The following is a 115,343-nucleotide window of genomic DNA, read 5'->3' as shown; positions in this document are numbered from 1 at the left end:
CATTAGGGCAGCTCATTGGGATTAATAATTATGTTAATACACAGCCTGTGCGCAGCTACCAGTATGGTTATGATCGCTTAGGACGTAAATCATTGAAAATATCCAATACAGAATCTACAGGGCAGACCACGGAGCATTATGACTACAGTCGATTATCACAATTGGTGGATTATCAATGTAGTGGTGATGGCTGCCCTCGTAATTTATTTGGTCAACCGCTCTCTTTGATTCATTATCAATACAACAACTTATTTAATACTCTCGATCGTGTCACTGAGACCCCTGTGAATCAGACAGCAAGTCAAACAATTCAATATCGCTATCAACATCAAGATCCCACCCAAGTCAGTGAGATTGACTATGCGACAAAGGGCAAAACGACGTTAAACTACGATGCAAATGGGAATGTTATTGCCATGTCCGCATTGAATCAAAAAGGCGGCATTTCACAGTATCATATGAAGTATGATGCACAGCAGAACCTTGTTCAGCTGGATCTTGATGATAAGCAAATACACTATGGTTATAATGCCTCTGGACAACAAACTCGTGAAAGTGTATCCAAAAAAGACACCCCACCACAAACTCTAAGACAATATTACTTAGGGGGGTTGAGTGAGCAGCGTTTAGAGAATAACTCTCGTTATTATGTTGCTGGAGGGAGTATCTATCAAAATCAATATCAGCGTGATGTGAGTGATGGCTTTCATCTAACAGGCAGTCTTATTGATGGGCGCATTAGTGGGGATAAGGTCTATACACCATTTGGCTTGCAAAGTGATTTACAGCAGGCACAGAAATTAGCACTCACTATTCAAAAAACCACTTTATCTTATCGTATGATGAATACCGATCAAGAGACAGGATGGCAGTTCTTTGGTGATGGTTACCGGGGGTATGATGCCAGATTACGAGTCTTTCTTAAGCATGATAGTGCTTCTCCTTGGGCAGAGGGAGGGATCAATGGTTATGTCTATGCGGATAATGACCCAGTTAACGGCTTTGATCCGTCGGGGCATGCGACAGACAAGGATGTTAATCGTATTAATAAGGCGACCACACAATATATTGAGATGACGGAGAAGATGAAAGCATTGAGTGGGATTTTGTTAATTATCTCACTGGTTGGTGGGGTGCTTTCTTCCTTCATTCCAGGCGGACTCGCCGTGCAGCTGATTGTCGGGGTGATCAGCTCTGTGATCTTGGCGGGGATTGGGGCTATTGTCACGGCAACTTATTTGCATCAGAACTTTGGGCAGCTCTTCTCAAGTGAGTTAAGTAGTAATGAGATGTGGAAGAATATCTTGATTAACTCCGCTGTCATGGTAGCAACCTTTGGGGTCGGGAGAATGATCGGCGCCGTTATTAATAAAATTAGGCGCTTGCGTATTGAAAGTAGCATTTTAAAAGAAGCAAATGCCGATCTTAGGTTTGAGAATGATGTGCTCCATTATCAAAACGCTAAGCTTGCACAAAAATATCAACAGGAGATTGAAAATAATCTTGCATTTGATCCAAGCGAATACACGGATGATGTTATTGGGGATGATACGGTTTTTGTTCATCATAGTGATGCAAGCGGACATGAAAATCAGCTTCTTTTCAATGAACATGGTAATACGATTAGTTGGCCAAGTATCGATCGTGCTGAGGCTTTGGATGCTGGATGGATGGCAGATAGGTATGATCTTGCTGTACAGCAAGTACAAGCAGAGGAAAATAAAGAAATGGCTTTAGCATTGCGTAACAAGCTTATTGCACGTGGATATAAAGCAAGAGTACTTCAGCCAAAAAGTGTGCAGCTACAGCAAAATGCCGAGATATTTGAAGAGACAACAAGGAGGCTTGCATCACAACAACAAACAAAGAAAAGAGCTTTATGGAGCATTCCACTTATTGGTGCTACAGGCATCATCATTGGTATTGGGCTGGGTGTCGGAATGAGTAAACAGCCGTGTTGAACAAGGTAAAAAGGAGCTTATCATGTATAAACTAATAAAATCTATTCTAATAGTATTGGGGCTGATGCTTGGCTCTGCCTCATATTTGCTTGCAGATTGTACACTTATCAATGCAACGAGTGGATGGACGGGGCAGGTGGCTTTTAAGTGTGACAAAACGATTGATTTAAGTAAAAGCCCTGTGAGCTTTAGTTTAAGTAATAATGTGACCATCACTTCTATGTGGGGAGTGGATGATATCAGGTTTCAGCAAGATGAAAACAAAGTGATTGTTCAAGCGTTTAAGTGGTGGCCTAAAAATAGTCCGTATATATTACCTGCGCAAAAAGTAGCTAAGATTAATTTTTCACCTTCAAATAATAATTTTGTAATCTCCAATTTTCAGGTTGGGCAAAAAAAACCGCTATCAGAGGCCGTCGTTGAAATACAGTTACCTAAAAAACCAGCGTATATTACAGATGGAAAGCTTGCTACAGTTATGATACAAAAAAATGGGCAGGTCGTCGCAGTTGTCTCTAAGCAGTCTTGGGGAAAGCTTATTTCAATCCCTGTCCGCTTTAGCGAAAAACAAGCCGATTTTACCGTTTTTGTTCCAGATTTGGATGGCAGCAAAGGTTACGCTGTCCCTGAGAGCTTTGCGCTTAGAAGTAATCAAACTCAAAAAGTTGATATCAGCTATAGAAAACCAGCACCAAAAGAAACAGGAAGCTTACAGCTAAATGTTCAGTTAAAAGGGGCAGGTGTAAAAAACTTTAAAGCCAGTTATCAGCTAAGTAAAGATCATGTGACCGTGCGACAAGGCGAGATTGATGAAGGAAGCAATATTATCAATCAGATTCCATCCTCAAAAGAAGGTGTGCAATATGTACTAAACTTGCCTGAATTTATTCAACAAGGCGTATTGTATAAACCTGAGAAGTCTCAGTACAATGTCACCGTTATAACAAATATGACTACACCTCTTAATGTTGTGTATACAGCTATGGAAGTGCCAAAATTCACTTTGTCATTTAATGTGAAAGGACTTCCTAAGGAGGCTACTGTAGATTTTTCGCTTACCTCGATTTCTGGGAGCAAAAAAAGTGTTCCTATTCATGGTGATGGCCATTATCAAATAACGCTTCCTAGAGATGGAAGTATTTGGAATATTCAAGCACCTTCGTATAATCAATATGTCGCGCAACTAAGTACAGCTAGCGTTATTGCAAACATCAAAACTCAAACGATAGAAGTGACATATAAAGAACAAGCGCCTAAAGTTGCGTTAATGCCATTTAAAGATATTTCTTATAATATGATATGGTCAACGAACCCAGCGAGCTCTAATTTAAAAGAGATTGCAGATAACTCTGGTCAATACTCCTATATATTGGCTTTTGTCACCCAAGATGCGTGGAGCAAGAGCTGCTCTCCAGCATGGGCTGGTCAGCCATCGTTAGCGCTTGATAAGAAACTGTATTTGTCAGATATAAATTACCTTAAAGCTAAAGGTGGCAAAATTGGTATTTCTTTTGGTGGAGAAAATGGTGGATCGGTTGCTAAAAAGTGTAATTTAGCTGACGTTGAAAAAGCCTATCAATTGGCAATAGAGATTTATAAACCATGGATGATTGATTTTGATATTGAAGGTGGCGCATTGTCTGATAAGGATGCCAACACAAGAAGGCTCGATGCTTTAAAAGCTTTGATGAAAACCTATCCAGATTTGCGTATTTCCTTAACTTTGCCTGCCAATATCGATGGGTTTAATCCGCTTGGATTGGCCATTATTAAAGAGGCAAAGGAAAAAGGCGTTCCAATTTATGAGTATAATATGATGACGATGGCATGGTATGCACAAAAATTGCCAGGGGATATTTCAAAAAGTGTTATTGCTGCTGTTGATAAGGGGTTGAAACAATTACAAGGTATTTTTCCATCAATAAGCAAAGAGATATTGTTATCCAAGATTCGTGTTACACCACGCATTGGTCTTGATTATGATGGCAGTGTTTTATATCCAAAAGATGCAATAGTTATTGGAAATTTTGCAAAACAACAAGCGCTTGCAGGTGTTTCATTTTGGTCTGCCGATGTAGATAGGAATCAGAATAAATCAGGAAACTGTAACCAAGGCGTAAGTCCTGATTGCTCTAGTATTAAGCAGGATCCATATGATTTTACTAAGGCGTTTCTAGCTGGCCTTAGAGAAGACTAGGTGGGTAAAGTAATCGTATTATTGTATTGAATAAAATGGGGGAGTGGAGATGTCTTTTTTTTCTCAAAAAATGGAAAAACTAAAATCTGTCGGCTATATGATTGCAGTCTTTTTAAGTCTTTATATATTGGTGTTTGCTAACCCTTTGTTTGCACAGCCGCTGACAGTCAATGTTAAAAAATCATGGGTAGCGCTACAGCTTGATTATAATGAGGTTATTGGCGGCAAATCGTATCCCGCAGAGATTAAGTTACTTCGCCCTTTAAGCTGGCTGAAAGCACATCATATTGAAAAAGTAGGAGATAAGCTTAATCTGTCTATTTCTGAATTTGGTATCAATCAAGTCAATGCGACAGTGACGCAATTAACCCCAAGCACACTTGATATAACAGCATCTAATCATTCAAAGGAAACTACACGTCCTGTGATCGGGATATTTAAGCGCTATGCCAAAACAGTGAATACCTATACCTTTCAAGATGAAAATGGCAAAGTTGAGCAAATTCATGCGACCCCAACTCATCCTTTTTATGTGATAAACAAAAAGCGTTTTATTGCTATTGATGAGTTATCCTCACAAGATCAGTTGCTAAGCGCCGATGGCAAAGAAATTCAGCTTGTTTGTCCAAAAGGAAAGCTTAGCCATTGTGGTCAGAGGTATAACAAGGATAACAAGCCCATATTGGTCTATAATATCGAGGTTTATCAAGCGCATAATTACTATGTAGGGAACTTTAAATCACTTGTGCATAATATTTGTGATGCAGAGGTTAATGCTCTGACAGAACAAAAACTATCTGACCCTATTATTAAAAAGCTGGTAAGAACAGATGTGAGTAAACTATATCGTATTGAAACAAGGTCGCCTGAAAAAATAGCTGAAGCAGGAGGCTTTACAAGACTGCGATCAGGCCCAAATCTATTACAGCCGGTATATCCAGACCATGTAATTCCTTATTCAATTTCTACCTCAACTTTAAATGATTCAGAAATAATTCTGCAAGCGTGTGAAGCTTGCTTGAACGATGTTCAATATTTATATGAAATTGACTCTGAAGGGTTACAGGTAATTACTTTTGAAGGCGCCAGTTCAAATGAATTAAGTGCAATTAATGCACCTTATGACGCAGCAGTTACGAAAGAAGCACAAGTAATCGAAAATATTCCCTTTAGTAGAATAAAATTCAAACAAGCATATCTTGGTGCTGAATATACTAGCGCACCAGCCATAAAAGACAGTTATTGGTCAAAAATTTCTTTGGAAGAAGCTAGTGCATTTGAAAATATACAGTGGGAAGATTAGTTTAGTTTTTGATTAAAGAGGTGAGTATTGTGAAATATTCTATGGCAAAAAATAAAAATACATTATTGGCAAGCTTTACATGCTTTATCTTATTTTTGAGTAGTTTTCAGGCTCAGGCCATGGATTTAGCAAGTCAGGTTGAAAACCTGCAATGGCGAGTGATTAAGCTGGAGTATATTGACACGATTAATAATAAAAAATATCCCGCAGAGATTAAGCTACTTCGCCCTTTAAGCTGGCTGAAGGCACATCATATTGAAAAAGTAGGAGACAAGCTTAATCTGTCTATTTCTGAATTTGGCATCAATCAAGTCAATGCGACAGTTACGAAATTGACCCCAAGCACACTTGATATAACAGAGTTTGATTATTCAAAGGAAACTGCACGTCCTGTGATCGGGATATTTAAGCGCTATGCCAAAACAGTGAATACCTATACCTTTCAAGATAGAAATGGCAAAGTTGAGCAAATTCATGCGACCCCGACACACCCTTTTTATGTTATAAATAAAAAGCGTTTTATTGCTATTGATCAGTTATCCTCTCAAGATCATGTTCTAAGCGCCGATGGTGAAGAAGTTCAGCTTGTTTGTCCGAAAGGAAAACTCAGTCACTGTGGTCAGCGGTATAACAAATATAACAAGCCCATATTGGTTTATAATATTGAGGTGTATCAAGCACATAATTACTATGTAGGGGACTTTAAATCACTTGTTCATAATGTTTGTTTAACTCAGCAAGTGAAGTTAGATGCTGAGTCAATTGTAAATAGTGCTCGTTATGGGCTATCTGATCGAGCTCAAATGAATGTTGTTTCAAGAGCTGAATTAGGCGGAATCAGAAGTGAAGCATATACAAATCCTCTAGGAAGAGGACTTGGCGTTAGGCGTTTTAATGGGGTAGCAGTTGATGGGCAAAGTTATAAAATCACAAATAAGGCAAGGCTGATGAAACAGCTGTCAGAAGTATATGAAAGAGAAGGTAATTCGCTACACCCCGTAATGCGTAAAAAAATCGATACTTTTATTGAAAGCAATAAAAATGAATTACGTTTATCAAGTGGCATCCCTGGTATTCATGGAGAGGTGCGAGCTGCAAATAACTTGTTTAATAAGCTGGCTAGGCATGGCATGAGTAGCACCATAACTGAAAATCTGGCCGATATTCAGATAGCAACAAATGGTGTTGGTGAAAGAAATCTCTTAATTCCTTATCCCGCATGCACTACCTGTAGAGATATTTTAAGTGGAATGAACATTTTAACAGGGGCACGATAACGGTTGAGTATAATAAAATAAATATAAAGAAATAAAAATAAGGCTTGACTCTTCTGTTTTGTTTTTTATAATGCCTCTTATATTGAGCGAGCATCGTATCCAGACACAGTGCTTGCATGTGACCTCCCCAACTGAATTAAGGAGCTAAGCATGAAAATTTCACATACTCTTCAACCACCAAGTTGCTAATTCCAGCACTATAATTTTATGTTTTGATATGGCAAACCTTTAAGGCATTAGTGTCTATTCTCTTTGCTGAAAGGCTTTGTCCTTTGCTTTTTCTGTGGCTTATATAGTTAAGAAAAAATATCAGATCATAAGATGATTCACAACTGAGTGCCATATATAGATATTATCTGATTTAAATTTAGAGTTGTTATGCCTTAGGAATTTTTTCTGAGGGGTCTTTCTAAAGAGAGAGCAGCTGATATTGATAGGCTATCTCAACACTGAAATTAAATATTAAAAGAAATAAATGGATCTATTTTTGCTTTGAAATAAGGAGGTTCTATGTATTTTTGTCGAGTATTATTATGAATATTTTAAAAATTTCGAAGAAATCAGTGCGATTAAATGATGCATTTTTTATCCTGCTATGCATTGGTATTTTGGGCTTGTCTTATTACGCTTATCTTGGGATGAATCAGGATTTTATGCCAGCACAAGGTTTGGCAAAGATTCAATTGTCTTTATTTGATTTGCCGTATTATAGTTTAAGAACTGTGATGCGTTTGATGATCGGCTTAATTTTTTCACTTCTATTTGCACTTATTGCAGGATATGGTTGTGCTAAAAACAAGCATATTGCGCGCATTTTACTGCCCATTATTAATTTTATGGAATCGGTGCCACTTCTGGGTTTTCTCACCTTTACAACGGTGTTTTTCCTCTTTTTGTTTCCAAATTCAGTGATGGGATTGGAAGCTGCGGCTATTTTTGGTGTGTTTACCAGTCAAGCTTGGAATATGGCACTTATCGTATATCAAACCGTTCGTATTGTGCCAGAGGAATTAGTTGAGGCATCTTATGTGTTTAAGCTAAATGCTTGGCAGCGATTTTGGCGAATAGAAATGCCTTATTCTGTTCCAGGACTTTTATGGAATACGATGGTGTCACAGTCTGCTGCATGGTTTGCACTTGTTGCGACAGAGGCGATTCCTGTTGGTGGTAAAGATGTTATGTTGCCGGGCGTTGGTTCGTATATTTCACTGGCGCTCACTGATGGTAATGTTACTGCTATTTTATATGCACTTGTGGCTATTGTCCTTTGCATTGTCTTATTTGATCAGCTCCTATTTAGACCATGCGTAAAATATGCAGAGCGTTTTAAATATGAGCAGATAGAGCAAAAATCAGTGCAATCATCTTGGATGTATGAGCTTTGCCTTTCTTCTTCTGTTTGTCATCATATGGGACGTGCTTTTTCATGCGCTAAATTCTATTGGATTAATATTGTTCAGCTAATGGGTGCTAAGAAGCTTTTAGATCGTATTAAGCCAAATCATACAACACAAGGGCTTTTTGTATTTTGCTGGTATGTTTGTGTTGTTAGCCTTGCTCTTTGGGCATTTCACGCGCTTTGGCAGTTTTTCCCAAGCGGGAATATGAGTTATTTATTGCCTTTAATGTGGGAGACAAGTTACAGAGTGTTTATTGCGATGGGGTTGAGTGTACTTATTTGTGTACCTTTAGGCATATGGATTGGTATTTCTCAAAAGCGTACAAAGTATTTGCAACCTGTTATCCAGATTATGGCAGCTATTCCACAACCCATTTTCTTTCCAGTGGTTGCTCTTCTACTTATGCTGGGCGGTGGAAGCTTAAGCATTTGGAGTATTCCGCTTATTATGACAGGGACTTCGTGGTATGTATTATTTAATGTAATTGCAGGCGCACAAGCTTTGCCATCAGATCTTATTGAAATGAGCCGAGCCTTTAAACTCAAAGGAGTCAAGTGGTGGTATAAATTTGCAATTCCTGCGGTATTTCCTTATATCGTCTGCGGGATTATTAGTGCCGCAGGTGGCGCGTGGAATTCAGCGATTGCAGCTGAGTTTATTTTGTGGGCAGGTAAAAGCTTTTCCATATCAGGAATAGGCGAGCTTGTTTCTGTAACCACTTCAAACAATGAGCTTCCTCAAGCAGCATTGGCCGTCTCTGCCATGTGTGTTCTTGTTGCGCTGTGTATTATCTTCATCTGGAAGCCATTGTATAAACTGGCTGAGACAAAATATAAAATTTAACATTTAAAGAGGTTGACCATGGTTGGTTTAGTTATCTCTATTGGCATTTCACAAATGACCTAAATGCATTAGCTGTAATTAAGCCAACCTGAAAATAAGGTGCTGTTATGACTGAAAGAAATTTAATTGAATGTAAGAATGTTGAGCTTAGCTTTACAAAGGGTAAAAAGGGTGTTTATAAGGCACTTGATCGCATTAATTTCACATTAAAACAAGGCGAGATTGTGGCCATTGTCGGGAAATCAGGGGCAGGAAAATCAAGCTTTTTGCGTGTGATTTCAGGGCTTATTCAGCCTGATTATGGGCAGGTTTTATATAAAGACAAGCCTGTGACTTCAGTGATTGAAGATATGGCAATGGTATTTCAAAGTTTTGCACTTCTACCGTGGCTTAGTGTGTTGGAGAATGTGTTATTTGGCATTGATGCGATGGGCGTTTCAAGAAAACAAAGTGAAAAAAGTGCGCTGAATATGATTGAAGTGATCGGACTTAAAGGCTTTGAGAAGCACCGTGTTAGTGAGCTTTCAGGCGGAATGAAACAACGTGTAGGCTTTGCAAGGGCGCTGATGGTTTCCCCTGAAATTTTGCTATTGGATGAGCCTTTTTCCTCTTTGGATATTGCCACGGCAAAAAAACTGCGCGAGGATATTTTATCATTGTGGGTCAATAAAAAGATTGCCACTCAATCCATTGTCATGGTCACGCATAATATTGAAGAGGCGGTGTTAATGGCAGATAGGGTGATTGTATTTGATGCGCACCCAGGAAGAGTGGCCTATGAGCATACTATTGATGCTCCAAGGCCAAGAGTATTAGAAGCCGATCAAGTACAGCTTGCGATTAAAACGATTACTCATATGTTATATCAGCTCGATGAGGCAAGTTTACTCTCATAGTGGGTATTAAATTTATCATGTATCCAATCAATCAGTGTTTTGACGCGTTTTAGCTGGTATTGTGCAGGTGGAGAGATCAAAGAAAGTGGCGTTTGTTCAGCATACTCTGGTAAAACCTCAATCAATTTGCCAGATTGAATATCCGCATCGACATAAAGATCCATTAATCTTGCAATACCAAGGCCACAAAGCGCTGCTTGTTTCATCACGCGCCCATTGGTGAGCTTAAGCCCATGATGACTGACATCAATCATTTGCTTATTTCCTTTTGTACTGAAGTTCCATTGACTAATGCTGCCATAAATAACAGGTAAAGCGCGAAGTTTTGTAGGTGTGATGGCATCAGGGTATTTGTCAAAAAAAGAGGGGCTGGCAACGAAACGTGTGGTTACTGTACGCAAAGTTCTTGCAATCAATGAAGAGTCTAAAAGTGTTCCCATTCTGACAACAATATCATACTGTGTACCCAGTAAATCAACATGTGTGCTGGAAAAATCAAGGTGTATTTGAACATCTGGGTGTGCCATTTGAAACGCAATGATAATAGGTGCAATCACTTCCTCTCCAAGGATACCACCGACGCTATTGATGCGAATAACCCCTTGAAGTGAGCTGGTCTCTTGTGTCGCGAGCTCATCTGCAAGCATTAGATCTTTAAACGCAGCTTTACAGCGTGTGTAATAGGTTTGCCCAATTTCTGTTAAGCGTATCTGTCTTGTTGTTCGGTGTAATAGCTGAGCTTTTAAGTGAGTCTCTAGCTCATGGACCTGTTGACTTAAGTTGGATTTTGAGGCACCCAGTTTTTCAGCCGCACGAGTAAAGCTTCTCTCTTCGGCAACATGAATAAACGCATAAACTCCGCGCCAATATATATTGTTCATCTTTTCATAACAGTATTTTTATTTTATAGCTATTTATAAGTATAATCACAAAAGGTAGACTAGATCCAACATTCAATGGATGTAAATGTAAATTTATGATCTAGAATGATAAAGCAAAATCAATATTGGAGATAAGTTATGCAAAAATCACTCGTTGTAATTACTGGAGCAAGCTCGGGAATTGGGGCTGCAATGGCAAAGCGCTTTTCTGAAGCCGGGCATGCACTTTTATTAATTGGTAGACGCGTTGAAAAAATGGAAGCTTTGAGCTTACCCAATACGCTATGCAAAAAAGTTGATGTTAACGATGCAGCAGCTTTTAAAGTGGCAATAGAAGAAGCAGAGAGACAATTTGGTCCTGTCGATTGTTTGATTAATAATGCTGGCGTCATGTTGCTTGGGCAAGTTGATGAGCAGGATTCAAAAGAGTGGAAACAAATGTTCGATGTAAACGTGTTGGCATTATTAAACACAATGCAGGCAGTTTTAGGTGGGATGAAAAAACGCCATGGCGGTACGATTATTAATGTGAGCTCCATTGCGGGGAAAAAATCATTTCCAAATCATGCCGCTTACGTTGGCACCAAGTTTGCGGTTTCTTCCATTAGTGAAAATGTTCGTGAGGAAGTAGCAGATTTGGGTGTCAGAGTGATGAGTATTTGCCCGGGTGCGGTGGAAACTGAGCTTTTAAGTCATACAACTTCTCAAGATATTATCGACTCTTATGAAGATTGGAAAACATCTATGGGCGGTGTCTTAGTGGCAGATGATATCGCAAGAACAGCGCTTTTTATGTATGAACAGCCTCAAAATGTCAATATTCGCGATGTTGTGATTGCAGCGACACGCCAACAAGCATAGTATAAATGCCCGTTGTAAAGCAGTTTGTGATGAGTATATACCACCCACAAACCATTTTACCCTATTTCTGCCATTGAATTTCTTGTTCTTTTGAGTCATCAGATATTGCTAATAGTCCGAGCTATTACCTGCAACCCAATGACTCAAAACTATCAAAAACTGCTTCAACATTAAACACCGCAAAATGATTCGCGAGTGGTATATGTTGATTTAGATCAACTAAAGTGTTGTCAGCTATTTTCAAGTAGCAAATATTCTGAGAAACTTGATAAGAAGTGATATCAAATGGAGCTCTGAAATATGCAATACCAAAAAGTACTTGTTGCGGTTAATATTTACGAAGATTACACTCATGTTGTTGACTCTGCTATAGCGATTATCAAAAAAATTGGTGCCTCTTGTGATGTGGTAACCGTGATTGATAATGCAGCAGAGTTTGTCCCAGCTGCGATTGAGTTTCAAAAAAACTTGGAGCAAAATGCCAGAGAAAAGCTTGAGGAGATTAAGAAGAAGTTTGAAGGGCTAAGTGCTAATTTCCATATTCTACAAGGAAATCCAAACCATCAAATCGTACATTATGCAGAAGAAAATGGCTATGATCTTATTATTCTTGGATCACATGCAAGGCATGGTCTGAACCTTCTTTTGGGCTCAACGGCAAATAGCATTTTACATAAAGCAAAATGTGATGTCTTAACCGTGCGTATTCGTGAGCGAAACCCAAATATTGTGACCAATTATGCAAAAATATTGCTCGCGACAGATTTGGAAGATGATAGTGATGAGGTGGCTAAACTTGCAAAATCCTTTGCAAATCGTTTTGATTCAACGGTTTCAACCATTACGGTTCAGGGCGATCCAACCGTGGTTACAGGGATATATGGTATTGTGCCAGAGGTGCAAGATAAAATGACTGAAGAGGTGAAAAAACGCCTTGATGATTGGTCAGATACCCATGGATTTACAGGCAAGCATTATAACAATATCGGTAATGCGGCAGATGAAATTACCACAGTGGCTAATGATGATGGCTATGGCTTGATTGTCATTGGAAGTCATCAGCGTGGCGCGCTTGGTCGTTTCTTCTTAGGATCAACTGCCAATGCGGTATTGCATCATGCGAAACAGGATGTTCTAGTAAGAAAACTAAAGGCTTAATTGAGTCAAAGTGTCTTACATTTTACGCGTTAAACTAATTCTTGCTCTTAAATAGATTGAGTGAGAATTTTCCCTATTAGGAAAGCAAAGCCCAAGGAGAGGTTCAATAAAAATAACAAAAAAATTTATCTTTTTGCATCCATTTGTCAAATTGATGCATCTTAGTAGTTAACAGGAATAGAATTACAAGAGTATCTCATGCAATATTTAGGACTATTGGTACCACTTTCACCGTTTATTATGGTGGTATTGGTTGTATTTATTATTTTTTATCTACGCTTTCGTGAAAAGCGTGAATATCAGCGCACCATTCAAAAAATGATTGACTCAGGTCAAGGGGTAAGTGAAGCGTTTATTAAACAGCAGGGCTTTAAAACTTCTGTAGCAGGGAGATTCAGTCGCGGTGTGAAGCTGATTGCAGTTGGGCTTGCGCTTGGTATTGCCCTTTGGCTGGTATTTGGTTTTTCGCGTTTTTATTGGAGCTGGTCATTGCTTGCGATTGCTTTGGGTCTTGGAGAGCTTATCATTGCCAAAATCTTATCCAATCAGCATGATTAGGATGGATAGATGGAGGATTTGGAAAGTAAGCTTATTTATCGGGTTATTCACAATAATGATCAACATGCATTTAGAAGTTTAATATTGCGTTATCAATCTAAACTCAGAGGTTTTTTACGAAAGTTAAGTCAAAACAATGAAGATGGGGATGATCTTGCTCAAGAGAGCTTTTTGCAGGCTTATCGCAGTATAAAGCAACTTAAGTTAGAAGGGACCTTTGAGGCATGGCTGTTCCAAATTGGCTATCGTGTATTTTTACAATTTGCTAGAAAGAAGAAATTGCCATATGAAATGTTATCTGAAGATATCTCATTAACTGTGACAATGGATCATCAAGAAGAGGACAAAAATAGGTTGGAAAAGGCTTTAAAGAGGCTTCATCTTGATGAGCGATTGGTTGTTTTGCTGTATTACCAACATGAATTTACACACAGTGAGATTAGTAAAATCACAACGCTTCCCCTTGGCACAGTGAAATCTCACATTATGCGAGGGGTAGAAAAATTGAAAAAGCAATTAGGAGTAGAGAATGTCGGATGATGATCCAATAAAGGCAATGTTTAGCAGTGAAAGCGAGTATATTGAAGATGATGGATTTGCTGATAGTGTCATGTGCTCACTGCCTAAGAGAAGAAGTCTCACTTGGTTGAAAATTATTCCAATTTTGATTGTGGGTCTATTTTTATTTATTTTTTCAGTTGTTTTTAGTTTGAAGATGGGACAATTAGAGGCGTATTTAAATATGGCCCTGATTGAGTACTACAGCGTGGCAATTGCGCTTGCTGTGCTGGCAATAAGTCTTATTTGGTTTTTAATAATTGAAGAATAGGGAAAGAAAAATGCATTTTTTACGCAACATAATCATTTGTTTACTTATCAGTATGGGTTTATATATAACATCCTATGGACAAAATCTTAAGGCATATCAATGCTTGGAGGTTGATGGGAATTTTAAATTATCTTGGCAGTTAGGTTCGAGTCAGCTGAGGCTGCTTAAGAGCGCCGATAGCAATAAGATTGATATTTCTCAGCAAGGAAATTGCTTAAAAATCACCGATAAACGAAAAGATAGTCTTTGGTCGAGTGATGACAAAATAGTGCTTGCGCTGTCATCGGAAAGTCTAACTAGAGTATATTTAAATGGCAAAATACAGTACTTTTTTGCCCCGATAGAGACAAAAGCGTTTAGCTTTATCGATCATGGTAATGCAAAAGGGATTTTCTCGAGCATTAATGCAGATAGCATTAACTTTAAGCTAAGTGGCAAAGATCATGTGAATATATCAGGTTTATTTGCTGATCAACTTGAGGTCAATACATTTGGACAGTGTGATTTTTTTGCCAGTGGAAAGGTAGGGGAAATTGCCATCAAGACGCTAGGAGAAACCTATTTTAATTTGAATGAGTTATTTGCTGACAAGCTTCAGATAGATAATTTAGGAATGATTAATCTACTAGTTAATAGCACTAAAGTGCTTGATATAGATAACACAGGTAGAATGTCGATTAAATATTATAAGCTCGGACAGGTACATAAGGAAAATAGAGGACGGTTGGTGATGGCGCGCTTTTCATGACAGCGCTCACAATACTTTTCACAGTCAAGCCGTATATCCTACAGTATTGTGAGATAGTTGAGCAATCAAAGTCATCATAGGTAATGTATACGGGTTTCTTTCGTGACTGGGCAAAAAGGAAATTTAAAAAAGCTCAAAACAAGTAAAGCTAAGCAAGGGAGTAGTTAGCAGGAGTAAGAGCGGGGTAGCCCAATATCTATATACATTGGCAATTGAACTAGCAAAAGGTTGTACAATAAGAGCCGTAGGACAGGAGGCCGTCACGTACGGTTCCAGAGGAGGTTCCTCTGACTTACTCGACCAATTAACCCCAAAATGCTATCAATTTCCTTCTAACAAGCCTATCCTTAAGCACAAATAATTTAAATGCGATAGACCTATGTCATTCTCAGCACTAGGACTTAGTCCTGCAATCTTAGATGCCTTATCTGAGCAAGGCTATAAAAAGCCCTCCCCAATACAAAGCAAAACAATACCTGAAGTCTTAAGTGGTCGCGATTTACTTGCTGCAGCTCAAACAGGTAGTGGGAAAACAGCTGCCTTTACCTTACCAATTTTAGAGAGTTTATCTCACAGCGCTCAGGCACAATCAAATCAAACCTTAGCCTTAATATTGACACCAACACGAGAACTTGCAGCACAAGTGAAAGATAATATTCAAAGCTATAGCAAGTATTTACATGTCCGTTGTGAAGTTGTCTTTGGTGGCGTTAAGATCAATCCACAAATGATGCGTTTACGCAAGGGCACTGATATACTCGTGGCAACACCTGGGCGTTTATTAGATTTATACCAACAAAATGCTATTCGCTTTAACAAACTTAAATTTTTAGTACTAGATGAAGCAGATCGCATGTTAGACATGGGGTTTATTCACGACATTAAAAAAATTCTTAACATATTACCTAAAAAGCGCCAGAACCTAATGTTTTCTGCAACCTTTAGTAATAAAATTAAAACGTTAGCAAAAAGCATTGTTCATAATCCACTAGAAATATCAGTTAGCCCACCCAATCAAGCAACACCAAAAGTAAATCATTGGATTGTCCCGATTGACAAAAAGCAAAAAACCGCTTTGCTTATTCATTTAATTAAAACGAATAACTGGCCTCAAGTTTTAGTCTTTTCCCGTACCAAACATGGCGCCAATGATTTGGTAAGAAAGCTAGCTCGCGCTAAGATAAACTGTACTGCCATTCATGGCAATAAGAGTCAAGGCGCCCGAACTAAAGCATTAGCAAGTTTCAAAAACAATCAACTGCAAGTATTAGTCGCCACTGACATTGCAGCACGAGGGCTCGATATTGACCAACTCCCACAAGTGGTAAACTATGATTTACCAAATGTTGCAGAAGACTATGTTCATCGCATTGGGCGCACAGGAAGAGCAGGTGCAACAGGTGAAGCTGTTTCATTGGTTAGCGCAGATGAATTTAAACAATTAGCAGATATTGAGTGTTTATTAAAAAAACAATTAGAGCGAGTGTTTATCGAAGGGTTTGACCCCGTACACAACTTACCAGAGTCGAACTTGCACAACTATAAAAAAGCGCGTAAAAAGCCAATTAATAAACCAAAAGTTGAACATCGTGACGGGCGGAATTTAAAAAAGGCCAAAAGACCCAGATAAATTACATGACGCCAAAAGCGTTTGAGTTTAAGATGGAGTTTGAGAAAGTAAAGTGTCCCAAATCTGCAGGGTAGGTCAGGTTGCGTCAGAAAATAAAGGCCGGTTAGAGATAACGCGATTTTGATCAATATTTACTTATGTTGTAGGGCATCTTTAAAAATGGGCATATTGTGCTCAGTGAAAATAATATTGGCGACTTTTCTTAAATTTTCAAGGTTTCTTTGGCGGTGACGCGTAAAGTTAAGTTTGTCATATAACTGATTAATTTTCTTTTTAACATTTGATTCACTGGTGAGCAAAAGATGGGAGATTTCCTTATTTTGAGCAAAGCAAATGCCTTTTAAATAAAGAACGCGTATTTCAATTGCACTTAGGTTAACAGACCCTTTTAACGTATCAACAATCACATGATCTAAAGTAACATTATCAGCTTTATAGTGCAGTTTAGGCGCTAAAAAATCACGCTCTCTTTGATAGTTTCCAAGTAGAATGACTTTATCATCTTGTGTAATAAAGGGGCGTTTTTCAGTAATAATAGGCTCAAGTGTATCTTCTTCAGTGACTAACATCTCTTGTGCAAGGTAATACATTCCACTTTTTAGACACAAAAGCTCACCTATATTATATGAGCTTGCCATCTTCTGCCATTTGGGTATTTCATGATCACATCGACCTAAAATTTGTCTTTCATAGTCAAAGCCAGCATTGGTGTAAAATGACTGGTTACAGGTCAAAATTCGCCCATCATGATCTTTAACAAAATAGCATTTATACTGAGGGCTATCAGCATGATCGGACATAAATTTGTCAATTAATTCAGTTGCTGTTAGCGCACTTCGTTCCATCTTATTCTCACTGCTTGGTTAAGTGACATGATCAATCTGTTGGTATCAAGGGACATTGATTCATTGAGAATCCAAGCACTGATATCCAAGTTAGCGTTAAACTATCACCAAGTAATATTAATTGTATTTATGTTTTATGGTTTAATCATTACTTATTCTAAGGACAAAGTCAATGTAATGCAAATACTCGGATGCCTTCGCTTTAACCATACCAAAAAAAGCCTATTCGCACAAAACCAGATTATAAAATGTGCTGTAAAATGGGATTTATTTTACTAAAACCCTGATAAAGTAGAACAGTTGTTTTGTTATAAAACAAACAGATTTGAGTGTGTATAAGGAGATTAAACGATGCCATTAGATAACTTTAGAATGAAGTATTACTCTGCACTTTTTGCCAGCGATGAAAATTATTTACGTGCATTACGGCAAAAAGCCTTATCAGAGAACCCTGTTTTTACGGGGAAAGAGTATATTTACCTGCATACGACCAAAGAAGCCTATTTGCCAAGCATTAAAAACTTAGGTTTGATCCCGGGGTTTAGAGAGGGAATGGGGGAAGTTGGAGAAGCAAGTGATCCAAATAGACGAAAAAAGTTAGATGATGGTGTGTATGTTGTCTTGCCGGGGCAGCATATTTTGGATGCCTATGAGTACAATGTTTATATTATTACAGCAACTGAGCCACACCCAGATGTAAATTATAAAGGGCTTAACAGGGAGTTCATTAGTGGCTATTTCTCAAGTCCCATTAAACCACTTAGCAGTATTCGGCTCTATGATCGTGCTAAAACCTATTGCTTTACCATTGAAGAAGGTGGGGAGCTTGATCATTTGACACGCCGTGCTATTTTAGAGTTGGGGCTTGATTATGATGAAACAAAAAAGATGCTCTGTGCTAAAGTAGCTGAGGCTTTTCCTACGCAATATCATTGTGATATTTTGGCTAAAAAAGAGCGAGAATTAACGCCACCTCCCGCCTTTACTCAACACAGCCCATCGAATTCAGAGATGATGTTTGACATGGATGATCTGTAAGGTATTTATACCACTCGCGAATCATTTTGCGGTGTTTAATGTTGAAGAAGTTTTTGATAGTTTTGAGTCATTGGATTGCAGGTAATAGCTCGGACTATTAGCAATATTTGATGACTCAAAAGAACAAGAAATTCAATGGCAGAAATAGGGTAAAATGGTTTGCGGGTGGTATAACGCTATTAAAGCGCATAAATACTGAAAAATATGATGTGATTGGTATATACTAGTGCCACTTTTCAGTTGATATTTATAAATTTGTATTCTGATGCAAGAGAATGGTTTTAAGCGCGTGCCAAAGACAGGCGTGATTTATGTGATGGCAAAAGCACAAGCACATGGCTTTTATTACGGTAATCCAGAATGGTCAAACTTAGGTCAAGGGGCACCAGAGACAGGAAATCTGGCAGCAAGTCCAGCGCGCCTATGTGAAATTGCATTAAATGAAATATCAGCGGAATACTCACCAGTGGCAGGTGACATTGAGCTTAGAAAAGCAGTGGCTCACCTTTATAATACAAGATTTCGTGTGGATAAGTCCTCGCAGTACACCTATGAAAATGTCGCTATTTCTTCAGGAGGGCGTTCGGCATTGTGTCGCATTGCAGCAACAATTGACAATGTTAATTTAGGCCATTTTTTACCTGACTACACGGCGTATGAAGAGCTGTTGAATGTTTTTAATGGGTTTGTCTCTATTCCCATTTCATATCCCTCAAAGACAGGCTTCAAAGCCAATGCCAGTGAGATGAAAAAGGCAATGATTAACCTTGGTTTAGGCGCGATGTTATTATCAAACCCATGTAACCCAAGTGGTCAGGTGATCATTGGTGAAGAGTTAGAAGCGCTTGTTGAGGGGGCAAAAGAAGTTGGCTGCTCGATGATCTTTGATGAGTTTTACTCGCACTATATTTACAACCACCAAATTGAAGCACTAAGTGCAGCAAGTTATGTTGAAGATGTCAATAGAGATAATATTTTGATAGTTGATGGACTCACTAAAAATTGGCGCTATCCTGGACTTCGCATTTCATGGACGCTTGGACCTAAAAAAGTGATTGAAGGCATTGCCTCTGCGGGATCATTTTTAGATGGTGGCGCTGTTCATGCCATTCAAAAGGCAGCTATTCCATTATTATCACCAGAGCATGCCAAAGAAGAGTCATTATCTATTCAAGGTGCTTTTGTCATTAAACGTGATTATATGTATAAGCGTTTAGTCAATATGGGTTTTGTATTATCCTCTTTGCCAGAAGGTGGCTTTTATTGCTTTGCCTCTTTAGAAAATATGCCAGCTGAATTACAAGATGGCATGGAGTTTTTTAAACGGCTCTTAAAAGAAAAAGTGATCTGTGTGCCAGGAGAGTTTTTTGATGTTAACCCAGGACACAGAAGAAAAACGGTAAATACACGATTGAAAAAATATGTACGCTTTAGTTTTGGCCCAAGCTTAAATGAGTTAACACTTGGGCTTGATAGAATTGAAATGCTCATTCGAGCACATCATTAGATTATTGAGAGACAGCAGGCTTAATTGATTTAGCAAACTGATAGTTATTTGCAGCATCAAGCGAGATTTCCCAAGTCATGGCACCGCCAAATTGACTTTCTCCAGAGAGCTTGCCATAAGCTTCTGCCATCTTGTTATACACATCAGAGGCATCTGGGCCATTATATACTGTCGCAGCGCCAGCCGCTGCTTTTGTTGCTGGCTGCCCTGCAACAATAAGAGTGGACTTAGGTGTAATTTTCTCAAGAGCATAGAAGCTATTAACAATAAACCCAGTTGATTTTTGATCATAGCAGTTTGCTGTGCCTTGCGTGCAAAGATTGCCATTTCCATCAACAAAATTGCCACCTGTATTATACTCTTGGGCGAATAAATAGGTAAATAACCCATCTTTAATCGCTTCATTATATACTTGCTGTGTGCCTGTGTTGACATACTCTAAAGCACCATTAACATTATTTACCTGTGGTGCCCCAGAGATAATAATATTTGGCATTTTAGCTTTTAATGCTTTGATAAAGTTAGCAAGATAGCTTTGAGTGATATCAGCTGGCACGGCTTCAAGATCAAAGTCGATTCCATCAAAGCTATATGTATGAAGAAAATCCACAACTTTCTGTGCAAGTGTATTGACATCAGCGCCTTTAGGATCAAAAGTATTACGCTCTCCGCCAACAGAGGCAATAACATACTTCAAACCATATTGTTCTTTGGCTAACGTAATATCTTTTTTGATCGCTGCAATGACATCAGGATCGTCAGCCTTATGGTTCCATGTGCTGTAAGCCAAAAAGACATTATCAACAAATGAAATAGGTGAGGTGCCATTAACAATCACAAAAGCAGGTAGTACGACATTGTAGCCTATCTTGGCAGCTTCTGATATTTTCACAGGTTGATTCCAGCTCACCGGCATGTAACCTGCAAGTACTCTTGAGTCTGAGGCATATTTAATACTGTCGCCACTAACTAGCTTACCATCAGCAACATTGAGCGAGTTGGCAACATATTTTTTACCATCAATACTATAGCTTGCAGGTGTAATATGATAGCTCCCATATTCAGGAATGCTAATACTGTTGCTGCCGGCTTTAAGTTGTGTTGAATCTTGATAACCTGCCTCTCCTGTAATAGATGCGTTTGGTAGCGGGTTAGGTGAGGTGCCATTTGCAAAGGTAACATGCGCTATGACAGGTGTATTTTGAATCGCTTTTTCGGTAAATTTAACTGACAGTGGGTAAGTGCCTTTTTTATCAATCTCCAAGCTTTCAGGATTGACTGCTGCCGTATAAGCATGCATATCTTTAATATTTACAACTGTTGGAACACTGACAGCATAACTACCAGGTGCAAGTTTGATTTTATCAGGATCCCCATTTTTACTAATTGTGTAGCTTTGTTCATTGAGCTTTAAGGTAAAGCTATCGGCACCATTTAACCCCGTGACACTTACAGGCACAGTTCCTAGGATTTGCACCTCGCAATATTGCCAACTGTTATTTGAAGCACTTGGCGCTGTGTTGGTCCACCATTTAGCCTTCCATATTTTTCCATCATAGCTGACAAAGCTGCCCCCATCGTAATGATCATTTGGCCAAGCGCCGGGCTTTTTCCAAGCAAGAACATCAGAAGGGATCTCACCGCACTGTCCGGCAGGTGGTGTAGGTGCTTCTTTATAGCTTAGTGTCGGTGCTGCTGAGTCTTTTGTAACAATATAGCTACTTGGAGAAAGTGTGCCTTCAGCTCCTTGAAGTTGAATACTATAACTTGTTCCACTTTTAGCATAAGGAAGTGTTACCTTGCCAGAGATAACTTTGTATTTTGTCCCTCCAGCATTAACAAACTCAATCACTGCGCCATTTGGTAGGTTTGTCGGTGCTTTGATCTCTAATGTTCGCTGTTGATCAACCGGCTCAGGTGTGCCTACTTTTTTCCAAGCATCAGCGCCATAGACTCCACTTGGTCTGTAGGCTGCGAGTTTACACCAGCCAGAGTTTGGCCAAGGTAGACATTGATAGGTGACATTATTATCACTTACCTGTGTACCTGCTTGATAAGTTGATAAGTTATCAACAGACCATGCAGGAGCAGCAGCAAATACAGCAGCTGTATTGAGAAGTCCCAAAGCGACAAGCGATAGTTTTACTTTATACATTCCATTCTCTCCATATGTTGATTTGACGGGGTATGCAACTGAGTAGTCCTCAAGCAACATGGCTTTAAAATATCCCATCTAAGATGGAATAAAAACAAAATATATGCAATTTTAGTTTAATTTTCATATAACCCTCCATAATTGTTTGTTTTTTAAACTTATGGTTATGAAATATTCAAAGCGCCTTATTCTCTTTCCTTAAAAACGTTTCCATTAGATCATCTGCCTGCTTTGAGCGGTTTTTTTGTCTATATTTATTATAGTCTTTTGACCTTTCATCTACGTTTATACCTGAAAATCAACACAAAATAACTAAATAGCACGTATTGATTGCAATCAATAACCAACAATATAAATACGCCAAATAACTGAGAAGTTGTCTATTAACAGATGTATCTATTCAGCCGGCTTGACAGTAAAAAGCTATAGCTGAATGTAAAGTGCAAGATGAAAATATCAAGTTGATGGAGCTCAAGTGGAACAGTATGAAAAATGCTATTATGTGCAGGTTTACTTGACCTTGTTGATTATTGAAAAGTATGATGCATGTATAATAAATAGTAAGTGAAGTGAATTATGATTATTAAACCGCAAATTATGCGTGGTGGCCTTGTTAAAAACCCACATCCAATCGGCCTTAAAAATGTTGTTAGCAAGTATATTGATTATACAAAATCAAAAGGGCAATTTACTGGCAAAAAACGTGCGCTGATTATTGGTGGATCCTCTGGCTATGGTCTTGCCTCTAGGATTGCGCTTGCCTACGGCGCAAATGCCGATACGATTAATGTTTCTTTTGAGAATGGTGTTACAGATAAGCGTCTTGGTAGTGCGGGCTGGTGGAATAACATTTGGTTTGAACACTTTGCAAAACAAGATGGTTTAATTGCTACAGATATTATTGGTGATGCTTTTTCAGATGAAATAAAACAACAAACCATTGAAGCGATAAAAAGAGAGTTTGGTGGCAAAATAGATGTGCTGATTTATAGTTTGGCTTCCCCAAAAAGAAAAGACCCAAAAACAGGCATCGTACATAGCTCAGTATTGAAAAGTACGACAGGAGAGGTGGCTGCGCCAACATTGGATTTGGCCAAAGAGCGCATTGTTGATGGCAAAATGTTGGAAGCCACAAAAGATGATATCGATGAGACCATCAAAGTGATGGGCGGAGAAGACTGGCAGTTATGGGTGGAAGCGCTTCAGGAAGCAGATCTCTTAGCAGAGGGGTTTAAGAGCACAGCCTATTCTTATGATGGCGCCAAGGCGACTGACCTTATTTACAAAAAAGGAACCATTGGCGCTGCAAAGCGTCATCTTGAAAAAACAGCACATGAGCTAAATGATGCATTAAAAAATATACAAGGTGAGGCATTTGTTACCGTTGCTAAGGCGCTTGTTACTAAGGCAAGTGCCTTCATTCCGCTATTCCCACTTTATGGTTGTGCGCTCTTTAAAGTGATGAAAGAAGAGGGAACTCATGAGAATACCATTGAGCAAATTGAGCGTTTTATGCGTGATATGATGTATGGTGATAAGCGTATTGTTGATGAGGTTGGCAGGGTGCGCCCGGATAATCTTGAAATGAATCCAGCCACACAGCAAAAAGTAGATGCCATTATGGAGATAATGGATAACGATAACTTTAAAGGAATTAGTGATTTTGCAGGATTTTATCAAGATTTTCTTGAAATCAACGGCTTTAATGTAGAAGGTGTTGATTATGATAAAAGTATCGATGTTGAGTATTTAAGCTCTCTGGCGCTTAATGCATAGTAGTGATGTGCTCTTGTTGTCTAAAACCAAGCGCTTCATTGATGGCATAGAAAGTATAGGTGTCATCAACAAATCCTTGAAATAGTGATGCGCTTGCGCCTGTGGCTGAGATCACAACATCTTCTCCTGAGTGCGTACCACTTGCGCGTGGGATGTTTGCTTTTTGGCTATAATCTTTATCGGAAATTTCATCAATTGTGAGCTCACCTGAGAGCGTATTTCCCGTGCCCGGACCTGTGGTATAGGCAAGGGTTGTATAGCTGTTGCCATTTTGATCTTTCTCATCCGATAAACCAACAATAGGGGTGCCACGCTTTGCATAGCCACTTAGTGTCAAAGCTTGTGAATGATCAGATGTGACAATAAGAAGCGTATTATCCATGTCTGCAACTTTATTGGCAGCCTGAATTGCATTATCAAACTCAACCGTTTCAGCGAGTGCCTTTTTGGCAAGATTAGCATGATGCGCATGATCAATTCTGCCACCTTCAACCATTAAAATATAGCCTCTAGGGTTTTTTGATAGCACAGCAATAGCCTTTTGCGTCATTTCAGCAAGAGAAGGTACATTTTGCATTTCAGATTTATCTAATACATAAGGCATGTGGCTATCTGAGAAAAGACCGAATAAGCGATCAGTTGATGCTGCATCAACCTCTAAAAGTGCCTTTTTATTCTCAACAAAGGTGCCATTTGGGTAGCGTTTTTGCCAACTTAAAATCAGATCTTCATCATCTCTCTCGCCTCCTGATTGTTTGAGCGTGAATTTGCTTTTGCCACCGCCTAGAGCGACTTGAATGCCACTGCCATAATCAAACTCAATCAACTGTCTGGCAATATCAATGCAGCCTTTATTCAATGCGCTTTTAGGCATATTAGCAATCGACTCCCAGTTGCGATTAGCAGAGTGGGCATAAGTGGCAGCAGGGGTAGCATGAGTCAGCCTTGTTGTTGTAACAACCCCTACAGATAAGCCTTCTTCTGCTGCGATTTCAAAAATGGTGCTAAGCTCATTTCTTAAGGCGCTTTGGCAATTATTGAGCGCAACTTTATCACTCACTCCAAGTACGCCATTATTGGTTTTCTGACCCGTCATAATTGCAGTGGCGGCAGCGGCGGAATCAACCGTTTGCATGTCAGCTGAATAAGTTTTAGAGATGGCAACATGCGGAAGGTTTTCCATATAAAGGCGATGTTCTTCGCCTTTTTTGCCTTCAAGTTGGCCGGCATAAATGCGCGAGGCAGTAATAGTGCCTATCGACATGCCATCGCCAATCATTAAAATCACATTTTTAGCTTCAGCATGATTGGGGGTGTAGTGCTTGGCTTTTTCAAGTTGCATTAAAGGTTGGACATGCCAGTTTACACTGTTATCAGCTGTTGTCTCTTGTGCAAATAAAGCTTCCATTGAAAATAATGCCATTAAAGATGCGCTAAGCTGTTTTCTCATTTCTCTCTCCGTTAGTTGATCAAGCTTCCGAGTTTACACTAGCAAAAGTATGTTACAGTTTTGTTAAAAAAATATAGCAGATTGAAAAATGGTTTTTGTGGTTTAGATCACAGCTTTTTCATTTGTTTTGTTGTGTTTGCTATGTTTAGACAAAGCAAGCCAAGTTTCAATCACCGTATCAGGGTTTAAAGAGATACTGTGGATCCCTTGATCAATGAGCCACTTGGCAAAATCCTCATGATCAGAAGGTCCCTGACCACAAATGCCGATATATTTCCCTTTGGCATTACAGGTGGAAATGGCCATACTGAGAAGCTTTTTCACCGCAGGGTCTCGCTCATCAAAGCTATCGGCAATAATGCTGGAATCTCTATCAAGGCCCAGGCTCAGCTGGGTCATGTCATTTGAGCCAATTGAAAAACCATCAAAGTAATGCAAAAATTCCTCCGCCAGAAGTGCATTCGATGGAATCTCACACATCATAATAATCTTAAGTCCATCTTTTCCTCGCGATAATCCATGTGATGATAAAAGCTCACTCACAGCATGAGCCTCTTTTAATGTGCGTACAAAAGGGATCATGATTTGTAGGTTTTTAAGCCCCATTTTGTCACGGACAATTGATACGGCTTCACACTCCATTTCAAAGCAGGCTTGAAAGGAAGGGTCAATATAGCGTGATGCGCCCCTAAAACCAATCATCGGATTTTCTTCATGTGGCTCAAAATAGCTGCCACCGATCATGTTGGCATACTCATTGGATTTAAAATCAGATAATCTTGCAATAACAGGCTTTGGATAAAAGGCGCTGGCTAGTGTGGCAATGCCTTCAGCTAGTTTTTGTACATAAAAATCACGCGGGTTTTGGTAGGCTTTTGTCATCTCTTTAATTTCTTCACGAAGTGCATCATCAATTTTCTCTGGATGCAGCAGCGCTTTTGGGTGATAGCCAATGCTATTGTTGATAATAAACTCCAAGCGGGCAAGACCTACACCATGGTTGGGGATTTTTTGAAAATCAAATGCCCGTTCGGGGTTTGCAATATTCATCATAATATTAAAGGGAACTTCAGGCATTTTGTTAATATCAATACGCTTTAGCTCAAACGGAATCTCTTCTGAGTAGACATAACCGGTATCTCCTTCAGCGCAAGATACAGTGACTTGTTGATTGTATTGAATCTGATCTGTTGCATTTGAACATCCAACGACAGCAGGCACACCAATTTCTCGTGCAATAATGGCAGCATGACAAGTGCGACCCCCTCTATTTGTGACAATCGCAGAGGCAATTTTCATCACAGGCTCCCAATCTGGGTCGGTCATATCTGTTACGATGACATCACCCGGATTAATCATGGAAATATCCTTAATTGAGCGCACGACTTTTGCGACGCCAGAACCTATTTTTTTGCCGATGCTGCGACCAATGGCAATGGGTTTTTCTGTTGTTTGAATATGATAGCGCTCGATGATGTTCATATTCTCATGGCTTGCAACTGTTTCAGGCCTTGCCTGTACGATATACAACTGTCCATTAACCGCATCTTTAGCCCACTCAATATCCATTGGTATGCTATAATGCTTCTCAATGATCATCGCATATCCAGCAAGTTCTAACACTTCATCATCACTGAGGGCATAACAGGATTGTTTTTCTTTTGGAACATCAATCGTTTGAACGGATTTCCCTGCACTTTGCTCTGTTGTAAAGACCATCTTTTTCTCTTTACTGCCAAGGTTACGGCGAATAACAGAAGCAAAGCCTTCCTCTAGAGTTGGCTTATGGACATAATATTCATCAGGGTTGACCGCGCCTTGTACTACCATTTCGCCTAAGCCATAGGAGGCAGTGATAAACACAACATCTTTAAAACCCGATTCGGTATCAACGCTGAACATGACGCCACTTGTTGCTTCATCGCTTCTGACCATAAATTGTATGCCGACAGATAAAGCAACTTCACTGTGGGCAAATCCATGATGGTCTCGATAAGAGATGGCACGATCTGTGAATAATGAGGCAAATACCTTATGAATAGCCTCTAGGACATTTTCGATGCCGGTGATATTTAAAAAAGTCTCTTGCTGTCCAGCAAAAGAAGCCTCTGGTAGATCTTCAGCTGTCGCAGAGGAGCGTACAGCAACACAAATATCACCACTACCAGATTGTGCGCAAAGCTTTTGATAATGAGATCTCACAGCCTCTTCAAATCTAGGAGTTAGTGGGGTTTCCATAATCCATTTGCGAATGGTTTTCCCAGTTCTTGCCAGTGCCTCTACATCGCTAACATCAAGCATATTAAGCGCATCATTAATGCGAAGATGAAGGTCATTGTGGCTTAGAAATTCTCGATAAGCATCAGCGGTTGTTGCAAAACCATCGGGAATGCGCACACCAAGCGCTGAGAGATGGCAAAGCATCTCCCCAAGTGAAGCATTTTTTCCGCCAACACGGTTAATATCATTGATGGAGAGTTGATTAAAGGGAAGTACATATTCCATAGCTCATACCTTTATCGTTAGGGTTGATCACATTCACACAAGTACCTAAGCTATGGTATGATGATTTTAAGATAAAAGAAAGTTGTGCAGCCTATGACACAATGTGTTTTTTTGATTTCGGATGGAACTGGAATTACCGTCTCATCGATGGCACAAAGTTTGCTATCACAGTTTGAAAGTATTGAATTTACCGTTGTGAACCTTCCTTATGTCAACACCTTAGAGCGTGCCTATGAGGTGGAAAAGAAAATTAAAGCTTCAGCGGCAACGGAAAATACACCGCCGATTGCAATTACAACTATTATGAATGATGATATTTTAAATGTGATTGCAAATGCGCCTTGTGTGCAGTTTGATTTCATTCAAACTTTTTTAAAACCGATGGAAAAAACACTGGGAGTCAACTCATCACATAGTATCGGAAAAGCCCATGGAATGAGTGACTATGAGCACTATAAACGGCGAATGGATGCTGTAAATTATAGTTTGAGCGCTGATGATGGTGCAGCTGTGCATCATTATCGTTATGCCGATTTAATTCTAGTCGGTGTTTCACGCTCAGGGAAAACGCCAACCAGCCTATTTCTAGCATTGAATAATGGTTTATCGGTTGCAAATTACCCCATTACTGAAGAAGATTTACAAGAAGATGCTCTCCCAGAGCCGCTAAAAGCGTATAAGGATAAGCTTTTTGGCCTAACCATTAGTGTCGAGCGTTTAATGGCCATAAGAGAGGAGCGCCGTCCACATAGTCAGTATGCTTCAAAGTTACAGTGTTTGCGCGAGATTCGGGCGGTTGAGCGCTTATATAAACATGAGAAAATTCAATATTTAGATTCAACGTATCTTTCAGTTGAAGAGCTTGCGACCAAAATTATGGCAAGAATGTGTTTGAAGAACTACCAGCTGTCAAAGTAACTTAATTGTTTTGCACTTTTTGTGCTGGTGATTGAATATATTTAACCAACTGGTCGATAAACTGTTCTTTAAAATAGCTAAGTCGTCTTAAGCCCTCGCCGCGTTCAACAAAAACTGCTGATGAGATGGTTTGTCCTTGGTTGTTTTGCAAGATAACAAATGCTTCCATCGCCTTGTCTGAGAAGTTGTCATTAACACGCTTAACAATGATTTTAACTGTTATGGCAGGTGTTTTATCATTTTGATAAAGATGCGCTGCTTTTAATTTTTCAACCAGCATCGTATAAAGTGAGTCTTGTTGTGTTTTTTGATCTTCACTAGAGAGTTTCAATGCACTGAAATCAAATTGGATTTGACTGACGTTATGAATGGTTTGTGTCTTTGGCATCACAGGGACAACACGCGATTTTTCACTTTGTGCTGTGTTGACAAATAAGGTACAACCAGACAATAAAATAAGCACTGAAGTCAAAAGGGCAAAAGTTTTAAGTGGATTCATGGCTTTTTCCTTATTCTCTATTTATTTTGCTTCCGGGGCTTGCTGCAAGTCTTTTACCAACACTTTGGCAAACTCTCCTTCGACGTAACTAACACGTCTTAATCCTTTGCCATTCATAATATACACAGCAGAGTACTCAGCTTTACCTTTGGCATTAAATACCTCAACATAGGATTGTACTGATTTATCAGCATAAGTATCTGTTACTTTACTAATGGTGATTCTTATTGTATCGGCATTATTATTATCAGGTTGATATATTCCAGCCTCTTTAAGTGACTGAATAATATTTTGATGTATGCTCTTTCCAAGGGAGGCTTTGTTATTTTCATCTAAATAATCAAGATTAATCAGCACTTTATTCACAGCGCTAACTGGCTTTGTTTTTGGTGTTATCACAACCTTGTTCATTTGTGCGCCATCGATGGTGGCAACGGTAGTTTGTGCAGTGTAAACACCCGCTGCAATACAACCACTTAGAACCAAGGCAAGCGCGGATATTGATAGCATGCCAATGCTACGTATGAATTTTGAAATCATGATATAAACCCTTCTTTATGTCAGCGATGTTATTAAGTGTAGATGAATTTCCTCACCCATCAAATTCTGGATATTTCTTTGCAATTAACATCTGCAAAATGCGCTACAAGTGGTATAGTATCCTCATTCTTATGCATAAAAATGACGCATAGCAATGAATGTGGATCAAAAAGAGATTAACAAATTTTCTGCTTTAGCTCACCAGTGGTGGTGCGAAGATGGAGAGTTTAGAACACTGCATCAAGTCAACCCACTTCGGGTCTCTTTTATTGAACAAAGAGTCAAATCACTGACAGGCCTACAGATTTTAGATGTAGGTTGTGGTGGCGGTATTTTATCTGAAGCGCTTGCCAAAAAAGGAGCAAAAGTAACAGGAATCGATATGGCCAAAGCCTCTTTGAAAGTGGCTAAATTACATCTTTTGGAGTCTGATTTAGAAGTTGATTATCGCTGTATTACGGCTGAGGCGCTTGCTGATATTTCTCCTGAAAGTTTTGATGTGGTAAGCTCTATGGAGATGCTAGAGCATGTCCCAGAGCCAAAAAGTGTTATCAAAGCATGTAGTGAGCTTGTGAAAGAAGGGGGCTGGGTGTTTTTCTCTACACTCAACAGAAACCTTAAATCCTATTTACTATCGGTTGTTATGGCAGAGCATGTGTTGAAACTTATCCCTAAAGGGACGCATGAATATGAAAAGTTTATTAAGCCATCTGAGCTTATTCGTAGCGCTAAAGAATATGGTCTTTTTCCAAAAATTATGAAAGGGATTCATTACAACCCATTAACAAAAACATTTTCAATGGGTGGTAATGCAGATGTAAATTATATTATTGCCTTTCAAAAAGCCTAAACTTATCTGATGAAATTACAGCGATCAAGCCTGCCAAAACTGATACTTTTTGATTTAGATGGAACCTTACTTGACTCATCAAAGGGAATATTTTCCTCTATTCGTCATGCTTTTTTGGCGCATGATATTCCTGTTGATTTTGATGATGAAAAGCTTAGAAATCAAGCGGGAAATGGCGTTGGTTATTTGGTGAGTAAGATTAAAAACAACCTCTCTAAAGCGCAAGTTTCAGCAATTAAAAAGAGTGCTTTTGGTTATTATAAAAAACATGCCTATGATGAAACCACGGCTTATGAAGGGGCAAAAGAGCTGCTTGAGAGATTAAATGAAAAGGGAATTTTATGGGGCGTTATTACAAATAAGACAAGAGATTTAACTGAGGCAGTTTTCCCCCTTGTTCCAAGCTTTGAAACGGCCAGCATTCTTATCTGCCGCGAAGACTTGGCATATCATAAACCCCATCCTATTGGATTTTTTCATGCACTTGAGACATTGAATATTCAAGCAAAAGACGCCCTTTATGTCGGTGATGGTTTGGTAGATATGTTGGCGGCAAAATATGCACTTTGTCAGTCAGTGATTGCAAAGTATGGCTATGTTTCTAAGGATGTGGCGCTTTGGCCGCATGATGCAAGTATTGAAAGTTTGGAGCAATTAAGACAGTGGATTACCTATTTGAATGTATAGAAGGCGCGTTGCCCAAAGAAGGCAGCATGCATTATTACGCCTATCGAAAATTAGATGAGAAATTAACACAAAGTTTGTATGCACTTGATCAGCTGAAATATCAGTGGATGAAGGCAAGTGAGTTTTACTTTGAGCCTTATCCAGCATTGCAAAAATTAAAATGGTGGCAAGAAGAGCTAGAGAGATTGAAAAAGAGTGCGCCAAGCATTCCCATTACGCATCATCTCTCGAAAACACTTGATTGTAACCTAGCCTATCAGCTTTTGCAGCAAGACTTTGAGCTTGTGATGGCAACGTTAGCAGAAGGTAGAAAGGAGAATTTTGACAGTTATCTTACTAACAATTATTTGGGTATTGAGCACTTAAAGGCAAAATTACTTGATTTTGATAACATTGAAGCAATCTCAACAACAAATCATATCAACGAGCTTAGCCGTCATTTATTGCTGATAGGAAAACACTTCTCTAGAAATATTCAAATGAATGCAGAGGTGAGACCTGAGAGCTTTGGTGACTACAAACAAAGCTTTAAACCGTATATTGAGATGATTCAAAATTTACAACAATCACAAAGTCGCTTTGTCGGGTTACCCAAGGCATTAGCAAACTTCAATTATATACTTGCTTTTGCACTGAAACAGTATTTGAAAAAGGTGGATAACCCATTTAAAGAAAGTGTTGTTATTTCACCTTTGCAACTTTTATGGTCAACTGTAAGAGCATCAAAACTTTGATTATCATTGATTTTCTCATACAATGGTTGGTGAATAATCAAAATGAGTAATAATATGAAGTGGTTGATAGCTTGTGTGTTTTTATTAGGATCTTGTATAGTCTATGCAGAGAGTAGTGCGCCTGTAGAGGAAAATACAGATGCGGCTCTCTTGGAGAAATCTAAAGCACAGCTGCAAGAGCTTGAAAAAATCAATCAAGAAATTGCAAAGCTTTCAGAGTCACTTAAAAAATTCGACAAGGACAAAACAGTAGCGCCTAAGAATAATAAGAGCGAAACAAAGCATTACTCAGCCCTTGATAAGCAGGCGATGAACAGCCCTATTTTTGTAGCAGGTGGTGCGCCTAGATCTCCAAATAAAAGCCGTTATCAATCAAGTAGAAGTAATCAAAATAACGACCAAAATAAAGATAACCCATACAAAAACAAAGATGATAAACAGGATAAAACTGACGATAAAAGTAGCACAGACAGCTCTAGTACAAGCACAAACCCGTATAATAATAACCTCAATAACTATGGCGGCTATTACCCTTATTCGAGCTCTTCAACTTTTAAAATGAAATTTGGCGCAGCAAGTTATTCCTACAGTTATCAGATGTCTAAAACTTCACAAACTGAGGTGAATCCGTTTGCTAATGTCGCTAGTAATAATATCACCTTAACTTTAACAAATACCAGTACCTCATATTACTCAATAAGCTTTTGCTCTTCAGATTATAATAGTTGTGGCTCGCAAAACACCCTATCGAGTAATGCGGTTACCATAAAAAGTGCAGATACAGTGATTAATGGTACCTATGGCGGTTATAAATCTTATACTTTCACGCCAACAAGTGGCTCTGAGTCAAACTATTGGCAGGGTGTGATCTATGCCAAACTCTATAGCTCTTCATCGGATACCACACCAACGCAAATACAAGTAAGTTTCCCTGTGAGTAATTGTTCTGTCGATTCAAGTGATAGTAATCTTGCCGCTTGCTCGCTTAGCACAGCAACCTATTCTAATATCAGCACGGTTAGCTAGCTGGCATTGATATATGGAGTTTCAACCGACATTTCTATCAGCAAAGTGGCAGACAATTATTGCCAGCTTGCTGCCAGCAGGAAAAGCGCCACCAAGGTATAATGAAACACTGAAGCTTCCTGATGGCGATGCGCTTGTTTTATCTATTTCAACGCCAAAGGCGAGAAAGCTTGAAAAAAGTGCTACACAAACAGGTAATCTGAAAAAAGACAAAAAGATCGTTATTCTTTTTCATGGGCTGTGTGGTGATGCTGAGTCGGCTTATATGATTCGCTTAGCAAGAAAGTTTTATCATTTAGGTGTGAGTGTTATTCGTGTTAATCACCGAGGGGCAAATAAAAAGCTCTTGCCATTAGCTAGAAATATCTATCATGCGGGTAAATCTGAAGATGTCCTTTGTGTGCTAAGGCATGTTGCAAGTACATACCCAGATGCTGCACTTTTCCCAGTTGGGTTTTCTTTATCGGGTAATATGCTACTAAAGGCACTTGGCAAGTATCCTGAGCTTAATCAAATGCATATTCAAAAAGCAATGGCCATTTGCCCAAGTATTGATTTAGTTGCCTCCATTAATAAGCTATTACAGCCTGAAAATCGTCTATTTAATCGCTATTTTAGTCAGAAGGTTTATCGCATGTATTTAGCCAGATTAAAATTGCATCCAAATGCAGTGAATCACTCAATTAGATATCACCGCCATTTAAGCTTGTATGATATAGATAATCATTACACCTCAAAAGAAGCCGGACATGAAAATGCCGAGAGTTATTATCAAAATGAAAGTGCGTATGTTTATTTGGATCAGATTAAACTAAATACCCTGATTATTGCAGATAGTGAGGATCCTTTTATAGATAACTCCAAGCTTTTGGATATTCAAAATAAGCATATTACCTATGAGCAGACAAAAGGGGGTGGGCATATGGGCTACCTTGGACGATCTCAAGGTATGAAGCTTTTTTACCACTGGATGGATGTGCGAATCATCAAAGCGGTGATGGTGGGTTAACCTTCAAAATATAGAAAACAGGAAAAATGTTAATTTTTATCTCTGATTAGCGCATTTTCTTGTAAAATAAAAGCTATATAGAGCTGAATTGAGAGTACAATGCATAAGCCTGTTATCGAATTAAAATTATTACGACCTGAAATTTTCTCCTCTTTGCCTGAATATGGCACATCAGGGTCTGCAGCGGTTGATTTGCGTGCAGCCATTGATCAGCTGATTACACTCAAACCTGGCGCTTGTGAGCTTATCCCAACGGGTATTGCTGTTCATATTTCTGATGCTTCTTTAGCAGGGATGATCCTCCCGCGCTCAGGCCTTGGGCATAAAAAGGGACTTATCCTTGGAAACTCAGTGGGGCTGATTGATTCTGATTATCAGGGAGAGTTGATGGTTTCATGTTGGAATCGCTCTCAGCAAGAGATAGAAATTGAGCCGTTGATGCGTTTTGCTCAATTTATCATTGTGCCAGTTGTGCAGGCAGAGTTTGTTGCTGTTGAGTGTTTTAGTGATCAAAGCCAAAGAAGTACAGGTGGATTTGGACACACGGGTGTCAAATAAACGCTCTCCCCAAGCTAAGTGTCCTTGTTGTGTTGGGTTTGTAGTGTTAGTATGCTTGTTGTAGATAGTTGAAGAAGGTGATTCGCATTATGATTTGGACAGTTCCGAATATTTTAACCATGCTGCGCATTTTATTAATTCCAGTATTAGTCATTGCGTTCTATGTTCCTTTTCCACACCACCATGGTGTAAGTGCAACCATTTTTCTACTGGCAGCACTGACAGATTGGTTAGATGGATTTTTAGCAAGATACTTTCAGCAAACCACAAAGCTTGGCGCTTTTTTAGATCCTGTTGCAGATAAACTTATGGTGGCAACAGCGCTTGGGCTTTTAATTGCACTTTATCCTTACCCATGGGTTGCTGTTCCAGCTATTATCATTATTTGTCGTGAGATTATTGTCTCTGCGCTGCGTGAGTGGATGGCAGAGATTGGCCAAAGGTCAGTGGTTAAAGTATCGATGGTTGGAAAAGTCAAAACTGCTTGTCAGATGGCGGCAATCTTTTTACTGCTATTAAAACCCAAAAGCTTAACAGATCTGTGGGTGATTTTAGGATTTATTTTATTATATGCTGCCGTGATTTTAACGGTTTATTCAATGTGGCTTTATCTTTCAGCTGCATATAAGGCAGTGAAAGAAGACAAAAGCATGATTTCATAAGGAGATGTATTGTGATGAAGTTTGTAAATGTCATTGTTCTTTTGATTACGATTATCGGTGCATTTAACTGGTTTTTGCTAAGTGTTTTTAGCTTTAATTTAGTGAATAGTATCTTAGCGGACTACCCTGTTACAGAGAAAATTGTCTATGTGATTATTGGTCTTTGTGCATTGTACTCTTTGAAGCTTTTAAAGCTTGTCTATAGAAGTAAATAGTAAATAGTACTGTTATTTTCTTTTTCCTGCGGTATACATCCAATCAAGCCACTCTTCAAGAAGTCTTGATACGTGTAGGCGTTTATTTTGCAGTAGCAAAAAGGTGCGATTCAGTGAAATCCCTTTTGCTGTAATGATAGATAAACCCTCAGATTCAGTATAAGCATTTTTTGAAATGCATCCGATGGCATTACTGTGTTTTATCGCAGCTTTAATGGCTGAGCTTCCACCTAGCTCGAGAAATATCTCGACATTGTGCCCAAGTACAGGCAGTGCCTGCTCTTCAAAAATTTGTCGACTACCGGAGCCTTGTTCACGAATCACAAAGGGATAGTTTGCCAAATCTTGTGGTGTAAGGTGTTTCTTTTTCAAAAGCGGGTGTGTGTCATTTACAATAAAGATCAGTTCATCTTCTTGAAATGCGTGGGCATGAATGTTTGAGTGTAAGCAATAGCCCTCTATAAAACCCACATCTGCATCATAATGTGCAATCTGCTCAATTACGCTGTCTGTATTGGCAATACTAAGGGAGAGTTTCACCTCTGGATAGGCTGTTTTAAACTTCGCCATAATAGGCGGTAAAATATAGTTCCCAATTGTCGTACTTGCTGCAATTTTGATATTGCCAGTGAGGTTTTTTTCTTTGCTAAAAGTTTTTTCCATTGTATTAACTTTATCCACTAAGGATAAAGCCTCTGGAAAAAAGCGTCTGCCATTATCGTTAAGTGCAATTTTTCTATCTAAACGGTCAAATAGCTTCACCTGAAGCTGTCCCTCTAAAGTAGACAACGCAGCGCTAACCGCTGGTTGCGTCAAATTGAGGTTTTTTGCGGCTTTTGTGATGCTGCCTGTTTGGGCAATTGCAGAGAATATCTGTAACTGTTTAACTGTAATCATAAAACTACCAAAAAAGCACTTTCATCCATCTTTGTCAAATCAAGCTAATAAGTCAACCCAGAAAATGCAGGTGACTTAGCAGATGACTTAGCAGATGACATTAGCGAATTGTGCTCTACTTGCTGGAACCTTAATTGTATGTGTCATTTGTGTATGCGACTTCAGTTTTGTATCACACGCTTGTTTTGAAGCGCTTAAAAAAACTTCTACTCGCTGTCGTACTTTATTTGTTTTCTTTAGCATAATCCCACCCCTGCTATAAAAATCAAATTTGTATATTTATGATACAGTGAATTATAAAAATAATATACCCCCTATATTTGAGGGGGCAAAGGGAAGCTTAAAAGGAATAGGTGAAAGAGAGGGCTGAAGTTAACACATAGGTTTGCCCAACCATTGGGCTATCAGTCACTGTTTTTGGCAGCTGATTTAAACGAAACGCTCCTGTGACTGCCCAACGTTTGTTATAACGATACATTAAAGACAGTGATAAATAGGGCGAGAATGCACTATCAGGATGATATTCATTCAGCCCTGATCGTGCTGACTCTGAAGCAGAGACACCGTAGTAATAGTCGAGAATTTTATCTTGTGTCCACTGCACCCCTATACCTGGCGTTGTAATAAACATATGTTTGCCAGATTCAAAAACAAAGGCTTTGAGATATTGAAAGTTCATCATAATGCCAGTAGTACCGGCAGTTAAATCCATATTAACACCAGCTTGAAAGCGGCCATATGGTGTTTGGAGTTTCCCAGAGAGGCCGCCCATTACCATATAGTGGCGCTCGTCCAGTTTCTGTAACTGTGGATCAGAAGAGCTGTCAGGATCAAATACCTGAGGATATAAAAAAGCATCTACAGATAAACTTGCAACTTGATTGCCTAAAAATTTGTAACCAACATAAGGCCCAAGTACGCGCAAATTTTCACCCTTATAAGCCACCATCGGAAATGCCAGAACTTTATCATCACTTGACTTATATGGGTTGGGAGAGAAGATACTCCCAACGCCAATGCTCCAAGGTCGTGTGACATCAAAAGAAGCTTTTTTTTCCGATGTTGACTCCTCCCCCACGGTAAGCTCTTTAGGTGAATTTTCAGCCTCATTTTTGGGTGCTTGATTGATAGTTTGCCCATAGGATAAACTCATGCACGATGCCCCCACAATAACACACAGCTTCCTATAATCTAACATACCAACCCCGATTCAATAATGATAAGCTAACTTGTTGTCTCTAGATAGTTATAGAATATCTTGGCTGTTAAAAGAAAGCGAATCACAAAAAATCACCAATTATTGTTAAAAATTGGTAAATAAAAGAGATGATACAGCATAGGCACTATTGCGTTAGTTAGCCAAAAAAACCTCTTTTGCAACCTTGAGCCCTTCAAGTGCGCGTGGGAAGCCTGCGTATATCAGTGTATGGACGATGGTTTCGGTAATCTTTTCTTTTGAAATGCCAAGATTAAGCGCGCCTTGGATATGTGCTTTTAGCTCGGATGTGACGCCACCAAGCGTTGTCAGTATGCTTATGGTACAAAGTGAGCGAGACTCAATGTCTAGTGTTTCTCTTGTATAGATGGTGCCATAGGCAAACTCTGCGATATATTCGCTCATCTCTGGGCAAATATCTTTCATTTCATCACTTAAACGCACAAAAGCGTCAGGATGTATTTTTTGTAAAATATCTAAACCGCGCGCTTTTTTGGAATGAGTATTTTCCATGCTGGTTGTTGTCCTTTCAATGAATTGAATATGCCTTTACGATATAATAAGTGCAAACAAATGGCAAATGACAGGTCATGTTAGAAAGAAAAGAGTCAAAACACTTTGAACTGGTTACAAACTATCAGCCATCTGGAGATCAGCCAAACGCCATTTCCTCTTTGGTTAGGGGCTTGGAAAAAGGCTTGCGACATCAGACGCTTTTGGGGGTAACAGGCTCTGGCAAAACTTACACCATTGCCAATGTTATTCAAAATGTGCAAAGGCCTACTTTGATTATGGCGCATAATAAAACACTAGCAGCCCAGCTATATTCAGAGATGAAGCAGTTTTTCCCACATAATGCAGTTGAGTACTTTGTCTCATATTATGATTATTATCAACCTGAGGCTTATGTTGCGGTCTCCGATACCTATATTGAAAAAGATGCCTCTATCAATGAACATGTTGAGCAAATGCGACTCTCAGCGACCAAAGCGCTACTAGAGCGCCCGGATGTTATTATTGTTGCAACGGTTTCTGCTATTTATGGTTTGGGTGATCCTGAGCAATATATGCAAATGTTGCTGCATTTAAAAGTGGGCGATGAAATTGATCAAAGAGCCATTTTAAGACGCTTAAGTGACATGCAGTATAAAAGAAATGATATGGACTTTGCCCGCGGCACATATCGTGTTCGTGGTGAAGTGATTGATATATTTCCTGCTGATAGTGACCAAGAGGCTGTGCGCGTTGAGCTGTTTGATGATGAGATTGAGTCCATTTCGATTATTGATCCATTGACAGGAAAGAAGCTGAGACATACCTATCGCACGACCATTTTCCCAGGGACGCACTATGTAAGTTCAAAAGAGCGACAAAAATCGATGGTGGATGAGATTAAAGAGGAATTAAAAGAACGCTTGGAATATTTTAAAGAGGAAAATAGGTTAGTTGAAGGGCAACGCCTAGAGCAAAGAACCTTATATGATATTGAGATGATTAATGAGCTTGGCTATTGTACTGGAATTGAGAATTACTCAAGGTTGTTATCAGGGCGATCACCCGGAGAGCCGCCACCAACACTGCTTGATTATCTGCCACAAAATGCATTTGTTGTTATTGATGAGTCTCATGTTAGTGTGCCGCAGATTGGTGCGATGTATAAAGGGGATCGCTCACGTAAAGAAAACTTGGTTAACTATGGCTTTCGCTTGCCTTCGGCTTTGGATAACAGACCCCTTAAATTTCCAGAATTTGAAGAATTGGTATCACAAGCCATTTATGTTTCAGCAACGCCTGCAGAGTATGAAAAAACACATCAAGAGAACCTTGCAGAGCAAGTTGTCAGACCAACCGGGCTTCTTGATCCAACAGTGGAAATACGCCCCGTTTCGATTCAAGTAGAAGATGCCTTATCTGAAATTCATAAGGCAGTGGCAGCGGATGAGCGTGTTTTGATTACTACTTTAACCAAGCGGATGGCAGAGGATTTGAGTGATTATCTTGCTGAGCATAATGTCAATGTGCGCTATTTGCATTCAGATATCGATACAGTTGAGCGTGTTGAGATCATTCGTGATTTACGTTTGGGCAGTTTTGATGTCTTGGTGGGGATTAACCTATTAAGAGAAGGGCTGGATATGCCAGAGGTGAGCACGGTTTTAATTTTTGATGCGGATAAAGAGGGCTTTTTGCGCTCTGAGCGTTCACTTATTCAAACCATCGGGCGTGCAGCAAGAAATGTTAAAGGCCGTGCCATCTTATATGCAGATGTGATTACAAAATCGATGCAAAAGGCGATTGATGAGACAAAAAGGCGCCGAGAAAAGCAGGAAAATTATAATCAAGCACATAATATTACGCCGCAAAGTATTCGCAAAAATGTTGATGATATGCTTGATTTCTCGCCTGAGAAAAAGAAAAGAGCAGCAAAAAATGCCAAGCGTACCAAGATAGATGAGATTAATATTGATGCGATTTTAGGGGCAAAAGAAGCGCTTAAATTGGTGAAAAAGCTAGAGAAGAAAATGAAAGCGCATGCAAGAGAGCTTGAGTTTGAAAAGGCAGGTCAACTTAGAGATCAGATTAAGGAAATTAAAGAGCGGTTTTTATACTGAGCTTTAGAGTATCATATTGTGAGCATGCTTAATCTTAAATTAGTTTTAACAAGCATAATAATCTTTTATATTCATATTGAGCGTTAATAATAACAAAATGGTTATAGGTGAGATGAAATGGAAAAAGTACAGATTGCAAGTTTTGGTGGTGTAGAGGTTTTACAATATAACATTGATGCGCCGATGCCTAAAGTGCAACAGGGTGAGATGTTAATTAAGGTGCATGCCAGTGGTGTTAACCCTATTGATGCAAAAATACGAAATGGAACGAGCTTTGTTTGCCAATCTTTAGCACTTCCCTCTGGGCTTGGATATGAAATAAGTGGTGAAATTATTGATTTGGATAATGATATAACAGCATTTCATATTGGTCAGAAAGTGATTTCAAGGCTTGATTTTGCAGTGCCAAATGGTTATAGCGAATATGTTTTAGTTAAACCTGAGAATACTGTGATTAAACCTGAAGGGGTTCCTTATGAGGCAGGTGCCTCTTTGCCAATTGCAGCACTTACAGCATGGCAGGCACTTTTCACACATGGTCAGATGAAAAAAGGTGAGCGTGTATTGATTCATGCAGGTGCTGGCGGGGTGGGTCATATTGCGATTCAGCTTGCGAAATTAAAAGGTGCCTATGTCATTACAACGGCATCAAAAAGAAACCATGAGTTTGTTAAGTCTTTAGGAGCCGATGAGATTATTGATTATACTCAAGTTGAATTTTATAAAGTATTGGATGATATTGATTTGGTGATTGACTTAGTGGGCGGTGATACAGGTGTTCATTCACTTGATGTTGTGGGAAAAACTGGCAAAGTGGTGACAGTGCCATCGGTAACAAAAGATAGAGTGCTCGATCAGGCAAAAGAAAAGGGGGTGAATGCTTGCACAATGATTGCCAGTATGGATTTACAGGAGTTAAACCTATTGTGTGACCTGATTGTAAAAGGCGCGCTTCATATCCATATTAGCAAAAAACTGAACTTTAACGCGGCAGCTGAAGCACATCAATTGTTGGAAAGTGGGCATACAGTAGGGAAATTAGTACTTTGCCCTTAATCTGTGAAGATTGATGATTCTTGGTGATTTTATAATTTCAATACTGTTGTATTACTATGGTGCTGTCGCTATCTTAGCATCAAGTACAGGTTTGTGGTTCCCCGATTTCCCCAAGAGCTGTATGTTAAGATAGTGTCAAAAAATGTTATGACGTTTTTCTAGCAAACTTCTGTAGAATATAGATAGCCGCAGCAAATCCAAGCGCAACAAGAAGATATGATTTGTCAATTTTAATATCCACGCCTTGTGCAATCAAAATCACGCCAATAAAGACAAGTGATGATAAAGCAATAAGCTTTAATTGCACCGATTCGGTTAACTTCACCAAGTATTTACTCGCGATTACCATCAGGACACATGAAGTCAAAATGGAAGCGACAATAATCATGGTATTATCGGTCAAACCAATCGCAGTAATAACACTATCAATTGAGAATACCGCATCAATTAACACAATTTGAATAATCGCCGAGACAATGTTATAGGAGACCTGAAGGTGTGCTTTTTTAGGTTTATATAATGCAGCAATTTCATAAATAGCTTTGACCATTAAGAAAAGACCACCACCGATGAGAATCAAATCACGTGTGCTAATGGCATTGTCAAAAATGTTAAACAAAGGCGCGGTTAATGACATAATAAAACTGATCGCCAACAAACAGGCGATACGCATTATTGCAGCCAATGAAATAGCCGTCACCTGTGCCTTACGCTGCTGATGCTTAGGCAGTTTGGAGGTGACAAGATAAATAAACAATAAGTTATCAATTGCGAGTACAGTTTCTAATGCTGTAATGGTGATAAAACTGATAATGAGTTCCAACGGAACGTCCAATTTAGGTGCCTCTGTTTATAATTAATACAAATTCACTATAACAAAACCAATGTAATACGCAATGATTTTTTATGCTTTTCTACTGCCAAAGATAATTGAGAGCAGAATTAAAAGCGTCCCTATGCCTTGAATCAATGTGATTTTTTCACCAAGGAAAATAAAAGAAAGCCCAAGTGTTGAAATGGGCATAAATGCAGTGATGAGTCCCGCTGTTGTGCTAGAGACTTGATTGCAGCCCATAAACCAAAAAAGGTAAAAAAGAGCAGAAACAATGGACACCAACAAAAGAACGGCACTACCGGTTAAATTGAGCTCAAGGAGGCTGCCCCAGTGGGCAAAAAATATAATAGGAAGCATAGCGATAGCATTAATCAAATTCATTAAAAACGCCGCTTTAACAGCTGAAAGCTTCGTTGCTTTGAATTTGCTAAGCACATAATAAAGCGCCTCTGGAATCATCGCAAAGAGTATGATGACATCGCCCAGAAGTGAGTAGGCGGAAAAGCTGCTACCATGCATGTTGGGCGCATTAATTGCAATTAAACCTATGGTGGCAAAGATAATACAAAGAAGCTTAAAACGGGTGATGCGCTGCTTAAAGATAAAGAAGGAAAGCACAATGATAATGGCAGGCAAAGTGCTTGTGATCAGTCCTGCCATTGAGGCGCTGGTGAACTGGATACCACTTAGCATCATAAGGTTAAAAAACATGCCAGCGCATAATGCCTGTAGAATTAATATCCCCCAGTCGGATTTATTTAATGCGCGTATGCTGGAGGCACTTTTTTGTTGCTTATTAAAAAAAGGAATACAACATAAAAGCACAATGCTGCCAACAATAAAGCGGATTTCCAGAAGAGCAACAATAGGTAAGTGTGCAACAAGGTATTTTGAGCCAGTAATGTTTATTCCAGTCACAACCTGGGCGAGGATCAGATAAAAAACACTCATGGGAATTCAGCTTATGTCTTTGTTACGCACGACATGAAGTGGTCCCCAGCTTTGAGAGGTGGGCATAACCTCTAAAGTGTTGATATTAACATGCTGAGGTAAGCTTGTAGTAAAATAGACAATATTAGCAATATCTTCAGCTTCAAGTGCCTGTGTTCCTTGATAGACATTATCAGCCTGTTCCTGATCACCCTTAAAGCGGACAACAGAGAACTCTGTCTCCGCCATGCCAGGTTCAATATTACTTACGCGGATGTTTTCCCCTTGTAAATCTGAGCGAAGTGCTCGTGAAAATTGCTGAACAAATGCTTTTGTTCCACAATAAACATTACCGCCGCCATAAGGCCAGTTTCCAGCAGTAGAGCCAATGTTTACAATGTGCCCTTTATGATGTGCTAACATGTAAGGTAAAACACGTTTAGTCATGTACAAAAGTCCATTGATATTGGTTTGAATCATTGTTTCAAAATCATTTTCATTGGCAAGGTTGAATGCTTGAGTACCAAGTGCAAGGCCTGCATTATTAATTAGAACGCCAATAGATTGGAGCTTTTTAGGTAAATTGTCTAAAAATGTATCAATACTCACTTTATTGCTCACATCAACTTCAGCAATATGGATAGGATAGTCCTGATTAAGCCTTGCTGCTAAACTCTCAAGCTTTTGAAAGCGCCGTGCAATCAGAATTAAAGGGTGTCCATTAGCATTGTATTTTTCAGCCATAGCCTCACCAAAGCCTGAGCTTGCCCCTGTGATTAAAACAACAGATTTTTGTGCTGTAGGTTGTGCTTTTGACATGATATCCCCCTGTAAACATATAGATAGAACTCATGAGTATTGTCATCTTTTCTATATCAAATGTATAGCGAGATTTGCAATAAAAATACTTAGCAAAATTTCCGATGACAGCAAGCGCTGAGACAAAAGAAACTGGAGCTAAGTATAGTTTTGGGTGGTGCTACCAGATACGCTTTAAAATACTGTCTTTGACAATAAATCGATGATAGATAACCGCTAATATATGCAAAATAACAAGCACTAAAAGAATGTAAGCAACGATTGGATGCAAAGAGAAGATTTGTGCACCTAGTGCTGCGTTATGAGGCAGGAAAACGGGGATTTGAACAAGATCGAAATACCAAAAAGGGTATTGGAATAATTGCGAGGCAATAAAGCCAGATAGTGACATGAGAATAATACAAACATACATGCCAAAATGAACCACTTTTGCAAGGAAAATTTGCGGCTTTGGCAAGGTGTTTCCATAGGGGAGTTTTTTACTTACAAGGCGTATTAGAATAAGGAGTATCACAAGGATCAGCGTGCTAAGACCGATAGATTTATGCAGCATCATAAATGTGCTTGGGTAAAAGTTTGCAAAAAGGCTATCGAAGAAAAAGCCAATGATAAACTGTAGAATAATGCAAAGTGCAACCAGTTTGTGTAAGATGCGAATTGCTATATTATAGCGCTGTTTTGCTGTTCCTTTTGCCATAAGTCCTCCTATGTTTTTAGAGCTAGAATGTATATAAAAGCGAAGTTGTGGTCGTTGTGCCAACGCGTTTTTTACCTGCTTCAGCCCAACTTGAACCATTTACAATAAAGCTCAGCTGTAAGCTTAAGTTTTTATAAAGCTGTGTTGAAAGCGTTGAGTTTGAGGTGTAAGTTGTACCATTAGAGCCGGTATAGTTGACGATAATGCTCTGTTTAAGGGAGGAACTATCCGTAAAGTTCCAAACATAATCTAACCCAGACTGCCAACCAAATGAGTTTGTAAATTCGCCACTATTTTGTACCTGTTGCTGCGTTAAACTTGGACCTGTTAACACACTTAGCGTCATTTTATCATTGCCGTATAATAGACGTTGATAACCAAAGGATTCCGTCACAACATAAACATAAGTATCAAGTTGATCTTTAAGGTAATTGATACTGCCGTAAACCCCGTTGTTTTTATCAAAATTCCATGCACTTTTACCAAATGCTTGGAATTTGTTAGTTTTAACATTATCGGCGGTGTCATCACGTGAATAGTTATAGTTCATCGTGAGTGTATTTTGCCATGGGACAATGGGTGTATAACTTAAATTGGCATTAGCATTATAATTTGTCGCTGCTGAGTTTCCTGTGGTCATGCTGCCACCAAGCCCAAAGTTTGTTCCTTTCCATGGTTCAGCTACGGCAAGGGTTGGTTTTTTAATTTGCTCATCATCAATAATGCTTTGCGGCACACTGTCGCTCTCACCTTGTTTTAAAGAAGCGAGGTGTGATGTATCGCTTTTAGTTGTATCAGTGTTAGAGGATTGTGAACTAGCCTTTGCATTTTCTAAGCGTTTTGCTTCCCAAGGGCTAACAGTATTTTGAGCTGTCTTATCAGTTGTATCCTTATTAGTAGTAGTGGATGCGCTTGTCGCCTTGTCACTAGCTACAGCAGTCGTCGTAGGTGTTGATGTACTTGCTTTTGTGCTAGTAACATCCGTATGAGCTGGTGTTTGTTGTGCATCAGCCTCTTTTTGATATTGATCAGCAAGCGCTTGATAGCTTTTTGCCAAATCTCTGTATTTTTGAGCCATGGCAGCTGCATTCTCAGTACTATTGCTGGCAGCAAAACCACTAGATATAAGCGCACCAAAGAATAAAATAGCGCTATATTTATATCGACTCATAGTAAACCTCTCTTTTTCAATTTTATTCATTTTATGTATTAGATGCAGGTGCTTTTAGTAGCGGTGGGACACTGCTATCTGTGTCATTATCTGTTGTACTATTACTTGTGTTATTGGACTTTTGTGTTGTTGTGTCATCATCTTTTTGTGACTGTGAACTATTACTATCTGCTACATTTGTTTTTGTGTTTTGTTGTGTATTGGTATTGTCACTTGTGGTAGTTTTTGCATCCACATTATCTTGTGGCAGATAAAGCGGACCCATTTGGCCACAGCCTGTGAGCATCAACCCAAGTGCTATAAGGATAAAGGCATATTGCTTTTTTATCATAATCTATTTGGTACTACTGAAAACTTCGCTACAATAATACAAACATAATAAGAAACATCGCCTATGAAGCCAATCAGAAATATGAGTTTTTTATGATTGAAAGATAAGGTTCATCATAATGCTTGTATTTCTATGATGATTTGTGGCGAGGTTATTCTTATCAACTGGGATGAAAGGTTGGTTTATGATCAAACGTATTGTGCTTAGTATTATCGCGCTTGTTGTGCTTGTCATTTTATGTGTTGTGATATGGTTTTTCTTTTTTCTAAACCCGAATCATTACAAAGCAGATTTACTTAATTCGCTGAATAAAAATCCAAATGTTGAAGTGGCTATAAATGGCGATATGGCGCTTGATATTTGGAAGATGGAACTGACAGCGAAAGATGTAACGATTCACACAAAAAATCAAGGCTTGGAGCTCGCTGGATCATGGCAAAAAGCAACTTTACATACCTCCTTGAAGGAATTATTGTTTTCACCAACAATTCCAGTTTCAGCTTTGCAGCTGGATCATGGTGAGATTACCATCAACGACCATTATCAACTGCAAAACACAAAGTCACTTGTCAGGCAACAACAAGGGTTGTTATATATAGATGCTTGGCTGAAGGGCTTTAATGGCAATCTGCATATAAAAAGCGCGGTGACTGAGAAGGGTCAAACGCTGATTTTATCATCAACAAAGGCCACTTATACAGCACAGAAAAATAAAGTAGAGGTACGCTTGCCAGAGCTAAGTATTTCAAAGGGGCTAAAAGCACTGACGATAAATAATATATCCATTGATCTTAATGGCAATCAAGGAAAAGTGGATGTACAAATTAAGCACTTTAAACCACTTAGGCTTTCTCTAGATTATCAAGCAGAGCACTTTGATGTTGAGCGTATTTTCAATTTAAAGGGCTATCGCTTAAAATTAAATCAGCTGGCAGTGCATGCAGATGTTGAAAAAAATAAAAAATTAGATAGCAAAATAGACATTGAAGCGAAACAGGGACAGCTTCGGGGTATTAATTTAAATAAACTTGCCCATTCTACAAATGGATTAATAGTCTCACTGAATAATGGACAAGGAATTGGTGGGGCATTTCAGCGCCTTCGCCATCAACTGATGCCACTTTTGAATAATGGACAAATTAAACCAAATATCAAAGAAATGACAACACTTGATAAACTCACAATTAATAACACCCTATCAAATAGTCAGCTTGTAACAGATCAGCTACGCTGGCAGGCGCCTGAATTTGTCATAACCGGGAAAGGCAAAGTGCTTTTAAAGCCGTTTGTAGCAAATTATCCTTTGACTTTGAGTTTGACTGGGGCGAGTAATTTTATCATTCCTTATCATATTCTTTATCGCAATCACACCTTTCAAGGCAAGGTAGATGAGGAGAATATTCGCCAGCAAATTCAGCCCATTATTCAAAAAGCGGTGCAAGAAGCACTGCAAAAACGCTTTCGCGCGGCATTTCGTTAGCGAGCACTTTGATGGAGCTAGAGACATTAAAAGGCTTAGGTAAGAGTTTAAGCGCCAAACTTGAAAAGGGCGGTATTCACTCTGTAGAGGCATTATTATTACATTTGCCTAAATCCTATGAAGATAGAAGAGTCATTAGCAAAATTGCCAGTGTTCAAGCGGGACAAAAAGCATTGATTGAAGGGGTGATTCAAGGAGTGAATGTCACACCTTTTGGTAAAAAACACTTAAGTTGTTTTTTTGCAGATGATACAGGTGGATGTCAGATGCATTTATTTCGCTTTTACCCCAATCAAGTATCGCTTCTCAAAAATGGCGCAAAAATTCGCTGTTATGGTGAAATAATCAAGCAAAATACGAGCGCTAACATTATTGAGTTGATTCACCCAGAATGGCAAATTATCAATCAGCAAAATGCATCGCTTAAAAAAGGAATTACACCTGTTTACCCAAGTATCGATGGTATTAGCTCACATGTTATTTATAAATTCATTACCCAACTGAAAGATTATTTATTTAGCGAGTATATTCCAGATACTGTATTAAAACATTTTAATCTAATTAGCATTAATCATGCCATTCAAACAATACACTTTCCACCAAATAAAACATTGAATGAAATATTCGATCTGAGCCATAAAGCGCGTTATCGATTGGCTTTAGAGGAGATTCTAGCGCATCATCTAAATGCTAAGATCGCAAGAGACAAAATGACTGTAGGTGACTATGTTCCATTTGAAATTAACCTTAAGGAACATAAGGAGTTTCTGGCAGGCTTAAGTTTTACACCAACCAAAGCGCAAATGCGCGTTATAGATGAAATCTTTACAGATTTCTCAGCTAAAAAACCGATCTCAAGGTTAATTCAAGGGGATGTGGGCTCGGGGAAAACACTCATTGCAGCCGCTTGTCTTATTCAAGCCTCGTTAAATAATTTCCAATCGATTATCATGGCGCCAACTGAGATTCTTGCTGAACAGCATTATCATAATTTAAAAAACTGGTTAGAGGCGTTTGATATCCCCGTTATTTTTGTTGCGCAAAAGTTAACGAAAAAGGCACGAGAGACAGCATTAGATGAAATACAGCAAAATCCCAATTGTGTCGTGGTGGGAACGCATGCCGTTTTTCAAGAGTCAATGCATTATCCTAATTTGGCTTTAGTGATTATTGATGAGCAGCATCGCTTTGGTGTAGAACAGCGCCTAGCACTTATTGAAAAAGCAAAATCAAAGGACTATAGTCCACATCAAATTGTGATGACGGCAACACCGATTCCAAGAACATTGGCGATGACGGTGTATGGTGATTTAGATTTATCAGTGATTGATGAGCTTCCCCCAAATCGAAAGCCAATTAAGACAAGTGTGCTTTCAGAAAATAAAAAAGCAACATTGATTCAAAAACTGGAGGCGCATGTTGAAAAAGGCGGGCAGGCATATTGGGTGTGTCCTTTAATTGAAAGCTCAGAAGTGCTCACAAGACTTCAAGATGTCAGCTCGCTTTATGAGCGAGTTAAAAATGCCCTGCCAAATGTGCGCATTGGGCTTATTCACGGCGCAATGAAAGCTACAGAGAAAGCCCTAGTAATGGCTGATTTTAAAGCACATAAGCTTGATGTGTTGGTTGCGACCACTGTGATTGAAGTGGGTGTTGATGTGCCAAATGCCAATATTATGATTATTGATAATGCAGAGCGTCTTGGCTTATCACAGCTCCATCAGCTGCGTGGTAGGGTGGGTAGAGGACATAAAGAGAGTAATTGTATTTTACTTTATCAAGCTCCATTATCGGTGACGGCAAGAAAGCGCTTGGAGCTGATGCGCCAAACACAAGATGGCTTTGTGATTGCGGAGGAAGATTTAAAGCTAAGAGGGCCAGGTGATATCTTTGGCAAAAACCAAACTGGGGATATTCACTTTAAAGTCGCGGATCTAAGCATGCATCAGTCGCTTTTTAATGATGTGACTGAAATAGCAAGCGTATTAGTGAAAGATCACCCAGAAAGCGTGGGTGCCATTATTGAGCGTTGGCTGAAAAACGCTGATCAGTATATTAAGGCTTAATACTTCTCATATAGGCTGTAAGAGAGCTCATTTGAAATTAGGCATATAGTTTGAGAATAGGTTTAACATGTCACTGTCTCCCCTTGAGAGTTTTATATAAATGATTATCTATGGACCTTAAGTGCTGATACAGCAGTATTTAATACTCAAGCCAAAGCTATAAAATCATAGTGATGCTTTCAAATAACAACGGAAGTTTGGATAGTAACAGACAAACTTAAGAAACTAAAGTTAAGTGGGTTGGACTAGTATGTATTGAGGAGTTATTCTTCTCAATTAGATGGCTAGAGGCTAAATAACCCATGTAAAATACTTGGGCTGGAGAAAATAGATTGATTTTATAATTACTCTTTACAATATTGATGGGGTGTTCAGTATGATATTGGTTAAGCCTTCTGTCATGATATTTGATTTCACCGGCTCGATTGATGGATAATATGTGATATCGTCCTTTTTTCATATGTAAATGAGTGAGTAACATAAATCGATTTTTTTGCTTTTTACAAGCTGAAGTTCTTTGGCGAACAAAGTGACCATAATACCCACCGAGATAGCATGCTTCTCTGGTATCCATTCCAAGAATGATATCGGCATCTTCCAGTAGATTATCAAACGATAATCGAAAAGGCTTTGACTTATTTTTCATGAAAAACGTACATTTTCCATTTTTCATATTGATTGAGTGTAAATGGTAACGAATGATAATGGCATCAAATAGCAGTTTGCGAATATATTTAATCATCGCTATTTACATCTTGAATAAATCATGGGTATAGTTTTACACTTCTTTTACCCATTGTGCAATCAAGAATGAATAACACAAATCTAAAACACATCAAAAATGATACAGTGTTAACAAAAAACACGCCTAGAGTAAGCATATACTTGGTATTGATCATTATGCTTTATGTGACGTTGGACATCACGTCGAACGTTGTAGCATATAAAATGGTGAACATGTGACATTTGATTTTACCTGCCTCTGCCTTTATATTCCCAATTACCTATCCCATAGCAGATATTATTACAGAAGTGTATGGTTTTAATGTCACGAAACTGGTGATTTGGAGTAGTGTAGCGATGGGGTTTATCAGTACGACGCTTATTATGCTTGTTATCAATCTTCCAGCGCCTGATTTTTGGAATAATAATGATGCCTTTAGAACTGTATTAGGGAATACTTGGCGGATTGTGATCGGTGGCTATATAGGTAATATTGTAGGAAGTTTTATTAATGCAATATTGATCTCTAAATTAAAAATTGCCTTTAAAAATAAGTATTTTTTACTAAGGTCAGTTATGTCATCCATCATTGGTGTGATTATCTATGTTTTAGTTGCTGGAACTATTATATTATATGGGATGACAAGCTTTGAGCATGCAGTCAATATTATGTTTTCAAATTATATGGCTAAGGTATTGTTTATTGCTGTTTTTTCTTATCCAGCAGCAATGCTTTGCGGCTTTTTAAAAAAACAAGAACGCATGAATGGTGGAAACCCAGAGGAATTTAATACTAATTTTAATCCGTTTCAGTTGAAAGCATGAAAATCATTCGCATTCGAGATAAAACACTTTTTGATCAGTTTGCATCTATTGCTGTTACAAATAAGCTAACGAATCTCAATGTTGCACAATTTCCTGACTCCAAAGATAAACTTAAAAATAAATTTGATTCAATATTCACAAATGGAGTTAATACAAAGAATCAGCGTGTATATAGTATTTTAGGCGATAATAATACGTTATTAGGGTATACATGGATCAACTTTCAAAAAGGATTATGTTTAAAATTAAACTATATCTACTTATATCCGCACTTTAGAGGTAAAGGACACAGTAAACAGGTATTAGTGTACTGGCATAAATTAGCTAAAAGAGCGCACGCGGGATACATATCACTATATGTGTTTCATCATAATGCTGTGGCAATTAATTTGTATGAAAAATTTGGGTTTGTGAAAGAAAGTCATGAGTCAAATGGCCGTTCTTTTTATAAATTTTCCGTAATTTAGATATAGTTGAAGCGTGATTCTGTAAGCACGCCAATGACTTTGTCACGCTCACTTAAAATTGAATATTCACTTTGGTTTAAGTTATATAAATAGGTATCATAACCGTTAATAGAAAATATCTTTACTGTAGCATCAGCTACATTAGGATATTGAACAACAATAATATCACCATCATTTGGCTGAACTCTGGTGTTAATTACTAAATGCGTGTTATTGGGGAATCGTGGCTCCATAACAGGCTTGCTTTTTAAGACAAATACATGGCCATTATTTTCATACTCTATAGGGAGCCAGGCAGTATTTTTCTTTTGCGTCATGCTTTCATAATCAAATGAAGCACACTCTTGCCAAGATATAATGGGTGCCACTTTTTTGCCCATATTTACTTGAGCAGTCGTATCATCATATAATTGTTCAATAGAAGTAGAAAAGTAATCAGCTATTTTTCTAATGACTGTTATTTTTGGGTCTTTAGTGTTTCCTGTAAGGAGTTTATTGAGGGTGGACTGAGGTATTTGAATATGCTTAGATAGTTCCAGCTCATTGATCCCATATTCTAAAATGAGTTTTTTAATATTTTTGATCAGGATAGTGTTTGAAAACTTATAATCTTTAACCGCAGACATTTTTATTGTGCTTATTATCCAAGGAATTGTTTGTACATTTTAGATAAGAGATGCCAATTTATCAAACTTAAGTACAAGCATTATCCTTAAACCATGACATGATTGACTCAATATTTTAATCACTATATAGTAATAAAATCGCTTTATAGTAAAATGTACGCATATAAATTATACATACTACTTATGGGGAGTAGAGTGTATCAAGTGTTATCAAGGAGCAAAGATGAAAGTGTTAAATATAGTCCGTTACCCCATGTTAAACATACAACGATTAAGTTTCTTATGTCACATCGTAGTTGATCTTCATTAAGTCAAATGCAATTGCATACCAATCTAGCGATTGTATGTATAGGAGGATAAAATGGGGTCTATTAGGCAAGAGCTTAATTCGATGGATAGTAAGCTGACTATATATGGAGATAAAGTATTTGATGTGGTTAGCTCATTTCAAACTCCCGTCCATATTAAGGATGCAACAACGGGGAAATACCTTATCTCCAATCAAGCTAATTTAGAAGTTTATAATTTATCTGCAATCGAGGAAATTATTGGTTTAACGGTGCATGATTTTGATGGTTTTATGAAACCCTATTGGGGGAAGGAGTTTTCTAGTCATATTCATCGGGTTGATCATAGTGTTGTTATTAAGTCAGAAACGGTTGTAACGAAAGATATTGTCTTCGTTGATGTTACAGGACTTCTTCATATACAAAATATGACAAAAATACCAGTTAATAGTATAACAGGTAAGAAAGTATCTTCTATCATGACCATCAGTGAGGATTTCACGGATAGAGTCAGTAACTTTAGTTTGTATGAGCTTTATAAGCGTCACTATACAACTAAAGCCAATGCGATTAGATATTTTATGAAGCACCTTAAAATCGAGAAATTTTTTTCAAAAACCTTGACTGAGAAAGAAATGTACTGCTTGCTGTGGATGCAAAAAGATCAGCACTATCGTTCAATTGCCGATAGTCTTTATGTTTCGATAAAAACCGTTGAGTTTCATGTAACTAACATTGCCGCAAAGTTACATAATTGTAGTATATCAGATGTATTAGCTTATCTAAGAGGATCGTAGCTAAATGAAAAGAACAGCATTAATTAAAATTGGGTTTGTAAGTAATATTTTTGAATGGTATGACTTTGTTATCTATGCATATCTTGCAGCGGTAATTGGTCAGCTATTTTTTCCATCAACTGACCAATACATAGCTCTAATAAAGGCGTTTATCCTTTTTTCTGTCAGTTATTTGGTGCGACCCATTGGCAGTATATTCTTTGGGATATTAGCAGATAAGTATACAAGATCGTTTGTTTTAAGAGCGAGCTTAATTTTAATGGCAATTCCTACACTTGTTATCGCCTTCCTGCCAACCTATGCACAAGCTGGGATTTTTGCCTCAGCAGGTTTGATTATTTTGCGACTGATACAAGGATTTGCAGCAGGTGGTGAGCTGCCTATTTCGGCTTGTTATATGTATGAGGCTTCTCCCAGTGGATCAAAAGGTTTTTACTCAAGCTTTGTTGCAGCAAGCTCTATGACCGGTGTTCTTTTAGGGTCTATTACTATTGGCATACTGTATGCAGTGTTAGGAAGTAAGACTATGCTAGAGTGGGGTTGGAGAGTACCATTTTTCTTAGGATTTATAGGTGTCATCTTTGTTTTTTATATCAGACGAAAAATAGTGGAACCTGAAAAAACGCCCTTAAAAACTAACATCTCAACCCTGCATGGGATAGTTGAAAACTGGTTTCCAATGCTGCAAGTCATTATGTTAAATGCGTTTATATCGATAGCTTTTTATTTATTGTTTGTGTGGATGCCATCATATTTACATGTGTTTTTAAAACTCTCTTCGGTAGCTGCATTTACAAGTAGCAGTTTAAGTTTATTTTTTCTTATTGTATTCACATTAATTTTTGGCTATTTTTCGCCTAAATTGGGTCGAAGAAATATGGCAATCACCAGCATTATAACAATTTTAATACTCTGCTACCCGATGTTCCATTTACTGAAGCATGGTAACTTTTTACTCGTTGTGCTCGTCCAATTAATCTTTGCAGTTTGTATGGGGTTTATTCAAGGAATTAATATGGAAATGATGGCAAGTCGCTTTAGTCATTACTTTCGAGGAAGGGGTATCAGTATTGGATTTACCTTATCAACAGCAGTATTTGGTGGTTTAGCACCTACATTAAGCAGTTATTTGATTCATAAAACACATTCAGATATCTCACCGATACTATTTTTAATAGCATCCTGCTTGATTGCTTTACCAGTTGCGTTAACATTGAAAAATAAATAATAACCTACCGTTTTTCTGCATAAACAATAGTTCCGCCTAATAGTTTTTTTTGGATTGCATCTGTAAGTTTTGAGTAAGTAGAAAGGGCGTTATCAAATGCCTCTTCATTAAATCTATCGATGACATTTGATTTATTCTCTATTAATAATGTACATAATTGGCTATACCAATGTGTATATTGATCGCTGATATCAACAATTTCAATAGGGCGCCATGCAGTGTCAGATAACATTGTTTCAATAGTATCGAGTTTTACGGGGATAAATGGTGTTCGTCCATCTTTGCCATCACGTTTAAGTGGCGTATGTTTGCCTTCACAGGGGTCAGAATAGTCAAAAATAGCAAGTTGAGCACCTTTCCTTGCAATCAGACTAAGTTCATGAAGCGCCTTTTTCTGATCTGAAAAAGCATAAAACACATTAAATAAGCAAAACATATCAAAACTGGTTGATATATTATTAGAAACATTAAACACATCGCAACAGGTAAAGTTTAAATCTTTATATGTGCTAGTGGCATAGTCAATAGCTTCAGAATCAACATCAAAGCCAGAAATAGTCTTACTCCACCCTTTATCTTTAATATATTGAGCCGTTCCCCCAAGTCCACAGCCAACATCAAGCAAATGCTCAAATCGATGATTATTATAAGCGGACATAACAAGATCTATGGCCTCACTTTCACCTGCATGCGCAAAGTTATCCTTTCTTAAAAAGGATACTAACTGTTTTCCAACGTACTTTCTTAAACTTGTCATAGTGCGATTATTGTAAAATAGAGAATTTTTTGTCATAGCGTTACCAAGATTTTTTCGTTCAGACATTATATTTCCTGATAAATAATATAAAAACTAGGGGAAAACCCTAAATTTTTTTTGAAAAAATTAGTTTATCATAATTCACATCCTTTATGGCAAATCATCAGTATGTGATGAATAAGAATAACGGTGGGGATTTTACCCTAAATTAGGGAAGGTTCTAAAAAGACATGCGTGGGGCGCAATGCATCCTGCATTACCATTTGAGGGGAAGGTAGTGCAGGCTCTGCTAAAATGAAGTTTGATTATGTCCATTCGCAGGGGGCATAGTATCCTATATTCTAAGGCTTAATAACATGCAGTCCTTGCATATACTTTCTAAGTACTTCAGGCACGACAATTGAGCCATCTTCTTGTTGATTATTCTCTAAGATTGCCACAAGCGCACGCCCGACAGCAAGGCCTGAACCATTTAATGTGTGGACATATTCAGGTCTTTTCATTTCATTTGTTTTAAATCTTGCTTGCATGCGTCTGGCTTGAAAATCGCCGCACCAGCTACATGAAGATATTTCGCGATAGGTATTTTGTGATGGAATCCACACTTCTAAATCATAGGTTCTTCTGGCTGAAAATCCCATATCTCCTGTGCAAAGTTCCACAACACGATAAGGTAGCTCAAGTTTTCTTAAAATATTCTCAGCATCTTGACGTAATGACTCAAGTGCATGAAGCCCATTTTCAGGGGCAACAACTTGGACCATCTCAACTTTTTCAAATTGATGCTGTCTAATAAGGCCGCGAGTATCTCGACCATAGGAGCCAGCTTCACTTCTAAAGCATGGTGTATGGGCTGTGAACTTAAGTGGTAAACTTTCACCTTTCACAATCTCATCACGCACAAAATTTGTGATCGGCACCTCAGCAGTTGGAATTAAGCTATAGGGGAAATGACCATCGATATGGAACAGATCTTCAGAGAATTTAGGCAGCTGTCCTGTACCATAGAGTGAGTCCTGATTAACAAGATAAGGAACGTACACCTCCTGATAGCCATGCTCATAGATATGTGTATCAAGCATAAACTGTATAAGCGCACGGTGCATATTGGCAATTTCACGTTTCATAACGACAAAACGGCTGCCGGTTAGTTTGGATGCCAGTTGAAAGTCCATGCCCTTTAGCTTCTCACCAAGATCAACATGATCTTGAATAGTGAAATCAAACGCTCTTGGCTGTCCCCAGCGTGATATTTCAACATTGTCAGCTTCATCTTTCCCAACAGGGATTTCTTCATAAGGCAGATTAGGCATCTCAGAGGTGAAATCTAGAATTTCTTTTTGACAAAGCTTAAGCGCTTCTTCAGAGGATTTTAGTTGATCCCCAAGCGCTGAGACTTCAGCCATGATGTCACTTGCATCTTGTTGCTGTGCTTTTAGTTTGCCAATCTCTTTTGATTTCGCGTTTCGTATTGCTTGAAGTGATTGGGTTTCCTCTTGAAGTGATTTTCGCTTTGCTTCTAAATCTTCAAAGGCCGCAATATCAAGTGTATAGCCACGCTTTAATAGCGCATTATGCACTTCTTCGACATTCATTCTAAGGAGCTTTGGGTCAATCATGTAAGTTCTTTCACCTGTTTTGATTATTTGTTTTCAAATGTAAAAATGCTTTTTCCAGTCATCTCTTTGGGTTTTTCCACTCCAATGACTGATAAGATGGTGGGTGCAATATCAGACAGCTTGCCATTTTCAATGCTTAGGTTTGCTCTTTTATTGCCAAGATAGGTAAATGGCACAGGGTTAGTTGTATGCGCTGTGTGGGCTTTTCCTGTTTGTGGGTTAACCATTAAATCTGCATTCCCATGATCAGCAGTGACAAATAAGTTTCCATCAATCTTTTCAACCGCATCTCTTACTTTTCCAAGGCAATGATCCAAGGCTTCTATTGCTTTGAGCGCTGCCTCATAAAACCCTGTATGTCCAACCATATCAGCATTGGCATAGTTGCAAATGATGACATCATACTTCCCAGATTCAATGGCATGGGTGAGCTTATCAGTTACTTCATAAGCACTCATCTCAGGCTGTAAATCATATGTGGCAACTTTAGGAGAAGGGACTAAAATGCGATCTTCCCCTTCGAATGGTTTTTCTCTGCCACCATTAAAGAAAAAAGTAACATGTGCGTATTTTTCCGTTTCGGCAATGCGAAGTTGTGTGAGATGATTTTTCTCCAAAACCTCACCTAGGATATTACTTAGCTTCTCAGGCATATAAGCAGCAGGGGCGTTGATATCTTTGGCATATTGTGTCAGTGTGACAAAGTTCACTTTTGGTGTTTTGATGCGTTTGAACCCTGTAAAGTCCTGATCTACAAATACATGTGACATTTGGCGGGCACGATCAGCTCTGAAATTCATAAATATCACTGAATCACCATCATTAATACTGACTTTTTTACCTGCTTTTTCAATCACCGTTGGAATGACAAATTCATCATTTTCTCCGCGCGTATAGGCCATCTCAAGTGCTTCTAATGCACTAGAAGCATAATACTCAGCATCACCTGCAACCATCGCATTATATGCCTTTTCAACACGCTCCCAACGATTATCTCTATCCATTGCGTAGTAGCGACCAGAGATGCTGGCAATATAGCCAACGTTAAGCTCATGTAAAAGAGCATCCATTTTCTCAATAGAGGCTTCAGCTGAGCGCGGAGGGGTGTCTCTGCCATCTAAAAAGGCATGGACATAGATTTTTTTTGCACCTCTTGATTGTGCCAGTTTTACCATCGCATGCAGGTGGGACTCGTGTGAGTGAACGCCTCCCGGTGACAAAAGCCCCATAATATGTACAGCGCCATCTTTATCTTTTGCGAGATCAACCGCATCACAAAGCACTTTGTTGTCTTGAAAGATATTCTCTTCAATTGCTTTATCAACACGGGTTAACTCTTGATATACCACTCTTCCTGAGCCAATGTTGATATGACCGACCTCAGAGTTGCCCATTTGCCCTTTTGGTAGACCAACCATTAAGCCAGATGCATTAATTAATGTATGGCTTGAATCATTCCATATTTTATCCCAGTTAGGAGTGTGCGCATTATTGATGGCATTTGAAGTATTTTCTTCTCTGTAGCCGAATCCATCGAGTATTAGAAGTACTGTTGTTTTTTTTCTTGTTGTCATTTTATTCTCCACAGAAAAATAATGCTCATATTGTATGCGCTTCGTTAACAAAACACCATAGAGCAAAGGAGAATTCTTTTACAGAGAAGTTTTTACCATCGCAAACTAGGCTACGCTCTGATTTATCACTATACTGAGTGTAAATTTATAGAGAAAATATACGATCAAAGATGAAAAAGCTGTTTGGAACATCGAAGAAAAAAGATGATGCTGTAGAGGCGGATAATAGTGCCCCTGCCAATGTGCAAAAAACGCCGATGAGTACACAGAAAAAGCTCGTTATTGTGGGCGCTGTTTTACTTGCATGTATTTTGATTTTTGAGCTTTTTATTATTGCTAATCAGCAAGGGCTTCGCAATAACCAAGGTGCATTACAAATGAATATAGAAGGTCAGGCAGGCGCGATTAAAAATGCATTGTCTGATGTGGTGCAGGCTGAAGCCAAAGTTGTGCGTGAAGCAACGGATAAAAAAGTAGCGACGTTACAAAAAATGATCCTTAATAATCACACAGAGACAGTAACGGAGCTTCAAACGCTTAAGATGACGCTCGATCAATTACAGAAAAAACTGGCAAGTGTCGATGCGCTCAATAAAAAATTAAATGCAGATTTAAGCGCAGAGCCAGCAGAGTCAGCGAAAAAAGCATCAACCAATCAAGCACAAAGCACAAGCTCCTTATCAGATATGATCAGCCTTGGTAAACAAACTTCCACTGATTATCGTATTTACTCTATTAATAATTACGGTTTAGTGCTACAGAATAAAAATGGAGATTTTGTCATTGCAACCATCGGAAAAGATTTGCCAAATGTCGGAACAGTGACATCTCTCACAGCAGATAAAGTCATTGCTGGAAAGTATCAAATCATCTCTAATCCTCCAGGATTTCACCTCTCTGCAACGCTTTCATAGTCATTAATTTACATATTTCTCATTTTTAGCGTAGTTTAATACTCCAATTGAGCCCTTATTTGCCATCTTCTATATATACACTCTAATAAAATTACACCATAATAATTTTACGAAATTTTTTATAGGAGTGTTTAGTGGGGGCAAGAAAGTTAAAATTAAGAAATTATGTTTCATATGGAATGGGGGATATTTATGGCGGTGGTGCTTTTACCATTATTGGAACGTTCTTTTTAATATTCTTGACAAATAATGTCGGGCTATCACCTTTTTTAGCAGGAATTTTGTTTGGTGTTGGACGATTTTGGATGTCGCTGACAGACCCGATATTTGGCATGATATCCGATCGAACACGTTCACGATTTGGCAGACGGCGCATCTACTTTTTAGTGGGCATTATTCCGATTCTTGTGACGTTTATTCCTCTTTGGCTTGTGCCAATGAAAGTGGGGGTGAATGGTGTTGAGCAGTGGCATGCCTTTGTCTATTACTTTGGTATGTACATTATTTTTGATCTAGCTTATTCAATGGTGATCATCCCTTATTCTGCACTTGTTGCCGATATGAGTCATGAGTACAAATCAAGAGTAAGGCTATCAGCATTTCGCATGGGCTTTTCGCAGTTTTCATCTATTTTGGCAACGGCTGTTGCGCCAATATTACTCGTCGCTTTTTCCTATAGTAATGAGGCCTATTTAATCATGGCCATTTCTTTCTCTATACTATATGCCGTTATTTGGGTGGTGGTCTTTTTTGGAACCTTTGAAATCCCCGTCCATCAGGAAAAAGTAGTGCAAAAAACATCCGTTGGCAAGGTGTTAGGTGGGATGTTTAAAGATATTGGAACGGCATTTATGAATAAGTCATTTAGAGCACAGCTTGGACTTTTTCTCTTTGCCTTTGCTGCACTTGATATTCTGATGGGGCTTGGTGCTTATTATATTAATAACTATTTAGCACGCCCGGATCTTTTAAGCTACATGAGTGCCATGTGGATTGCACAGGTGTGTGTGCTACCATTTTATACCTATCTTGCCAACAAATATTCAAAGGCTACAGCATATCGTGTTGGCGCGACAATTTGGGCATTATCGATGCTGCTATTATTTACCTTAACGCCACATAACGCATCAGCATTAAATGTTGCCATTCACTTTGCACTTATCGGTGTTGGTTTATCGCCTTGTTATATGATTCCAATGGCAATGATAAGCTTTGTGACTGAGGTCGATTGTTTGATGACAAAAAAACGAAGAACAGGCGTTTATGCTGGCGCCATGTCATCGGCAAGAAAGCTCTCTCAGGGTATTATTGTCTTGCCGGGAATCGGGCTTTTATTGACCGTCATTGGCTATGATGCATCCTTGAGTACACAGTCTACTGCAACCTTGATGGATTTAAAGCTTATTTTTATTCTTTTCCCGATCATATTAATTATCATTGGGTTTTATTTTTCACTTCGTTTTAAAGTGAACCCCAAGAACTTTGAGATTATTAAGGCGGAGATTTCCCGTTTGGAAAATGGCGGTAAAAAAGAGCATGTCTGCCCTGAAACACAAGTGGTTTGTGAGAAGCTGACAGGCAAGAAATATGAAAAGTTATTTCATTAAATACACATAGACTTAGCAGATTTAATATCAACATTGATCTTTACAGGAGACACAATGATTACCATTAATGAACATCAAAAAGGTTTTAAATTACAGTACAACGATCAGGTGCTATTTGAGCATACAAATAGCTCGCCTATGATATTTTTAGGCGTTGGCAAGGATAAAATGGATATGTACCGTGGGAATTTTGACATATCTGATTATCTAGTTGAGCGCTTTGCACTTAGAAAATATGCCATCGAGCAGATCTCAAGCAGCCATGTTGAAATTAATTTTTCTCATGATGAAGCAAATTTAAAGCTGAAACTTCAAGAGAAAGACAATCGATTGTATGTCAGCTTTAGCTGCTCTAATGAAATGATTAATCGCTTTTGGATTCGCATTCATGCAGATCAGAAAGAAAAAGTATATGGTTGTGGGGAGCAATTATCGTATTTTAATTTGCGTGGTAAACACTTTCCACTTTGGACTTCTGAGCCGGGGGTTGGTAGGGATAAATCAAGCTATGTAACTTGGCAAGCAGATGTGAAGGATAAAGCAGGTGGAGATTATTACAATACAAACTATCCACAATCGACCTTTATTTCAACCCAAAAATACTACTGCCACATGCAAAGCACAGCTTATATGGACTTTGATTTTAGAAATGATAATTTTCATGAGCTTCAGTGTTGGGAAGTGCCTGAGGCGTTAATATTTGAACAAGCAGAGAGTTATCAGGCGTTAGTTCAGGGATTAAGTGGCTTTTTCGGGCGACAAAAACCACTGCCAGAGTGGGTGTATAATGGGATTATTTTGGGCATTCAAGATGGCACTGAAATTGTTATAGACAAAGCGAAAAAAGCGCTTGATGCAGGGGTGAAAGTCTCTGGAATATGGGCGCAAGACTGGCAAGGAGAAAGGCGCACGAGCTTTGGCAAACGCCTTAACTGGAATTGGCAGTGGGATAAGGCGTTATATCCAGATTTGGACAAAAAGGTACATGAGCTTAAAGAGGAAGGCATTCGTTTTCTAGGCTATATTAACCCTTATTTGATTCAAGGATATGATTTATACAATGAAGCTTTTGATAAGGGATATTTTGCTACTAAGGATGATGGCAGTGAATATGTCGTTGATTTTGGTGAGTTTTATTGTGGTGTGGTTGATTTTACCAATCCTGAGGCTTTCTCATGGTATAAAGACCGTGTGATTCGAAAAGAGATGATTGATTTTGGTCTGTCAGGCTGGATGGCAGATTTTGGTGAGTATTTGCCAGTTGATTGTAAGCTGTATAATAATAAAAGTGCAAAGATTATGCATAACGACTGGCCACGCCTTTGGGCAAAAGCGAACTTTGAAGCAGTGGAAGAATCCGGTCAATCTGAAGAAGTTATGTATTTTATGCGTGCGGGCTTCAATGGGTTTCAACCTTACAATCGTTTGCTCTGGGCGGGGGATCAATGTGTTGATTTTAGCATGCATGATGGCTTAGCATCAGTTATTCCAGCTGCCTTATCATCTGGTTTATCTGGCATGGGGCTTCATCATAGTGACATTGGTGGCTATACCACGCTTCATGGCTTAAAGCGCAATAAGGAGCTCTTTATGCGTTGGTCAGAAATGGCAGCTTTCACGCCTGTGATGCGTACACATGAAGGCAATCGCCCACAGGATAATTTTCAGTTTGACCAAGATGAAAGTGTACTAAAACACTTGGCAAAAATGGTTGGCACTTATACACATCTAAAGCCGTATATCAAATCACTGGTTGAGGAAAATGCACTAAAAGGCGTGCCGGTACAAAGACCACTATTTATGCACTATGAAGAGGATGAGACTTGCTATGATATTCAGTATCAATACTTGCTTGGCAAAGATATTTTAGTCGCCCCTGTGTATAAAGAGCATCAAGATGAGTGGCAAGTCTATTTGCCTGAAGATAAATGGGTGCATGCGTATTCAAAAGAGGAATTTACCGGCGGTTATGTGACTGTGAAGGCGCCTTTAGGAGAGCCGCCTGTCTTTTATCGTAAAGATGCTCAGCATGCTGAGTTGTTTGCAGAAATGTGCTGACATCATAAAAAGTAATCTATTGTTGGTACAGCTAAATGAATATGGCCTCACTTGGCAATGGAGGCATACACTTTTCTTGCGCCTTGATAAGGCTCTCGTGAGTGCAAAACAGTGTTGTTGTTAATCCATAGCACATCACCTTCTTGCCAGTGAAAGCTCACGGTGTCTTCTTTCATTTTTTCAGTGAGGGTATTCATTACCGTGTCATCGATATAGGCGCCATCTGCAAGCGTGACTGACTTATGCCCTTCGTTTCTGGCATCATTCCAACCATGGTAGGCTGCATAAATTGAATTAAAGAACATTTTTTGGTCCTGATAGTTACGGATGGCAGGCAAAATAGCGGTAGTTGTTTTAACACTGTTATCTTCTAGCCACTGATATTCCATGCCAAGCGATTGCATTTTTCTTTCAGCTTCTTCTTTGCTTGTGCACTGGAATGTCTCTTTCCAAGAGCGGCCAATAGCGGAATCTGCATCTGTTTTCTCTGGCATAACACGAATATAACGTACACCACTTTGTTCAACCTTGTTGGCAAATTCAGCATTGATGTTTTGAAATTGCTCATAAACACGCTTGGAGCGAATAATAGGTGTTGCGCCGCCTTTTTCTGCACTGATACCACAGCAAAAAAAGATATAATTTGGCGGATTTGGCACTTGAGACATCTCATGGTGAAAAGGGATTGCTTCAGAGGCAGGAGATTCATTTGAAGTCAAAATGCGTGATTTGGTTACTTGTGTTCTAGGTGCAGCGCCGCCCATATAATCCATATTTTCAAATTCAGCTGCATCAAGCATTTTTTCAAAATCTTCAGCAGATTGAATCGGGAAATTTCTAAATAAAATGGCATCATTTTGATGCAAAGTGGCTTTAAGTGCCTCTTTATTTTGTTGGACCCAAAGTAGAAACTCAGATTTTTCTTTTTGATTCTCACCATTAATAACATAAGGAAAAACAGAATTTCCGTAATTTTTCTGCTCTTTTATCGGTGTATTTTTAATTTCCATGGCTCCTCCGCGTTTATTTTTGTTGTAAATTTTTAGGGTTGAAATTATCTTAATTTTTTTTTGCACAAAAAAATATATAGCATGTGCAAAAAATTGTATTAAATTTTGCAAAAAAATAGTTTAGCCTCATTCGCCATTAGTTTAATGTAATCAAACAACATAAAGATTTATCAGAAAAAGAGGGTATTATGTCAGTAAAACTATCAAATGAATTTGCCTTGGGTTTTTGGCGTCTAGATGATGCTAATTTAACGCTAAATGCACTTGAGTCGCTGGTGCTAAGTGCACTTGATAATAATGTAACTGTAATGGACCATGCCGATATCTATGGTGAGTATCGCTGTGAGGCTATCTTTGGTCAACTTTTAAAAGCCAAGCCATCACTGCGCGAGAAAATGACAATTGTCAGTAAATGTGGTATTAAATTTGCCTGTGAAGCAACGCCAAATGTTGCAACAAAACACTATGATCTATCGGCAAAAAGCATTAAAACTTCCGTTGAAAACACGTTGAGAAACTTAAATACAGATGTGTTGGATGTGCTTTTAGTGCATAGGCCAAGCCCGATTATGGATGTTGATGAGATTGCTGAGAGCTTTTCAAGGCTTAAGCATGAAGGCAAAGTGAAAGCATTTGGCGTATCTAATTTCACCCCATCACAGTTTGATTTACTCAATAGCAGAATTGAGCTTATGACTAACCAGATTGAATATTCACTTTTGCATGCAAATCCGATGTATGATGGCACTTTGGATCAATTACAGCAGTATCGTGTGCGTCCAATGGCATGGTCACCTTTAGCAGGCGGGGCGCTTTTCTCACCAAGTTCAGAAACACAACAAAAGATGGTGCAAAAGCTTCAATCATTATTAGCAAAATACGAGGCTGACAGCATTGATCAGATCGCATTGGCATGGATTTTAAAGCATCCTGCAAAGGTGATGCCTGTGCTTGGGACACAAAATCAAGCGCGCTTTGAAAACGCATTAAAAGCAAAAGATATCGCTCTTTCACTTGAGGATTGGTTTGCTATTTTAGAGATTGCTAATGGCTGTGAGGTGCCATAGATCATAGTAAAGTTTATATTTTATACTAACACTTTAAGGCAAAAAAAGGTAAGATATCGACTATAGATGATTTGTGCTAAATGGATTTATGCAGTTTACGCCTTTACAAGAAAATATGGTTTCTATTTACGCTGAAGAGAGTGTCGTGCTTTCATTTGATTGTAAGACAGAGTGTTCGACAGCGCTTTATTTATATAATGAAAAGGGTGATATTGTTGAGTATATGCTCTTGGCCCACACAAAGGGTGATCAGTATAGGCATATCCATTGGCGGCTTGATGCACAAAAGCACTACAAGCTTGCTATTCCAAGTGACAGCATACACGAAATAATAATAGAAAATGGCTGGCTTAACAGCATAGATATCTCAACTGCAGGGATTTGTTTTAGTTGTGACAGAGGGCACTGGCTTACATCGCGTTCCTCCTCACATATGCGCCATGATGTTGCGGAAAGACCGCAGTATCACTTTACCCCAAAGCAAGGCTGGATGAATGATCCTAATGGGCTTGTTTATTTTAAAGGGATGTATCATTTGTTTTATCAATACAATCCCTATGAAGCACATTGGGGGAATATGCACTGGGGGCATGCTGCATCTGAAGACTTGATTCATTGGCAGGATTTACCTATTGCTATTTACCCACATGAAAACTTGAATAATCGCTACATTGGCGGGGCGTTCTCTGGTAGCGCTTTTGTGGTTGAAGATACGCTTCATTTGGCCTATACAGAGCATTTTGAAGATAAAGAGAACACCCCTGATATTTTTATTGAAAAGCAAAGAAAGCTAAAAAGTTCAGATGGGGTATATTTTGATTGTCCCGAGATTATGGTGAATTGTAAGCCCGAGGTTTGCTCGCATGATTTTCGTGACCCTAAGATCTGGTTTGATAAAGTACACAATTGTTACTATATGATTATCGGCACAGCAGTGGATCAAGTTCCAAGCGTGGTTGTGTATCGCTCAGAATCATTAGGTGAGTGGGAATATCATAGTGTTTTATTTCAGGAAGAAAATCTGACAGGGCGCTCTTTAGAATGCCCGGATTTATTCTATATCAATGGCGTCTATGTTTTAGTTTTATCGATTTTCGATACCATAGATAATGTGAACTGCAATTATCAGAACTATTACTATATCGGCGATTTTGATGGCAAAGTGTTTGTGCCAAAAACTGAGCCAAAAAGAATGGATTTGGGTGAGGACTTTTATGCGGCACAAAGTTTTGAAGGTGAAAATGAAAAACGTTACATCATAGCATGGATGAATAACTGGACAGATCGCGCGGTGGCAAATAGGCACTTTTTTGCAGGGGCGATGACAATTGCACGTGAAATGACTGTGAAAGATAATGTGCTTTGTATGATGCCAACGCCTAATTACAAAAAGCTAAGATCACATAAAGATGGCATTAACATTCTGCCAGAGGTGTCTTACCCGCCAAGAATCTCTGATCATTTAATGGAGATTCAGTTGCAAAGCGCTCCTGATAGCAGCTGGGAGATGAGCTTGATAAATGAGGCAGGTTCAATGAAGCTAGGCTTAGTATATGAAAAAGGCCAGCTTGTGCTTATTAATCATTTAACAGACAATGCACAAAATATTGATATTCCATTGACCTTAAGTGCTGATCTTGATGCTTTAATATTGCTTGATACCAGTAGTATCGAGGTGTTTATTAATGATGGCAGGGCGTGTATAACAACACGATTTTATCTTGAAGGGTCACTCAGAAAAGAGCTGATATTAACAGCAAAGGCGCAAAACATACCACAAGCTCGCCTTTGGTATTTCCGTTCAATATGGGACTGATATCACCTTGAGTGTAAGATAGCTTTTTAAGCGCCAATAAGTGAGAGATTGACCTACAGCAATATTAAGATGCTAAATCTAGATTAAAAATGGAGTAATAAACAAAGAGGGATATATGGCCACAGTACAGACAAACTATCATCAAGAAGTATTAATTATTTCACAGAAATATAAACTAAAGGCAGTGACCATTTGCTTTTTGGCAGCATTTATTACAGGAGGTTTCGGTGCGGCAATTGGGCTTGTATCGCCGCAGCTTGCAGCCTTTTATGGTGTCCATGTTTCGCATATTGTCTATTTGGATGTGCTTAATATCGTTGGGCTTTTGATTGGCAATATTTTAAGTGCAAGACTTATGGAGCGTTTAGGCTGTCATAAAACATTGTTGCTAGCGATATTTTTAGGGATTATTGCACAATTTACCATCTCTTTTGGGTTTCCTTTGGCGGTGTATGCCGTTTGTGCACTTATCAATGGAGCCTGTTTGGGTCTTTTGGTGCCAACGGTAAGCCAGAGTATTTTTGCAGCTTACAGGGCAAGTAATAAAGGGGAAGCGAGACTCAATATTCTTAATTTCTTTTTTGGTTTGGGCGCTGCTGTTGTGCCCATTGTTGGAGGATATATTGTGCACTACTTTTCATGGAAAGGGGTGTTTGCAGCTTTAGGCAGTTTGTATGTGTTATTATTCATCCTTGCTTTTTTTTGTGTCTATCGCTTTGAACAAGCCGATGCGACAGTCTCTCATACAAAAAAAGCGAGCCCACCTTCAGAGAATCACCAACATAAAATGTTAAACCTAAGTGTTGTATTAATTGCACTGGCTTTGGTGTTTTATGTCTATGTTGAATATATTGTTTCTTATTGGTTTTCCCCTTATTTGCAAGAAGAAAAGTCAGTTGCAGTGATTTATACGGGTGCCATTATTGGCGTTTTTTGGGCGATGATTGCACTTTTTCGTTTAATTGTTGGGATCTTTATTTTAAGCAAGGTAAAACCTGCATATTATTTGATAATTAGCACAGCCATTACTATTATCGGCTTTCTTGTGTTTTTAGCATCAGATAGCATTGTGTTATTTTTTATCGGTGCCATTATTCTTGGTATCGGATGCTCAGCACTTTTCCCCACACTCCTTGGCTATGGCATTACTCAGGCAAATTATAACTCGCCAAAGATTACCGCCTTTTTAATCATGTCTGGGTCGATTGGTGCTGCCATCTGCCTTTTCACTTCAGGCTTTCTGGGGCAGCATATCAACAAACAAGTCCCGATTTACTTGGGACCACTTCTTGGGATAGGGATTATTATTCTTGTGAGTATTGTGATTTGGAAGGAGAAACAAGCTAGTAATGCTTAAAAACTGACAAAAGGTTGTATCAAATTTGATACATTCTGTTACTTGTTTGAAACAGTAACAAGCAGATGTTTGTGATAGATTGCCTTAAGTGAGTCAAGAGTTATTTGGTTTATCTGATCTCGCCCATATTTTAATGAATGTGCTCTTGTTTGATTGTTGACTCTGATATTTGCTGTTTATGTATTATTCATTAACATGAATAAGCAAAAGTTTTTAAAAAAAATGATGGTTGTCAGATCCAGTTTAAGTTATTGAGTGAAGAGGTACATCATGAATAACAGTATATTTAATCATCTTAAGGTTGTGGAAATAGCAACTGTTTTGGCTGGCCCCAGCGTCGGCATGTTTTTTGCTGAATTAGGTGCTGAAGTTATTAAAATAGAGAGTCCCCATAAGCCGGATTCAGCAAGATCATGGCATCTACCTGATGAGTCCAAAGACAATACGTTTCCAGCCTATTTCTGTGCGACAAACTATAATAAGCAATACATACAGCTTGATTTTAAGAATCAACAAGATTTACTTAAGCTATATCAGTTGGTTGCTGATGCTGATGTTATTATATCTAACTTTCGCGCTTCATCAGCCAAAAAGTTAAAAATTGACTATGATGCGCTATCAGCAATAAATCCACGCTTAATCTATGCTCAGATATCAGGCTATGGTCAAGACAGTGAGCGTGTGGCATTTGATATTGTATTGCAAGCTGAGACGGGCTTTATGTCTATGACAGGATGGCCAGATAGCCCACCAGCAAAGTTACCAGTAGCATTAATTGATATTTTAGCTGGTCACCAGTTAAAAGAAGGTGTACTGACAGCACTATATCAACGAGAAAGAACAAACAAAGGCGCATTGGTCCATGTCTCGCTTTATGATGCAGCCATCGCTTCGTTAGAAAATCAGGCAACTAATTGGCTGATGGCAGGTTATCTTCCGAAAAGAGAAGGGTCTTTGCATCCGAACATTGCGCCATATGGGGAAGTTTATCATTTAAAAGATGGGGTGGATATATTACTTTCTATTGGCAATGATTTTCAGTTTGGAAAGTTCTGTGAGGCAATGAAAATGAAAGAGTTGATAATGGATCCGCGTTTTAAGACCAATCAAGCACGGCTCAAGAACAGACCTGAGCTTAATAAAATTATTGCTGAAAGTATATTGATGTATTCCTCTGAAGAACTCTTGAATATATGTGAGAGTAAAAAAATTCCAGTTGGCAAAATAAATAATATGAAAGAAGTCTTTGAACAGGAAAAAGCTCAGGCATTAATCCTAGAGGAAAAAATGGCAGGTACGACTACACGTAGAGTAAAAACAGTCGTATTTTCAATAAATTGATTATGATAAGGCGATTAACAATGAAAGATAGACAATCCTTTGTACAAGAAGAAGGTTTTGATGCTCATGACCCACTTCTTTTTGATGCGCAGCTAACAGATGAAGAAACTGAAGTTCGTAAAGTAGTCAGAGAATTTGCACAAGCGCATCTATATCCAACTGTAACCAAGGCATATAGAGATCAGGCGTTATTTCTTGAGAAATATAAAGAAATGGGGAAACTGGGCATTCTTGGAGGAGATTGTTGTGAGCTCTATGGAGGAAGGAGAATCAATTCGGTAAGCTATGGGCTGATTGCTTATGAGTTGGAAAGAGTTGATAGTGGTTATAGAACATTATATAGCGTGGCTAGCTCATTGGTGATGCATGCTATTTATGCCTATGGTTCTGAGCAGCAAAAAGAAATGTGGCTGTCAAAGTTGCTGAAAGCAGAAGCCGTGGGTGGGTTTGCATTAACTGAGCCTGAACACGGCTCAGATACAGGCGCTATGGAAAGTTCTGTGAAAAAACATGAAGCGGGTTATATTCTTAATGGTAAGAAACGTTGGATTGGCTTAGGCAATTATGCTGATATCTTAATTGTTTGGGCAAAGGATGAAGAAGGTGTGGTGCGAGGTTTTATTGTTCCACGGAGCCAAAGAGGTGTTAGCACGAAGGATATTAATGGCAAGTTATCACTTCGAACGGTCCCTCAAGCAGATATTACATTTGATAATGTCTATTTAGAGCGCAGTTATATGTTACCTAAGGCAAAAGGGTTCTCAGCGCCGTTTAGCTGTCTCAATCAGGCGCGATATGGTATTTCATGGGGTGTATTAGGTGCAGCCCAATCATGTCTTGATAAAGCTTTGAAGTATAGTCAATCACGTCACATTTTTGGTCAGTCATTGGCAGCAAAACAAATCACACAGCAGAAGCTGGTAAATATGCAGGTTGAAATCGCATTAGGATTGCAAGCTTGTTATCGGGTTGCCCAACTAATGGAAATGGGTAGATCACACCATAACATGATTTCTCTTTTAAAGCTTAACTCAACTCAAAAGGCCTTGAAAATAGCACAAGATGCCAGAGACTTGCTTGGAGGGAATGGTATTTTAGATGATTACGATGTGATGAGGCACTTAACAAACTTGTATGCAGTTGATACCTATGAAGGAACCAGTACGATTCATACCTTAATTTTAGGTAAGGCACTTACAGGCGTGCCAGCATTTTAAGATCCTTTGACAATGGTTCAGAGGATATTTTGACAAGAAATAAAAAAAGCCCTTTTAATAAGGGCCCTAATTGTATTTTTTATAAAATCTATCTCAGGTAAACTCTAAAACGGAATATCATCATCATTAAAGTCATTTAACTGATTTAAATCAGGCTGATTTGGCTGTGTGTTATTTTGCGTTGCTGGCTTAGATGAAGGCTGCGCAAATTGATTGTTATTTTGTTGCATGCTTTGATTTGGCTGTGAAAAATCACTACTACCTTGCTCGCCGCGACCACCAATAAGCTGAAACTCCGTAGCAACAATTTCAGTACTATAGCGATCTTGACCAGATTGATCTTGCCATTTGTTTGTACGAATACGTCCTTCAACATATAAAAGCGAGCCTTTTTGTGTATATTGTTGAATGACCTCAGCTTGCTTACCAAATATTACCACACGGTGCCACTCAGTATTTTCAATAAACTGACCTGTCTGGCGATCTTTATAACCATCATTTGTCGCCAAACGTAAATTTGCAACAGACATGCCGCTTGGCATATAGCGAACCTCTGGATCTGCGCCTAAACGACCAAGTAGAATAACTTTATTTATAGTACCTTTTGCCATGATACACCTTTGAAATTTAATATTGTGTTGCACTTATTGTACACATATCAAAAGATGCGATAAACCATTTTCAAGATTTAAAACTATAAATGCATGATCATTGAGATATTTAGCCTTGCAAGTTATCAATATACTCGGCTGTTTGTGACATTTTTTCATCATCAACGCTACTTCTTAATGCAAAAGCCAAGATTAAACCACTTAAAATTAAAGTCAGTAGCATTGCCATTCCAAAGGATAGGCCGCCTGAGCCACCAAGCATTGTAGGGCTATATTTTGAAATAAGCCAAAGCCCTAGAAAGTATGGGATAGTCCACCACATATGCGCCCAGCCAAAAATCTCCGTTTGAACGCGCTTGATAAAATACTGCCAAAATAGAAAGAGGATAAATAGGATCAAGATCAGGCTAAACATAAAGTTAATTGCTGCATAGCCACTCCAGATGATAATGGCATTTGAGATAAAAAATGCAACAGGCGCAATGACATAAGCACCTTTTAATGTGAATGGTCGTTTTTTATTAGGTAAGCTCTTTCTAAGTTGTAATAAAATAACAGGACCAATTCCATAAGACAGGACAGTGATCGATGAAACATAGCTGACCATCTTTTGCCAAGAAGGAAATGGAAAGAAGAAAATGCAACCAAAGATAAAGGTGACAACAAGGGCTTTCCATGGCGAGCCAAAGCGATTTAAGTGCATCATAGACTTAGGAGCACTGCCAGTTTCGCCTGCGGCCATAATCACTCTTGAAGAGGTGGTGGTATAAATATAGCCTGTGCCAAGTGGTGAAATAAGCGCATCAGCATACAGTACCACAGACCACCAAACTGCACCTGCAATAATTGAAATAGCGGCAAGTGGGCCGGCAACGCCACTGAAAGACAGGTTACTCCAATTGGCTGTTTGACCATTTGGAACAGACAAGATAAAAGCAAGTTGCAGACCAATATAAATGACAAGACAAATTGCAATAGAGGAGATAAGCGCAATCGGGATTTGCTTGGCAGGGTTTGAGGTTTCCCCAGCAATATCAATGGCGTTTCTAAAGCCAAAATAGCTAAAGGCAATGCCTGCGGTTGCCACTGTTGGAAGAGCATCCACTAGGTGAAAGCCATGCGCAGAAGCGGCTAAATTTTCCGGATGAAATGAGTAGCTTAAAAGTACAAATACGGTTGCTATTGGGATAATGATTTTCCATATCGTGATCGTGCTGTTAATGGCAATTACCCAGCGAACGGCAAAGAAATTTACAACAACTAAAATCGCCAGCATCACGATGGAGACAAAAAATCCATTCATGGTTAGAAGTCCAGAACCAGCATGAACCAAATCAGGGATATAGTTGCTGGCATAAGTTAATACAGCCATGACCTCAATCGGTGCAATACACACATAAGCCAAAAATAAAATCCAGCTCCATATTTTCCCTAACAACTCCCCGTGCGTTAAGTAGGAAAGGTGTATTAATGCCCCACTTTTTGGAAACATTGTGCTGAGCTCTGCATAGCAAAATGCAATGGTTAGCATGGCAGCTGCACCGATGAACCACGCTAAGATACTGTAGATTCCAGATGATTCTACTGCGTGTAATGGACCAAATAACCAGCCTGATCCAATGATGCCACCAATAGAAGCATAGATGGCGCCAAAAAGACCAACGTTTTTATTTAATTTCATGATTCCCCCTCATGTTCCCCCAGAGTAAAAAAGGTCAATTAACAACCTTCTTGTAATTAACTTACAGCATGTGAGAGCAAAATGCAAGTAGCTAAAATACACGCTCATCTTATTATTATTCGTGAGCCAAATAGTTTGCAGATTGCTGGAAATCACTTTAGTATAAGCAGCGAAATAAAAGGTGTACATGGATCAAAGTGTTGATCTTGTGATGTATGAAAAGGGAAATTGGTGAAAATCCAATGCTGTGCCCGCAACGGTAAGTCGCTATATGTGAAGATAGTTAGCAGTCACCACTGGGAAACTGGGAAGGTGCTAGGTAACGACAAGTCCGGAAACCTGCCTTTTAGATTTTATAGATGTTTACGGGGATATAAACGAGAGAGAAATAATGCGTTATTTGAAAAGATATCAAAGCGTTACGATGGCGCTAATTTTTTGTTCTGTAGGAAATGCGGTTGCTGAAAATGCTGACAACAGCTATCAAGATAGTGTGGATTATATACTGCCAACGATTAAAATTGATTTAAATACAAAGTCGGCAAGCTCTAAACAAAAGGGCCTAACTACTAGTCAGTTGACCTCACCGGTTCAAATTCAGCTTTTTCCACAAAATAATAATCAAAGTATTGAGAATACCCTTTCACAAAATGCTTGGGTGGATATGATAGAGCCAAGTAGTCCCAATCCTAAGCTTACGATTAAAGGGCAAAGAGCAAGTGTACTTTTTAATGGTATTCCACTTAATCAGTTTAATTCGCAATCACAATTTATCTCTCTTATTCCACCGCAAAGCATTGCCAAGATTGAGATAAACCCCACTTCCCAAAGTGTATTATATGGCTCGATGGGGCTTGGTGGGAGTATTAATATCGAGCAAAAATTTATCGATCATAATCTATATCAAATAGGGACAAGCGCAAGTTACCCTTTTGGTGGTGGGATTAATAGCTTTGTAAATCAGGTGCTTGATAGTGACAAAAGCTGGGCAGTCCAGTTGGCAACAAATACCAACACAACCGATGGTTATCGAGATTATTCGCGTAATTTTAATAATGCGATCAATATTGCCTTGATGCATCAAAGTCAAACACAAAAGCTCAATATTAACTTTAGTGATAGCTATCAATATCTACAGTTCCCAGGTTCATTAACCGAGCAGGAAGTTAATGACAATCCTTGGCAAGCCTCTGGTACTAGCGAAAAGTCGATTAACCATACAGTCAATGGACAAATTGATTTTTCACAACTGCTCGATAAAAATTGGCACTTTAATCTTAAGACACAGTATTTTCAGCAGTGGAGTAATTTGATTTTTAAAAATCCATTATATGGCTCATCTACTCAAGGATCGTCCCTTTTTTATTTACGCCCTGATGTGGTTTATAAAGATGATCGCTTTAAAAACACACTAGGCATGGAAAGTGTCTATCAAACCTTTACTCAAAGCTATACTACATCGGCATCCAGTCAAACAAACCTTGCTCTTTTTAACCAATTGGATATCTTTCTCACATCGAAATGGCAAAGTGGTTTAGGCGGGCGCTTTGAGCACAGCTATACAAGAGGGACATTTACCAATAAATCTCCACAAGTGACGGCACATCAAACGGTTAATATCGGTGCTGGAAATGTGTATGTGCAGTACAACTGGAATGCAAAAGCAAACTCAAGATTTTCTGTGTCACGTGCCTATCAGCTGCCATTTATTGACCAGTCGAACTATACCTCACCAAATATATCTTCCGAGTTTGGCTTAAACCCGCAAACAGCATGGATTTATCAGTTGGATAACAGTTATAAAGATAAGAGAATTTCTGTCAAAAACAGCCTTTATTGGATGGAAATTCGCAATCAAATAGCTTATGCAGGTAATGATAGCTCGCTCTTTGGTTATAATACTAATTTGCCACCAACTCGTACGATTGGAAGCTTATCAAGTGTTGACTATCAGCTTTTTCAACGTTTGTCATTAGGTGGAAGTTTCGCATTAAATATAAATACTTTTACATCTGGTGAGCTGTATCCAAGCACCTCAAGTAGCACTAGAGAGCAACAGTCGGTCGCAGGCAACCAAGTGCCAGGTCAGCCACCATTTAGCGCTGAAATTCATACAAATATTGAGCTTTTAAGCAACGTGAATCTGTGGCTGCAAGAGCGCTATGTCAGTAGTATGTATGCAGATGGCGATTTCACCAATACATTGGCAAAGCAGCCGGGCTATTTTATCACAAACCTGATGCTTAATTATCATGTACAAAACTGGTATTTTAGTCTGTCAATTCAAAATCTATTTAATAAGTTCTACTATAGTTATGTCAGTACGGCAGGTTATGGACAGCTTTCTTATTACCCTGCAGATGGTATTTCAGGGGTGTTCAATGTACAATATCGCTTTGACTAATTTGAACTTTTATCTGGTGTGAGCAAGTATGCGTTTGGCAGTGATATTATCTTTTAGCTTACATCTTTTTGTTATTACTGTTGTTATCTTATCAAGTTTGCTTTTTCATACAAAAACCGCTTATGTGACCGTATCTAATGCGCCAAAAAGCATACAAGCAAATATTGTATATTACCCTGTTGAAAATAGCTCAAAAGCTGAGCCAAGAGCTCAAGCAAAAGAGGTAAATCATAAAGTATCAGAGCACTTTAAACTGCCAGTATCATCTACTGTTTCACCTTTTGCAGCTGAAAAGAAGAAGGGTAAAACATTAGAGCATACACAAGAAAAACAGCTTAAAAAACTGGAAAAATCAAAAGATCAGGTGAATACACAACTGCCTACACAAAGTGCGCCTAAAGTAGTGGTGCAGTATACACAGAAAAAAGAGATACAAGCATCTTTATCAGAGCTTCAAGCAGCGTTATTTAAATATCTGAAAAATAGTGCATATTTAAACACTTCAAGCTTTAGTATTATCTTAACCTTAAAGGCAGATCAGAACTTTAGTGTTAATTTCACTGGAGAAATGACTAAAGAGCTCCAAGCACAAATTGTAAAGTTTATTCAAAGACAACGCATTACAAAAGATCTTATACTCAAACAAAGTGTACGAGTTGTGATTCCGGTGGATATCGTCAGTAATTAAAAACAGCTGCTTTTTCAAAGATAGCAATTTCAAGATTTTATGCTACAATAACGTTCAAAATTTCACCCTAATTGATACCTTGTTTGTGGGATGTAGAGGAAGTGATCTGGGTGCATAAACGCATAAATTTGAGCAAATGTTAAGATGACCTTAGTTTCATTAGCAATAGATTACAAAAAAGCCAAGGCTAAAGTGCGAAGCGCCTTTTCTCTTGAGGGTGAGCTGTTACCGCGTTATTTGGATGGTTTAAATGCACAAAATGGTGTGATGCAATCGGTTATTCTTTCTACCTGTAATCGCACTGAATTATACGTGGTTTTAAAAGAGCTTAGGGATTTAGATCATGTGATTAACTGGTGGCAAAATCAATCAAAGCTTGAAAACTATGATTTAAAGCCTTTCTTAGTGGTAAGACAAGAGAGTCATGTTGCGCATCATTTAATGCGTTTGGCTTCAGGTTTGGAGTCAATGGTGTTGGGTGAGCCACAGATTTTGGGTCAGATTAAACATGCCTACCAAGTGGCAATGCATGCGGGCGTTGTTGGTGGAGAGCTAAATCGCCTATTTCAAAAAGTCTTCTCAGTTGCCAAAGCGGTTCGTTACAAGACTGATATTGGGCAGTGCCCCGTGTCGGTGGCATTTTCAGCTTTATCCTTAGCGAAGCAAAACTTTAGCGACTTTAGTGATAAAAAAATATTGGTTGTAGGCGCTGGAGATACAGCATCTCTAGTGGTCCGTCATTTAGGTGCACTGAATCCCAAAGCAATTTTTGTGGCAAATCGTACGATACAAAAGGCTGAGATATTAGCTGATAAGTACTATATTTCCGCCCATGGATTAGATGCCATCTCTAGGCTCGCCAAAGAGGCTGATATTATTGTTACTGCCGTTAATTCGGCCAAAACGCTTATTAATAAAGAGATGTTGGCAGATAAGTCATCTTTATGTATGGTGATTGATTTATCTGTACCGCAGGTAATAAGTGATGAGCTTGATGTGCTAGAGCATGTAGTTAGCTATTGTGTCGATGATGTTGCAGGGATGATTGAAAGCAATCAATTGTTGCGTGAAAAAGCCGCTATTTATGCTGAAAAGTGGATTGAAAAAGGACTTGATGAGTATATTTCACAGGAAAAAGCAATTAGTTCGGATAATCTTATCATTGCCATGCGTCAGCAAAGCAAAGAGATTGTCGATAGTGAGCTTAAGCGAAGCCTAAAGCGCTTGGAAAATGGTGAAGATCCAAGGTTGGTGCTGGCAAGATTTGCGCATAATATCAATAATAAATGGATGCATACGCCAAGTGTATCAGTTAGAAATGCGGCAATCGAAGGCCGTGAAGATGTCTTAGGTTATGCCAAAGAAATATTTGGTCTTGAAATTGGAAAGAAATAATCAATGAAACAATCAATTAAAGCAAAACTTCAAGGGCTTTTAGAGCGCCATGAGGAGATCAGCGTGCTCTTAGGGGATGCTGACATTATTACGGATCAAAATAAATTTAGAGATTTATCAAAAGAATATGCGCAGTTAGAGCCAATTGTCAAAACATTCAAGGCATATGATCAGGCACAAAGTGATATTGAAAGTGCAAATGAAATGTTAAAGGAATCTGATCCTGAGATGAAAGAGCTTGCAAAAGAAGAGCTTGATTCGGCTGAGGAAGCTTTAGAAAAATATGCTCAGGAGCTTGAAATTCTGCTATTACCAAAAGATCCAAATGATGGCGCTAATGTATTTTTAGAGATTCGCGCAGGGACTGGTGGTGATGAGGCGGCTATTTTCTCAGGCGATTTATTCAGAATGTACAGCCGTTATGCAGAAAGAAAGGGCTGGCGCATTGAAATTGTCAGTCAAAATGAAGGTGAGCATGGTGGTTTTAAAGAGATCATCAGTAAGGTTTCAGGGGACGATGTTTACTCGCAATTGAAGTTTGAATCCGGTGCGCACCGTGTTCAACGTGTACCTGAGACAGAATCACAAGGGCGTGTTCATACTTCTGCTTGTACGGTTGCTGTTATGCCTGAGGTGGATGAAGTAGAGGGTATTGAAATTAATCCCGCTGATTTAAAAGTGGATACATTTCGTGCCTCAGGTGCCGGTGGTCAGCATGTTAATAAAACAGATTCGGCAATTCGTATTACACACATTCCAACAGGTGTGGTGGTTGAGTGTCAAGACCAGCGTTCACAACATAAAAACCGTGCGCAGGCGATGTCAATGTTAAAATCACGTCTCTTGCAGGCGGAAATTGACAAGCAGCAAAGTGCACAAGCAGACCAAAGACGTAACCTCGTTGGTAGTGGTGATCGCTCCGAGCGCATTCGCACCTATAACTATCCACAAGGACGAGTGACTGATCATAGAATTAATTTGACCTTATATAAACTCGATGAGGTGATGGAAGGAGACTTAGGCTCAGTTATCGGACCTTTAACGCAAGAGTATCAGGCAGATTTATTGGCGCAGATTTCAGAAGAAAATGCATAACTCTATTTCAGCTTATTTATCTAGGGCAAAAAAAACACTCTCTTATGTTTCAGATTCAGCACGTTATGATGCTGAAATTCTCTTATCCTTTGTGTTAAATAGACCGAGCAGTTATTTCTATACTTGGCCTGATAAAAGCCTATCTAATCAAGAGGCAAAAGCTTTTGATGCCTTGATAGAGAGAAGATCAAAAGGTGAGCCTGTTGCTTATATCATAGGGATAAAAGAGTTTTGGTCCCATAGTTTAAAAGTAACGCGAGATACTTTGATTCCACGAGCTGATACTGAAACATTGGTTGAAAGTGTACTTAAGCTTGATATAGAACAAGATAAACCTTTGTCTTTATTAGAGCTTGGTGCTGGCAGTGGCGCAATTTCGATTGCACTTGCAAGCGAGCGCCCAAATTGGCAAATTACTGGCGTTGATATTTCTCAAAGGGCCCTTGAGGTGGCACAGGAAAACGTTTCACGGTATGGTTATAAAAACATTCATTTTATACAAAGTAACTGGTTTTCATCACTCTTGGCGGAAAATAAGTTTGATATTATCGTTTCTAATCCACCTTATATTAGAGAAGATGATCCTGATTTATGTCATTACGTAAAAGAATATGAGCCCAAAAGTGCGCTCATTGCAAATGAAAATGGGCTTGGGGATATTCATGCGATTATTAAAACGGCAAGCACATTTTTAAAGGCTGATGGGGTATTGGCATTAGAGCATGGTTATTCTCAGGCCTCTGAAGTTCATCAATTATACCAACAATATGGTTATCAAAATATTAAGACATTATCAGATTTATCAGGGCATCCACGGGTAACGCTTGGATCTTTTATAGTGTGATATGCTTGCAAATAAGCAAATTTTTCATTTAGATAGATAACAAATATCATTCATTAGCATTTTGTACAAGGTAGCCTTTTTCACATAAGTAGAGGCTTGGATGTTAAGTTGAGCTGATACAGGAAGTTAAAAGAATTAAATCAAACTAACTTGGCCTTAGATAATATTGCCTCAAGTTTGATTTGGCTTTGATTGATTGCTAAATGGATGATATGAGTTTAATGTCAGGGAGCAAAAAATGTTTTATGTAGAGAAGATGGCAACTATGCCAGAGCTGATTAAAGAGTCGTTTATTCGACTAAAGCGTGATCCTAATATGGAAAAAGGGGATGATTATCGCTATCGTGCTTTTAGTGTAGGCAATATCTTTGCAGGGGAGATTTCAATTAGTGAACACAGTGAAGTTTTTCATCAATCAAAGAAGCTGAACAAATACAAAGGAGGGATCGATCGCTATTTTCCTTTGATTGAGATGGATGTTGCACGATTTGTTGCCAAGCATATTATTTTGCCACATGTGTATAGTAAAATTCCGCAAAATGACTATCACTTTGGTATCCATCAAATCCGCATTAAGGCAACGGATGTAATGACAGGATTGCCTGCACCAGAGGGCATTCATCAAGATGGGTTTAATTATGTTGCAGTGAATTGTGTTGATTTTCATAATGTCACAGGCGGCAACTCACTGTTGGTGAAGGCAGATCAGCACGATGATGTGCTGTTTAATCAGATTCTGACACCAAATGAAATGATTGTTTTTGATGATAAGCTTTATGCACACTACGCCTCACCGATTGTGCCATTATTGCCAGGTGAAGGATATAGAGATGTGTTTGTCACTACTTTGCAAGAAGTAAAAACACCATGACAGGAGAAAAGATGTTTGATGTAAATCAAGTGCGACGAAGCTTTCCCGCTCTGTCACAAAGTTATGCAGGAAAGAGCGCTATTTTTGCTGATGCGCCAGGTGGAACCCAAGTGCCATCTATTGTGGCAGATAGCATGAAAGAGTATATGCTTACAGGTGTGAGTAATCTAGGTGGGTTTTATCCAACTAGTCTTAAAACGATAGATGTTATGCAAGCTGCTCGCCATGGAGTTAAGCTTCTTATCAATGCAGAAGATGAAAGTGAAATTAGCTTTGGGCAAAATATGACAAGTATCACCTTTTCTATTTCTCAGGCAATCGCCAAAACTTGGCAAAAAGGCGATGTTATTGTTGTATCGGAGCTTGATCATGAGGCAAATATATCACCGTGGGTTGATGCTGCAAATCGTGCTGGGGCTACAGTTAAGTACATTCCCTTTAATCAAGAAACCTGTATGCTGGATTTAGATACCTTAGCCGAGTATTTACAGCAAGGCGGGGTTAAGTTTCTTGCAATTACATTGGCGTCGAATATTTGCGGTAGCATAACAGATATTCAAAAAGTGATGGCATATGCAAAAAGTTATAATGTACAAGTGTACGTTGATGCGGTGCATTTTATTGCGCATCATATTGTCGATGTGAAAGAAATTGGTTGTGATTGGCTGGCCTTTTCTGGTTATAAGATTTGTGGGCCGCATATTGGGGTGTTGTATAGTAATGCAAAAACAACAAACACCATTACACCGAATAAAATTTTGCCTGCACCGCAAACAAGGCCATTTTGCTATGAGACCGGAACGCAAAATTTTGAGGCAATGGTTGGTTTAACTCGAGCTATCATCCATAAAGCATCATTAAGCTCTACAAAGGATGCATCCTTAGATCGCTCATCGATTATACAAAGTATGCTGATGATTAAAACACATGAAAGTAGGCTTAAAAAAAGGTTGTTAGATAAACTTAGTATGCTTGAACGGGTGAATATTCATGGTGTGAAAGATCAAGCTGAGATTGATAGAAGAACACCCACTTTTGCCTTAAGTATTCCTGATAAAAGTGCACATGAGGTTGCAAAGTCGCTCGCCAATAGAGGTGTGTTTGCAGGTTCTGGTAATTTTTATGTGCCAAAGTTTGTACAAAGAATGGCACTTGAGTATCAAGGGGGTGTTGTGAGATTAGGTTTTGCCTATTATAATACGGAGGATGAAATAGACCAAGTTGTCAGTCATTTATCAGAACTGACCTCAAAAAAAGCATTATCAGCTAAACTGTAGCTGACAGTCGCACTTGATCTGAGAGAAAACAGGATATAGTTAATTTTATGAAAAACGCAACGTTTAAAGTTTGTGATGCTAACGTTCATGCAGGAGAAAAGGTCACACTTGCATTGCCATTACCTGAGCAGTATTCATGCTCGCCTATGTATATGCCGATTAAAGTGGTAAATGGCAAGCACCCAGGCCCTAAATTACTGGTTTTTGCGATGCTTAATGGTAATGAATTTAATGGCCTTGAAATAGTAAACCAGCTATTTGATGAACTCTCTGCTGAGTCGCTTCACGGTACGGTTGTAGCAGTACCAGCTTTAAATGTATATGGGTTAACACACTATCCCAAAGTCTCGCCAAGTGGTGTTCCTATGGCTGATAGCTTTCCGGGCGATGTTCAAGGTAACTACAGTGAACGTATTGCCTATATTTTCACCGAAGAAATCTTAAAGAAAGTAGATTATTGTATTGAGCTGCAAACAGGCTCATTAAATCATCAAAGTTTACCGCAAGTGTATTGTAACTTTGATAATGCCTCTCTTAGAAAGCTTGCGAAGGCATTTCAGGCACCTGTGATCACTGAAGTAGAGACAGAAGCGAGCACTTTAAGAGAAACCGCTGAAAGTTTAAATATTCCGCTATTGGTTTATGAAGCAGGTGAAGCCATGCGTTTTGATCAAGAGTCAATTCAAATTGGTTTTGAAGGCATTCAAAATGTAATGAAAAAACTCTCCATGTTAGAGGGGGATTTGGAGTATAAAGTCTCTGCTGTGTTTTCAAAAGATGAAGATTGGCTAAGTTCACCGTCCTCTGGTGTGTTACATACAGATGTAACCTTGGGCGAATCGATTAAAAAAGGAGAGAAGATCGGGCGCTTGTCTGATCCGTTTAGTAATGAGAGTGTCACGGTTGTGAAGTCTAATTTAGATGGTGTTGTTGTCGGGATTAATCGCTCACCACTTATTCAGGAAGGAGAGTCAATTTTTAAAGTGGCTTCCTTTATTGATAATCAAAAAGCAGAAGCTATTTTAGAAGAATGGGAAGAGTTAAAACCTGAGATTGACGAGTAGTATATGTCTCAAAATCAAAAAATGTCTGCTATAGGCACAGTAATTTGGATTATCTGTGCGCTTTTTTTCATGTATGAGTTTCTTTTAAGAACCATCCTTGGAACCTTTGAACATCCGATTATGCATGATTTGCATTTAAACTTAATCACCTTTGCGATTTTAAGTTCAACGGCTTATCAGCTTGTCTATGGTGTGATGCAAATTCCAGTGGGAATTATTACAGATAAATTTGGATTGAAAAAAACGCTCTTTTTGGCGGTGATTGTTTGCTCATTTGCCGTAGTTGGTTTTGGGTTTGCCAGTGAGTTTCCCTTAGCAATTGGCTTTCGAATCTTAATGGGATTTGGTTCGGCTTTTGGCTTTATCTGTCTTTTGGTTGCGGTATATGATTGGATGCCAAGAAAGTATATTGGTCTTTTTATTGGGCTGTCACAATTTATTGGAACAATGGGCCCCATGTTAGCAGCAGGCCCTATGAATACACTTGCCAATACCTCTGGTGTGAATTGGCGCTATATCTTCTTTGCGCTTGGCGCTATTGGTATATTGATTGCGCTGTTGGTGATTGGCATTGTTAAAAATAACACAGATAGCATTCAAGGCTTTCGTATTTTAAAGAAATCAGAGCCTGTACGTTATGGGCTGGTGGCATTAATGAAGCAACCTCAGGTATGGCTTATTGCTATTTTCTCAGCCTGCGTGTACTTCTCAATTGAGTATTTATCAGAAAATAGTGGTAAAGCTTTTTTGATGCTCCATGGATTTAGCTCAGATGCTTCTTCCTATATGTTAACGGTCTCTTGGCTTGGCTATGCAATTGGTTGTCCGCTTCTTGGGCTTATTTCAGATGTGCTAAGTAAGCGCAAAAAAGTTATGATGCTATCGGCTTTTTGTGGTTTGGTTGCGGTCATATTGATTGTGTATTTCCCTATTAATATTGTTGTGATAACAATCGCTTTTTTCCTTCTTGGCATTGGCGCAAGTGGGCAAAGTATTGGCTTTGCTATCATGGCTGAGCAATGTAATCATAATTATCTGGCAGCAGGTTTAGGATTAAATAATGCAATGATTATGCTGGTGACGGGCATCTGTGCGCCGATTGTTGGCGCTGTTATTTCGCACTTATCACAAGGAAACACGATCAGTATTGGCAACTATCAAAGTGCTTTTATTGTGTTAATTGCCTTTATGTTTATTGCGCTTATTATTTCAAGCTTCTTTATTAAGGAGACATTTTGTAAATCAACTAAAGAGACCACCAAGCTGTCAGTGGAGTGATGTGGAGCCTCATTTTATATCTGAGCAAACCATTATTATAAAAATCAGCTAAAATTAGTATATCCATCTTGAAGTATTTTGTGGGACTTAGTTGTAAAAAAGTTTGCAGAAATCATGCGAAGACAAAGTGAAAAGTGCTATGAAATACTTTTCTGATGCCTATAGATCACTTTGAGTGGAGGATGATTGATATGTATACGAATAATAAAAGCTTTATGAATCTTGTATTTTATGCGGAACTATTGGCGATTGGCTTATTTATCACTTTTGTTGTTTATATATTAATTGGCAGGGTTATCCCCACAGTTACACTGTATGAGCCGATTGATTTAGTGATTGCAATTGTTTGTGGCGGAATCGTTATGCTGGCTTTTTGGCAGACTATGAAACACCTAGGTTACCCTAATGCGAGGGTGGATGATAACAGCGAAACCGAGAGCTATAAAAAGTATATTAAACCAATGGCGCCTAAATAGTAAAAGCAGCTTTACTCTTTTAATCTTCAAGGATGTTTTAACTTTACCCTTTTCATGACTGTTAATGCAATATAATTTAAAATCACCGTATTTTGAGCGCGTTTATTCTAGCGGTAAATTGCAGTTGAAAAACAAATTTTCCTTGTTATGATACATAAAATATTATTTTCTAGGGACAGTGTGTTTTATGCAAAGGCTACCAAAAGCAAGCTATTTACTTTGGTCGTTTTTTATTATCTATGCGTTTTTGTGGGTGTTAACTCCTTCACTCGTTAGGTTTGTGACGCCAATGGACTCTACTGAGGGAGCCATGTGGGGGCAGGTTTTACAGTGGGGGTATCCAAGAGATCCTTGGTTCAATGCGCTTTTAACAAAATTTGCACTTTGGGTAAGTGGTGATCAAGATTGGAGTGTATATCTGCTCTCGCAATTGATGGTGCTGTTAGCCATTTGGTCTGTATGGCGCCTTGGAAGAATCATTCTAAAAAATGATTATTTGGCCTTGGTGGCTGTTATTATTCTAGTTGCCATCCAATATTACAATTTAGGGGTTGTTGATTTTAACGATAATGCTTGTGAACTTGGGCTTTGGCCTTTGATGTTTTTGTATTTCTATCGGAGTTTGACAACAAATAGGCTAAAGCATTGGTTATATTTGGGTGTGATTGCAGGCGTTGGGATGATGGCAAAGTATTACACAGCCGTGCCACTTGTAACCATGTTCCTGTTTATGCTATTTGATAAATCAAACCATTGTTTTTTTAAAGAGTATAAAATATACCTTGCGCTTATTATTGTTTTTGCCATCTCCACACCGCATGCCATTTGGTTGTTTGTTTATGATTTTGTTCCTATTCAGTTTTCACTATCTGTTTTGCATCGCTCAGCGGATACAGCAAGCCTTTTCACTAAGCATTTTGGTTATGGGATTGATTTTTTCTTTGCGCAAATAGGCACATTTATGGGAGCCGTTGCCGTGTTTCTTTTTGGTTATTTCGGCAAAGTAAAAAACAATAAGCTCAATGATAAGCCTGTGATCAGTCAATATGATCATCGATTTTTGTTTTATGTAGGGATTGCACCGTTTTTATTAACCGTTTTGATTTCAATGACAACAGGATGGCGCATTTATACGATGTGGGGAATTCCACTTTTAAGCATGTGGGGCGTGATTTTACTTGCATGGACTAAACCTGTTTTAACAAAAGCGAAAGTATATCGTGTTATGTTTGTTGCGGGACTCGTTACCGTATTATTAATTACAGGTTACAGTATTTCACTGTCAAGAAGTAAGACCTCAAGTGCCAATTATCCTGCAAGAGCAATTGCTAAAATCATGACAGAATCTTGGCATGAGCGCTATCATACCCCGCTTCGCTATGTGGCAGGGTATAACCGCCCAGTCAGTTATATGGCAAGATACTCTCAAGATCGCCCGGAAGGATTAATTGATTTTAATCCAGCACTTAATCCTGCGCTTAATATGAAAGATTTGCGTGAAAAAGGTGCTGTATTTATTCTTATTCCTCAAATGGAAGGTCACAATCATTTCTCCAAGGAGATTCTAAATGAATATCCCAATTTAATTATTACACCTTTTCAAGAAGTAAAATGGGAAAGAGCAAAACCAGATCAAAAGCCAATGCGTTTTCAGATTGCCTATTTGCCACCTGCCCATCTGACTAAATAGTTAAAATTGCATCTACAGGGGCTTGATATGCAGCTTATTTTACCCATTATCGCTTTTTCTTTGTTAAGTGGGGCGATCTTCACTTTAGGGCGCGTGTTTTTCTATTATCGTTATTCAGATAAAAGAATGCGCCCAGCATATCAAAAAGACCTTTTCAAAGCGCATGTGCTTGGTATTCGGTTTGATTTGAAAAACATAGCTTCAGTTAACTTCTTTCCACTAGTCCTTGCAATTGTTGCTTTTTTCTTTCCAGTGCTGAGCTTTAGCTTTTATATCATCATATTAGTGTATTATTTCCTAGCACTGATTGCATTTTTAACGATGATCATTACAGATTATTTTTTCTACTCTTATTTCAGTGATAGAATAAACTACCTTATCTGGGGGCTTATCGATGATGATTTGAAAGCTTTATTGATTACGATTTGGAAAGATTATAATGTGATAGGGTATCTTTCGGGTATTTTGTTTTTATTGGTTTGTGTTTTTGCCGTTTTAAAGCTGGTGCTACTCTCTGCGTTTATTCCTATATTTCACTCACTTTGGAGCTTTTTGCTGATTTGGATTGTTTTAGTTGTGCTGAATATTATCTTCACACGGGGCACCTTAAGGCATATGCCGTTGTCAGTAAAGCATGCGTATGTCAGTGAGCATGCTTTTTTAAATTCACTTTGTAATAACCCTGTTACCTTGATGTATTACATGATGAAAATGCGTAAAAAAAGCAAAAATAATAAAGAGTTTGAAACGCCTCTGCATCAGGACTTCAATAAAGTGAAAGAAGTCATATCGCCACATTCTAATGCCAGTACCGTTCAAGAGCTTATGCTGCGGCAAAGCACTTCATACGAGCAGAAAAGGCCACCGCATGTGGTTGTGTTTATGATGGAGAGTTTTGGTTCCCAGTTTTTAATTGAAGATAAAGAGGCAAGAAAGCTTTTAGGTTCATTAGAGCCACACTTTGATCAAGATCATGTGTTTTATAACTTTTTATCAGATGCAAACGGTACAGCAGAGAGTTTTGCTTCATTGATTGCAAATATGATGATGTTGCCTTTTGCAAATGCACTGACTGAATCACAGTACTTAAATCAGCTATTACCTTCTTCTGTTGCTGCACTTTATAAGCAATCAGGCTATGAAACAATGGCAGCCTACGGAGGGCTTCTCTCTTGGCGTAACATTGGTAAATTTCTTGAGTCGCAAGGGTTTGATCATATAAAAGGTGAGAAGAATATTACACATGAGCTTGGACTTGATGAGAAATCTGATATTGGCAATGAGTGGGGGTTGTATGATGGGCATTTGATTGACTATGTCAGCCAATATCTGCAAAAGGCAACTACGCCACAATTTATTGTTGTATTGAGTACTACAAATCACCCGCCTTTTTCTACAGATCCGTCGTTTGAGTTTGCAAATATGGCATTAGTTGAAAAATACCAAAATCGATTTCTTCGATCGGATGAGGCACTGAAGCGTTTTAAAGTATATGAATATTGTAATGATGCGTTGGGGCGTTTTGTGTCAACTGTGAAAGAGTCACATTTAGCAGAGGAAACGGTAATTGCAATCACGGGTGATCACGCTTATCGAGGATATAAAACCTCTGATCAAGAGATGTTTTTAAAATCAGCCGTTCCGTTTTATTTATATGCTCCAAGTGAAGCACTGGCAAGATATACGATTGATACAAGTAAGTTTGGCTCGCATAAGGATATTATGCCAACCTTAATTGAGCTCACTCTACCAGACACGAGTTACTATGCGATTGGGCACAGCATGCTCTCAAATGTCAACGAGGGTGTGGCATTTAACTCGACAGGTTTGGCTGCAAATAAAGATGGCGCTGTTTTACTCGGTTCACAAGCTGTGTTCTATCAGTTTGAAGAAGGGCTTTATACCAAATCGAGCCAGAAAAATGAATCCCTTGAGCATTTACTCTATCAATATTATGCCTCTATTGATGCAACAGCATTGTTTTTAAAAGGATAAGTTTATTCTGCCTTCGATGTTGCAAGTAGCGCAAAAAAAGCGAGAATTATAGCGATAATAATGCAAATGATAATATAAATAAAACTGGCCTCAAAATCATGCGCGCTAAAGTATTGAATCTCTTGATCATTGAGTAGGCGCATAATAATACCGGAAAGTGGAATTAAAATAGCCGTTGTGATAAATACAAGAAAATTACACGCACCTATTGAAGTGCCTTTGGCATGCTCAGGGGTATGATTTTTAGTGACGGCAAATACCAAAATTTGGGCGCCTGAGAATAAGCCTAACAAGAACATGGCTATGCCTAAGATGATCAAATTGCTAAATAACGGCGTGTAAATAATTAAGCTAAAAACCACCAATACCCCGATATAGCTGATAAGGATCGTGGCTTTAAAGGATTGCATTTTATCAGAGATGATTCCAGCAAGTGGGCTGCCAAACACCCAGCCAAATAATACCAGTGAGCAGAGTGTTGCGGCATCTTGAGAGCTAAGTAAATATGCTTTTTCTAGATAGGGAACGCCCCAGAGCATTGCAAATACGGTTGTTGGAATAAAGATAAACCCGCCTGATAGCGAGATAAACCAGCAGCGATAATTTTTGATAAAAGGTAAATAGTTTTTAAATAGTCTGCCTTTTTTATGAGCGGCTTTTGTTAATGCAGCAGGCCTTTTAGGAATAATAAATAAAAGAATAACCGTTAGGATAACCCCAATAATTGCGAGCGCAATCCAATCATTTGGCCAGTTACTTTCAGTCGTTGTGCGCACTAAAATGGCCTGACCTGCAATGCCGCCAATCATCCCCATGGCTTGAGTTAATCCAAATACAAGCCCATGATGAGATTTATCTATCCAGTTCGTTGCAACATAAATAATGCCAACAAAGGCAAATGCTGAGCCTGCACCAATTAATAGTCTGCCAATTAACATGACTGTACTGTCTTGAACAATAAATAAAAAGCAGCCAATGGCACATAAAAGGACGGCAAAAGGCAAAATCTTTTTACCGCCAAATTTATCCATTAAAGAGCCAGCAACGAGCTGTAGTGGGGCATAGCTATAGTAGAAAGCTCCGATAATAGCAGCAATGGCTAGGTTGTTAACATGAAGGTACTGTTCAAGTTGTTTGATCATAATGCTTGGTGCTGAGCGCAATATATACTCATAGAAATAGAAAAACGCGACGATAAACCAAATGATCCAACCATGATGTTTGTATTTGTGTAATTGCATATTGTTATCCAATAACCCTAGATGCGTTTAAGTATACTGAAGAATAAAAAATTGTCATAAGCATTATCAATGCTTGTGAAGGTGTTGCATCGATAATGATCCTTGCTAAGATTGACTTATCAGCTTTTCAAAAAGGTGGCTTGTATGAAAGCATCTGATTTGTTATTAAAGTGCATTGAGGCACAAGGAAGTTATAGAATATATGGTGTTCCAGGTGAGGAAAATGCCGATGTAATGATTTCACTTTTAGACTCTAACATTGAGTTTTTAACTATGCGTCATGAGCAAACGGCAGCATTTAGCGCAGCGATGGAGGGCTATCTAACAGGGCAGCCTGGGGTTTGTTTATCAACATTAGGTCCAGGGGCAACTAATCTTCTAACAGGTGTTGCTCAAGCAAATATGGATCATATGCCTTTAATTGTCATTATTGGTCAGGCAAGTACACACAGGTTACATAAGATATCACACCAGAATATGGACTCGGTAGATATGTATAAATCTGTCACCAAATGGGCGGTGACGATTCGTGATGCAGACACAATTCCTGAAATTGTCGCCAAGGCATTCAAGCGCGCACAAGAGGGCTTGCCGGGGGCGGTTTTAATTGAGTTCCCAGAAGATATTGCAGCAATGGAAGTAAATGCCAAACTAAGTGTTTTGCCAAAAATTGCAGTCAGTGATAACAAAGAGATTGCAGAGGAGTCGATCTCAAGTTTTATTCAATTATTGCAAAGTGCTGAAAAACCGATTGTTCTTGCAGGTGATTCAGCTGTGCGTCAAGCGGTAGATAAACCGCTTAAGCGTTTTCTAACAACGGCAAATCTTTATGGTGCAAGCACTTTTATGGGTAAAGGAGTGATTTCAGATCATTATGAGAAATCACTGTATACCGTTGGTATGGGAATGAAAGATATAGCAGTTAAGGCATTTGATGAAGCTGATCTTGTGATCTGTATCGGCTATGATCTTGTTGAGTGGGCGCCTGATAGATGGAACCCGCGTGGGGATAAAAAAATTATTCATATCAATGTTGCACCGGCTGAAGTGGATAGCGCCTATTTGCCGAGTTTGGAGATGATTGGCGATATCGGTGGCATACTCACTCAGATTAATAAACAGCTCACTCAAGGCTGTACTAAAGATGATATTCAATCATTTAAAGCAATACAAAAACTGGTTAAGGATGATCTTAATCAAGATGATAACAATGACTCATTCCCTTCTAAACCAAAGGCGTTTTTACATAGATTGCGAGAAGTCTTAGCCGATGATGATTTGTTATTTAGTGATGTTGGGGCACATAAGATGTGGGTCGCAAGGCAGTATCGAGCATATCAGTCAAAAACTTGTTTTATCAGTAACGGGTTTTGCTCTATGGGCGGCAGTATGCCATCGGCATTGGCTGCAAAACAGATTCACCCTAATAGGCGTGTTGTAGCACTTTGTGGTGATGGTGGTTTTATTATGAGTATACAAGCCTTGGCCTCTGCCAGTGCATTAAAACAAGCTATTACCGTTATTATATGGATTGATGATCATTATGGCTTAATCAAATGGAAACAGGAAATGCATTTTAATCAGTATTCACATATTGATTTACATAACCCAAATTTACTACAGGTAGCAGAGGCTTTTGGCTGTTATGCCCAAGTGATTGAGGCACCTTCTATGTTGGCTGAGGCATTTGAGAGAATTGATAAGATAACAGATCGGCCAAGTGTTCTTTTGGTTCCAATTGACTATAGTGAGAATATGAAGCTCTTTGAACATTTAAAGCGAATTGTTTAACCTTTTTTAATTTCAATGGTGGAAAGTGATGATTGATAAATATCAAAGTATAAATCCAGCAACGGGTGAGACTCTCGGTGAGTATCCAACTTTATCAAAGATACAGTTAGATGAAGTGATTTTAGATGTAAAAGATGCACAAAAGCTCTGGCATGACCATACGATTGAGCAAAAGCTTATATGTATTGAAAAAATCGGACAAATCTTGCTTAAAAATAAGCATGACTATGCGCTTCTTATGACAAATGAAATGGGAAAAACACTTAAAGAGAGTATCGCTGAGGTAGAAAAATGTGCTTTTTTATGTTCGTATTATACTGAGCATGGCAAAGCATTTATGGCGGCTCAGAAAATTGATTTTGAAGGGCTTAACGCTGAGCGTGTCTTTGAGCCACTTGGTGTGATCTATACCATTATGCCGTGGAATTTCCCTTTTTGGCAGGTATTAAGAGCTGCAATTCCAAGTTTGCTGATCGGTAATGGCATTGTATTAAAACATGCAGAGAATGTTATTGGTGCAGGTTATGCGATTGAATCTATTATCTTTGAAGCAACAGGGTTAAATATCTTTAAAAACATCGCAATTGATTTGAGTTTATCAGAGCATATTATTAAACATCCTGATATTGCGGCAGTGACCTTAACGGGTAGTAATCGAGCCGGTGCCATTGTTGCCAAACAAGCAGGTGAGGTGTGTAAAAAGGCCGTTTTAGAGCTAGGTGGCTCAGATGCTTATATTATCCGCGCTGATGTTGATGTTGATGAAGTGGCGAAACACATAGTTAAAGTGAGAATGGCCAATGCAGGTCAGGTGTGTATTTCACCAAAGCGATTAATTGTGGATGTCAGTATTAAAGAGGCATTTGAAAAAGCAGTTCTTGAGGCCGTTAAAACAATTAAAATGGGGAATCCGTTGGATGATGAGACAACAATGGGACCTATGGCAAGGGCGGATCTTAGAGATAATCTTAATAGACAGATTGCTAAGAGTATTGATCAAGGTGCAAGATTACTGATAGGAGGCAAAGAAGTTCCAAGTGAGAATGCGCATGTTGTATACTATGAACCAACCGTGTTGACAAATGTCACCTCTGAAATGACTGCCTTTCAGGAGGAGCTTTTTGGTCCTGTAATTAGTATTATTGTCTCGCACAATGACGAGGAGGCAATATCGCTTGCAAATCAATCACAGTATGGCTTAGGAAGCGGAATTTTCACACAAGATATCGATTATGCAAAAAAGGTGGCAAGACATCGAATTGAAGCTGGGATGTGCTTTATTAACCAATGTGTCGCCTCACACCCCGCTTTGCCATTTGGGGGTGTAAAGCAGTCAGGTTATGGCAGAGAGTGTTCCGTTGAAGCGCTTCGAGAGCTGGCAAATGTGAAAACAGTGCTTGTCGCTAGTTGATTATTCCCTAATAACCTTGCCAGATATCAGATCAATAATTCTTGAGGGCTTGCTTGCACCTTGAGTGCTTTCAGGGTAGATATACGAAACCTCTCCTTTGAAATATTGCCAAATTTCATTGGCTGTTGCAGCAGGTGGCATGCTAGAGATATTTGCACTTGTTGAGATGATTGCCTCCCCCATGCGCTTGGTAATCTCGCACAATACAGGATGTGTACTAAGGCGTATGGCAATGCTATCAAATTTACCAGTTAGCCATTGATATTCTTTCTTAACAGGGCAAATCCAAGTGGTGGCTCTTTTTGTAGCATTTTGGCTTATTTTTTCTAAGTGTTCTGCTTTGAGATTGGTTACATCAATATAAGGGATGAGATGATTGATATCTCCAGAAAGAACAATAAATCCTTTTTCTTTAGGGCGTTTTTTTAAGGCAATGATTTGTGAAATAGCTTTAGGGGTGATGATTGAGCTTAAGCCGTAAATAGACTCTGTCGGCAAAGCAACAATATCATGCTGCTGCAGATGATTCACTGCGTTTATAATTGCAGATTCTTTTATCATTATTAAATTAATGGATTATATTCATACTAAAGATGGCATTATTCTAGTTTAATTTTGCATCAATAGCACGGCTTAATATCCATAAAGGGCCCACTAATAGAAATTGTAAATCCTTCAAAAAGGAGGGCTTTTTCCCCTCTATTTGATGACCAATAAATTGAAATATCCAACTAATGATAAAAAGAACAATACAGATAGTTAACATATAAGGGAGTAGCGCTAAAATGCCGATCATAATTAATGTGATAACAAGCATGTAAATACTCAGCTTTAGCGACAGTTTGATATAAAAAATCATGCTAATCACAACGATCAACCCAAGTAGCCAAGCTGAAATACTCCATAATATTCCAAGCAGGCTAAACATGATGACAGGAACACAGATATAGTGAATTTTCTTATTGGTTTGGTTTTGGTGGCTTTGTGCATATTCATCTAGCCAGCTTTGTAAATCTCTCATATTTAAATAGGTGTGAAGGTGTAATTGATAGCATAAAGGGTAGCATGAACTTATCTATTTAAAAATACCTGCCTGTATCTTCCTTGAAAATTCCACTGTCTTTGCTTCACTAACATACATGGCTATATTTGGTTAGTACGTAATGAAAGGAGGGAATATGGATGAGAAAATCATGAACTTACAGGAGCAAATTTCACAAAGGGAAAAAGCGAGAAAAAGGGCAAAGAGTCTGTCTTTTGATAGTATTGCAACGCACGGGGTGTATGATTTAAATGAGGCGCTTTTAAATCAAGGATCCATTATTGAACCTGTATATTTATCCACTGCGCAAACCTTTGAAAATGCAGAGATTATGCAAAAAGCACTCGCTTATGAGATTCCAAGTTGGAGTTACACACGAATTCATAATCCAACACTTTATTATTTAGAGGAAACCTTGGCACTTTTGGAGAGTTATGAGTGTCCCTCTGAAGCGCATGCCTGTGTCACAAGTTCGGGAATGTCGGCAATTAATACTGTTGTTGAGGCACTTTTGGAGGGCGCTGAAAATGCAAACTTTGTGTCTTCAGCACAGGTTTATGGTGGGACATTTCAGTTATTTTCAATTCGCCAAGCACAAAAAAAACGTCAGGTTCGCTGGGTAGATGCGACAGCGAATATTGAAAAGTGGGAAGAGAATATTGATGAAAACACCCGTTTTATTTATATTGAAGTGCCATCAAACCCGACAATTGCAATGAGTGATATTAAAGCACTCTCTGTGCTTGCACATCAATATAATATCCCATTAATTGTTGATGCAACATTGGCAACGCCTGCGCTTATCAGACCGCTTAAATATGGTGCAGATATTGTTATTCATTCACTGTCTAAGATTATGAATGCCTCAGGAATGGTAATAGGGGGTGCGCTGATTGCTAAAGAGAATATAAGTGCTGGATTTTTAGCAGATGAAATACGAGAGAACTTTGCAGGCTTTATTAAACTTCTTTTAAATCGTGATAATGGCGCATGTCTGTCCCCTATGCAGGCATTTTTAACTTTATCTGAGCTAAGGACCCTCAGGATGCGCGTTGAGAAGTTCTCACACAATGCACTTAAGATTGCCCAGTTTTTAGAAGCACATCCAAAAGTGGAGTGGGTGAGTTATCCTGGCCTTGAAAGCTACCAGCAAAAAGATCTAGCGCGAGAGTACTTTTGGCTCGTTGATTCACAAACAGAAAGCTATAACTATAAAGCGGTGCATGCTTTTGGGCATTTAATGTCTTTTAGCGTGAAAGGTGATGGACAAACAGCGAATGAGGTTTTAACACGCCTTAAGCTGATTTTTCGTGCGACAGATTTAGGCCGAGTCAAATCAATTGCAACCATTCCTGCAACAACAACACACCAGCAGCAAGGAGATCAGGGAAGAGAAATCGCCGGGATTGAGAATAATTTAATTCGTTTGAGTATTGGGGGCGAAAGCCCAATTGATCTTATGGAGGATTTGGATCAAGCGCTAGCTGGCTAACGCATAAGTAGAATTATAAGAATAAAACGCAAACACCTTAGAATTACAGTAAAAATAATACCAGAAATACGGTAGAATGACCTATATCTAGGATTTTATTTCTGGTGTGACGCAATACTTTCGTGCCAAATTTATGAAGTCTTTATTATTCAGATGGGCTTCATAGTGTCAAACTCTCATAATATGTGAGGTGATGGTTTTTGTGGAACATCGTTTTATGACAAGTGTACAGGAAAAAGAGGATACGATGAGCAACACTACAAAAGCCGAAATTCTAATGAATATTGAGCCACATGAAAAGCGTGTTGCAATCATTGAAAATGGAGTGTTGCAAGAGGTTCACATTGAGCGTGAGAATCAGCGGGGCATTGTTGGGAATATTTATAAAGGTAAGATTATTCGTGTGTTGCCGGGTATGCAGGCTGCATTTGTCGATATTGGGCTTGAGCGCTCTGGATTTTTACATGTCTCTGATGTTATGCCAATTGCATCGGATGAAAATGCAGGAATTGATTTAAATAGTAAAGAGGCTGATGTAAGAAAATGGCTGCGTGAAGGGCAAAGTATCTTGGTACAGGTGCTTAAGGATCCATTAGGAACAAAAGGAGCAAGGTTAAGTGCACACTTATCACTGGCCTCTCGCTATCTTGTTCATATGCCAGATTTGGATCATATCGGTATTTCACTTCGTATTGAATCTGAACAGGAGCGTGATCGACTGCAAAGTGTGATGAAAGAGGCATTGTCTCAAGAGCACCCACGTGGTTTTATTATTCGCACTGTGGCAGAAGGACTGTCAGCTGAAGCGCTTAGAAAAGATATTATATTTTTACAGAATCTTTGGCAAGATGTTGTTGATTCTTCAAGTACAGTCACTAAGCCTGGCGTCGTTTATCAGGATTTAAGCCTTGCCACTCGGACACTTCGTGATCTTGCCAATGATAGGGTGGAAAAAATACGTGTTGATAATCTAGATTTATACAGTGAGCTATGTCGTTTTAGTGATAAGTTTGTTCCCGGGGTGCGTGAGAAGCTTGAATGTTACCATTCAAATGTGCCAATCTTTGATATGTATGCAGTTGAAGATGCGCTAGCCAAAGCAATTGAGAGAAAGGTGCCGTTGAAATCAGGGGGTTATATTATCATTGATCAGACAGAGGCAATGACCACCATTGATGTCAACACAGGCGCCTATGTTGGCATGGTGAATTTAGAGGAAACTATTTTCAAAACCAACCTTGAAGCTGTTTATGTTATCGCAAGGCAGTTAAGGCTCAGAAATCTTGGTGGCATTATCATTATTGATTTTATTGACATGAGTGATGAAGAGCACAAGGAGCTTGTGTTGGAGGCCCTTGGTAAAGCGCTAGAGCAAGATTATGCCAGAACTACTTTCTCAGGATTGTCAGAGCTAGGCTTGGTTGAAATGACAAGAAAGCGCACTCAAGAGAGTTTGGTGCAGTTTTTGTGTGAGCCTTGTTCTATGTGTCAAGGAAAGGGTAAAATTAAAACAGTGCAAACAGTCTGTTATGAGATATTTCGCGAGATTAAGCGAGAATCAAAAGCATACCAAAGTAGTGGTTTTATTGTTGTTGCTTCATCACAGGTGGTTGATGCGCTACAAAATGATGAGTCATTTGGACTTGGAGAGCTTGAAATTATCATACAAAAACCGATTAAACTTCAAGCAGAAATGAGTTATGCTCAAGAAATGTATGATATTGTATTAATGTAGCTTCAGGATATAGCATCAATGAGAAGACGAACCTTTGTTAGCTGCCTTGCGGTAGTATTTGTGTCTTTTTTGTTGCTTTTGAGCTTATGTATTTATAGTTTCTTTCGATTTTTACCTTATTATCAGAGCACACTAGAGGGTGTTCTTTCCAATGTGACAGGAGCAAAAGTAACGCTCAAAGTCAGCTATGCAGGCTGGGAAGGAATTGATCCTGTTTTAAATGTAACTCATGTCTCGCTGGAGGGTCAAAATTTCCATGCTAGTCTAGATAAAATGCATGTAAAATTAAATATTTTGAGTTCTCTACTGCATGGAAAAATTATCACAAAAGAGGTAAATCTTAGCAAACCTGAAGTGAGTCTGAGGTTAAATGATGAAGCAAATAACTATGCATGGATAAAAGACATCAGTGCAAATGCATTAAATAGCTTTGGCGGAAAGTTTAATGCGGCCTTTATCTATATGCTGGCGCAAAAGCAGCTTGATATAGAAAATATGCTTATTCGAGTAAGAAGTGGTAGCAATCAAAAAGAGATCGATTATCATGTGAATGCCAATTTCCATACAAATCAGCTTGGAAAATCAGGCGTTGTGACAATGAGTCTATACACAACGAATCAACGTGAAAAAGCGGTGATTTCAGCAACGATTACACAATCTCAAAGCAAAGTTGCTTTCAATGCAGTTGTGCGCGATTATCATGATATTTTTCTAAAATCACTTAACACACTTTCTGATAGGCCAATTGCAAAGCATTTAGTGAATGGCATTATGAAAGTTGCTGTAAAATCATCAGAGAATAAACTTTTGGAGGCGCGCCTTGCAGGACAGCTTGCGGGCGTGGAAGTGCAAAGCCCTCTTACAAAGAAGATTCACCTTAGAGATATTTTATTTCATTTGCGCATTGAAAATAATAACGATAACTTTCAACTGATTGCCTCACCACTGACGTTTATTACTGATAATAAGCGATTTACTTTTACATCAGCGCTTTTTACGGTATCAAATGAGCGGTTGTATATTAATATCCCAAGCATTCATTTAGCGCCATTTTCAAGCCTGATTAACACAGATAATATTGCTTGGAGAGAACATTTATTACTCTCTGGTGAGCTTAAAAATGTCAACTTTTCGATTAACCTTGATAAGCCAGATCTCGATCATATTATTCTAAGAGGACAGTTTTTCAATTTGGGAGTGGAAAATAGTGCCAACAAGTTTGATTTTGCAGACCTTAATGGCTCGCTTGTCTGGGAGGGGCAGAGCATCAATCTGAAAATTGATTCAACAGATTTCAAACTTGGCAATAATGCGGTGTTTACGAAAGCATGGCCAGAGATTTCTCTGAACACGAATGTGAAGGTTAGTTGGGATGATCATAATATTAAAATTAATGCGCCAGATATCAAAATACAAAATCAGCACTTTGATTATCAGGGCCTTTTGGTATTAGATATTCCAAAAAAATCACCAGCAGATACAACAATTAAGGTTGAAGGAGCGTTAAATGGCTCTGACTTAACAGATGAGTATCAATCTTTTTTGCCAAGGTCAGGCATTCCTCCTGATTTATATCACTGGTTAATGCATAATATTTATGGTGCTGACACCCTAAAGGCACAAGTGAAGATTGATGGCAAAATCACCGATATTCCATTTTATCAGCATCCAGGTATGTTCTATATTCGTGCAGATGCCGGTGGTGCGCGCCTTTCTCCTTATGACGGCTGGGGGACAGCCGATCAGGTAAATGGCCGGCTTTTGATTGATAATCAAACCTTAAGTGTGAAAGTAAGCTCTGGCAACCTTCTTGGGCTTAAAGTCAATAATGTTGATTTAAAAGTCAATAATATCGCACCGCATTTGCCTTCAGCATTGGTGATTCAGGGGCAAGGACAAGGCTTGGCAAAAGAGGCAATTCAATACCTTAAAAGCACGAAAGAGAAAGCTTTAATTGACCATTTTATGCGTTATTTCAATTATAAAGGTAAGCTTGGCTTTTCTTTAAATCTCAACTTTCCACTTGGCGATATAACAAAAAAAGATATTATTTCAGGTGAGGTACATACAAGTTCTGGCGTATTAAGCTCCAAATTACCATTTTCGCGAGATATTTATGGTGTTAATGGAAAGGTGTCCTTTGTGAATGATCAGATTAAGGTAGATAACCTAGATGGATTTCTAGCGTCAAATGCACCCGTTAGATTGGCTGGAAGTTTGATCGTTGGCGATGATGATTTGATTAACTCTAATTTGCTTTTAAGCGGTGCACTGCCAGTTGGCATGTTCAATAGAACTTACTCCAATGTGAGCTGGATGTTGGGTCATTTAGAGTACGCGGTTCCTTTTATTGCAACAATTGGCGGTGGTGTAAAAAGTGGATCGATTCATGCTAAAATAGGCTCACTCGGTAATGCTTCTTATGCATATGGGCTGCAAAAACAAAATAAGCTTCTTGTGTTTCCTAATACGTTTTACAGTCGTTGGCAAGAGAAGGAAGACAAGATAAATAAAACAAACTCAATGCTATTGGATGTATACTCAAAGCTTGCAGTTAAAAATAATATTCAGCTAAATAGTAGTTTTAGTGTTGAAGGTAATCGGCTAAAAAATATCCATTTAAATGGACAGATAAACACATTGAACCTTGATAAGTTATTCTCAAAGTTATCCAAAGAGAATGCTTGGCAATATACACTTTTCGCTAAAGCGCCTGAATATATAAGTGAAAAGAGTACCAATACAGCAAATGCAACCCATTGTGTGCCTTATCAAAATATCTACAGTTGTCTTTATCGTCAGTGGATAAATGAAAGCGCTCCTGATGCGGCGCTTTCAGTAAATACGCTTATTTTAAATCAATACCCATACCAGAGCGTACAGCTGACAAGCAAAAGTGATCACAAGGCAACTGAAATGGATATCAATGCAGTTATTTCACAAAATAAAGACAACATGACAGCTTCTCTTAGGATCCCCAAGGTGGATGATGGTGTTATGGAGTTGACAGCAAATAATATTTTTATTGCCGAGGGTGACAATAAATCATTGCAAAAAAATACAGATAACATTGAGAATTATCTCTCACCAACGGTTTTAAAATTACTTCCAGATATGGATGTTAAAGTGACAAATTTGCAAATTGGCGCCTTTAGCATTCCCAATTTATTAATGGCAGTACAAATAGAGCATGGCAGTATTTTTATTCCTGCATTTAGTATTTATGATCCAAGCTTTAAGCTTCTGGCATCAGCGAAGCTTTCTTCAGCAAAAAGTAGCTTAAGCGTTCATATGTTATCAAGCAACTGGGGAGAGATGTTAAATAATTTTGGTCGAGATGGCATTTTGAAAAATGGCTCAGGGTCTTTTACTGCTAATTTAACTTGGAATGGTTATTTGCCAAATATCAATGATTTAAATGGACAAATCGGTGCAGATTTAACCAATGGTACCTTATTGTCAGTGAGTAGTGGTTTTGCAAAATATATTGGCTTATTGAGTATTGATTCCTATTTCAAACGCCTATTTTTATCAGATAGTAGTATTGTTGGTAAGGGAATGGCATTTAATAGCTTATCTGGGAGTTACAAAATAGAAAACGGTGTCGCACAAAGCACCCCTTCCGTTGTTATTGACACGCCAAGCTTCTCATTGGTTGTCGAAGGTGAGATTGACATTAGTACGCATAAGCTGGATCAGGTGATTAAATATCAGCCACATATGTCTGGTACAACAGCGGTTGTTGCTGGTTTTCTTGTGAATCCAGTAATTGGCATGGCAACTTATCTGGGGGGCAAAATACTCGGTGGAACTTTGTTTAAAAGCACAGGGCTTGTCGCATTTAAAGTGACTGGAACGTGGGATAAGCCTAAGATCGGTGAGCTAAGCTAAAATAAAATATTCTGAAAACACATGATCGTCATTTGCAACTAGCAAGCATTTTGTATATCCTGTGCCTCAGATTGAAAAGTTATTTTTCATCTCGGGGTGGTAATTACTTAGGAGTTAAATATTATGTCTTCATGGCTAGTTGTATTTGTGCCGTTTGTGTTCATCGTTGGTTTATCATTGGTTAATTATCTCCGTAAAGGTTAAACGCTAAAGTTAGCTATGAGCTTTGCTGCTTGTAAGTGGCTATTGTGTGCTTAAAAGGGATTGATATAAAGTAATCATAGTAGTGTGCAAGCTTAATGCAGCATTGGTTGGAACTAAAAATAAAGGGGTAAACAGTGATACTAACCATTGTATTTGTTATTTATATTGCCGTGATATTCGCGCTTGGCATCTGCTCGTATTTCTACACCAAAAATATGCATGATTACATGTTAGGTGGCCGCTCATTAAGTGGACCCATTGCTGCGCTTGGTGCAGGTGCTTCAGATATGAGCTCATGGCTTTTGTTGGCGCTTCCAGGGGCGGTTATGCTTCATGGTCTTAATCAAATATGGCTGCCAATTGGACTGGCGCTCGGTGCGTATCTAAACTGGCAAATTGTTGCAAAGCGCCTTAGGGTTTATACTGAAGTAGCAAAAGACTCCATTACGATTCCATCGTATTTTGAGAACCGATTTCATGACACAACAGGCATGTTAAGATTATTAACGGCGCTTGTAATTTTAATCTTTTTTACTTTTTATACTGCCTCTGGCTTTGTAGCAGGAGGGCTTTTATTTAGCTCCACCTTTCATGTGGGATATACCACAGGGCTTGTTCTTACCGCTGCAATTATTCTTATTTACACTTGTATTGGTGGTTTTCTGGCAATCTCATGGATTGATTTTTTTCAAGGCTGCTTAATGTTTATTGCGCTATTGGTTGTGCCAATCACCGTGTTGCATCACTTAGGTTCTTTACAAGGAAGCCTCTCTACCATTACACATCAGTCAAGTGTGTACTTAAATGCATTTAAGGGCACTTCTTTTATTGGTGTGATCTCTTTATTTGCTTGGGGGCTTGGCTATTTTGGTCAGCCGCATATTCTGGTGCGTTTTATGGCGACAAAAAGTGCAAAAACGATTCCGCAGGCACAGTTTATTTGTATGACATGGATGTGTTTAGCACTTTTAGGTGCAGTATTTACAGGTCTTTTAGGCATTGCATTTTTTGCACCTAATGGTTTATCCAATCCAGAGACAGTGTTTTTGGTTTTAGCAGAGAGCTTATTTAATCCGTGGATTGCAGGTTTACTGTTGGCAGCCGTATTATCCGCGACAATGAGCACTGCCTCAGCACAACTTCTTGCCTCATCAAGTGCAGTGGCTGAAGATTTTTATCATAAATTTATTCGCCCAGATGCAAAAGCACGTGAGCTGTTATGGGTGAGTCGCCTGATTGTGCTTGTTATTGCCGTTATTGCTGTTTTACTGTCATTGAATCCTAAAAGCTCTATTTTGGCTCTCGTTGGATATGCTTGGGCAGGATTGGGCGCATCATTTGGACCCATTATTGTGTTGTCACTTTTTTGGAAACGAATGAATCTGACAGGGGCATTTTTAGGGATTATCATCGGTGCATTAACCGTCATTATCTGGCCACACTTTAAAAGTTATGGTGGCATTTTTGCGCTCTATGAGCTTCTTCCGGGGTTTGTATTTGCCTGTATTGGTATTTATGTTGGTAGCATGTTAACCAAAGCACCTTCATTGAAGCTTTTATCTCAGCACCGTGAAGTTATTCTAGTTGAAGGCAGTAAAACACACGCTTAAAAATATCGAATTTAAGCAGATTTATAAGAACTTTGCGTTATAATAGAGCATCTGATTTATGATATAGATGGAACCTTATTTTAACCTATGTTACTGCTGTCGTTATTGAGTTTATTTATTTTTCAGATTCTGGGCGTGATGTTACCAGGACCTGATTTTTTTATGGTGCTTCGCTCATCATTAAAATATGGCCGAAACCCGGCTTTAGTCGTTGCGCTTGGCATTGCATGCGGCGTCTTTATCTACGCCTCTGTTGTGGTTTTATTTCTTGATTATATGAGTGAGTCATTCTTATCTATCGTGCAGTGGATTGGCCTTTTTGGTGGCTGTTATTTGCTGTATATTGCCTATCATTGCTTTAAAGCCTCAGGCTCACCTACAAGCTTGGATGATAAGGGAAATAGCGTTCAAGTATCAAAAAAACACTTATTTACAACGGGTCTTGGCTGTAATTTATCAAATCCAAAGGTCATTATCTTCTTTTTGAGTCTACTACCACTTTTTGTGATGAAATCAAGTGCGCTTTGGTATCATCTAGCCATTATTGCCATTATGTTTTTAACAACACTTATCTGGTTTAGTTTTGTGGCAAGCGTGATGGGCTATGCGCGTGTACGAAGTATGTTTGCCAGACAAATGCCGAAGCTTGAGAAAATATTTGGTGTGATTTTAATCTTGTTTGCACTGGCGCTTTTTTATGAGTTTTACCTGCATATGGTCAGTAAATAACAGAGAGTCCAATCAACCATTGAGCAAGATAATAGGTGCTCATAATCCATAATGTAGCCTGTTTCATAGGCATTTTAAACTTATCCCATGCGAGTATGGAATCAGATAGCATAAATAAAATAGCACCTGCAAAAATGAGGCTCTCAGTACTTTGAGATCTGCCAATAAATGCATTAATTGCTAAATACCCCATGATGCTAATGATAAGGATGTAGATAGCAACAGCCGCTTTGTCATTGCCAAGTTTTGAGAATAATAGGCAATAAAAACCGACTCCATAGAGTAATATTGGCAAAATAAGTATGAGGCTATAGCTGGTTTGTAGCAAATAAAAGCCAATAATATAGAAAATATGGGCAATTAAAAAAGCAACAAGCCCGTGGGTGAAATACCTCTGAGAGAGCAAAAATGCATCGCCAAATAAAGAGAAGCAAAGTCCAAGGACGATAAGACTTGCATATAAAGAAAAGTTTGGCGCATTAAAGATGACATATAAAATAATCAAAGATGTCGTTAGCACCTTGAAAAAAGTAAAAAACGCAAATATAAAGCCAGATTTTCTGCTGCTAGTAAGAATGTGTATCAACGCTGATAAAATCAAGAGTGTGGTGTAATAGACAAGCATCTATCTTACTTAACATCAAAGTTGAGTTTGGCAATAACCGCGTAGTGATCAGAAAGATCTGGTTTGCCTTTTAACTGTTTGCTTTTCAGTGCAATGATTGATGTGCTTGAGTGTTCATTGGCACAGAGATAGCCTTGAATACAAAGAATATGATCAAGTGTTGTTTGCTCACTGCTATCAATCATCGTATTTGTTGTAGCATCATAGCTAAAAGGAAGTGTCTCTGGGCCATATACTGAAGCTGCTGTGGCATTCAGTATCCTTAGAAGCTCAGCATAAATAGGATGGTCTTTACTTTGAGGCGCTTGCCCTTTTATTGCCTTACCACTATCAGCATTAAAATCTCCAAGGACAATAAGTGGCTCATTTGCTGGTAGTTGTAAGTTGGCAATAAACTGATTGAGTGCACCAATTTGGTTTTTCCAGTGGGTATATTCTTCAGTAGTATATTGTGGGAAGGATAAACTTTGTGTGTGAAGTGAAATAATATTGTAGCGCTTATTATCTTTGTTGATACTGACAAATACAGCGCCTTTATTTGAAATGCCTTCAACGCCATATGAGCGTGGAAATACAAGATACTGTGGTGAGCCCGCAAAGGGGTATTTGCTGTAAATAATCACGCCACCATTTAAAAGATTAATATGCTCCCAGCTTGGTTGACCAACCACTTTAGTTTTGTAGATAAAACCATATTTTTTCATTTGTGCATTTAGAATTGCTGAGGATATAGGTGCAATGTCCTCTTGGAAAGCCACGACATCGACATTAAGCTTATTAATTTTTTTGGGGATATAATACGCGCGCTTAAAGGGGTGATTGAGATTTTTGGTTAAATCAGAAATTGGGATGTTAGGTAAAAGATTTGCATTGTAACTTAATACAGTTAAATCACTGGCAAATAAAGCCGAAATTGCACTGATAACAATAAGCCATGATAAAGTCATTTTTTTAAACATAATTCTCTCCATGATATTCCTTTCGCATTTGATGATAATCATTGATGTGTGAAAATTCAAAGGGAGTATGCAAAAATTTGTATATACCACTCGCGAATCATTTTGCGGGTGGTATAAGCGTAATAGTTACTCTGTTTTGTTATTTCATGGTTTTATAAAATAAAGTTATTAAAACCCTATGGGCGAGCACAATGGCGTTTACTTTAAATCAAAGGCAAAAGATTCACTTTACATCTGTAGAGCTTCCATTTGAGGACGACCAGCAAAGACTCGGTGAGTTGCTTATCCAATCTATGCTAAGCTCAAAGCAAGATAAAGCGGCAGTATTAAATGGTATTATCAAAGGTGATTTATCAGTAGCGAGAAAAATTGAACTTCTAAATATTGCCTATCTTTATCACTATATTGATAGGGTTAATCTTAAGCGCTTTATTGATGTCTGTGATCGTTCTTTTGATATAGAGGCTTAAAAAGTAGCCTTTGTTATTCTTTATCTATTAAAGTCATGTTGATAAATATATTTAAAGTGATATATTTAAATATATATTAATCCTTTAGGAATAACCTATGTCTATGATATCTTTAAAGCTTGATGATGCACTAGAAAAGGAAAGCATGGTGGTTGCTAAATCACTAGGGTTATCAAGAACGAAGTTTATCACACATGCAATAGAACATGAGATTGCACGGATTAAACGCAAAAAAGAGCGTGAAAAAATAGCAAAATTTCTTTTGCAGATGCGTCAAAATAAGCAATATCAAATAGAGATGGAAGATATTGAAAAAGGTCTCAGTGATGAGTAATTCTCTGAAAACTTCAGGTATTTATCTTGCTAATCTGAATCCAAATAAGGGGAGTGAGATAGGAAAAAAGCGACCGGTTATCATACTAACGCATCAATTATTTCTCGATAGTAACTTATCACCTATTTTTATCTGTCCACTTAGTACGCAATCGTACGACAAGCATGATGTACTACATGTGAAAATTACCCATAGAGATTATTTGGAGCAAGATAGCTTTGCACTTCCTGAACAGTGTAGATCTATTGCGCTCTCTCGTATCGAGTCCATACTAATTAGCACCATCACACTGGATGAGCGAAAGCTTATTTTGCAAAAGCTGGATTTATTGATTGGGATCACAGAGACCTTTAACGATTAGCGTAATTCTTACGATATATTTCATCATTCCCTCTTGATATCTTAGTAACTATATCAGATTAAAAATCATTCTATTTCAGGCGAAATGCTAATTGTAAAATGATTGCGAATAAATATATACCACTCGCGAATCATTTTACGGTGTTTAATGTTGAAGAAGTTTTTGATAGTTTTGAGTCATTGGATTGCAGGTAATAGCTCGGACTATTAGCAATATCTGATGACTTAAAAGAACAAGAAATTCAATGGCAGAAATAGGGTGAAATGGTTTGCGGGTGGTATAAATGGGGTCACTTTCTAAAAGTGATAGATACTAAGGGTGCAAGAGATAATTTATGGATAAACTAGCAAAATATATCGGATTTGATATAGATGGCACGCTGTTATTTGCAGGTGATAAGCTTTCAACACAAATGAAACATCGCATCGTAAAGTTGCAAAAATTGGGGCATTATGTGTTTTTTGCATCAGGAAAGCCAATGCAGTATATCATTGATATTTGCAAAGAGTTTTCATTTTCCCCTTGGGCCATTGTTGCTGAAAATGGCGGGCATGTTTTATTGGAAGGAAAAGAAGATAACGCATTAGCAATAAAAGACAATGATCTGAAGTGTATTTCCCAAAGGTTCAATTTTAACACGCTACCACCACATAAGGTTGAAAAGAAAAAATCCATTATAACCCTGTGCTTTTATACGATGAAAGAAGGTCAAAAAGCGCGTCAGAGCTTGATTGACTTCATTCACAAGAATCAGTTGAGTGTGGATGTGTTTTTATATGATGATTGTGCGCTGGATCTTGTTCCTAAAGGAGTCGATAAATCAGTTATTTTGAACTATATCCAAGCGGATGAACAGGTTATGTTCTTTGGTGACTCATTTAATGATGTATCGTTAATGTCCCGTAGCAATGTGATTCCGATGGCGGTTTGCAACTCGATTTATGAGATAAAAACATTAGCATTAGCAAAAAATGGCATCGTTGCTACACACTCTGCTCAAAAAGGTGTGAGCGAAGTGCTGGATTTGTTTTTAGATATAAAAGGAGCTACATTGTGATTGCCTCTTTTATCTGTGCCGTAATGTTATTTTTTGCTGGGATACGTCTTCAGGAGAATAAACTAGTATCAACTATTAAAGCAAAATTAAATGGTGTGATTATTTATGTACTATTGCCGATGACGATCTTTTGCTCAATGTATAGCTTTCATTTTTATGAAAGAGAGCTTGTCATTCCTGTTGTTGCTGTGCTTTGGACGCTGATTATGGCAGCAATAATTATTGTATTTTATCGTATAAAGCCCTCTGAAAGAATTAAATCTGGCAGTAATGTCATTATGTTTTGCTCGGCAGAAGGCGGGAGTTTGGGTTTAATCTATGCACTGTTACTTTTTAATAAAAGCACACTTGGTATATTTTTTATGTACGATGTTGTGGTTGCGGTACTTCTTTTTTCATTTGTTAATTTCTTGGCGAGTAGTTATGGTCAATCAGGAAGTTATCAATTGAACACTTTGTTTAAGTTTCTAATAAGTCCGATTATATTATCAATGATCGACCAATTAATATGTACTCGGTATTGATTGATTACAGTTATGATGAATATAAGATTCTAACGCGCTATGCCAATCAAGTGATTCAAGCGGTGGGTATTTTGCATGGTGCTTCGCATTTAGAGGTGATTTTACAGTCAGATTTAACACCAAAGCTCGTTGAGATTGGTGCGCGCGTTGCAGGGTCAACAGATCTGAGTGCGGTGAGTAAGTGCATAGGCACAAACCAAGTAATTGAACTTGTAAAAAGCTATTTGGATGAGAAGAAGTTTCTAAAAGACATTGATAAGGAAGTGGCGTTAGAGAAATTTGCCATGCATGTATTTTTATTCTCAACAATAGAAGGGGATATCCAAGCGGTGCCACAAAGTGCTCCATGGTGTGACATTACAACACTCCACAGCAGTTTTGTGAATTTGACTGAAGGAAATAAACTTGAGAAAACCACCTCACTTGCTAATTTCTCAGGCTATGTATATCTCCTATCTGACAAACAAAATACGCTGCATGATGATTACACAAAGTTTCGTAAGCTTGAGAATGAGTATTATCAACAACTAACTAAAATCATATTCCTTAATTGGATGTAAATGGATATTTTTATGGATATGTAATAAATTAGACTGTATTATTGGATATAAATGGATAACTTAGTGGATGCCATGGATCCTATTTTTTCTCAATTCTTTAAATAAACAAGTCAAACGCCTAATGATCAAAATTGAAAAAGAACAAATGCTGTTACAAACACTCCCGGAAACATCATTAATGATCATAGAGCATATAAAAGCACATGGGCGTGTTACTCTTTCAGAAATGGTTACTTTCACTGGTATAAACAGAAACACACTGAAAAAACATTTTCAAAAGTTAGTCTCAATGAAGCAAATCAGCCAACATGGTAAAGGTCGTGGCGTTTGGTACTCTATCACTTAAACTTACTTTTAATCATGCCACAAATCTTGAAAGGTAGTGATTCCGTTATATCTGATTCAGGTTGGCAGTAAGCATCTCTCCTATTTTTATCGCGATTATTGTTCCTTTTATGTCAATTACTAGCAGTGAGCGAAAGCTGAGTCTAGATTTGAACTCTTTAGGGTAATATTTACGCTGTTATCAGCAGTGATAGTTTGGTTATATAGTAGGTAGCTGGATTTTAATGTACCCCCGAGGTCCAGCTACCCAATTGAATCTTGTGTATCACAAACCTAAGCTTGGGATTTTGAAGCGTAGATAAATTAATGAAGGAGTATTGAGATGATTTGTTGTGGATATTGTTGGATTACCGACTATAAGCAAAAACAATTAGAGCGTGAGAAAAAAGCACTCTTACGTAAGGCATTTAAATGAATACAAATCAAATATTAACTTTCTTTATTGCTGCCTCTGCTGCTATCGTTGGCCTTTTATTTGGCTATGATGTTGGGATTATTTCAGGGGTAATTATTTTTATTAAGCCGTATTTTTCCCTCTCTGCAATCGAGGTGGGTTTGATTGTTGGTGCTGTGGCCTTTGGTGCGTTTATCTCGGCTTTGTTTTGTGGTAAATTAGGAGATCGTTATGGCAGAAAGAGTTTATTAATTACCACGGCATTTTTGTTTGTTGTTGGTTCTGTCATTTGCGCAATTGCTGGTTCAAGTATCATGCTGTGTTTAGGTCGGGCGATACTAGGTGTTGCCGTTGGAATTGGTTCTTTTACCGTGCCGTTATACATATCTGAAATTGCACCTAAAAAACTACGTGGACGTTTGGTAACATTAAATCAACTTGCGATCACACTTGGCATTTGTGTGGCATATGTTGTGAATTTGATTTTTTCAAGTTCAGGAGACTGGCGGTTGATGTTATTACTTGGTGCCTGTCCTGCCATCCTTTTACTCATTATATTATGCTATCTCCCAAAAAGCCCAAGATGGCTGATGGCGAATCATTATACCAAAGAAGCAGAAGCCATTTTATGTAGCATACATGGCAAAGATCATGCAAAGCGTGAATATGATGAAATTAAATCTGTGCTTGAGAAGGCTAATCATAAAGTTTCTATTTTTAATCGAAAATATATAAAGCCATTGTTGCTTGGTATTATGATTAGCATTGTAACGCAAGCGGTTGGAGTTAATGCGATTATATACTACGCGCCAACCATTTTTAAACTGACAGGCTTTTCATCAAATAGTACTGCGATTTTAGCAACTTTGGGTATTGGATTAACCAATGTTGTCTTTACTATCCTGGCAATTGGAATTATTGATAAAGCAGGTCGGCGTAAGCTATTGTTAGTTGGTCTAAGTGGCATTATTGTTAGTCTTATGATTCTAAGTGTTGCTTTTGATGGTAAAGTAGCCGCAGGATCAGTTGCTTGGCTGGCACTTTTTGCGATGGTGTTTTTCATCGCATGTCAGGCCTTTAGTACGGGGCCTGCCTGTTGGTTGATTCCATCTGAAATTTTCCCTGTCAGTATCAGAAGTCAGGGTGTGGGAATTTCGGCAGCGTGCAATTGGGGAACGAATGTTATCGTTGCCTTCTTATTTCCTATTTTCCTGCAAAAATATGGCGCTGTGGCAACCTTCTCATGCTTTCTTGGTATTGCGGTTATTGGTTTTATATATGTCTTTTTCAAGTTGCCTGAGACAAAGGGCGTTTCATTGGAAGAAATTGAAAATAACATTTTAAAAGAGCTGCCACTGAGAAAGCTTGGTGCTTAAAAGTATTACATAATCACTACACATGGGGTGTGTCATGACTCAGTCATTTTGTTAAAAGGTGGCTGGGTTTTGGGATTGGGAAAAAATACAATTGGGGAGAGAATATGAAATGGGGAAAATATAAAAAATTTGGCAATATGATGTTCTGTGCATACCTCATAGCGCTACCAAGTGTTGGTATCTGTAATGGCTTTGGTGGAGGGAGTTTTCATATTGTTAATCACTCCAGTGACAAACTTTATTTGGCCACAATGAAAACAAATTGTGCATCGGCTGTAAAGTATATGAATCTATACGATAAACATAATGGTGTGTTAAATGTAGGAACAGAGAGTACGTTGCACTTTGATTATTCAATCGCTTGTGGCGAAATGGGAGGTTATGGAATCTCTCGTGTCGTCTTTACGCTTTTAGATGCTGATGGTGTTATTGCAACTTTTGCTGCAAGTATTGGCAGCTTACAAGCGCCTGAGAAATCTTACTATCATGCCTATACAGTTAAAAAAGAGTCCTATTGTATCGAGAAAGTTAATAGTGATACTTTTTCTGTTTCAATTAAAGATAAATAATCTTCTTTCCGGTGGGGAAGTCAGGCACAAGGATGTGCTCTGACAGGTGATCAGCTCTAGTAGCTATTTGAAGGTCTATGGTTACATGACTCCTTTTTAGTTTGTAAATATGAGAGTTTAAACATATTAGAAAAACCAATAATATTATAACCTCATATTTATAATTTATAGTTAGCTCATGCCTGTAACACGTGTTACATCAGGTTTTCCTTTATCATCATACACTAAAAATTGACTATATGAAGTACCACTGCTCTCATATGAGGAACCTGATTTGCCGGTATTCGCATTTGTAGCACTAATTTCGGTAACTAAGCATACCCCTCTTGAGTCGGCCGTCCATGACTTATGTGGCTCAATCCTATAATCATCATTACTGCAAAAAGCACTAGCGTATTTTACAGTACCATATATAGCATAATCAGTTGTATTTTGAATATGTACATATGGGTACGATGATACCCCTTGGTTATTAAGTGCTAACGCGGCGATAGGTGTAGTTGCCATTGTTATTCCTGTAAGTGATAATAATATAATATTTTTAAGTTTCATTTTTAAAACCTCATTGGTTTGTTAATCACTATTGATTTAAAGTTTCACGTACCCTCACGCTAGACTATTATAACTTACCTCCTTAATTTATAATGAATATTCTTTAACAGCTGTATGGTTGTGCATCATAATTTATCCAATTTCACCTAATAGAAGGTTTCCTCCTGTAATGCCAAGTAGAAGCTTATTTCCAAGCAAGGTAGCACTTTTAATAGATGTGTAGCTCTCGCTTGGTAATGTGAGGCTGGTGATGCTTTTAATGCTGTTATCTGCATTTAATGTGGCTACCATAAGGAGGTTACTATCAGTGCCAATAATAAGCTTGTTATTGCTATAAAGTGATAGGGTTGCAATATTTGCATTTGTTAGCCGGATGCTGGAGCTAGTCGTGTAAGTATGAATATCAGATAAACTTCCTTTGTTGTTATCATATTTCGCAATAACAAGTCCTTTAGATGTGCCAATATATAGATAGCCATTCTTTACAGCCAGTGCATTGATTTGACTATCTGGAAGGATATTGGAGGCGTTGTAGGTTGTAAAGTTAGATAGATTTTGACTGTCTGGGTTATATTTCCCTATAGAAAGTCCATTGAGAGTGCCAATAAAAACAAGGTTATTAGCTGTTTTGACTGTTGTGATATGATCTGATGGTAAAACAGGGTTGTTATAAGTTTTTAGGCTAGAAAGATTACTGCCGTCTAGCTTAGCAAGAATAAGGCCAATGTCAGTTGTGCCAATAAAAAGCGTTGTATCCTTTTGTGCAATAGAGCTGATGTAATGTGTGTTTAAGAAAGTATGAATATTTGTTATAGCATTATCTTTATACTCAGCAATGGAAAGTCCGTTATCAAATCCAAGAAGAAGCTGGTTTTTATTGAATAGTGCGTTTGTAACTCCATTACTTGGCAGTTTTATCTTTGATGTGGTGTTATAGCAATTATTAATACTTAGTTGATAAGTTTGGGGGTCTGTAGAAGCTGTGCAAACTCCCCCTCCTGTTGTTGTGATTGTTATGTTATTACCTTCAGATTGAAGTGAGCTAATTGTATAAGGGGGAAGTAGTGGCGTTTGTGTATACTGAGAGACCTTGGTCATGTCAAGAAAATCTTTGCTAGAGGCGCTTGTGCTATTAAATGGTATTTTAAGTAAACCACTCTTAGCTATGCCAACTAAAAGGGTTTTATCCTTGCGTGATAAAGCTGTCACATAGTTATTTGCTAAGCTTGGTTGTGTAGTTGTTTTATACGTGATTACATCAGATATCTTTCGTGTTGACGGATCGTATTTGCCAACACTAAGCCCATTTAGCTGGCTGCCTATAATCATCCACTTATTATCAATGATGTCAATGCTATTGGTAAATGGGTAGGTTACGTCTGTCAAGTTAATATTAGATAAGGCTCCATTTAGATAAGATGCTGCCACAAGTCCTTTGATTGTGGAAATAAAAAGCGCATCATTGGTTGGAGAAGCAGCATGATAGAGTGATATATTTGTAATGTTATCGCTTGGTAGCTTTTCGTTGATTGATGTTGTCGTATAACTGTGAGTAAGCGTGATGTTGTTATTGGTGTTATCATATTGATAGGTTTGTACCCCTTTTTTTGCAGTTGCGAGCATAAGCCATTTACTGTTATCAAATATTGCTTTAACAATGTAGTTAATGCTAAGATCAGTTACTTGATAGTAATGTAGTGACTTTGTGATGGTTGAGGTGCTTTTATCATAGCTATCAATAGCAATTCCGCCTCTAGCGACAATAATAAGCTTGTCTTTATTCTGATTGAGAAAAATACCTATTATTTCACCTTTTGGGATAAGCTTTGAATTTTGATTATATTGGTAGGCTTTTATAGCGCTGGTTAGACCAGTTTGTGTATCATAATCATAAACAAGTAGCGTATCGCCTGTGCTCACAAAGCTTGTGGAGTCTGTATTATTATATGCAGATATAGATGTGTGATATTGATCTAAAGTATGCCAGCTTAATCCATTGTCATAACTGAAATAAAGCCCATCAGTGGTGCCGATAATGATTGAGTTTGCTGAAAGCTGTTTGATGAACGTGATAAAACTACCAAGTGGTTGAGGGATGTTTTCTCCCAAATCATAAAGTGGGTTGATAAAATATTGTTTTCCGTAACTTGTGAATTTTAGATAACCAAGATTATAGCTTAGATCATGTTGTTTAAGCTTAAAGTTAAGGCTTAATTTGGTGCCTTGAGAGTTAGATTCCCCTTGTGATGCAAGTGATTTTGGTGAAAAATTAATTGATGCAATATTGCAGGCTTTATTATCTACACAGTTATTAGTCGTTGTTATTTTCACCCCTTTCAGTGCATCTTCAAAGAGCAATTTTACATTGCTAAGCGATTGAGTTGTATTATTTTGTATGCGAGCTGTGTAGTTTAGCTCATCGCTATCAAAAAGCCGTACATTGAGAGGGTTAACATGTGAGTTAAATGTAATACTATTTGCAGGGGTTGCTGCGCTTGTGTAGATAAACGTTTTTTCTGCACCCATTAGTGAGGTGTTTAAGTGTTTTTGGCCAACTTGTATATTAATATCCGCTGTCGAAAAGTATTGGCTTGTCGAAGTGGGACTGTATCTTACTTTAAATGAACAAGTGCCATTATCATTAAGTCCTGTTGTGCAGTTGTTGTCAAAAAGTTCATAAGGTCTACTAATGCCAGAAATATTAACCGTTTGTGTTGTCAGTTTGGCGCTATCAATTACAAGGTTGTCTGTTTTACTGGTGATTGTAAAAGTTGCTGATGCATTTTCTCCTATATCTGCATATAAGTTACTACTGCTTGCTGAAAGTGATATGGTTGTCGTGGGTGTGTTAGACCCTCCTGATCCACCGCCACCGCCACCTCCACCACATCCTGAGATAAAAACTACGCTAATAAATAATATGGATGGATAGATATATTTTAACAATATGTTCACCTTTTAGAAATTCGATAGCTTAAGGGCATCTTTTTATCATATAAATTCAAAGTAATTAAAATAGCGTAAAAATTACGATATTTTTTTGGTAAGCAATCGGTACTCTGGGAATACTAATTGATGTATTTGTTTTTTAAAACATAATCCAAGTTTGAAATAGTGAATAGATAAGGGGGTATTTAATATGTTTGAGTCAGTAAAAAGACTTTATGTGTTAAGAGAATGGTTGATTAAATCAACTTATACATTAAGTGCTTTTCTATTTATCCCTTTAGTAAGTTTGAATACTGGCTTCGCTGAAGGACTTCAGTATGTTAATACATATGGAATTCCTTATGATAACTGGGTAACATTAAATGAGAATATTAAGTATGAAAAAGCAATGCTTCCAGATTTGCAGAAGTTAAGCCAATACAAAGATGATATTAAAAAAAACACCACTGATGTAGGTATTAATAAATCAGCCTTAAGCGCGTTAGGGAATTTAACAGGGAGTTCGAAGTTAGTAGAGACATTGAATGGAGATGGGAAAGATAAATCGGGTTTGATTTCAGATGTCAGCAATTTAAGTAAAACGGTAGGGAGCAAAGCAGATAATACGGGTATATTTGCTGATATTAAGAGTAATGCTGAAGGGATTAGTGCAAATAAGGGGTCAATTAGTAAGCTTCAAGGGACAGTGGGAGATAAAGACTCAGGCTTAGTCAAAGATGTTACAAGTTTAACAACTGCAGTAGGGAATAAAGATTCAGGCTTGGTGAAATCAGTGACAGATAATAGCAGTTCTATTAGTAGCTTAAGTGGTCAGATAGGTAATGGCAGTAGTGGTTT

General features: G+C 38.4%; 102 protein-coding genes and 1 riboswitch (1 of these 103 running past the window's edge). Of the genes, 70 read left to right on the top strand and 32 right to left on the bottom strand.

Going from position 1 to position 115,343, the window contains the following annotated elements:
• The 6 genes from A37Q_RS0114205 to A37Q_RS0114180 all read left to right on the top strand — a co-directional run.
• Nucleotides 1-1,961, top strand: the final stretch of a protein-coding gene (locus A37Q_RS0114205; protein ID WP_018300960.1) for an RHS repeat-associated core domain-containing protein. 3,781 nt of this gene lie to the left of the window's left edge; only the last 1,961 of its 5,742 coding nucleotides appear in the window; the start codon falls outside the window, past its left edge; its stop codon occupies nucleotides 1,959-1,961.
• Nucleotides 1,962-1,983: 22 nt separating this feature from the next.
• Nucleotides 1,984-4,158 carry a glycoside hydrolase family 18 protein gene (locus A37Q_RS0114200; protein ID WP_018300959.1) on the top strand — a complete coding sequence of 725 codons (2,175 nt, stop codon included), beginning with the start codon at nucleotides 1,984-1,986 and terminating at the stop codon, nucleotides 4,156-4,158.
• 49 nt (nucleotides 4,159-4,207) lie between these two features.
• On the top strand, nucleotides 4,208-5,461 hold the full coding sequence (locus tag A37Q_RS0114195; RefSeq protein ID WP_018300958.1) for a Hint domain-containing protein: 1,254 nt from the start codon (nucleotides 4,208-4,210) through the stop codon (nucleotides 5,459-5,461).
• Between the two features lie 29 nt (nucleotides 5,462-5,490).
• Entirely contained in the window at nucleotides 5,491-6,738 is a 1,248-nt protein-coding gene (locus A37Q_RS0114190) for a polymorphic toxin-type HINT domain-containing protein (RefSeq protein ID WP_154648735.1), read from the top strand.
• Between the two features lie 533 nt (nucleotides 6,739-7,271).
• The gene (locus tag A37Q_RS0114185; RefSeq protein ID WP_018300956.1) at nucleotides 7,272-8,981 is read left to right on the top strand and encodes an ABC transporter permease subunit; all 1,710 of its coding nucleotides are present in this window, start codon (nucleotides 7,272-7,274) and stop codon (nucleotides 8,979-8,981) included.
• Between the two features lie 107 nt (nucleotides 8,982-9,088).
• Nucleotides 9,089-9,877: an ABC transporter ATP-binding protein gene (locus tag A37Q_RS0114180; protein ID WP_018300955.1), complete on the top strand. Its 789-nt coding sequence runs from the start codon at nucleotides 9,089-9,091 to the stop codon at nucleotides 9,875-9,877.
• On the opposite strand, the gene A37Q_RS0114175 is transcribed toward A37Q_RS0114180, so the two are convergent.
• Complete coding sequence (locus A37Q_RS0114175; RefSeq protein ID WP_018300954.1) at nucleotides 9,847-10,758, bottom strand: LysR family transcriptional regulator; 912 nt, start codon at nucleotides 10,756-10,758, stop codon at nucleotides 9,847-9,849. The genes A37Q_RS0114180 and A37Q_RS0114175 overlap by 31 nt on opposite strands.
• 138 nt (nucleotides 10,759-10,896) lie before the next feature.
• Between A37Q_RS0114175 and A37Q_RS0114170 the strand changes: the two genes are divergently transcribed.
• The 7 genes from A37Q_RS0114170 to A37Q_RS0114140 all read left to right on the top strand — a co-directional run bounded on the left by A37Q_RS0114170 (nucleotide 10,897) and on the right by A37Q_RS0114140 (nucleotide 16,542).
• A complete protein-coding gene (locus tag A37Q_RS0114170; protein WP_018300953.1) occupies nucleotides 10,897-11,619 on the top strand; it encodes an SDR family oxidoreductase in 723 nt (240 codons plus the stop codon).
• Nucleotides 11,620-11,919: 300 nt separating this feature from the next.
• Nucleotides 11,920-12,777, top strand: coding sequence for a universal stress protein (locus tag A37Q_RS0114165; protein ID WP_018300952.1), 858 nt, complete (start codon nucleotides 11,920-11,922; stop codon nucleotides 12,775-12,777).
• Nucleotides 12,778-12,975: 198 nt separating this feature from the next.
• Nucleotides 12,976-13,335, top strand: coding sequence for a DUF6249 domain-containing protein (locus A37Q_RS0114160; RefSeq protein WP_018300951.1), 360 nt, complete (start codon nucleotides 12,976-12,978; stop codon nucleotides 13,333-13,335).
• A gap of 9 nt (nucleotides 13,336-13,344) precedes the next feature.
• Nucleotides 13,345-13,875 carry an RNA polymerase sigma factor gene (locus A37Q_RS0114155; RefSeq protein ID WP_018300950.1) on the top strand — a complete coding sequence of 177 codons (531 nt, stop codon included), beginning with the start codon at nucleotides 13,345-13,347 and terminating at the stop codon, nucleotides 13,873-13,875.
• A complete protein-coding gene (locus tag A37Q_RS15685; protein WP_018300949.1) occupies nucleotides 13,865-14,164 on the top strand; it encodes a DUF5056 domain-containing protein in 300 nt (99 codons plus the stop codon). The genes A37Q_RS0114155 and A37Q_RS15685 overlap by 11 nt, the downstream gene beginning before the upstream one ends.
• A gap of 10 nt (nucleotides 14,165-14,174) precedes the next feature.
• The gene (locus tag A37Q_RS0114145) at nucleotides 14,175-14,912 is read left to right on the top strand and encodes a GIN domain-containing protein (RefSeq protein ID WP_018300948.1); all 738 of its coding nucleotides are present in this window, start codon (nucleotides 14,175-14,177) and stop codon (nucleotides 14,910-14,912) included.
• Nucleotides 14,913-15,291: 379 nt separating this feature from the next.
• Nucleotides 15,292-16,542 (top strand): DEAD/DEAH box helicase, encoded by a 1,251-nt coding sequence (locus A37Q_RS0114140; protein WP_018300947.1) that lies wholly within the window; start codon nucleotides 15,292-15,294, stop codon nucleotides 16,540-16,542.
• 131 nt (nucleotides 16,543-16,673) lie between these two features.
• Here the strand turns inward: A37Q_RS0114140 and A37Q_RS0114135 are convergent, their stop codons facing one another.
• Nucleotides 16,674-17,387 (bottom strand): helix-turn-helix transcriptional regulator, encoded by a 714-nt coding sequence (locus tag A37Q_RS0114135; protein WP_018300946.1) that lies wholly within the window; start codon nucleotides 17,385-17,387, stop codon nucleotides 16,674-16,676.
• Nucleotides 17,388-17,738: 351 nt separating this feature from the next.
• On the opposite strand from A37Q_RS0114135, the gene A37Q_RS0114130 reads away from it, so the two are divergent.
• Both A37Q_RS0114130 and A37Q_RS0114125 read left to right on the top strand, forming a co-directional pair.
• Complete coding sequence (locus tag A37Q_RS0114130; protein ID WP_018300945.1) at nucleotides 17,739-18,425, top strand: hypothetical protein; 687 nt, start codon at nucleotides 17,739-17,741, stop codon at nucleotides 18,423-18,425.
• A 265-nt stretch (nucleotides 18,426-18,690) separates the two neighbouring features.
• On the top strand, nucleotides 18,691-19,932 hold the full coding sequence (locus A37Q_RS0114125; RefSeq protein ID WP_018300944.1) for a pyridoxal phosphate-dependent aminotransferase: 1,242 nt from the start codon (nucleotides 18,691-18,693) through the stop codon (nucleotides 19,930-19,932).
• Nucleotide 19,933: 1 nt separating this feature from the next.
• Here A37Q_RS0114125 and A37Q_RS0114120 read toward each other — a convergent pair whose 3' ends face one another.
• Nucleotides 19,934-22,087 carry a glycosyl hydrolase family 18 protein gene (locus A37Q_RS0114120; RefSeq protein WP_026196740.1) on the bottom strand — a complete coding sequence of 718 codons (2,154 nt, stop codon included), beginning with the start codon at nucleotides 22,085-22,087 and terminating at the stop codon, nucleotides 19,934-19,936.
• A 576-nt stretch (nucleotides 22,088-22,663) separates the two neighbouring features.
• Between A37Q_RS0114120 and fabV the strand changes: the two genes are divergently transcribed.
• Entirely contained in the window at nucleotides 22,664-23,863 is a 1,200-nt protein-coding gene (fabV, locus tag A37Q_RS0114115; RefSeq protein WP_018300942.1) for an enoyl-ACP reductase FabV, read from the top strand.
• Here fabV and A37Q_RS15680 read toward each other — a convergent pair.
• Both A37Q_RS15680 and ppsA read right to left on the bottom strand, forming a co-directional pair.
• The gene (locus tag A37Q_RS15680) at nucleotides 23,853-25,313 is read right to left on the bottom strand and encodes an alkaline phosphatase (RefSeq protein WP_018300941.1); all 1,461 of its coding nucleotides are present in this window, start codon (nucleotides 25,311-25,313) and stop codon (nucleotides 23,853-23,855) included. The genes fabV and A37Q_RS15680 overlap by 11 nt on opposite strands.
• Before the next feature lie 102 nt (nucleotides 25,314-25,415).
• A complete protein-coding gene (gene ppsA, locus A37Q_RS0114105; RefSeq protein WP_018300940.1) occupies nucleotides 25,416-27,818 on the bottom strand; it encodes a phosphoenolpyruvate synthase in 2,403 nt (800 codons plus the stop codon).
• Nucleotides 27,819-27,911: 93 nt separating this feature from the next.
• Here ppsA and A37Q_RS0114100 point away from each other — a divergent pair, with 93 nt between their 5' ends.
• Nucleotides 27,912-28,736 (top strand): pyruvate, water dikinase regulatory protein, encoded by an 825-nt coding sequence (locus A37Q_RS0114100; protein ID WP_018300939.1) that lies wholly within the window; start codon nucleotides 27,912-27,914, stop codon nucleotides 28,734-28,736.
• Between the two features lies 1 nt (nucleotide 28,737).
• Here A37Q_RS0114100 and A37Q_RS0114095 read toward each other — a convergent pair whose 3' ends face one another.
• Nucleotides 28,738-29,235: a hypothetical protein gene (locus tag A37Q_RS0114095; RefSeq protein ID WP_018300938.1), complete on the bottom strand. Its 498-nt coding sequence runs from the start codon at nucleotides 29,233-29,235 to the stop codon at nucleotides 28,738-28,740.
• A gap of 21 nt (nucleotides 29,236-29,256) precedes the next feature.
• The gene (locus A37Q_RS0114090; RefSeq protein ID WP_018300937.1) at nucleotides 29,257-29,775 is read right to left on the bottom strand and encodes a hypothetical protein; all 519 of its coding nucleotides are present in this window, start codon (nucleotides 29,773-29,775) and stop codon (nucleotides 29,257-29,259) included.
• A gap of 154 nt (nucleotides 29,776-29,929) precedes the next feature.
• Between A37Q_RS0114090 and ubiG the strand changes: the two genes are divergently transcribed.
• From ubiG to A37Q_RS0114050, 8 genes are all read left to right on the top strand, one after another.
• Nucleotides 29,930-30,625, top strand: a complete 696-nt coding sequence (gene ubiG, locus A37Q_RS0114085) for a bifunctional 2-polyprenyl-6-hydroxyphenol methylase/3-demethylubiquinol 3-O-methyltransferase UbiG (protein WP_018300936.1) — start codon at nucleotides 29,930-29,932, stop codon at nucleotides 30,623-30,625.
• 9 nt (nucleotides 30,626-30,634) lie between these two features.
• Entirely contained in the window at nucleotides 30,635-31,312 is a 678-nt protein-coding gene (locus A37Q_RS0114080; RefSeq protein WP_018300935.1) for an HAD family hydrolase, read from the top strand.
• A complete protein-coding gene (locus A37Q_RS0114075; protein WP_018300934.1) occupies nucleotides 31,288-32,046 on the top strand; it encodes a hypothetical protein in 759 nt (252 codons plus the stop codon). The genes A37Q_RS0114080 and A37Q_RS0114075 overlap by 25 nt, the downstream gene beginning before the upstream one ends.
• Nucleotides 32,047-32,088: 42 nt before the next feature.
• The gene (locus A37Q_RS0114070; protein ID WP_154648733.1) at nucleotides 32,089-33,072 is read left to right on the top strand and encodes a hypothetical protein; all 984 of its coding nucleotides are present in this window, start codon (nucleotides 32,089-32,091) and stop codon (nucleotides 33,070-33,072) included.
• Nucleotides 33,073-33,085: 13 nt separating this feature from the next.
• The gene (locus A37Q_RS0114065) at nucleotides 33,086-34,081 is read left to right on the top strand and encodes a YheT family hydrolase (protein WP_018300932.1); all 996 of its coding nucleotides are present in this window, start codon (nucleotides 33,086-33,088) and stop codon (nucleotides 34,079-34,081) included.
• Between the two features lie 99 nt (nucleotides 34,082-34,180).
• On the top strand, nucleotides 34,181-34,639 hold the full coding sequence (gene dut / locus A37Q_RS0114060; RefSeq protein ID WP_018300931.1) for a dUTP diphosphatase: 459 nt from the start codon (nucleotides 34,181-34,183) through the stop codon (nucleotides 34,637-34,639).
• An 89-nt stretch (nucleotides 34,640-34,728) separates the two neighbouring features.
• Nucleotides 34,729-35,301, top strand: coding sequence for a CDP-diacylglycerol--glycerol-3-phosphate 3-phosphatidyltransferase (gene pgsA / locus A37Q_RS0114055; protein WP_018300930.1), 573 nt, complete (start codon nucleotides 34,729-34,731; stop codon nucleotides 35,299-35,301).
• A gap of 14 nt (nucleotides 35,302-35,315) precedes the next feature.
• Nucleotides 35,316-35,516 carry a DUF378 domain-containing protein gene (locus tag A37Q_RS0114050; RefSeq protein ID WP_018300929.1) on the top strand — a complete coding sequence of 67 codons (201 nt, stop codon included), beginning with the start codon at nucleotides 35,316-35,318 and terminating at the stop codon, nucleotides 35,514-35,516.
• Nucleotides 35,517-35,528: 12 nt separating this feature from the next.
• Here the strand turns inward: A37Q_RS0114050 and A37Q_RS0114045 are convergent, their stop codons facing one another.
• The 4 genes from A37Q_RS0114045 to A37Q_RS0114030 form a co-directional block, all read right to left on the bottom strand.
• Nucleotides 35,529-36,413, bottom strand: coding sequence for a LysR substrate-binding domain-containing protein (locus A37Q_RS0114045; protein ID WP_018300928.1), 885 nt, complete (start codon nucleotides 36,411-36,413; stop codon nucleotides 35,529-35,531).
• An 87-nt stretch (nucleotides 36,414-36,500) separates the two neighbouring features.
• A complete protein-coding gene (locus A37Q_RS16340) occupies nucleotides 36,501-36,656 on the bottom strand; it encodes a hypothetical protein (RefSeq protein ID WP_018300927.1) in 156 nt (51 codons plus the stop codon).
• 97 nt (nucleotides 36,657-36,753) lie between these two features.
• Nucleotides 36,754-37,611: a MipA/OmpV family protein gene (locus tag A37Q_RS15675; protein WP_083907087.1), complete on the bottom strand. Its 858-nt coding sequence runs from the start codon at nucleotides 37,609-37,611 to the stop codon at nucleotides 36,754-36,756.
• A gap of 153 nt (nucleotides 37,612-37,764) precedes the next feature.
• Entirely contained in the window at nucleotides 37,765-38,142 is a 378-nt protein-coding gene (locus A37Q_RS0114030) for a carboxymuconolactone decarboxylase family protein (RefSeq protein WP_018300925.1), read from the bottom strand.
• 77 nt (nucleotides 38,143-38,219) lie between these two features.
• On the opposite strand from A37Q_RS0114030, the gene uvrB reads away from it, so the two are divergent.
• Entirely contained in the window at nucleotides 38,220-40,241 is a 2,022-nt protein-coding gene (uvrB, locus tag A37Q_RS0114025; protein WP_018300924.1) for an excinuclease ABC subunit UvrB, read from the top strand.
• Between the two features lie 117 nt (nucleotides 40,242-40,358).
• Nucleotides 40,359-41,297: an NADP-dependent oxidoreductase gene (locus tag A37Q_RS0114020; protein ID WP_018300923.1), complete on the top strand. Its 939-nt coding sequence runs from the start codon at nucleotides 40,359-40,361 to the stop codon at nucleotides 41,295-41,297.
• A gap of 145 nt (nucleotides 41,298-41,442) precedes the next feature.
• Here the strand turns inward: A37Q_RS0114020 and A37Q_RS0114015 are convergent, their stop codons facing one another.
• From A37Q_RS0114015 to lptM, 6 genes are all read right to left on the bottom strand, one after another.
• A complete protein-coding gene (locus A37Q_RS0114015; RefSeq protein ID WP_018300922.1) occupies nucleotides 41,443-42,120 on the bottom strand; it encodes a TerC family protein in 678 nt (225 codons plus the stop codon).
• A gap of 81 nt (nucleotides 42,121-42,201) precedes the next feature.
• On the bottom strand, nucleotides 42,202-43,083 hold the full coding sequence (locus tag A37Q_RS0114010; protein WP_018300921.1) for a DMT family transporter: 882 nt from the start codon (nucleotides 43,081-43,083) through the stop codon (nucleotides 42,202-42,204).
• 6 nt (nucleotides 43,084-43,089) lie between these two features.
• Entirely contained in the window at nucleotides 43,090-43,881 is a 792-nt protein-coding gene (locus tag A37Q_RS0114005) for an SDR family NAD(P)-dependent oxidoreductase (protein ID WP_018300920.1), read from the bottom strand.
• Between the two features lie 160 nt (nucleotides 43,882-44,041).
• Nucleotides 44,042-44,578 (bottom strand): cytochrome b, encoded by a 537-nt coding sequence (locus A37Q_RS0114000; protein ID WP_018300919.1) that lies wholly within the window; start codon nucleotides 44,576-44,578, stop codon nucleotides 44,042-44,044.
• Nucleotides 44,579-44,600: 22 nt separating this feature from the next.
• The gene (locus A37Q_RS0113995; protein WP_018300918.1) at nucleotides 44,601-45,749 is read right to left on the bottom strand and encodes a DUF481 domain-containing protein; all 1,149 of its coding nucleotides are present in this window, start codon (nucleotides 45,747-45,749) and stop codon (nucleotides 44,601-44,603) included.
• A 31-nt stretch (nucleotides 45,750-45,780) separates the two neighbouring features.
• A complete protein-coding gene (lptM, locus tag A37Q_RS0113990) occupies nucleotides 45,781-46,080 on the bottom strand; it encodes an LPS translocon maturation chaperone LptM (RefSeq protein WP_018300917.1) in 300 nt (99 codons plus the stop codon).
• Between the two features lie 184 nt (nucleotides 46,081-46,264).
• Here lptM and A37Q_RS0113985 point away from each other — a divergent pair, with 184 nt between their 5' ends.
• Nucleotides 46,265-47,560, top strand: a complete 1,296-nt coding sequence (locus A37Q_RS0113985) for an AsmA family protein (RefSeq protein ID WP_154648731.1) — start codon at nucleotides 46,265-46,267, stop codon at nucleotides 47,558-47,560.
• A gap of 11 nt (nucleotides 47,561-47,571) precedes the next feature.
• Nucleotides 47,572-49,626 (top strand): ATP-dependent DNA helicase RecG, encoded by a 2,055-nt coding sequence (gene recG, locus A37Q_RS0113980; protein ID WP_018300915.1) that lies wholly within the window; start codon nucleotides 47,572-47,574, stop codon nucleotides 49,624-49,626.
• Between the two features lie 217 nt (nucleotides 49,627-49,843).
• Here the strand turns inward: recG and A37Q_RS0113975 are convergent, their stop codons facing one another.
• A complete protein-coding gene (locus A37Q_RS0113975; protein ID WP_154648729.1) occupies nucleotides 49,844-50,272 on the bottom strand; it encodes a hypothetical protein in 429 nt (142 codons plus the stop codon).
• Between the two features lie 320 nt (nucleotides 50,273-50,592).
• Between A37Q_RS0113975 and A37Q_RS0113970 the strand changes: the two genes are divergently transcribed.
• Together A37Q_RS0113970 and A37Q_RS0113965 are read left to right on the top strand one after the other, a co-directional pair.
• Nucleotides 50,593-51,174, top strand: coding sequence for a queuosine precursor transporter (locus A37Q_RS0113970; protein WP_018300913.1), 582 nt, complete (start codon nucleotides 50,593-50,595; stop codon nucleotides 51,172-51,174).
• The gene (locus A37Q_RS0113965; protein WP_018300912.1) at nucleotides 51,171-51,641 is read left to right on the top strand and encodes a GNAT family N-acetyltransferase; all 471 of its coding nucleotides are present in this window, start codon (nucleotides 51,171-51,173) and stop codon (nucleotides 51,639-51,641) included. The genes A37Q_RS0113970 and A37Q_RS0113965 overlap by 4 nt, the downstream gene beginning before the upstream one ends.
• On the opposite strand, the gene A37Q_RS16050 is transcribed toward A37Q_RS0113965, so the two are convergent.
• A complete protein-coding gene (locus A37Q_RS16050; RefSeq protein WP_018300911.1) occupies nucleotides 51,638-52,267 on the bottom strand; it encodes a LexA family transcriptional regulator in 630 nt (209 codons plus the stop codon). The genes A37Q_RS0113965 and A37Q_RS16050 overlap by 4 nt on opposite strands.
• Before the next feature lie 361 nt (nucleotides 52,268-52,628).
• Between A37Q_RS16050 and A37Q_RS0113955 the strand changes: the two genes are divergently transcribed.
• Both A37Q_RS0113955 and A37Q_RS0113950 read left to right on the top strand, forming a co-directional pair.
• A complete protein-coding gene (locus A37Q_RS0113955; protein WP_018300910.1) occupies nucleotides 52,629-53,351 on the top strand; it encodes a helix-turn-helix domain-containing protein in 723 nt (240 codons plus the stop codon).
• Between the two features lie 4 nt (nucleotides 53,352-53,355).
• On the top strand, nucleotides 53,356-54,579 hold the full coding sequence (locus A37Q_RS0113950; RefSeq protein ID WP_018300909.1) for an MFS transporter: 1,224 nt from the start codon (nucleotides 53,356-53,358) through the stop codon (nucleotides 54,577-54,579).
• Between the two features lie 4 nt (nucleotides 54,580-54,583).
• Here A37Q_RS0113950 and A37Q_RS0113945 read toward each other — a convergent pair whose 3' ends face one another.
• The 3 genes from A37Q_RS0113945 to gpmI form a co-directional block, all read right to left on the bottom strand.
• Entirely contained in the window at nucleotides 54,584-55,402 is an 819-nt protein-coding gene (locus A37Q_RS0113945; protein WP_018300908.1) for a class I SAM-dependent methyltransferase, read from the bottom strand.
• Between the two features lie 275 nt (nucleotides 55,403-55,677).
• Nucleotides 55,678-56,955, bottom strand: a complete 1,278-nt coding sequence (gene serS / locus A37Q_RS0113940) for a serine--tRNA ligase (RefSeq protein WP_018300907.1) — start codon at nucleotides 56,953-56,955, stop codon at nucleotides 55,678-55,680.
• 23 nt (nucleotides 56,956-56,978) lie between these two features.
• Complete coding sequence (gene gpmI / locus A37Q_RS0113935) at nucleotides 56,979-58,529, bottom strand: 2,3-bisphosphoglycerate-independent phosphoglycerate mutase (RefSeq protein ID WP_018300906.1); 1,551 nt, start codon at nucleotides 58,527-58,529, stop codon at nucleotides 56,979-56,981.
• Between the two features lie 170 nt (nucleotides 58,530-58,699).
• On the opposite strand from gpmI, the gene A37Q_RS0113930 reads away from it, so the two are divergent.
• The 3 genes from A37Q_RS0113930 (at nucleotide 58,700) to A37Q_RS0113920 (ending at nucleotide 63,108) form a co-directional block, all read left to right on the top strand.
• On the top strand, nucleotides 58,700-59,443 hold the full coding sequence (locus tag A37Q_RS0113930) for a hypothetical protein (protein ID WP_018300905.1): 744 nt from the start codon (nucleotides 58,700-58,702) through the stop codon (nucleotides 59,441-59,443).
• A 134-nt stretch (nucleotides 59,444-59,577) separates the two neighbouring features.
• On the top strand, nucleotides 59,578-61,050 hold the full coding sequence (locus A37Q_RS0113925; RefSeq protein ID WP_018300904.1) for an MFS transporter: 1,473 nt from the start codon (nucleotides 59,578-59,580) through the stop codon (nucleotides 61,048-61,050).
• 54 nt (nucleotides 61,051-61,104) lie between these two features.
• On the top strand, nucleotides 61,105-63,108 hold the full coding sequence (locus A37Q_RS0113920; protein WP_018300903.1) for an alpha-glucosidase: 2,004 nt from the start codon (nucleotides 61,105-61,107) through the stop codon (nucleotides 63,106-63,108).
• A 47-nt stretch (nucleotides 63,109-63,155) separates the two neighbouring features.
• Here the strand turns inward: A37Q_RS0113920 and A37Q_RS0113915 are convergent, their stop codons facing one another.
• Nucleotides 63,156-64,118, bottom strand: a complete 963-nt coding sequence (locus A37Q_RS0113915) for a TauD/TfdA family dioxygenase (protein WP_026196734.1) — start codon at nucleotides 64,116-64,118, stop codon at nucleotides 63,156-63,158.
• Nucleotides 64,119-64,306: 188 nt separating this feature from the next.
• Here A37Q_RS0113915 and A37Q_RS0113910 point away from each other — a divergent pair, with 188 nt between their 5' ends.
• The 5 genes from A37Q_RS0113910 to A37Q_RS0113890 all read left to right on the top strand — a co-directional run bounded on the left by A37Q_RS0113910 (nucleotide 64,307) and on the right by A37Q_RS0113890 (nucleotide 70,916).
• Nucleotides 64,307-65,185, top strand: coding sequence for an aldo/keto reductase (locus A37Q_RS0113910; RefSeq protein WP_018300901.1), 879 nt, complete (start codon nucleotides 64,307-64,309; stop codon nucleotides 65,183-65,185).
• An 88-nt stretch (nucleotides 65,186-65,273) separates the two neighbouring features.
• The gene (locus tag A37Q_RS0113905; protein ID WP_018300900.1) at nucleotides 65,274-67,001 is read left to right on the top strand and encodes a glycoside hydrolase family 32 protein; all 1,728 of its coding nucleotides are present in this window, start codon (nucleotides 65,274-65,276) and stop codon (nucleotides 66,999-67,001) included.
• Between the two features lie 115 nt (nucleotides 67,002-67,116).
• Nucleotides 67,117-68,358 carry an MFS transporter gene (locus A37Q_RS0113900; protein ID WP_018300899.1) on the top strand — a complete coding sequence of 414 codons (1,242 nt, stop codon included), beginning with the start codon at nucleotides 67,117-67,119 and terminating at the stop codon, nucleotides 68,356-68,358.
• Between the two features lie 270 nt (nucleotides 68,359-68,628).
• Nucleotides 68,629-69,699 carry a CaiB/BaiF CoA transferase family protein gene (locus A37Q_RS0113895; RefSeq protein WP_018300898.1) on the top strand — a complete coding sequence of 357 codons (1,071 nt, stop codon included), beginning with the start codon at nucleotides 68,629-68,631 and terminating at the stop codon, nucleotides 69,697-69,699.
• A gap of 20 nt (nucleotides 69,700-69,719) precedes the next feature.
• Nucleotides 69,720-70,916, top strand: coding sequence for an acyl-CoA dehydrogenase family protein (locus tag A37Q_RS0113890; RefSeq protein WP_018300897.1), 1,197 nt, complete (start codon nucleotides 69,720-69,722; stop codon nucleotides 70,914-70,916).
• A gap of 104 nt (nucleotides 70,917-71,020) precedes the next feature.
• On the opposite strand, the gene ssb is transcribed toward A37Q_RS0113890, so the two are convergent.
• Both ssb and A37Q_RS0113880 read right to left on the bottom strand, forming a co-directional pair.
• The gene (gene ssb / locus A37Q_RS0113885) at nucleotides 71,021-71,527 is read right to left on the bottom strand and encodes a single-stranded DNA-binding protein (protein WP_018300896.1); all 507 of its coding nucleotides are present in this window, start codon (nucleotides 71,525-71,527) and stop codon (nucleotides 71,021-71,023) included.
• A 109-nt stretch (nucleotides 71,528-71,636) separates the two neighbouring features.
• Nucleotides 71,637-73,208: an APC family permease gene (locus A37Q_RS0113880; RefSeq protein ID WP_018300895.1), complete on the bottom strand. Its 1,572-nt coding sequence runs from the start codon at nucleotides 73,206-73,208 to the stop codon at nucleotides 71,637-71,639.
• 162 nt (nucleotides 73,209-73,370) lie between these two features.
• Nucleotides 73,371-73,569: riboswitch (cobalamin riboswitch) on the top strand.
• Nucleotides 73,570-73,599: 30 nt separating this feature from the next.
• On the opposite strand from A37Q_RS0113880, the gene A37Q_RS0113875 reads away from it, so the two are divergent.
• From A37Q_RS0113875 to A37Q_RS0113820, 12 genes are all read left to right on the top strand, one after another.
• Nucleotides 73,600-75,612: a TonB-dependent receptor gene (locus A37Q_RS0113875; RefSeq protein WP_083907084.1), complete on the top strand. Its 2,013-nt coding sequence runs from the start codon at nucleotides 73,600-73,602 to the stop codon at nucleotides 75,610-75,612.
• Nucleotides 75,613-75,640: 28 nt separating this feature from the next.
• Nucleotides 75,641-76,300, top strand: a complete 660-nt coding sequence (locus A37Q_RS0113870; RefSeq protein WP_018300893.1) for a hypothetical protein — start codon at nucleotides 75,641-75,643, stop codon at nucleotides 76,298-76,300.
• Nucleotides 76,301-76,444: 144 nt separating this feature from the next.
• Nucleotides 76,445-77,695: a glutamyl-tRNA reductase gene (gene hemA, locus A37Q_RS0113865; RefSeq protein ID WP_018300892.1), complete on the top strand. Its 1,251-nt coding sequence runs from the start codon at nucleotides 76,445-76,447 to the stop codon at nucleotides 77,693-77,695.
• A 3-nt stretch (nucleotides 77,696-77,698) separates the two neighbouring features.
• Nucleotides 77,699-78,790: a peptide chain release factor 1 gene (gene prfA / locus A37Q_RS0113860; protein ID WP_018300891.1), complete on the top strand. Its 1,092-nt coding sequence runs from the start codon at nucleotides 77,699-77,701 to the stop codon at nucleotides 78,788-78,790.
• Nucleotides 78,783-79,634, top strand: a complete 852-nt coding sequence (gene prmC, locus A37Q_RS0113855; protein ID WP_018300890.1) for a peptide chain release factor N(5)-glutamine methyltransferase — start codon at nucleotides 78,783-78,785, stop codon at nucleotides 79,632-79,634. The genes prfA and prmC overlap by 8 nt, the downstream gene beginning before the upstream one ends.
• Before the next feature lie 238 nt (nucleotides 79,635-79,872).
• Entirely contained in the window at nucleotides 79,873-80,505 is a 633-nt protein-coding gene (locus A37Q_RS0113850; RefSeq protein ID WP_018300889.1) for a 2OG-Fe dioxygenase family protein, read from the top strand.
• Nucleotides 80,506-80,516: 11 nt separating this feature from the next.
• Nucleotides 80,517-81,782, top strand: a complete 1,266-nt coding sequence (locus A37Q_RS0113845) for a cysteine desulfurase-like protein (RefSeq protein ID WP_018300888.1) — start codon at nucleotides 80,517-80,519, stop codon at nucleotides 81,780-81,782.
• Between the two features lie 47 nt (nucleotides 81,783-81,829).
• Nucleotides 81,830-82,846, top strand: a complete 1,017-nt coding sequence (locus tag A37Q_RS0113840) for a succinylglutamate desuccinylase/aspartoacylase family protein (RefSeq protein ID WP_018300887.1) — start codon at nucleotides 81,830-81,832, stop codon at nucleotides 82,844-82,846.
• A 3-nt stretch (nucleotides 82,847-82,849) separates the two neighbouring features.
• Nucleotides 82,850-84,124 carry an MFS transporter gene (locus tag A37Q_RS0113835; protein ID WP_018300886.1) on the top strand — a complete coding sequence of 425 codons (1,275 nt, stop codon included), beginning with the start codon at nucleotides 82,850-82,852 and terminating at the stop codon, nucleotides 84,122-84,124.
• Between the two features lie 191 nt (nucleotides 84,125-84,315).
• A complete protein-coding gene (locus tag A37Q_RS0113830) occupies nucleotides 84,316-84,600 on the top strand; it encodes a hypothetical protein (protein WP_154648727.1) in 285 nt (94 codons plus the stop codon).
• Between the two features lie 187 nt (nucleotides 84,601-84,787).
• Nucleotides 84,788-86,290 (top strand): glycosyltransferase family 39 protein, encoded by a 1,503-nt coding sequence (locus A37Q_RS15665; RefSeq protein ID WP_018300884.1) that lies wholly within the window; start codon nucleotides 84,788-84,790, stop codon nucleotides 86,288-86,290.
• 27 nt (nucleotides 86,291-86,317) lie between these two features.
• Nucleotides 86,318-88,285, top strand: coding sequence for an LTA synthase family protein (locus tag A37Q_RS0113820; protein WP_018300883.1), 1,968 nt, complete (start codon nucleotides 86,318-86,320; stop codon nucleotides 88,283-88,285).
• Nucleotides 88,286-88,287: 2 nt separating this feature from the next.
• On the opposite strand, the gene A37Q_RS0113815 is transcribed toward A37Q_RS0113820, so the two are convergent.
• On the bottom strand, nucleotides 88,288-89,526 hold the full coding sequence (locus tag A37Q_RS0113815; RefSeq protein ID WP_018300882.1) for an MFS transporter: 1,239 nt from the start codon (nucleotides 89,524-89,526) through the stop codon (nucleotides 88,288-88,290).
• 144 nt (nucleotides 89,527-89,670) lie between these two features.
• On the opposite strand from A37Q_RS0113815, the gene A37Q_RS0113810 reads away from it, so the two are divergent.
• Together A37Q_RS0113810 and A37Q_RS0113805 are read left to right on the top strand one after the other, a co-directional pair.
• Nucleotides 89,671-91,317, top strand: a complete 1,647-nt coding sequence (locus A37Q_RS0113810) for an acetolactate synthase large subunit (RefSeq protein WP_018300881.1) — start codon at nucleotides 89,671-89,673, stop codon at nucleotides 91,315-91,317.
• Nucleotides 91,318-91,345: 28 nt separating this feature from the next.
• Complete coding sequence (locus A37Q_RS0113805) at nucleotides 91,346-92,728, top strand: aldehyde dehydrogenase family protein (protein ID WP_018300880.1); 1,383 nt, start codon at nucleotides 91,346-91,348, stop codon at nucleotides 92,726-92,728.
• Here the strand turns inward: A37Q_RS0113805 and A37Q_RS0113800 are convergent, their stop codons facing one another.
• Together A37Q_RS0113800 and A37Q_RS0113795 are read right to left on the bottom strand one after the other, a co-directional pair.
• The gene (locus A37Q_RS0113800) at nucleotides 92,729-93,289 is read right to left on the bottom strand and encodes an L-threonylcarbamoyladenylate synthase (RefSeq protein WP_018300879.1); all 561 of its coding nucleotides are present in this window, start codon (nucleotides 93,287-93,289) and stop codon (nucleotides 92,729-92,731) included. It lies immediately after the preceding gene.
• 43 nt (nucleotides 93,290-93,332) lie between these two features.
• Entirely contained in the window at nucleotides 93,333-93,749 is a 417-nt protein-coding gene (locus A37Q_RS0113795; RefSeq protein WP_018300878.1) for an Mpo1 family 2-hydroxy fatty acid dioxygenase, read from the bottom strand.
• Between the two features lie 157 nt (nucleotides 93,750-93,906).
• On the opposite strand from A37Q_RS0113795, the gene A37Q_RS0113790 reads away from it, so the two are divergent.
• The 5 genes from A37Q_RS0113790 (at nucleotide 93,907) to A37Q_RS0113770 (ending at nucleotide 103,431) form a co-directional block, all read left to right on the top strand.
• Nucleotides 93,907-95,262: a trans-sulfuration enzyme family protein gene (locus A37Q_RS0113790; RefSeq protein WP_018300877.1), complete on the top strand. Its 1,356-nt coding sequence runs from the start codon at nucleotides 93,907-93,909 to the stop codon at nucleotides 95,260-95,262.
• A 247-nt stretch (nucleotides 95,263-95,509) separates the two neighbouring features.
• Nucleotides 95,510-96,997: a ribonuclease G gene (gene rng / locus A37Q_RS0113785; RefSeq protein WP_026196729.1), complete on the top strand. Its 1,488-nt coding sequence runs from the start codon at nucleotides 95,510-95,512 to the stop codon at nucleotides 96,995-96,997.
• Nucleotides 96,998-97,015: 18 nt separating this feature from the next.
• On the top strand, nucleotides 97,016-100,888 hold the full coding sequence (locus A37Q_RS0113780; protein ID WP_018300875.1) for a YhdP family phospholipid transporter: 3,873 nt from the start codon (nucleotides 97,016-97,018) through the stop codon (nucleotides 100,886-100,888).
• Nucleotides 100,889-101,226: 338 nt separating this feature from the next.
• Complete coding sequence (gene putP / locus A37Q_RS0113775; RefSeq protein WP_018300874.1) at nucleotides 101,227-102,702, top strand: sodium/proline symporter PutP; 1,476 nt, start codon at nucleotides 101,227-101,229, stop codon at nucleotides 102,700-102,702.
• Nucleotides 102,703-102,807: 105 nt separating this feature from the next.
• Nucleotides 102,808-103,431, top strand: coding sequence for a LysE family translocator (locus A37Q_RS0113770; protein WP_205617790.1), 624 nt, complete (start codon nucleotides 102,808-102,810; stop codon nucleotides 103,429-103,431).
• Here the strand turns inward: A37Q_RS0113770 and A37Q_RS0113765 are convergent.
• Nucleotides 103,421-104,056 (bottom strand): lysoplasmalogenase, encoded by a 636-nt coding sequence (locus A37Q_RS0113765; protein WP_018300872.1) that lies wholly within the window; start codon nucleotides 104,054-104,056, stop codon nucleotides 103,421-103,423. The genes A37Q_RS0113770 and A37Q_RS0113765 overlap by 11 nt on opposite strands.
• A 5-nt stretch (nucleotides 104,057-104,061) precedes the next feature.
• Entirely contained in the window at nucleotides 104,062-105,015 is a 954-nt protein-coding gene (locus A37Q_RS0113760; RefSeq protein ID WP_018300871.1) for a sphingomyelin phosphodiesterase, read from the bottom strand.
• A 191-nt stretch (nucleotides 105,016-105,206) separates the two neighbouring features.
• Between A37Q_RS0113760 and A37Q_RS0113755 the strand changes: the two genes are divergently transcribed.
• The 9 genes from A37Q_RS0113755 (at nucleotide 105,207) to A37Q_RS0113710 (ending at nucleotide 111,005) form a co-directional block, all read left to right on the top strand.
• Entirely contained in the window at nucleotides 105,207-105,485 is a 279-nt protein-coding gene (locus A37Q_RS0113755) for a hypothetical protein (protein ID WP_018300870.1), read from the top strand.
• Nucleotides 105,486-105,582: 97 nt separating this feature from the next.
• Complete coding sequence (locus A37Q_RS15660) at nucleotides 105,583-105,819, top strand: hypothetical protein (protein WP_018300869.1); 237 nt, start codon at nucleotides 105,583-105,585, stop codon at nucleotides 105,817-105,819.
• On the top strand, nucleotides 105,812-106,180 hold the full coding sequence (locus A37Q_RS0113745) for a type II toxin-antitoxin system PemK/MazF family toxin (RefSeq protein ID WP_018300868.1): 369 nt from the start codon (nucleotides 105,812-105,814) through the stop codon (nucleotides 106,178-106,180). Before A37Q_RS15660 ends, A37Q_RS0113745 begins: the two co-directional genes overlap by 8 nt.
• Nucleotides 106,181-106,514: 334 nt before the next feature.
• Nucleotides 106,515-107,237, top strand: coding sequence for an HAD family hydrolase (locus tag A37Q_RS0113740; RefSeq protein WP_018300867.1), 723 nt, complete (start codon nucleotides 106,515-106,517; stop codon nucleotides 107,235-107,237).
• Nucleotides 107,234-107,761 carry an AEC family transporter gene (locus tag A37Q_RS0113735; protein ID WP_018300866.1) on the top strand — a complete coding sequence of 176 codons (528 nt, stop codon included), beginning with the start codon at nucleotides 107,234-107,236 and terminating at the stop codon, nucleotides 107,759-107,761. The genes A37Q_RS0113740 and A37Q_RS0113735 overlap by 4 nt, the downstream gene beginning before the upstream one ends.
• The gene (locus A37Q_RS0113730) at nucleotides 107,746-108,321 is read left to right on the top strand and encodes a hypothetical protein (protein ID WP_018300865.1); all 576 of its coding nucleotides are present in this window, start codon (nucleotides 107,746-107,748) and stop codon (nucleotides 108,319-108,321) included. Before A37Q_RS0113735 ends, A37Q_RS0113730 begins: the two co-directional genes overlap by 16 nt.
• 67 nt (nucleotides 108,322-108,388) lie before the next feature.
• The gene (locus tag A37Q_RS0113725) at nucleotides 108,389-108,667 is read left to right on the top strand and encodes a winged helix-turn-helix transcriptional regulator (RefSeq protein ID WP_018300864.1); all 279 of its coding nucleotides are present in this window, start codon (nucleotides 108,389-108,391) and stop codon (nucleotides 108,665-108,667) included.
• Nucleotides 108,668-109,077: 410 nt separating this feature from the next.
• Nucleotides 109,078-110,436, top strand: a complete 1,359-nt coding sequence (locus A37Q_RS0113715) for a sugar porter family MFS transporter (protein WP_018300862.1) — start codon at nucleotides 109,078-109,080, stop codon at nucleotides 110,434-110,436.
• Nucleotides 110,437-110,540: 104 nt separating this feature from the next.
• Nucleotides 110,541-111,005 (top strand): hypothetical protein, encoded by a 465-nt coding sequence (locus A37Q_RS0113710; protein ID WP_018300861.1) that lies wholly within the window; start codon nucleotides 110,541-110,543, stop codon nucleotides 111,003-111,005.
• 171 nt (nucleotides 111,006-111,176) lie between these two features.
• Here the strand turns inward: A37Q_RS0113710 and A37Q_RS0113705 are convergent, their stop codons facing one another.
• On the bottom strand, nucleotides 111,177-111,557 hold the full coding sequence (locus tag A37Q_RS0113705; protein ID WP_018300860.1) for a hypothetical protein: 381 nt from the start codon (nucleotides 111,555-111,557) through the stop codon (nucleotides 111,177-111,179).
• Nucleotides 111,558-111,689: 132 nt separating this feature from the next.
• Entirely contained in the window at nucleotides 111,690-114,503 is a 2,814-nt protein-coding gene (locus A37Q_RS0113700) for a ligand-binding sensor domain-containing protein (protein WP_018300859.1), read from the bottom strand.
• 193 nt (nucleotides 114,504-114,696) lie between these two features.
• On the opposite strand from A37Q_RS0113700, the gene A37Q_RS15655 reads away from it, so the two are divergent.
• Nucleotides 114,697-115,343: hypothetical protein (locus tag A37Q_RS15655; protein ID WP_035405512.1), on the top strand; the 647-nt coding region annotated here is incomplete at its 3' end.

Source organism: Fangia hongkongensis FSC776 = DSM 21703, from assembly GCF_000379445.1.
Lineage (GTDB): Bacteria > Pseudomonadota > Gammaproteobacteria > Francisellales > Francisellaceae > Fangia > Fangia hongkongensis.
This window is presented reverse-complemented; position numbering and strand designations above follow the sequence as displayed.

Coding starts and splice junctions, on each gene's coding strand:
- A37Q_RS0114200 (WP_018300959.1), top strand. CDS start 1,984: ATGTATAAACTAATAAAATCTATTCTAATAGTATTGGGGCTGATGCTT.
- A37Q_RS0114195 (WP_018300958.1), top strand. CDS start 4,208: ATGTCTTTTTTTTCTCAAAAAATGGAAAAACTAAAATCTGTCGGCTAT.
- A37Q_RS0114185 (WP_018300956.1), top strand. CDS start 7,272: ATGAATATTTTAAAAATTTCGAAGAAATCAGTGCGATTAAATGATGCA.
- A37Q_RS0114180 (WP_018300955.1), top strand. CDS start 9,089: ATGACTGAAAGAAATTTAATTGAATGTAAGAATGTTGAGCTTAGCTTT.
- A37Q_RS0114175 (WP_018300954.1), bottom strand. CDS start 10,758: ATGAACAATATATATTGGCGCGGAGTTTATGCGTTTATTCATGTTGCC.
- A37Q_RS0114170 (WP_018300953.1), top strand. CDS start 10,897: ATGCAAAAATCACTCGTTGTAATTACTGGAGCAAGCTCGGGAATTGGG.
- A37Q_RS0114165 (WP_018300952.1), top strand. CDS start 11,920: ATGCAATACCAAAAAGTACTTGTTGCGGTTAATATTTACGAAGATTAC.
- A37Q_RS0114160 (WP_018300951.1), top strand. CDS start 12,976: ATGCAATATTTAGGACTATTGGTACCACTTTCACCGTTTATTATGGTG.
- A37Q_RS0114155 (WP_018300950.1), top strand. CDS start 13,345: ATGGAGGATTTGGAAAGTAAGCTTATTTATCGGGTTATTCACAATAAT.
- A37Q_RS15685 (WP_018300949.1), top strand. CDS start 13,865: ATGTCGGATGATGATCCAATAAAGGCAATGTTTAGCAGTGAAAGCGAG.
- A37Q_RS0114145 (WP_018300948.1), top strand. CDS start 14,175: ATGCATTTTTTACGCAACATAATCATTTGTTTACTTATCAGTATGGGT.
- A37Q_RS0114140 (WP_018300947.1), top strand. CDS start 15,292: ATGTCATTCTCAGCACTAGGACTTAGTCCTGCAATCTTAGATGCCTTA.
- A37Q_RS0114135 (WP_018300946.1), bottom strand. CDS start 17,387: ATGGAACGAAGTGCGCTAACAGCAACTGAATTAATTGACAAATTTATG.
- A37Q_RS0114130 (WP_018300945.1), top strand. CDS start 17,739: ATGCCATTAGATAACTTTAGAATGAAGTATTACTCTGCACTTTTTGCC.
- A37Q_RS0114125 (WP_018300944.1), top strand. CDS start 18,691: ATGCAAGAGAATGGTTTTAAGCGCGTGCCAAAGACAGGCGTGATTTAT.
- A37Q_RS0114120 (WP_026196740.1), bottom strand. CDS start 22,087: ATGTATAAAGTAAAACTATCGCTTGTCGCTTTGGGACTTCTCAATACA.
- fabV (WP_018300942.1), top strand. CDS start 22,664: ATGATTATTAAACCGCAAATTATGCGTGGTGGCCTTGTTAAAAACCCA.
- A37Q_RS15680 (WP_018300941.1), bottom strand. CDS start 25,313: ATGAGAAAACAGCTTAGCGCATCTTTAATGGCATTATTTTCAATGGAA.
- ppsA (WP_018300940.1), bottom strand. CDS start 27,818: ATGGAATATGTACTTCCCTTTAATCAACTCTCCATCAATGATATTAAC.
- A37Q_RS0114100 (WP_018300939.1), top strand. CDS start 27,912: ATGACACAATGTGTTTTTTTGATTTCGGATGGAACTGGAATTACCGTC.
- A37Q_RS0114095 (WP_018300938.1), bottom strand. CDS start 29,235: ATGAATCCACTTAAAACTTTTGCCCTTTTGACTTCAGTGCTTATTTTA.
- A37Q_RS0114090 (WP_018300937.1), bottom strand. CDS start 29,775: ATGATTTCAAAATTCATACGTAGCATTGGCATGCTATCAATATCCGCG.
- ubiG (WP_018300936.1), top strand. CDS start 29,930: ATGAATGTGGATCAAAAAGAGATTAACAAATTTTCTGCTTTAGCTCAC.
- A37Q_RS0114080 (WP_018300935.1), top strand. CDS start 30,635: ATGAAATTACAGCGATCAAGCCTGCCAAAACTGATACTTTTTGATTTA.
- A37Q_RS0114070 (WP_154648733.1), top strand. CDS start 32,089: ATGAGTAATAATATGAAGTGGTTGATAGCTTGTGTGTTTTTATTAGGA.
- A37Q_RS0114065 (WP_018300932.1), top strand. CDS start 33,086: ATGGAGTTTCAACCGACATTTCTATCAGCAAAGTGGCAGACAATTATT.
- dut (WP_018300931.1), top strand. CDS start 34,181: ATGCATAAGCCTGTTATCGAATTAAAATTATTACGACCTGAAATTTTC.
- pgsA (WP_018300930.1), top strand. CDS start 34,729: ATGATTTGGACAGTTCCGAATATTTTAACCATGCTGCGCATTTTATTA.
- A37Q_RS0114050 (WP_018300929.1), top strand. CDS start 35,316: ATGAAGTTTGTAAATGTCATTGTTCTTTTGATTACGATTATCGGTGCA.
- A37Q_RS0114045 (WP_018300928.1), bottom strand. CDS start 36,413: ATGATTACAGTTAAACAGTTACAGATATTCTCTGCAATTGCCCAAACA.
- A37Q_RS16340 (WP_018300927.1), bottom strand. CDS start 36,656: ATGCTAAAGAAAACAAATAAAGTACGACAGCGAGTAGAAGTTTTTTTA.
- A37Q_RS15675 (WP_083907087.1), bottom strand. CDS start 37,611: ATGTTAGATTATAGGAAGCTGTGTGTTATTGTGGGGGCATCGTGCATG.
- A37Q_RS0114030 (WP_018300925.1), bottom strand. CDS start 38,142: ATGGAAAATACTCATTCCAAAAAAGCGCGCGGTTTAGATATTTTACAA.
- uvrB (WP_018300924.1), top strand. CDS start 38,220: ATGTTAGAAAGAAAAGAGTCAAAACACTTTGAACTGGTTACAAACTAT.
- A37Q_RS0114020 (WP_018300923.1), top strand. CDS start 40,359: ATGGAAAAAGTACAGATTGCAAGTTTTGGTGGTGTAGAGGTTTTACAA.
- A37Q_RS0114010 (WP_018300921.1), bottom strand. CDS start 43,083: ATGAGTGTTTTTTATCTGATCCTCGCCCAGGTTGTGACTGGAATAAAC.
- A37Q_RS0114005 (WP_018300920.1), bottom strand. CDS start 43,881: ATGTCAAAAGCACAACCTACAGCACAAAAATCTGTTGTTTTAATCACA.
- A37Q_RS0114000 (WP_018300919.1), bottom strand. CDS start 44,578: ATGGCAAAAGGAACAGCAAAACAGCGCTATAATATAGCAATTCGCATC.
- A37Q_RS0113995 (WP_018300918.1), bottom strand. CDS start 45,749: ATGAGTCGATATAAATATAGCGCTATTTTATTCTTTGGTGCGCTTATA.
- lptM (WP_018300917.1), bottom strand. CDS start 46,080: ATGATAAAAAAGCAATATGCCTTTATCCTTATAGCACTTGGGTTGATG.
- A37Q_RS0113985 (WP_154648731.1), top strand. CDS start 46,265: ATGATCAAACGTATTGTGCTTAGTATTATCGCGCTTGTTGTGCTTGTC.
- recG (WP_018300915.1), top strand. CDS start 47,572: ATGGAGCTAGAGACATTAAAAGGCTTAGGTAAGAGTTTAAGCGCCAAA.
- A37Q_RS0113975 (WP_154648729.1), bottom strand. CDS start 50,272: ATGAAAAATAAGTCAAAGCCTTTTCGATTATCGTTTGATAATCTACTG.
- A37Q_RS0113965 (WP_018300912.1), top strand. CDS start 51,171: ATGAAAATCATTCGCATTCGAGATAAAACACTTTTTGATCAGTTTGCA.
- A37Q_RS16050 (WP_018300911.1), bottom strand. CDS start 52,267: ATGTCTGCGGTTAAAGATTATAAGTTTTCAAACACTATCCTGATCAAA.
- A37Q_RS0113955 (WP_018300910.1), top strand. CDS start 52,629: ATGGGGTCTATTAGGCAAGAGCTTAATTCGATGGATAGTAAGCTGACT.
- A37Q_RS0113950 (WP_018300909.1), top strand. CDS start 53,356: ATGAAAAGAACAGCATTAATTAAAATTGGGTTTGTAAGTAATATTTTT.
- A37Q_RS0113945 (WP_018300908.1), bottom strand. CDS start 55,402: ATGTCTGAACGAAAAAATCTTGGTAACGCTATGACAAAAAATTCTCTA.
- serS (WP_018300907.1), bottom strand. CDS start 56,955: ATGATTGACCCAAAGCTCCTTAGAATGAATGTCGAAGAAGTGCATAAT.
- gpmI (WP_018300906.1), bottom strand. CDS start 58,529: ATGACAACAAGAAAAAAAACAACAGTACTTCTAATACTCGATGGATTC.
- A37Q_RS0113930 (WP_018300905.1), top strand. CDS start 58,700: ATGAAAAAGCTGTTTGGAACATCGAAGAAAAAAGATGATGCTGTAGAG.
- A37Q_RS0113920 (WP_018300903.1), top strand. CDS start 61,105: ATGATTACCATTAATGAACATCAAAAAGGTTTTAAATTACAGTACAAC.
- A37Q_RS0113915 (WP_026196734.1), bottom strand. CDS start 64,118: ATGGAAATTAAAAATACACCGATAAAAGAGCAGAAAAATTACGGAAAT.
- A37Q_RS0113910 (WP_018300901.1), top strand. CDS start 64,307: ATGTCAGTAAAACTATCAAATGAATTTGCCTTGGGTTTTTGGCGTCTA.
- A37Q_RS0113905 (WP_018300900.1), top strand. CDS start 65,274: ATGCAGTTTACGCCTTTACAAGAAAATATGGTTTCTATTTACGCTGAA.
- A37Q_RS0113900 (WP_018300899.1), top strand. CDS start 67,117: ATGGCCACAGTACAGACAAACTATCATCAAGAAGTATTAATTATTTCA.
- A37Q_RS0113895 (WP_018300898.1), top strand. CDS start 68,629: ATGAATAACAGTATATTTAATCATCTTAAGGTTGTGGAAATAGCAACT.
- A37Q_RS0113890 (WP_018300897.1), top strand. CDS start 69,720: ATGAAAGATAGACAATCCTTTGTACAAGAAGAAGGTTTTGATGCTCAT.
- ssb (WP_018300896.1), bottom strand. CDS start 71,527: ATGGCAAAAGGTACTATAAATAAAGTTATTCTACTTGGTCGTTTAGGC.
- A37Q_RS0113880 (WP_018300895.1), bottom strand. CDS start 73,208: ATGAAATTAAATAAAAACGTTGGTCTTTTTGGCGCCATCTATGCTTCT.
- A37Q_RS0113875 (WP_083907084.1), top strand. CDS start 73,600: ATGCGTTATTTGAAAAGATATCAAAGCGTTACGATGGCGCTAATTTTT.
- A37Q_RS0113870 (WP_018300893.1), top strand. CDS start 75,641: ATGCGTTTGGCAGTGATATTATCTTTTAGCTTACATCTTTTTGTTATT.
- hemA (WP_018300892.1), top strand. CDS start 76,445: ATGACCTTAGTTTCATTAGCAATAGATTACAAAAAAGCCAAGGCTAAA.
- prfA (WP_018300891.1), top strand. CDS start 77,699: ATGAAACAATCAATTAAAGCAAAACTTCAAGGGCTTTTAGAGCGCCAT.
- prmC (WP_018300890.1), top strand. CDS start 78,783: ATGCATAACTCTATTTCAGCTTATTTATCTAGGGCAAAAAAAACACTC.
- A37Q_RS0113850 (WP_018300889.1), top strand. CDS start 79,873: ATGTTTTATGTAGAGAAGATGGCAACTATGCCAGAGCTGATTAAAGAG.
- A37Q_RS0113845 (WP_018300888.1), top strand. CDS start 80,517: ATGTTTGATGTAAATCAAGTGCGACGAAGCTTTCCCGCTCTGTCACAA.
- A37Q_RS0113840 (WP_018300887.1), top strand. CDS start 81,830: ATGAAAAACGCAACGTTTAAAGTTTGTGATGCTAACGTTCATGCAGGA.
- A37Q_RS0113835 (WP_018300886.1), top strand. CDS start 82,850: ATGTCTCAAAATCAAAAAATGTCTGCTATAGGCACAGTAATTTGGATT.
- A37Q_RS0113830 (WP_154648727.1), top strand. CDS start 84,316: ATGTATACGAATAATAAAAGCTTTATGAATCTTGTATTTTATGCGGAA.
- A37Q_RS15665 (WP_018300884.1), top strand. CDS start 84,788: ATGCAAAGGCTACCAAAAGCAAGCTATTTACTTTGGTCGTTTTTTATT.
- A37Q_RS0113820 (WP_018300883.1), top strand. CDS start 86,318: ATGCAGCTTATTTTACCCATTATCGCTTTTTCTTTGTTAAGTGGGGCG.
- A37Q_RS0113815 (WP_018300882.1), bottom strand. CDS start 89,526: ATGCAATTACACAAATACAAACATCATGGTTGGATCATTTGGTTTATC.
- A37Q_RS0113810 (WP_018300881.1), top strand. CDS start 89,671: ATGAAAGCATCTGATTTGTTATTAAAGTGCATTGAGGCACAAGGAAGT.
- A37Q_RS0113805 (WP_018300880.1), top strand. CDS start 91,346: ATGATTGATAAATATCAAAGTATAAATCCAGCAACGGGTGAGACTCTC.
- A37Q_RS0113800 (WP_018300879.1), bottom strand. CDS start 93,289: ATGATAAAAGAATCTGCAATTATAAACGCAGTGAATCATCTGCAGCAG.
- A37Q_RS0113795 (WP_018300878.1), bottom strand. CDS start 93,749: ATGAGAGATTTACAAAGCTGGCTAGATGAATATGCACAAAGCCACCAA.
- A37Q_RS0113790 (WP_018300877.1), top strand. CDS start 93,907: ATGGATGAGAAAATCATGAACTTACAGGAGCAAATTTCACAAAGGGAA.
- rng (WP_026196729.1), top strand. CDS start 95,510: ATGAGCAACACTACAAAAGCCGAAATTCTAATGAATATTGAGCCACAT.
- A37Q_RS0113780 (WP_018300875.1), top strand. CDS start 97,016: ATGAGAAGACGAACCTTTGTTAGCTGCCTTGCGGTAGTATTTGTGTCT.
- A37Q_RS0113765 (WP_018300872.1), bottom strand. CDS start 104,056: ATGCTTGTCTATTACACCACACTCTTGATTTTATCAGCGTTGATACAC.
- A37Q_RS0113760 (WP_018300871.1), bottom strand. CDS start 105,015: ATGTTTAAAAAAATGACTTTATCATGGCTTATTGTTATCAGTGCAATT.
- A37Q_RS0113755 (WP_018300870.1), top strand. CDS start 105,207: ATGGCGTTTACTTTAAATCAAAGGCAAAAGATTCACTTTACATCTGTA.
- A37Q_RS15660 (WP_018300869.1), top strand. CDS start 105,583: ATGTCTATGATATCTTTAAAGCTTGATGATGCACTAGAAAAGGAAAGC.
- A37Q_RS0113745 (WP_018300868.1), top strand. CDS start 105,812: ATGAGTAATTCTCTGAAAACTTCAGGTATTTATCTTGCTAATCTGAAT.
- A37Q_RS0113740 (WP_018300867.1), top strand. CDS start 106,515: ATGGATAAACTAGCAAAATATATCGGATTTGATATAGATGGCACGCTG.
- A37Q_RS0113730 (WP_018300865.1), top strand. CDS start 107,746: ATGTACTCGGTATTGATTGATTACAGTTATGATGAATATAAGATTCTA.
- A37Q_RS0113725 (WP_018300864.1), top strand. CDS start 108,389: ATGCCATGGATCCTATTTTTTCTCAATTCTTTAAATAAACAAGTCAAA.
- A37Q_RS0113715 (WP_018300862.1), top strand. CDS start 109,078: ATGAATACAAATCAAATATTAACTTTCTTTATTGCTGCCTCTGCTGCT.
- A37Q_RS0113710 (WP_018300861.1), top strand. CDS start 110,541: ATGAAATGGGGAAAATATAAAAAATTTGGCAATATGATGTTCTGTGCA.
- A37Q_RS0113705 (WP_018300860.1), bottom strand. CDS start 111,557: ATGAAACTTAAAAATATTATATTATTATCACTTACAGGAATAACAATG.